The sequence below is a fragment of the Candidatus Woesearchaeota archaeon genome, from assembly GCA_018303405.1.
Lineage (GTDB): Archaea > Nanobdellota > Nanobdellia > Woesearchaeales > JABMPP01 > JAGVYD01.
On sequence record JAGVYD010000017.1, the window covers coordinates 1 to 81,438 of the forward strand.

General features: G+C 43.0%; 85 protein-coding genes and 2 tRNA genes. 51 read left to right on the top strand and 36 right to left on the bottom strand.

Annotated features, from left to right (window positions below):
- Positions 1-140: 140 nt before the first annotated feature.
- The gene (locus J4227_06850; GenBank protein MBS3110219.1) at positions 141-1,037 is read right to left on the bottom strand and encodes a pyridoxal-phosphate dependent enzyme; all 897 of its coding nucleotides are present in this window, start codon (positions 1,035-1,037) and stop codon (positions 141-143) included.
- Positions 1,038-1,134: 97 nt separating this feature from the next.
- Between J4227_06850 and J4227_06855 the strand changes: the two genes are divergently transcribed.
- The 9 genes from J4227_06855 to ribD all read left to right on the top strand — a co-directional run bounded on the left by J4227_06855 (position 1,135) and on the right by ribD (position 7,227).
- Positions 1,135-1,830 (top strand): hypothetical protein, encoded by a 696-nt coding sequence (locus tag J4227_06855; protein MBS3110220.1) that lies wholly within the window; start codon positions 1,135-1,137, stop codon positions 1,828-1,830.
- A 38-nt stretch (positions 1,831-1,868) separates the two neighbouring features.
- Positions 1,869-2,249, top strand: coding sequence for a hypothetical protein (locus J4227_06860; GenBank protein MBS3110221.1), 381 nt, complete (start codon positions 1,869-1,871; stop codon positions 2,247-2,249).
- A gap of 55 nt (positions 2,250-2,304) precedes the next feature.
- Positions 2,305-2,712, top strand: a complete 408-nt coding sequence (locus J4227_06865; protein MBS3110222.1) for a winged helix-turn-helix transcriptional regulator — start codon at positions 2,305-2,307, stop codon at positions 2,710-2,712.
- A gap of 254 nt (positions 2,713-2,966) precedes the next feature.
- Positions 2,967-3,866, top strand: a complete 900-nt coding sequence (locus J4227_06870; GenBank protein MBS3110223.1) for a hypothetical protein — start codon at positions 2,967-2,969, stop codon at positions 3,864-3,866.
- A gap of 140 nt (positions 3,867-4,006) precedes the next feature.
- On the top strand, positions 4,007-4,639 hold the full coding sequence (locus tag J4227_06875; protein MBS3110224.1) for a CTP-dependent riboflavin kinase: 633 nt from the start codon (positions 4,007-4,009) through the stop codon (positions 4,637-4,639).
- Complete coding sequence (gene ribC / locus J4227_06880; GenBank protein MBS3110225.1) at positions 4,636-5,103, top strand: riboflavin synthase; 468 nt, start codon at positions 4,636-4,638, stop codon at positions 5,101-5,103. The genes J4227_06875 and ribC overlap by 4 nt, the downstream gene beginning before the upstream one ends.
- On the top strand, positions 5,100-5,513 hold the full coding sequence (gene ribH / locus J4227_06885) for a 6,7-dimethyl-8-ribityllumazine synthase (GenBank protein ID MBS3110226.1): 414 nt from the start codon (positions 5,100-5,102) through the stop codon (positions 5,511-5,513). The genes ribC and ribH overlap by 4 nt, the downstream gene beginning before the upstream one ends.
- On the top strand, positions 5,510-6,157 hold the full coding sequence (gene ribA, locus J4227_06890; protein ID MBS3110227.1) for a GTP cyclohydrolase II: 648 nt from the start codon (positions 5,510-5,512) through the stop codon (positions 6,155-6,157). Before ribH ends, ribA begins: the two co-directional genes overlap by 4 nt.
- Positions 6,154-7,227, top strand: coding sequence for a bifunctional diaminohydroxyphosphoribosylaminopyrimidine deaminase/5-amino-6-(5-phosphoribosylamino)uracil reductase RibD (ribD, locus tag J4227_06895; GenBank protein MBS3110228.1), 1,074 nt, complete (start codon positions 6,154-6,156; stop codon positions 7,225-7,227). Before ribA ends, ribD begins: the two co-directional genes overlap by 4 nt.
- A gap of 21 nt (positions 7,228-7,248) precedes the next feature.
- Here ribD and J4227_06900 read toward each other — a convergent pair whose 3' ends face one another.
- Positions 7,249-9,144 (bottom strand): hypothetical protein, encoded by a 1,896-nt coding sequence (locus J4227_06900; GenBank protein MBS3110229.1) that lies wholly within the window; start codon positions 9,142-9,144, stop codon positions 7,249-7,251.
- Between the two features lie 198 nt (positions 9,145-9,342).
- Here J4227_06900 and J4227_06905 point away from each other — a divergent pair, with 198 nt between their 5' ends.
- From J4227_06905 to J4227_06925, 5 genes are all read left to right on the top strand, one after another.
- The gene (locus J4227_06905; protein MBS3110230.1) at positions 9,343-10,104 is read left to right on the top strand and encodes a ZIP family metal transporter; all 762 of its coding nucleotides are present in this window, start codon (positions 9,343-9,345) and stop codon (positions 10,102-10,104) included.
- A gap of 104 nt (positions 10,105-10,208) precedes the next feature.
- The gene (locus J4227_06910) at positions 10,209-12,092 is read left to right on the top strand and encodes a nucleotidyltransferase domain-containing protein (protein MBS3110231.1); all 1,884 of its coding nucleotides are present in this window, start codon (positions 10,209-10,211) and stop codon (positions 12,090-12,092) included.
- A gap of 118 nt (positions 12,093-12,210) precedes the next feature.
- Positions 12,211-13,512 (top strand): 6-phosphofructokinase, encoded by a 1,302-nt coding sequence (locus J4227_06915; GenBank protein ID MBS3110232.1) that lies wholly within the window; start codon positions 12,211-12,213, stop codon positions 13,510-13,512.
- Between the two features lie 108 nt (positions 13,513-13,620).
- The gene (locus J4227_06920) at positions 13,621-14,154 is read left to right on the top strand and encodes a hypothetical protein (protein ID MBS3110233.1); all 534 of its coding nucleotides are present in this window, start codon (positions 13,621-13,623) and stop codon (positions 14,152-14,154) included.
- 50 nt (positions 14,155-14,204) lie between these two features.
- On the top strand, positions 14,205-14,705 hold the full coding sequence (locus J4227_06925; protein ID MBS3110234.1) for a hypothetical protein: 501 nt from the start codon (positions 14,205-14,207) through the stop codon (positions 14,703-14,705).
- 178 nt (positions 14,706-14,883) lie between these two features.
- On the opposite strand, the gene J4227_06930 is transcribed toward J4227_06925, so the two are convergent.
- The 4 genes from J4227_06930 to J4227_06945 all read right to left on the bottom strand — a co-directional run bounded on the left by J4227_06930 (position 14,884) and on the right by J4227_06945 (position 16,942).
- Positions 14,884-15,666 carry a hypothetical protein gene (locus J4227_06930; protein ID MBS3110235.1) on the bottom strand — a complete coding sequence of 261 codons (783 nt, stop codon included), beginning with the start codon at positions 15,664-15,666 and terminating at the stop codon, positions 14,884-14,886.
- Between the two features lie 80 nt (positions 15,667-15,746).
- Positions 15,747-15,871: transfer RNA gene (locus J4227_06935), tRNA-Leu, on the bottom strand.
- A 66-nt stretch (positions 15,872-15,937) separates the two neighbouring features.
- Entirely contained in the window at positions 15,938-16,144 is a 207-nt protein-coding gene (locus tag J4227_06940; protein ID MBS3110236.1) for an HTH domain-containing protein, read from the bottom strand.
- A 66-nt stretch (positions 16,145-16,210) separates the two neighbouring features.
- Positions 16,211-16,942 (bottom strand): hypothetical protein, encoded by a 732-nt coding sequence (locus J4227_06945; protein MBS3110237.1) that lies wholly within the window; start codon positions 16,940-16,942, stop codon positions 16,211-16,213.
- A 653-nt stretch (positions 16,943-17,595) separates the two neighbouring features.
- On the opposite strand from J4227_06945, the gene J4227_06950 reads away from it, so the two are divergent.
- From J4227_06950 to J4227_06960, 3 genes are all read left to right on the top strand, one after another.
- A complete protein-coding gene (locus tag J4227_06950; protein ID MBS3110238.1) occupies positions 17,596-18,327 on the top strand; it encodes an SDR family oxidoreductase in 732 nt (243 codons plus the stop codon).
- 110 nt (positions 18,328-18,437) lie between these two features.
- Complete coding sequence (locus J4227_06955) at positions 18,438-19,817, top strand: hypothetical protein (GenBank protein ID MBS3110239.1); 1,380 nt, start codon at positions 18,438-18,440, stop codon at positions 19,815-19,817.
- 235 nt (positions 19,818-20,052) lie between these two features.
- Positions 20,053-20,739, top strand: coding sequence for a hypothetical protein (locus J4227_06960; protein MBS3110240.1), 687 nt, complete (start codon positions 20,053-20,055; stop codon positions 20,737-20,739).
- Between the two features lie 3 nt (positions 20,740-20,742).
- Here J4227_06960 and J4227_06965 read toward each other — a convergent pair whose 3' ends face one another.
- The 4 genes from J4227_06965 to J4227_06980 form a co-directional block, all read right to left on the bottom strand.
- Positions 20,743-21,342, bottom strand: coding sequence for a nitroreductase family protein (locus J4227_06965; GenBank protein ID MBS3110241.1), 600 nt, complete (start codon positions 21,340-21,342; stop codon positions 20,743-20,745).
- Positions 21,343-21,438: 96 nt separating this feature from the next.
- Positions 21,439-21,837, bottom strand: coding sequence for a DUF371 domain-containing protein (locus J4227_06970; GenBank protein ID MBS3110242.1), 399 nt, complete (start codon positions 21,835-21,837; stop codon positions 21,439-21,441).
- 8 nt (positions 21,838-21,845) lie between these two features.
- On the bottom strand, positions 21,846-22,055 hold the full coding sequence (locus tag J4227_06975) for a hypothetical protein (GenBank protein ID MBS3110243.1): 210 nt from the start codon (positions 22,053-22,055) through the stop codon (positions 21,846-21,848).
- Positions 22,056-22,086: 31 nt separating this feature from the next.
- Positions 22,087-23,832: a tRNA uridine(34) 5-carboxymethylaminomethyl modification radical SAM/GNAT enzyme Elp3 gene (locus J4227_06980; protein MBS3110244.1), complete on the bottom strand. Its 1,746-nt coding sequence runs from the start codon at positions 23,830-23,832 to the stop codon at positions 22,087-22,089.
- A 143-nt stretch (positions 23,833-23,975) separates the two neighbouring features.
- Between J4227_06980 and J4227_06985 the strand changes: the two genes are divergently transcribed.
- The 4 genes from J4227_06985 (at position 23,976) to J4227_07000 (ending at position 29,127) form a co-directional block, all read left to right on the top strand.
- Positions 23,976-24,341 (top strand): response regulator, encoded by a 366-nt coding sequence (locus J4227_06985; protein MBS3110245.1) that lies wholly within the window; start codon positions 23,976-23,978, stop codon positions 24,339-24,341.
- 45 nt (positions 24,342-24,386) lie between these two features.
- Positions 24,387-25,880, top strand: a complete 1,494-nt coding sequence (locus J4227_06990) for a GHKL domain-containing protein (GenBank protein MBS3110246.1) — start codon at positions 24,387-24,389, stop codon at positions 25,878-25,880.
- Between the two features lie 87 nt (positions 25,881-25,967).
- Positions 25,968-27,788 (top strand): hypothetical protein, encoded by a 1,821-nt coding sequence (locus J4227_06995; GenBank protein ID MBS3110247.1) that lies wholly within the window; start codon positions 25,968-25,970, stop codon positions 27,786-27,788.
- Between the two features lie 34 nt (positions 27,789-27,822).
- Positions 27,823-29,127, top strand: coding sequence for a hypothetical protein (locus J4227_07000; GenBank protein ID MBS3110248.1), 1,305 nt, complete (start codon positions 27,823-27,825; stop codon positions 29,125-29,127).
- A 36-nt stretch (positions 29,128-29,163) separates the two neighbouring features.
- Here J4227_07000 and J4227_07005 read toward each other — a convergent pair whose 3' ends face one another.
- Both J4227_07005 and infB read right to left on the bottom strand, forming a co-directional pair.
- On the bottom strand, positions 29,164-29,622 hold the full coding sequence (locus J4227_07005; GenBank protein MBS3110249.1) for a hypothetical protein: 459 nt from the start codon (positions 29,620-29,622) through the stop codon (positions 29,164-29,166).
- 26 nt (positions 29,623-29,648) lie between these two features.
- Positions 29,649-31,418: a translation initiation factor IF-2 gene (gene infB, locus J4227_07010; GenBank protein MBS3110250.1), complete on the bottom strand. Its 1,770-nt coding sequence runs from the start codon at positions 31,416-31,418 to the stop codon at positions 29,649-29,651.
- Positions 31,419-31,546: 128 nt separating this feature from the next.
- Here infB and J4227_07015 point away from each other — a divergent pair, with 128 nt between their 5' ends.
- On the top strand, positions 31,547-32,707 hold the full coding sequence (locus tag J4227_07015) for a tRNA (guanine(10)-N(2))-dimethyltransferase (protein MBS3110251.1): 1,161 nt from the start codon (positions 31,547-31,549) through the stop codon (positions 32,705-32,707).
- A gap of 20 nt (positions 32,708-32,727) precedes the next feature.
- Here the strand turns inward: J4227_07015 and J4227_07020 are convergent, their stop codons facing one another.
- Positions 32,728-33,003, bottom strand: a complete 276-nt coding sequence (locus tag J4227_07020; protein MBS3110252.1) for an elongation factor 1-beta — start codon at positions 33,001-33,003, stop codon at positions 32,728-32,730.
- 8 nt (positions 33,004-33,011) lie between these two features.
- Positions 33,012-33,182, bottom strand: coding sequence for an RNA-binding protein (locus tag J4227_07025; protein ID MBS3110253.1), 171 nt, complete (start codon positions 33,180-33,182; stop codon positions 33,012-33,014).
- A gap of 365 nt (positions 33,183-33,547) precedes the next feature.
- On the opposite strand from J4227_07025, the gene J4227_07030 reads away from it, so the two are divergent.
- From J4227_07030 to J4227_07045, 4 genes are all read left to right on the top strand, one after another.
- Positions 33,548-35,488 carry a hypothetical protein gene (locus J4227_07030; protein ID MBS3110254.1) on the top strand — a complete coding sequence of 647 codons (1,941 nt, stop codon included), beginning with the start codon at positions 33,548-33,550 and terminating at the stop codon, positions 35,486-35,488.
- Between the two features lie 65 nt (positions 35,489-35,553).
- On the top strand, positions 35,554-37,791 hold the full coding sequence (locus J4227_07035; GenBank protein ID MBS3110255.1) for a hypothetical protein: 2,238 nt from the start codon (positions 35,554-35,556) through the stop codon (positions 37,789-37,791).
- A 595-nt stretch (positions 37,792-38,386) separates the two neighbouring features.
- A complete protein-coding gene (locus J4227_07040; GenBank protein MBS3110256.1) occupies positions 38,387-39,112 on the top strand; it encodes a hypothetical protein in 726 nt (241 codons plus the stop codon).
- 118 nt (positions 39,113-39,230) lie between these two features.
- Complete coding sequence (locus tag J4227_07045) at positions 39,231-40,514, top strand: DUF460 domain-containing protein (protein MBS3110257.1); 1,284 nt, start codon at positions 39,231-39,233, stop codon at positions 40,512-40,514.
- Positions 40,515-40,581: 67 nt separating this feature from the next.
- Here J4227_07045 and J4227_07050 read toward each other — a convergent pair whose 3' ends face one another.
- Positions 40,582-41,211: a hypothetical protein gene (locus tag J4227_07050; GenBank protein MBS3110258.1), complete on the bottom strand. Its 630-nt coding sequence runs from the start codon at positions 41,209-41,211 to the stop codon at positions 40,582-40,584.
- Between the two features lie 150 nt (positions 41,212-41,361).
- On the opposite strand from J4227_07050, the gene J4227_07055 reads away from it, so the two are divergent.
- The 5 genes from J4227_07055 (at position 41,362) to J4227_07075 (ending at position 44,549) form a co-directional block, all read left to right on the top strand.
- A complete protein-coding gene (locus J4227_07055) occupies positions 41,362-42,111 on the top strand; it encodes a signal peptidase I (protein MBS3110259.1) in 750 nt (249 codons plus the stop codon).
- Positions 42,084-42,398, top strand: a complete 315-nt coding sequence (locus J4227_07060) for a transcription factor S (GenBank protein ID MBS3110260.1) — start codon at positions 42,084-42,086, stop codon at positions 42,396-42,398. The genes J4227_07055 and J4227_07060 overlap by 28 nt, the downstream gene beginning before the upstream one ends.
- Positions 42,391-42,669, top strand: coding sequence for a hypothetical protein (locus J4227_07065; GenBank protein ID MBS3110261.1), 279 nt, complete (start codon positions 42,391-42,393; stop codon positions 42,667-42,669). Before J4227_07060 ends, J4227_07065 begins: the two co-directional genes overlap by 8 nt.
- A gap of 217 nt (positions 42,670-42,886) precedes the next feature.
- Positions 42,887-43,666: a hypothetical protein gene (locus J4227_07070; GenBank protein MBS3110262.1), complete on the top strand. Its 780-nt coding sequence runs from the start codon at positions 42,887-42,889 to the stop codon at positions 43,664-43,666.
- 91 nt (positions 43,667-43,757) lie between these two features.
- Positions 43,758-44,549, top strand: coding sequence for a ribonuclease H-like domain-containing protein (locus tag J4227_07075; protein ID MBS3110263.1), 792 nt, complete (start codon positions 43,758-43,760; stop codon positions 44,547-44,549).
- A gap of 118 nt (positions 44,550-44,667) precedes the next feature.
- Here the strand turns inward: J4227_07075 and J4227_07080 are convergent, their stop codons facing one another.
- The gene (locus J4227_07080; GenBank protein ID MBS3110264.1) at positions 44,668-45,060 is read right to left on the bottom strand and encodes an FAD synthase; all 393 of its coding nucleotides are present in this window, start codon (positions 45,058-45,060) and stop codon (positions 44,668-44,670) included.
- A gap of 75 nt (positions 45,061-45,135) precedes the next feature.
- On the opposite strand from J4227_07080, the gene J4227_07085 reads away from it, so the two are divergent.
- The 4 genes from J4227_07085 (at position 45,136) to J4227_07100 (ending at position 48,064) form a co-directional block, all read left to right on the top strand.
- Positions 45,136-46,002: a prepilin peptidase gene (locus J4227_07085; GenBank protein MBS3110265.1), complete on the top strand. Its 867-nt coding sequence runs from the start codon at positions 45,136-45,138 to the stop codon at positions 46,000-46,002.
- A gap of 183 nt (positions 46,003-46,185) precedes the next feature.
- Positions 46,186-46,713: a hypothetical protein gene (locus tag J4227_07090; GenBank protein ID MBS3110266.1), complete on the top strand. Its 528-nt coding sequence runs from the start codon at positions 46,186-46,188 to the stop codon at positions 46,711-46,713.
- Positions 46,714-46,719: 6 nt separating this feature from the next.
- Positions 46,720-47,631, top strand: a complete 912-nt coding sequence (locus J4227_07095; GenBank protein ID MBS3110267.1) for an EamA family transporter — start codon at positions 46,720-46,722, stop codon at positions 47,629-47,631.
- A gap of 178 nt (positions 47,632-47,809) precedes the next feature.
- Positions 47,810-48,064, top strand: a complete 255-nt coding sequence (locus tag J4227_07100) for a ribbon-helix-helix protein, CopG family (protein ID MBS3110268.1) — start codon at positions 47,810-47,812, stop codon at positions 48,062-48,064.
- Here the strand turns inward: J4227_07100 and J4227_07105 are convergent.
- The 4 genes from J4227_07105 to J4227_07120 form a co-directional block, all read right to left on the bottom strand.
- The gene (locus J4227_07105; protein MBS3110269.1) at positions 48,057-48,242 is read right to left on the bottom strand and encodes a PIN domain-containing protein; all 186 of its coding nucleotides are present in this window, start codon (positions 48,240-48,242) and stop codon (positions 48,057-48,059) included. The genes J4227_07100 and J4227_07105 overlap by 8 nt on opposite strands.
- 231 nt (positions 48,243-48,473) lie before the next feature.
- Entirely contained in the window at positions 48,474-48,761 is a 288-nt protein-coding gene (locus J4227_07110; GenBank protein MBS3110270.1) for a hypothetical protein, read from the bottom strand.
- Between the two features lie 190 nt (positions 48,762-48,951).
- Positions 48,952-50,037 carry a cell division protein FtsZ gene (gene ftsZ / locus J4227_07115; GenBank protein MBS3110271.1) on the bottom strand — a complete coding sequence of 362 codons (1,086 nt, stop codon included), beginning with the start codon at positions 50,035-50,037 and terminating at the stop codon, positions 48,952-48,954.
- A 449-nt stretch (positions 50,038-50,486) separates the two neighbouring features.
- Positions 50,487-51,164 carry a nitroreductase family protein gene (locus tag J4227_07120; GenBank protein ID MBS3110272.1) on the bottom strand — a complete coding sequence of 226 codons (678 nt, stop codon included), beginning with the start codon at positions 51,162-51,164 and terminating at the stop codon, positions 50,487-50,489.
- An 82-nt stretch (positions 51,165-51,246) separates the two neighbouring features.
- On the opposite strand from J4227_07120, the gene J4227_07125 reads away from it, so the two are divergent.
- Both J4227_07125 and J4227_07130 read left to right on the top strand, forming a co-directional pair.
- Positions 51,247-52,995: an ATP-dependent DNA ligase gene (locus tag J4227_07125; protein ID MBS3110273.1), complete on the top strand. Its 1,749-nt coding sequence runs from the start codon at positions 51,247-51,249 to the stop codon at positions 52,993-52,995.
- A gap of 1 nt (position 52,996) precedes the next feature.
- On the top strand, positions 52,997-53,197 hold the full coding sequence (locus tag J4227_07130) for a hypothetical protein (GenBank protein ID MBS3110274.1): 201 nt from the start codon (positions 52,997-52,999) through the stop codon (positions 53,195-53,197).
- 37 nt (positions 53,198-53,234) lie between these two features.
- Here the strand turns inward: J4227_07130 and J4227_07135 are convergent, their stop codons facing one another.
- From J4227_07135 to J4227_07145, 3 genes are all read right to left on the bottom strand, one after another.
- Positions 53,235-54,137 (bottom strand): hypothetical protein, encoded by a 903-nt coding sequence (locus J4227_07135; GenBank protein ID MBS3110275.1) that lies wholly within the window; start codon positions 54,135-54,137, stop codon positions 53,235-53,237.
- 126 nt (positions 54,138-54,263) lie between these two features.
- Positions 54,264-54,914, bottom strand: coding sequence for a hypothetical protein (locus tag J4227_07140; protein ID MBS3110276.1), 651 nt, complete (start codon positions 54,912-54,914; stop codon positions 54,264-54,266).
- A 195-nt stretch (positions 54,915-55,109) separates the two neighbouring features.
- Positions 55,110-56,348, bottom strand: coding sequence for a hypothetical protein (locus tag J4227_07145; protein MBS3110277.1), 1,239 nt, complete (start codon positions 56,346-56,348; stop codon positions 55,110-55,112).
- Positions 56,349-56,463: 115 nt separating this feature from the next.
- On the opposite strand from J4227_07145, the gene J4227_07150 reads away from it, so the two are divergent.
- On the top strand, positions 56,464-56,772 hold the full coding sequence (locus tag J4227_07150) for a hypothetical protein (GenBank protein MBS3110278.1): 309 nt from the start codon (positions 56,464-56,466) through the stop codon (positions 56,770-56,772).
- Between the two features lie 60 nt (positions 56,773-56,832).
- On the opposite strand, the gene J4227_07155 is transcribed toward J4227_07150, so the two are convergent.
- Positions 56,833-57,678 (bottom strand): hypothetical protein, encoded by an 846-nt coding sequence (locus tag J4227_07155; GenBank protein MBS3110279.1) that lies wholly within the window; start codon positions 57,676-57,678, stop codon positions 56,833-56,835.
- On the bottom strand, positions 57,642-58,019 hold the full coding sequence (locus J4227_07160; protein ID MBS3110280.1) for a hypothetical protein: 378 nt from the start codon (positions 58,017-58,019) through the stop codon (positions 57,642-57,644). Before J4227_07160 ends, J4227_07155 begins: the two co-directional genes overlap by 37 nt.
- Positions 58,020-58,433: 414 nt before the next feature.
- Between J4227_07160 and J4227_07165 the strand changes: the two genes are divergently transcribed.
- Positions 58,434-58,730 carry a TrbC/VirB2 family protein gene (locus J4227_07165; protein MBS3110281.1) on the top strand — a complete coding sequence of 99 codons (297 nt, stop codon included), beginning with the start codon at positions 58,434-58,436 and terminating at the stop codon, positions 58,728-58,730.
- Positions 58,731-58,751: 21 nt separating this feature from the next.
- On the opposite strand, the gene J4227_07170 is transcribed toward J4227_07165, so the two are convergent.
- The gene (locus J4227_07170) at positions 58,752-59,363 is read right to left on the bottom strand and encodes a hypothetical protein (GenBank protein ID MBS3110282.1); all 612 of its coding nucleotides are present in this window, start codon (positions 59,361-59,363) and stop codon (positions 58,752-58,754) included.
- Positions 59,364-59,480: 117 nt separating this feature from the next.
- On the opposite strand from J4227_07170, the gene J4227_07175 reads away from it, so the two are divergent.
- Together J4227_07175 and J4227_07180 are read left to right on the top strand one after the other, a co-directional pair.
- Entirely contained in the window at positions 59,481-60,851 is a 1,371-nt protein-coding gene (locus tag J4227_07175; protein ID MBS3110283.1) for a hypothetical protein, read from the top strand.
- Positions 60,851-61,654, top strand: coding sequence for a hypothetical protein (locus J4227_07180; protein ID MBS3110284.1), 804 nt, complete (start codon positions 60,851-60,853; stop codon positions 61,652-61,654). The genes J4227_07175 and J4227_07180 overlap by 1 nt, the downstream gene beginning before the upstream one ends.
- A 64-nt stretch (positions 61,655-61,718) precedes the next feature.
- Here the strand turns inward: J4227_07180 and J4227_07185 are convergent, their stop codons facing one another.
- Genes J4227_07185 through J4227_07195 form a run of 3 tightly spaced genes read right to left on the bottom strand, consistent with a single transcriptional unit; the run spans position 61,719 to position 63,449 of the window.
- The gene (locus J4227_07185) at positions 61,719-62,009 is read right to left on the bottom strand and encodes a hypothetical protein (protein MBS3110285.1); all 291 of its coding nucleotides are present in this window, start codon (positions 62,007-62,009) and stop codon (positions 61,719-61,721) included.
- Positions 62,006-62,542 (bottom strand): hypothetical protein, encoded by a 537-nt coding sequence (locus J4227_07190; protein ID MBS3110286.1) that lies wholly within the window; start codon positions 62,540-62,542, stop codon positions 62,006-62,008. Before J4227_07190 ends, J4227_07185 begins: the two co-directional genes overlap by 4 nt.
- 4 nt (positions 62,543-62,546) lie before the next feature.
- Entirely contained in the window at positions 62,547-63,449 is a 903-nt protein-coding gene (locus tag J4227_07195) for a hypothetical protein (GenBank protein ID MBS3110287.1), read from the bottom strand.
- Between the two features lie 153 nt (positions 63,450-63,602).
- Between J4227_07195 and J4227_07200 the strand changes: the two genes are divergently transcribed.
- The 3 genes from J4227_07200 to J4227_07210 all read left to right on the top strand — a co-directional run bounded on the left by J4227_07200 (position 63,603) and on the right by J4227_07210 (position 67,289).
- Positions 63,603-64,049: a hypothetical protein gene (locus J4227_07200; protein MBS3110288.1), complete on the top strand. Its 447-nt coding sequence runs from the start codon at positions 63,603-63,605 to the stop codon at positions 64,047-64,049.
- 103 nt (positions 64,050-64,152) lie between these two features.
- Positions 64,153-67,083 carry a DUF87 domain-containing protein gene (locus J4227_07205; protein ID MBS3110289.1) on the top strand — a complete coding sequence of 977 codons (2,931 nt, stop codon included), beginning with the start codon at positions 64,153-64,155 and terminating at the stop codon, positions 67,081-67,083.
- A gap of 26 nt (positions 67,084-67,109) precedes the next feature.
- Positions 67,110-67,289, top strand: a complete 180-nt coding sequence (locus tag J4227_07210; GenBank protein ID MBS3110290.1) for a hypothetical protein — start codon at positions 67,110-67,112, stop codon at positions 67,287-67,289.
- 43 nt (positions 67,290-67,332) lie between these two features.
- Here J4227_07210 and J4227_07215 read toward each other — a convergent pair whose 3' ends face one another.
- The 4 genes from J4227_07215 to J4227_07230 all read right to left on the bottom strand — a co-directional run bounded on the left by J4227_07215 (position 67,333) and on the right by J4227_07230 (position 75,016).
- Positions 67,333-70,434 (bottom strand): N-6 DNA methylase, encoded by a 3,102-nt coding sequence (locus J4227_07215; GenBank protein MBS3110291.1) that lies wholly within the window; start codon positions 70,432-70,434, stop codon positions 67,333-67,335.
- A 1-nt stretch (position 70,435) separates the two neighbouring features.
- On the bottom strand, positions 70,436-71,641 hold the full coding sequence (locus tag J4227_07220; protein ID MBS3110292.1) for a PD-(D/E)XK nuclease family protein: 1,206 nt from the start codon (positions 71,639-71,641) through the stop codon (positions 70,436-70,438).
- A 310-nt stretch (positions 71,642-71,951) separates the two neighbouring features.
- Entirely contained in the window at positions 71,952-74,369 is a 2,418-nt protein-coding gene (locus tag J4227_07225) for a DUF262 domain-containing protein (protein ID MBS3110293.1), read from the bottom strand.
- 2 nt (positions 74,370-74,371) lie between these two features.
- On the bottom strand, positions 74,372-75,016 hold the full coding sequence (locus tag J4227_07230) for a CRISPR locus-related DNA-binding protein (GenBank protein ID MBS3110294.1): 645 nt from the start codon (positions 75,014-75,016) through the stop codon (positions 74,372-74,374).
- A gap of 104 nt (positions 75,017-75,120) precedes the next feature.
- Between J4227_07230 and J4227_07235 the strand changes: the two genes are divergently transcribed.
- From J4227_07235 to J4227_07265, 7 genes are all read left to right on the top strand, one after another.
- The gene (locus J4227_07235) at positions 75,121-75,309 is read left to right on the top strand and encodes a hypothetical protein (GenBank protein ID MBS3110295.1); all 189 of its coding nucleotides are present in this window, start codon (positions 75,121-75,123) and stop codon (positions 75,307-75,309) included.
- A gap of 5 nt (positions 75,310-75,314) precedes the next feature.
- Positions 75,315-75,581 (top strand): hypothetical protein, encoded by a 267-nt coding sequence (locus J4227_07240; GenBank protein ID MBS3110296.1) that lies wholly within the window; start codon positions 75,315-75,317, stop codon positions 75,579-75,581.
- A 181-nt stretch (positions 75,582-75,762) separates the two neighbouring features.
- Positions 75,763-76,026, top strand: coding sequence for a hypothetical protein (locus tag J4227_07245; protein ID MBS3110297.1), 264 nt, complete (start codon positions 75,763-75,765; stop codon positions 76,024-76,026).
- A gap of 190 nt (positions 76,027-76,216) precedes the next feature.
- Positions 76,217-76,477, top strand: a complete 261-nt coding sequence (locus J4227_07250) for a hypothetical protein (GenBank protein ID MBS3110298.1) — start codon at positions 76,217-76,219, stop codon at positions 76,475-76,477.
- Positions 76,464-77,216, top strand: a complete 753-nt coding sequence (locus J4227_07255; GenBank protein ID MBS3110299.1) for a hypothetical protein — start codon at positions 76,464-76,466, stop codon at positions 77,214-77,216. The genes J4227_07250 and J4227_07255 overlap by 14 nt, the downstream gene beginning before the upstream one ends.
- Before the next feature lie 72 nt (positions 77,217-77,288).
- Positions 77,289-77,996 carry a hypothetical protein gene (locus J4227_07260; GenBank protein MBS3110300.1) on the top strand — a complete coding sequence of 236 codons (708 nt, stop codon included), beginning with the start codon at positions 77,289-77,291 and terminating at the stop codon, positions 77,994-77,996.
- A 306-nt stretch (positions 77,997-78,302) separates the two neighbouring features.
- Positions 78,303-78,596: a hypothetical protein gene (locus J4227_07265; GenBank protein MBS3110301.1), complete on the top strand. Its 294-nt coding sequence runs from the start codon at positions 78,303-78,305 to the stop codon at positions 78,594-78,596.
- Positions 78,597-78,770: 174 nt separating this feature from the next.
- Here J4227_07265 and J4227_07270 read toward each other — a convergent pair whose 3' ends face one another.
- The 3 genes from J4227_07270 to J4227_07280 all read right to left on the bottom strand — a co-directional run bounded on the left by J4227_07270 (position 78,771) and on the right by J4227_07280 (position 81,295).
- A complete protein-coding gene (locus J4227_07270; protein MBS3110302.1) occupies positions 78,771-79,991 on the bottom strand; it encodes a tyrosine-type recombinase/integrase in 1,221 nt (406 codons plus the stop codon).
- 62 nt (positions 79,992-80,053) lie between these two features.
- Positions 80,054-80,124: transfer RNA gene (locus J4227_07275), tRNA-Arg, on the bottom strand.
- A gap of 268 nt (positions 80,125-80,392) precedes the next feature.
- Positions 80,393-81,295 (bottom strand): PHP domain-containing protein, encoded by a 903-nt coding sequence (locus tag J4227_07280; GenBank protein ID MBS3110303.1) that lies wholly within the window; start codon positions 81,293-81,295, stop codon positions 80,393-80,395.
- Positions 81,296-81,438 lie beyond the last annotated feature (143 nt).

Below are 81,438 nucleotides of genomic sequence, written 5' to 3' on the forward strand. Positions count from 1 at the left end.
GGCCCCATATGAGCTTGAATTACAAAACGCCAAAAGAAGTTTGGGACGAATTATGTAAAGCAGTTTCGTGATGTAAACCAGTTTCGGGATAACAGAGATACGAATACAAACTGACGGGATTTAACAATAAAATTATAATCTCAGTACCTCTCCGCTTTGTCATAACCAAGGACGAGGATATTTTTTCCAGAAACCCCTTTTGCTATGTCCAAAGCTACAACTATTCCTGCCTTGCCGGATCTCCCCAAATCTTCCTGGTCAAAAACTCCTTTCTCCCAATCATCCACCAGGAATACCCTATCAATCAATTGATTGGCTTCCCTGATATGCGGGAAATCTATAACTTTCTCCAGCCCATCTTGGTTCATCAAGCCTGGAAATTCACTTTTCCCTGCTTTTCTTGGTTTATAACCTACTATGATTGTGTCGGGATCATACTCCTTAAAGACCCTGCCGGGCCCGACAATGCTTGACCCATTTCCAATTCCCCCTACATACACATCTACATCGATTTTTTTCAAAACTTCCTGGGCAATCTGTGACAAGGCTCCCAAGGTTACTTCGTTATTTGTTCCTTTTGGGCCCATGGAATGATTTAGAAATTTTGCTCCATATTTTTTGATGTTATCTATGATTCTCTCTTTTGTAAACCCCTGTATATCTTCAATGGCCGGCGTCGGGAGAATAATCCCTCCTTGTGCTTTGATTGCTTCTATCCTTCTCTGCTTGATGGGATCGTCTGGAATCATAACAAAGCAATTGTACCCGAGCTCTTTGCCTATGCCGGCAAATGAAACTCCGGCTGTTCCAGAAGTTGTCTCTAGAACATTCATTCCGGGCTTTAACCCTTCAGTTTCCTCGAATGCTTTGAACAATGCCAGGTAGACTCTGTCATAATGGCTGCCGAAGTGATTATCACATTCCCTCTTGATAAAAATAGAATTCCCATTCGGCACTTCCCCTGAATACTTAACCAAGGGAGTATTGCCTATTCTGGCTTCAAGTTCCGCATATTTTTTTATACGACTTTGTTTCATCTTAATCACAATATAGTAGTAACATCTCTTATATTTATATTTATGTTGTCTTAAAATAAAACGACAAGTTTATTTACCAGGACACATTTCACATCGAATGCAAAGCGAAGAAATACTCCAGAACTTTGGACTGACTGAGGCAGAAGTCAAATTATACATTGCATTGCTGAATCTTGCCGAAGGCACGGCAAACCAGCTGGCTGACCGCACGAACACCAATAGAACCTTTACCTATGACCGGCTTAAGAAACTCCTGGATTTGGGCATGGCCAGCTATGTAATTAAGGACAGCAAAAAATACTTCAAGCCTGCCGAGCCATCACACCTTCTTGCCATTCTAAAAGAAAGAGAGGAGCAGCTGAAGTCAATTTTGCCTGACCTCGAAAGACTGAAAAAGCCAATAAAAAAAGGACCCAAAGTCGAATTGTACTCCTCCAAAAAAGGCATTCGCACGGCATTGAATCTAATCTTAAAGGAAAAAAAGGAAGTTTTGATTCATGGCTCAATTGCTCCTTTCATTGAAATTATGGAATCCTACTATGACATCTGGAATCAAAGGAGGCGCAAGGAAAAAATCATGATTAAGCTGCTGTCCAACGAGAATATTAGCGTGCCATACTCTGAATCTGACCTGCTGGGCGAGGATGGTAAATACAACACCACCACTTTCACATTTGGAAACAACACCATAATCGCAATATGGGCAGATAATCCGGTTGCTATATTGATTGAAAGCGAGGAGATAGCCAAAGAAAATTCATTATTTTTTACAGCATCTGGGACCGCGAAATAAAGATCTACCCAGGCGTCGAAGGGATTCAGCGGGCATGGATGGAGCTTGTTGCGAAGGGGGCCAAAGAACTCGTTGGTTTTGGATTTTCATGGGATTTGGCCCAGATTTACGGGAGAGAGTTCAGCAATAAATGGCATAAGGAAAGAATGATAAACAAGATTCCGGCCAGGTTAGTGTCCTACAATGATGATAATTCGAAAAAATATTTTGACGTGAGGATGATGGAATGGCAGAATTTCAATATCCGGTTCCTGGATAGGGATTATTGCGGGCCTTCCTGTGTAACACTCTCTGATAACCTGATTGTTCAATTTTTATATACTGAAAAAAAGTTCAGGGTGATTGTAAGCAAGAATAAGGAAATGATTGCAGTTTATAAAAAACATTTTGAATCGCTTTGGCTGAAATCCGAACAGTGAATGAATCAGGCAAAATTTATATAGTGACGTCTATTCAAGAATCCGGTGACCAAATATGAGATACTCCTACCAGCGCATAACCATCATCAGAAGCCAGAAGCCAGAGCGTAATGATATCAATGCCGACCTGCAATGGCTTGGAGCGTCTCTTGGCCTGTTTGGCCTGAGGGACAAGGACAAGTCAATGTTCCGCGTTTTCCTGGAGCTGCTCAAGAATTCCAAAATCAAAAAGCCCCTGACAAGCGATGAGATTGCAACAAAGCTGAAGCTCTCCCGCGGCACAGTCATGCACCATATGAACAAGCTTATAGAGTCAGGCATTGTGATGAATGAGAGGAACAAATATATCCTCAGGGAAGACACCCTTGAGCTTTTGGTCAACGACATTGAGAAGGATATGAAACGGACTTGCAATGAACTTAAGCAAATAGCGAAGGAAATTGATAAATGGTTCGAAATTTAAGTTATACATAATTTTATCTTTAGTTGCAGTTCGGGAGACCGAACGAAGTGAGCGTCTCCCCAGCTTCCGTGCGAGCCGAGGCCAGCTCTTGCGAAGGAAATTGATAAATGGTTCGAAATATAGTGAGTTTTTGGTATTTACCCTTTTTTCAAAAAAGGATAAATTTAGTTGAAAATAATCCTTAATCTCTAAACTATCGCTTCACAATCGCTATGGAAAAATATATATAGGCTTTTACGTCTTGTCTGGCTACTGTGATTACCAAAAAAAGAGTGATACTGGCATCATTGATTCTCATAGCTGTTCTAATGTCTGGCTGCATAAAGCTGACTATTAACCAGGTTATCAACGCAGACGGCTCATCTGAGGTGCAGGTGATCTATGACATGTCTGCCCTATCTGCAATGGCCCAGGCATTTGCCAATGAGTCTGCTGATGGCGAGGATGCCTCTGATTCCAAGAGTGAGATGGAAGAATCATGTGCGGGATTCTATAACTCCACAAGCCTTCAAAATCCCAGGTGCTCTGTGACAGATGACCTTAAGGTTGTAATGTCTGGCGAAACATCGCTTGATGGCAACCCGGCATTCAAAGTTTCCAGGAGCATCCCTTATGTTACATATACATTTGACGCCAAGGCTGTCAATTCAATTTTGTCCGACGTGGGAGATGCCCAGGGGCAATCATTTGACACAGACCAATTGAAACAGGCTAAAGCTGCGGCTGGCGCAATGGGCATGTCCTTTACTTATGTTGTTCAAATGCCCGGGACGATTTACGAAGCTGATGCCGGCACCATTGAAGAAGATAAAATCACAATTGACATATTCGACATGCTCGATTCGGAAAATGTTTACATAAAATCGCGCGAACTTAACCTGCTATGGGACATCGGCCTTATTGTTATTGTAGTCATAACAGTTTTTTTGGTCATTCTTTTCCTTGGAAAAAGGGGAAATAAAATCCAGAGCAATGCTCAGGAGCAATACCAGCAAGCTGCTTACCAATCCGACCCATACCGGCAGGACCAGGCAGGCCAGCAGCAATACCAGCAGCAATATCCGGCAGGCCAGCAGCAGTATCCGCAACAGTATCCACCACAAGGCCAACAAGCGCAGAATCAGCAGCAATATGGGCGATACCCTCCGAGATAATCATCCTCATAGTCCTTTTTTCTGTCGCACAATGCAGCCAGCCTTTTTTGCAAAAAGTCTGGGCCAAAAAACCCTGTTACTCATTTCTGTTAAACATAAGCTTTTTAAGTAGCCAAAGTATCCGTAACCTCGGTGGGATATTGGATGAACTGCTTTTATGCATTGCAAGGAATTCTGGCCGTGGCGAGCTGAAGACATCAACTGGCAGGCTTGCAGCTGAAATTGGGATATCCCAGCAAAGCATCTCCCGCAAGCTTCGAAGCCTTGAGCAAAAAGGCTTAATCCTCCGGGCTTCTGCTCCGTCAGGCATGACAATCAGCATTAAGGAAAAGGGCCTGCTGATGCTCAAGTCAGAATACATGCTCCTTAAGGGCATCTTTGAGTCAACCTCCAAAATCAATGGCAAAGTCACAAGCGGCATGGGCGAAGGGGGGTATTATGTGAAGATATATTCCGGCAAATTCAGGAAAATGCTTGGATTCGCCCCCTTTCCAGGCACCCTTAACATCAAGGTTGACCCGGCATCCAAGAAAGTCTTCCTTGCAGGGTCTGAGCAGATCACTATCCCGGAATTCAGGACAAAAACCCGCACATTTGGCGTAGTCCATTGCTACAAAGTAAGAATTGGCAAATCTGTAAAGGGCGCGCTGATTGCCCCGGTCCGGGCAAGGCATCCAGAGAACATAGCAGAGCTGATTGCTCCCATAAACCTGAGAAGGAAATTCTCGCTCATGGATGGCAGCGAAATTTCAGTTGAGAGGGATGGGCCATGAAAATCGGGGTTGCTGATACGACATTTTCCAGGGTTGACATGTTCGCTTTTGTTGAGCAGGCATTCAGCCAGGTGGGCAAGCGCATCATAATTGAGAGGTACACTGTTCCTGGCGTCAAGGATCTCCCATTGGCGTGCAAGCGCTTGCTCCAGCACCACAATTGCGATATTGTTATGGCATTGGGCATGGTCGGGCCTGAGCCAATTGACAAGCAATGCAGCCATGAGGCATCTATGGCAATCCAGCAGGTGCAGCTGATGGCTGACAGGCACATACTTGAGGTTTTTGTGCACATGGATGAGGCAAAGGACGACAAAGACTTGCACAATCTGGCAAAAAACAGGGCATCGAAGCATGCACTGAATGCCATTGAGTTGCTAAAAGGAAAGACAGCCCTTAGCCCTTATGCAGGGACAGGCAGGCGACAGGGCAGGAATGATGCAGGGCAGGTGAAGAACAAATGAAACACAGAATTTCAATCATAGTCTCAGATTTTAACGGCAATATTACTTCAAAAATGCTCGCATATGCTGAGAAGACAGCAAAAAAACTTGGCTTGGATATTACCAGCGTGGTACATGTCCCTGGCACATTCGAAATTCCTTTGGCATTGAAGCATGTTTTATCCAAAAAAAATATTGACGGCGCAGTTGTGCTCGGTGCAGTCAAGCAGGGAGATACCGGCCATGATGTTGTTGTGGCAGAGAATTGCGCAAGGCAGATCATGAAGCTGTCCCTGAAGCACAGCATACCCATTGGCCTAGGTGTCATAGGCCCAAAGGCAACGATTAAGCACGCCGAGGAAAGAGCCGAGGAATATTCTGTCAGGGCTGTTGAAACTGTTTCAAAAATGATAAATGTCATGAGGCAATGAGCATGGAAAAAGGCAAGAAAGAAAGCGGGCATGGTATTTCATGCGAAATAGAAGTCAGACAGGAGGCAGAGGCCAGTCTCCCAACAGCTTTTGGCGATTTTAGAATTATCTATTTTTCCAACAGCCAGGATAAGAAAGACCATGTTGCATTGGTCAAGGGTAAAATCAAGGGGATGGAAAATGTCCTTGTTCGCGTGCATTCAAAGTGCCTTACCGGCGACTCTTTCGGCTCAATAAAATGTGACTGCCGTGCCCAGCTGGAAGGCGCAATGAAAAAAATCGAAGGTGAAGGCGCAGGGGCAATCATTTACCTTGACCAGGAAGGGAGGGGCATCGGCCTTATGAACAAAATAAAGGCATATGCGCTCCAGGATACGGGCCTGGACACAGTTGAGGCAAACCTTAAGCTTGGACTGAAAGCTGATGAAAGAAATTTCCACATTGCTGCGCGGATTATAGAATCCTTGGGAGTTAAGAGCATAAGGCTTATGACAAACAATCCTGAAAAGCTGAAGAATCTTAAAATGTGCGGAATCAAGGTGATTGAACGGGTGCCGAGCATTACAAAACCAACAAGCCAAAACAAGGGCTATCTCAATACGAAAAAAGACAAGTTTGGGCACCTTATCAGTGACGCAATATGAGAAAAAAAAATTCACCCATTTCCAAAAAGAAAGATGAATTCTATATGGGGCTTGCAATTGACCTAGCCAAAAAGGCAAGGCCGAGCCCAAACCCAAGAGTGGGGGCAATCCTTGTTAAGAATGGAAAAATCATTGGGAAAGGCTATCATCGCAAGGCAGGGGAGCCCCACGCTGAAATTAACGCAATCAACAGTGCAAAAAGAAAACTTCCTGATCTCTCTGGCAGCACTTTGTACATAACACTGGAGCCATGCTGCCATTATGGCAAGACACCACCATGCACCAATCGCATACTGGCTGAAAAAATTGGAAGGGTAGTCATTGGGGCAAAGGACCCGAACAGGCTTGTTGCCGGCAGGGGAATTTCAATCCTAAGGAAAAATGTTGCCAAAATAACCGCTGGAGTCCTGTCCGTATCAGCAACGGAAATAAATGACGGCTACAATCATTTTATCACAACGGGCTGGCCCCTTGTTGTGCTTAAGGCAGCAATCTCGCTTGACGGAAAAATATCAGCTGAAAATCGCGATTCAAAGTGGATATCAAACAGGAAGTCAAGACGGATTGTCCATGAAATGCGAAGCAAATATGATGCAATCCTGGTTGGCTCAGGAACAGTGCTCAAAGATAATCCAAGGCTGACCAGCAGGATAAGGGGAGGCATTGACCCAATGAGGATAATCTTTGACTCAAAGCTGTCCCTGCCCCTGAATGCAAAGGTGCTGGCGGACAGGAATGCCATTATCTTTACAACAGCAAAATGCAATAAGGCCAAGAAACTGCTCTTGGAGAAAAAAGGCTATGAAATCCAGGTTGCCGGAAATAGCCAGGTGGACCTGAAAAAAGCCCTGTCATTCTTGGGAAAAAGAGGCATAACAGGCATTCTTGTTGAAGGAGGGGCAAAAATTTATGGGTCATTTATCAATCAGAAGCTTGCTGACAAAGTTATCCTGTTCATTGCACCCAATGTAAGGGGCGGGCAGAATGCACCAGTTTTTCCGTCAATAAGCCTGAAAAATCCCACTTATACAAAAATTGATGACAATGTCATGATTGAAGGGGATTTGTGAAAAAGTTTTCTGCAAGGGAAATTATTGCCTTATCACAGGCATCCTTCCAGTATTTTTTCGTTGTGATGGATACTTGTGGTTGTAGAAATATTCAACATGGAAGGACAGGACTTCCTTCACATCTTTTCTGTTGACCAGGTGGTGTATCCTTCCATTTTTGTAGAGCATGTCAGTTGTGATTGTGGCGGGATCAACCTCAATGCCTGCACCCATTGTTACTCTTGGCCCTGCGAAGGCAGCAAGACTTCCCTTTTCACCAATTATTATATCCCCCACAGAGGCATAGCTTGCATATGCCCCGCCTGTGCATGGGTCAGCCAGGACGCTAAGGTATGATATCCCTTTTTGCTTCAAAGGCAAAAGTGATGCAATCATCTTTGCCATTTGTGCCAGGGCCATTGGCCCTTCATACATCCTTGCCCCTCCTGAAGAGGTCACTGATACCAAAGGCACGCGCTTTCTGTATGCCAGCTCGCTCGCACGCCTGAATTTCTCCCCAAACACGGCACCAAAGGAGCCCCCTATGAATTGTATGTCTGATATGGCAACAACCACTTCCCTGCCATCAATGGTGCCTGTTCCTGTTACCAGCGCTTCTTTTGAAAACGAATTTTCTTCAGCTTTTTTTAGCACGGATTTATATTTGTTGCCTGAATATCTTTTTGTATCCTTGATATTATTTAAAGTCAGGTTTCGCTCAGTCTCAGCGAAACTGCCTTCATCCAGGATTTTCCTAATTTGTTCTTCCATTGCTAAATACTCCCCTTTTCCGCAAGTCGGGCAGGCATAGAAATTCTGAATCCATTTTTCATCGGAAATAGTCCCGCACCCGCCGGATGGGGGAAAAGTTGTTTTTTCCTCAGCTTCAACTCTTTCGCACATTACACCCAGGCCTTTTGTCCCTTTTTCTTTTCTCTTCTGAAATTCTTCTTTCGAGATTTTCAAATTAGCTTCATTCACGTCGACAAAAGTGAGGTCCTGCATATATTCCTTGGGTTCTCTTTTTCTAAATCTGGTCCAGAAATCGTGGAGGCTTCCAACCACACGACCCTCAAACTTGCCATAATCCATAATCCGCCTGTACCTATCACGCACGATCTGGTCAATTTTCCTCCTAGTAAGGCCCCTTTCTCCTGTTTTGGAATCCTTGTAAGTCCATTCGCTTAAGGTTGCCGAAATTGCATCCCTAACTGTTTTTATAACTTCTCTATAACCTTTGTTTGCCCCATTCTTCGGCTCGGGAAGAATATAATCCACCATGCCAATCTCCTTAAGATGCTCGGCTTCCGGATGGAGCATATCAAGAGCTAATGGAATGAGCTCACTCATCGGAGTGCCTGCTGCCAGTTCCCTGTTCATAGTTATCCTTATGGCACTTTCAGGGGAAATAACCGATTCCATGGCATTTTCAAGCATGAATACCCTGTCGTGTCCTTGCATAGCCAGTGCTCCACCACTCCCACCAAAACCATGTATTACGGAAATCACAGGTGCTTTTATGTCGCAGTATCGCTTTATGCAATCTGCTATTAATAGTGCCTGCCCTCCTTTTTCAGCTTTCATTGATGCATCCGCTCCAACTGTGTCAATGAAAGTTATCACAGGCATCGCTGCTTTTTCCGCTTCATCCAAGCGTTGAAGGGCATAGGAATACCCAGCAGGGGTCATTGAATATAAAGACTCTGATGGGTTGACAGTATTCGGCCGCTCCTGGCCGAGAACCACGCATTCAATGCCATCTATTTTTCCTTTGGCAGCAATCAACGATGGATCAGGCGATTTGTAATACACCAGGCTATCCTTATCAAAAACACCATTAATCAAGATAGAGCTCGGAATTCTTTTCGGATCCCTCACTACTTTGAGCCTTGCTTCCAAATTAATTTGCTGATTTGAAGCTGGAACTTTCTTTATCATTGTATCCCTTTGCAGCTCTCACTGTCAGCCACTTAATCCCCCTATGGCGTTCTTGTTTGCCATTTTAAAAAGCTTTGCGAACTAAACTATTCAAAAGTGGTAAATAGTTTTTGGCAAATGAGCATTTTCCGAGCAGAAATAAGAAATTAATTCTTATAATCACCAACCTATATAAACACCTTATATCTCCAGAGAACAATGCAAACCCTGTACATAATCGGAAGCGTCATTGCAGTGTCACTCATCTCAATTATTGTAATCCTCCCATTCATCCATAAATCAAAAATATCAGAAAAGCTTCTCCTCTTCCTGCTGAGCATTTCAATCGGCGTCCTGCTCAGCACTGTTGTGCTGGATTTCCTCCCTGAGATTGTAGAGCACGGTTACAGCACAACCTCAGCATTGTACATCCTTTCTGGCTTTCTGCTAATGTTTCTGCTTGAAAAATTCGTGCATTGGCATCACTCTCTCAAGAACGAGCAGTTTGAGGGAAAGCACAGCCATGCCTACAGCCTGGCGCCCATTAATCTCATTGGCGACGGGATCCACAACTTTATTGACGGCATGGTCATTGCGGGCAGTTATTTTGTCAGCACAACAGTGGGCATTGCAGCCACTGTTTCCATCATATTCCACGAAATCCCGCAGGAAATCGGCGACTTTGGCGTGCTCTTGTACTCCGGCATGTCAAAGAAAAAGGCAGTGGTATTCAACCTGCTGTCAGCTGCCGCTGCCATTCTCGGCGCGATACTGGGAATCTTCATAATTGGAACCATGGCCAGGTTTGAGTATTTCATAATCAGCTTTGCCGCAGGCAATTTCATTTATATCGCAGCCGCAAACTTGGTCCCGCAGTTGCACAGGAGATGCGAGCTTTGGGAAACATTGGAGCACATTTTTGCAATTTGCCTTGGCGTTGCTGTGACCTTGCTGATAACCCTCTATTTGCCAGGGCATTGAGTGCGGTATTCAGCGCATGTGGCAGCAGCGGGCTGAAAACCCAAAAGGTAAACATTTATATATCAATATGAATTCGGTTTGAATGAAAAAGAGATGAATTTTCTATGCCAAAGGAGAACAAAAGCGCCAGCAAGCAGGACAGTTCAGTTCCAGAAGACCCGAGGCAAAAGGAATTCTTGGATTCCCTTCCAAAAGAGGCCAGGCAAAAGCTTGAGGACATCAAGAAAAAGCTTGAGCTGCTCAAGACCGAGGTTCTCAAGAAGTTTGACAAGTACATAGTGGGCGTTTCGCTTCTCCCGCCGCAGCAGAGCCAGGCGCCGCCTCCAAATGCAGAGCCCGGGGCAAATGCGCCACAGGTGCCGCCGCCGGATAATGAAAAAATCAATGTGCTGATACTTATTGATGATTCTGACAGCCAAAGCATGTCAAAAGTCGAGCTCAAGACAAAGCTGACCCAAATCATCGAGAAGGCTGCGCAGGACATTGACCCGAATCTCAACCCAATGACAGTAATCCTCAGCGAGCTATGGCAGAACTGCTTCGACGGCAAGTTTGAGATGCTGCAGACAATTGCCCTTGGCGCGCCGATTTATGATACAGGCATGCTCTCTGCAATCAAGATAGCCGAAATCCACAAGACAATGGTCATCAAGAAGTTTGAGAAATACATTGTCAGCTACGTCCTGGCAGGCTCACTGGTGCAGGGCAAGGCCACCAAGACAAGCGACATAGATGTCTGGATTGTCATTGATGACACCGACGTCAAGAAAATGACCAGGGCTGAGCTGAAGGACAAGCTGCGCGCAATCATAATTGGCATGGGCATGGAAGCAGGCGAGCTTACCGGCATCAGGAACAAGCTCAACATACAGGTTTACATCCTCACTGATTTCTGGGACAGCCTTAAAGAGGCAAATCCTATCATTTTCACATTGCTGAGGGATGGCGTCCCATTCTATGACCGCGGGATATTCATGCCATGGAAACAGCTGCTGAAAAGCGGCAAAATCAAGCCAAGCGCAGAGGCAATTGACATGTTCATGTCTTCAGGCGAGCAAATGCTCCGCAGGGTCGAGCTCAAGCTGAAGGAGATTGGTATGGAGGACATTTACTATGCAATCTTGACTCCTAGCCAGGCAGCATTGATGATGTATGGCATCCCTCCACCCGCGCCAAAGGAAACAGCTGACCTCTTGAGGCAGATTTTTGTTGAAAAGGAAAAGATGTTCCGCGCCGAGGATGTGAAAATCCTGGAAAATGTTGTTAAAATAAGGAAGGACATTGAGCATGGCACCAAGAAGGAGCTTTCAGGCAAGGAAGTCGACACTTTGCTCGGGGACGCCGATAAATTCCTCAAGGCAATCAAGAAGCTTTTTGCCCAAATTGAAGTCAAGCGGGAAGAGCAGGACGTTGCCACAATTTATGAGAACATGGTCACGGTTGTGCGCGACATATTGAGGCTGGAAAATGTCAGCAAGATGCCTGAGAACGAGATGATAAGGATTTTCAACGAAGAGCTTGTTGTGCCCGGCAAGGTCCCGGCAAGGTACAAAAGGCTGCTGGAAACTGTTGTCAAGGCCAAAAAGGATTATGATACGAACAGGCTGAGCAAGAACGAGGTGGAGGAGGTCAAGAAGATTTCGGGGGAGCTCTTCAAGTTCCTGGTTGAATACCTCCAGCGCAAGCGCGGCAGGGAGATTGAGCGCGCCAAAATCAGGGTCAAGCACGGCGACAAATATGGCGAGGTGCTTTTGCTGGATGACATCGCTTACATAATCCATGATATTGATAATGAGGACAGGAACATCTCCAAGGCCAGGCTGATGCCCTCAGGAAGATTGGGGCAGATAGAAGCCAGCAACCTCGAGGAGCTGGAGCGTGCAGTTGCCAAAGTGGTTATTCCACCAAAGGTTTTCATCAAGGAGCCCATTTTTGAGGATATGAAGGTCATATTTGGAAGGGATGTTGAAGTTCTGCTGAATTACTAGTTTCTTAACTATGTTGACTATTACTACTTGCCAATGCAAACCTATTTAAAGTTATATCAATTCTCAGCTTTGCTATTATCATACTTTATCATACTTTTGATGTTTAGGGGGCGATAGCATGAAAACGCTGGGTATGCTAACAAATGGCGGAGACACGCCGAGCTTGAATTCTGTTCTGGCAGCTATCAAAAAAGCAGCCCGTATGGAGGGCTTTGACAAGATCTGGGGCATAGAAGGGGGCTATCTTGGCCTTATTGAAGGTCGAATGAAAGACATAACAGAACGTGAGATTGAGCCTGCCCAGGGCGGCTCTATACTTTATTCTCTAAGGGACAGCCCCTTACCGCTGGAAATTCCGGTCGACCCCAAAGAAAAACAACTGTGGGAAGCAAAACTTCAAGGAGCAATTAAAACAATCAAAGACAAGCATATCGATGTGCTTGTTGCAATAGGGGGCGACGGCACAATCGCAGCCACAAAAGCATCTGTGCCATACATCCATGAAGAGACCAATTGTAAAGTGTATGCTTTTCCAAGGACAATTGATAATGATATTCGGACTTTTACATCCCAAAATTTCGAAAATGAGACCATAGAAACAGCAGTTGCTCCTGGTGCACCAACAGCAATGCTCAGGATTGTGGACTTGACGCATCGGCTCAAGACAACAGCTGAAACGAATAAGAGGGTTTTTACACTAGAGACAATGGGCAGAGATGCTGGTTGGCTTGCACTCGCGGCATGTTATGGAGGGGCAGAATTTGTGATAGTCCCTGAGTTTGATGTTTCATCTGACGTGGAGAACCAACTCTATGATCTTGTTGCTGAGATGTACAGGGAATCGCAAAGCTGCGTTGTCGCTGTTTCAGAAGGCACCAAATTTGATGGCGTGCAGCTCAAGAAGACTGCTTATGGAAAAAGAAAGCTGGGGGGAGTTGGCGACTTGATTTCACTGGGTGGTCCGGTGGATGATAAAAGAACAATTGATGGTATACAAGATGCATTGAAAAAACGGAATGTTGTTCAAATCAGTTATCCGAATGGCAGGCAAAACCAAGAGGAGTACCGCATAGTCAGAGCAGTTGACGTAAGATGCCAGCATGGAGATTATTATCCAAGAATGGGCGGGCCGAGCCAGTATGACATGCGTTTGAGTGAAGTCCTTGGCGATAGGCTGAGAAAAATGCTCCATGACGGCAAAGCTGAGCACATGCCTGTCCTGGCCAGGGTGGTTCCTTTCGAAGAACTAACAGTGGATGTAACATCTGATGTTCCATTCAGCAAGGTTGAGCAGATGCTGCTGCCTGTCAAAAGCTATTTTAACCCTGACCGTCTTACGGCGAATCTCGCATTTGCGGATTTCATGAACCAGATAATATCCGAGCAGGACAAGAAGCTTGTTTTTGGGAAGGCATATTAGCCACCCAAATGTTTTATCATACTGAATTGCAGATTTAATGTTTTTCTATTTACCAATGGCAATTTTACATAGAAAAATATATATAACCTTATTCCAACATTTTGCTTTATGTCAGTCACTGATAGCATTTGGGGCCCGGACAAGGAGCTTATTGTGAAATATGTGGGCATCCTGGACATGGATGGCCTATACCGCACCCTATACAACTGGTTTGATGCACGGAAGCTCGAGTGGCATGAGCCTGTATTCAAGGACAAGCACCCGGTGCAGGGGGATGCCCAGGAAATCAAGATTTTCGCATACAGGAATGACACAGAGTTCATGCGTGTCAGGTATGGCATCTTTATCCACACCTGGGACCTTCAGCCAGTCACTGTTGTCAAGGAAGACAAAAAAATAATGATGGAAAAAGGCAGGCTCAAGCTGACCATCCAGGTTGATTTTGAATATGACTATGAGAACAAGTGGGAATCAAGCCAGTTCCATGTAACCCTCCGGGATTTTTACATAAAATACATAACCTACAGAAAAATTCAGTCTTATGCGGACAAGATAGAGTATGAAGCCCACAACCTTCAGGAGACTATCAAGCAATGGCTGGACATGCAGGGCCGCGGAAACCAGTTTGCTGACATGTATTAGGAAAATAATATGCTAAGCCAAATTTACTGTGCCAAAAAGCGGTGCAACTCATGGTTGAGAGAAGAATAATCGTTGACAATCTAAAGGTGGAATATAATGGCTTATTTGATGCCACCGAGCTTTACAAGCTTATTGATTATTATTTCCGTGAGCGTGCCTACACCAAGCATGAGCTGAGGAATTACGAGCATGTTTACACTTCCGGCAAGCAGGTTGAAGTTCACATGGAGCCCTACAGAAAAATCACTGATTACGCTAAATATGTCATAAAAGTGCTCATTACCATGAAGCATCTGAAAGAAGTGACTGTGGAAATTGACAAAAAGAAGGTCAAGCTGAACAAGGGTGAAGTGGAGGTTGAGTTTGACGGCTACCTTGAGCTGGATTATGAGCACAGGTGGGAGAAAAAGCCAATGTTCTACTTTCTCAGGGCAATATTTGACCAGTATGTGTACAAGATTCATACAGAAAGGTATGAGCAGGGGCTGGCACAGGAAGTGCACGACCTGCGAAGCCAGGTCAGGAAGTTCTTGAATATGCAGAAGCATTGAGACACCCTATTCTACAATTGGGTTGCAAAATTTGCAGGCGGGCTGGAGATTGAGCTTGAACAATAGCACGGCCAAGGCTATATCTTGTCCTCTGTTATTATTTTTTCTCCCATATAAACATTATAATAATATAACAATAAAAAAATAAAAAATTACAGAAAATAAAAACTTACAGACCTTAGCTGTAGCTTACAAGCTCCATTGCAGTTGAAACCTGCGCAGAAGTGTATGTCACCTTGATTGGCAATGGCACACCGCTTGAATACCAGTACATAACGCTCTCGAGCTGGTATTTCTCTGCGCTGAATGTCCCTGCCGGCACTGTCACGCTTTCGCTCCCAACAAACTGGAGCTGCGGCATGCTTGCATCAGGGCTTGAGACTGCATTCGGGCCTTCCTGTGGGCACTCTGCTTCCTGGTCAATATTCTGCCCCATGGCATTTATCGTAGTGGTTATTTTCAGGCACTTGTAATTTGCCTTGCTCAGCCAGGTGTTTGATGTAATTGTTGCTCCCTGGCTTTCGATATTGACAGATGTTTTCCATGCTGCCACACCATTGACCGGGTCAGATGTCACGCCATATTTCATGTTTGTGACAGTGTCAACCCCTCCTGCAGTTGAAGTAACCCTATACTCATAGTTCTTTAGCATGCCATAGTTGTAAAGCTTGTCCATGCCAAGGCTTTTGGCTGATGCTTCCGCGGCCACATTTGGCATGGGCACGTCACCATCATTATCATCTTCCACTACCGTCTCTTCAGCATTCTCGCTGTCCAATGCAGGCATATTTGAATCCACAGATGCATCACTGGCATCAGAATTGTCCTCTGCCTGTTCTCCTGCAGCATTATCATCAGCCTGCTGGCCGTTATTGCCAGTGTCTGCCGATGGCGTATTGCACGCAGCAACAAAAATTGTCAGAACTGCTAAAACCAACAATATCTTCAAATAATCTCTCATGTATCGCACCCCCCTACATAATCTATTATCCCTACATAATCTATTATTAATGTTCTTTCGCTGTTCATTTATAAAGTTTATGCGGGAGGAGGGATTTGAACCCCCGAACCCACTAAGGGACAGGATAACATAAAGGAAAAATCACAACATGTGCTGTGTGCCCCTCTTAAGTCCTGCACGTTTGGCCAGGCTTCGCTACTCCCGCAAAATCACAGAAAGGTAAAGACTATTTAAACTTTTATCATTGAAAAATTAAGCGCGGAGAACTCAATCACTTCTTGAATTTATACTCAAATATCTTCCTGGCCATTGGTTCCTTTTTCTTAATCTTGAAAAGGACCTGCTTGCTTTCCCTCAGCCTTTTCAGGCTATTGGTCACAGAGCCAATGGAAACCTTCAGCTTCTTTGCAATATCCTTTGAGCTGAACCACATTTTTTTATTTTTCTTCAAAAAATCATATACTTCCTGTTGTCCCATTATTCAATCAACCCCGCCAGTGTTATTTTGTTATCAAGATGTATATAAACCTTTGGTTTTGGCCGGCTAAGTCAGAAAAGTGCCCCACTTTGTCCTGTTGATTGTGGGCTCGGGCTCCTTGGGCCCGCCACCGTCTTTCTCGTCTGGCTGAGGCAATGGAAAATGCCTGTGCAGGTACTCAAAGATTTTCTGCCCGAATGCATGCAGCTCCCTTGGGTCCAAATAGAGGGGATAGTCTGGGTCGATGACTGCGGGCTTTCGGCTCCATTGCGATATGGTTATTGAAAAATCAGAATAATAAATGCTGCGCATCCTCAAATCCGCGGCGTCTATATGGTAAGGCATCCCCATTGAGTCCAGCAGGCATTCGCCTTTCATCTTTTCCAGATCCATATGGAGATCAACTTTGTTGCCCTTCTCCGTTATTCCGGACAGCATCAGCTGTAACTTTTCGTCGATGGGCGAAGGCACATCCCCTCTGTTAAGTGTACGGTAAACCTTTGTAAAGCGGAAGAAAGCCGGCATTTCCTCCTTCACTGCCCTGTCTTTTATTTTTTCCACCATCGCATCATAGTCTAGGTGGGCCATCATGACAGCAGTATCAATCGAGCCAATAATCAGCTCCTTGTCGCTCCGTGGGGGCCATGAGTCTCTTTTTGCGAATCCAGCGCCTGCCAGCAGCGTTGTCCCTGCAGCATAGCCTGCCAGGAGAATGAGCCCGTTCCCTATGAATTTCCGCCTGCCATAGTCGGTAGATTGCTGCTTCTGAGGCGTGATGTATCTCTGTTCTTCCCCCATTGGTTTTAATCTGATGCATGTTGTTTATAAAGTTTTTACCATCCTGGGCTTAGTAGAAAAGTTTACGTTTTGCCATCAATTCTGCGAGCATCTGGAAATAAGGCAGACAGCAGTTTTCGGAGTTCCAGGGAGAAAACTGCCCTCGCCGATGGCAAAACCTGAGCCTTCAGGCGAAGTTTTCTACTAAGCTCCATCCTGGGGGAAGTCAACGTTCATTTTCAGTAACTTTATAAACAGTTTTTAGATTCTAAGAGCGGGCAAATAGTGTATTTATGCCTCTGTAGCATAGATAGCTATCCTTTCTCTAGAGAAAGGATAGAACCCAAAGAGTCCTCCCCTTCGGGTCGAGGATTTGCTTTGCAAATCATAAACGCCTCTGTAGCATAGTAGCCATTGCGCGTCCTTGGTATTCAATTGAAGACAAATAGGACGAGGTCGAGGGTGCAACTCCCTCCAGAGGCTTCATATCAATTTTTTTTTAGGCATGGCGCCAGGACAATTCTTTTATAGCAAATCACTTTAATAATCGGAACTTTGTTCCTAACGAATAAGTGATTTGCTTATTAGGAAATAACCTTGCACTCATTTCAAAACATACAAACATTTGTCCGGATATCAAAAAAATTTAAATATATGGCAATGAAATTAATTCCATGTCAGAAATCAAGACTGTTTTAATCAGTGGCGGCACAAGCGGCATGGGCAGGGCCTGTGTTTTTAAGTTTCTGGAAGCCGGGCATAATGTGGCTACATTTGCAAGGTCCGGGGACAGCTGCAAAGCACTGGAAAAAGAGCTTGGCGGAAAATTTCCGCAGGCCTCATACCTTGTCCTGCAGGGTGACGTGACTGATGAGGCTAGTGTGGCAATCATTGTCCAGAAAACTGTAAAGAAATTTGGCGCAATCGACATTCTTGTCAACAATGCAGGGCGGGGCCTGTTTGAGACTATTGACACCATCAAGCCCGGGGATTATTTAAATCTTCTAAATGTCAACCTTATTGGCGTGGCCCTGCTAAGCAAGCACGCTGTTCAATCCATGAAAAAGAAAAAAACAGGGCACATCATAAACATCGCATCGATTTCAGGAAAGGAGTCCGGGCCAGGCCGTGAGTTTTACAGCGCATCCAAATATGGGGTAATGGGCTTCTCTGAAGGATTGAGGAAAGAACTTAATGACTTTGAAATCAAGGTCACCACAATATGCCCCGGAATGGTCAAAACTGGCTTTTTCAGCCAGCATGAACTGCGGAGGAGAAAAACCGCAAACAAGGGCAAGCTTCCGCTTATGCTTCGGCCAGAGGAAATTGCCTCGGCAATATACTTCATTGCCTCTCAGCCAGGGCATGTCGCAATTACTGACATCACAATACTGCCATTTGGATGACAGGCTGGGCATTTTTGAGTGCAGTCCATCATATGCCGCTCCATTTTAGACAAAATCCAAGCCCTTCATCTACCAAAAAATATATAATCCGCTTTAGAAACAATTGCTCCATGGCTACAAATGCAGTGCAGCGAAGGGCTTTGCACATGAGGGCAGCAAAGCTTTTCAGGATTTATGATGTTCTCAGGGCGGAAAAGGCAAAATTGAACAGCATCGCAGCAAGGCTGCTGCCCCATGCAGAAGAGCTGGCCAATAGTGTTGACACCGGCGATATAGCCTCCAGGCTCACCTTCCTGAATGTCAGTGCAGTTGAGCTCGAACTCCTTACAAATGCCATACAGCATGAAATTGCATTCTGGAAAATCGTCAAGGCAGATATCGATGCCCTTGTGCAGGACAGGAAACAGTTCAGTGGCCTGTCAGGCTCCGGCGCAGAGGCAAATGCGGGCATCCTGCGGACAGTGATGCTCAACATCGACAAGCTTCACAAGATGCTCAATGCATCGTTCAACAAGCCGCGCAACAACCTGCTCGCAATTCTTGAAAAACAGCTGATTGCTGCTGAACGGCATCGCTGGCAGGACTACCAGGAATACTACAGGCGTGAGCAAAACCTGTTCCGGGATTTCACCTTAATGCGGGATGATGTCGAGAAGCTCAAGGGGATTCTCCCAGACTATGCAGTCAAACTCTCAAGGCAGGCAATGGCAAAGCGCGCTGGCATGATTACCGGTGTAATGGTCGTTGTTCTGCTTGCCAACTCAATAATTGGCGGTTATTTCTCTAACAAAGGCATCTTCCCTGGCGATGATAAAGGCCAGGTTGTCCAGGTCATTCAGGGCGGTGAGAGAATCCACATCCCAAATAATCTGGATATCGACAATCAGGCAACGCTGGTTGAAATTGGCGCAATCATGTCAGGGGTGAAGTTTGACTATGATTTCAAGGGGATAAAGGCAGTGGGCGATAGGGATATCGAAATTGACAAAGGATATTTCGGCGACTATGAATACAAAACCGCGCACGCATCAGCAATTGACTCGGCGCATATCCCTGCCTTAATCAGAAAAATTGGCTCAGCAAAATTAATGGGCACTGAGGTTGACTGGCTTGGCAGCAAATTCAAGGGGATAATGGGCACTTATCAGGATGAAACGCTGAGGATATGGCATGATGGCTGGAGAAGCTATTTTGTCGAGACATGGAAAGGCGGCAAAAAGGCATCATTCCTGGAGATTTTTGTCATCGGCGGGAAAGTGGGCATAGTCAAGCTTCTGAAAAATGATGGCTCCGGGTATTATGTGATCCGCGGCACAACAGCCAGGGCTTTGGAGCACAATGGCGGCGGCATGTACCGTGAGCGTGACCAGGGATTGGGCAGCAAATGGAAAAGCCCCTTCATCCAGGGCATTGACACGGATTCAAACGGAAGCGACATCATAAGCCAGGCCGAGCATATTGTATCGATTTGCTCGAACCTCCTCAAATAATTTCTATTCGCCGGCTTTGCTCGAAAAGTCAGTTTGGGCATCAATTTTGCGAAGCCCATTTCCAGAGGGATTATGCATTTTTCGGGGTTGCAGAGGAGAAAAATGCAATTCGAGAGAAGCTGCAATGCTGAGCGGATGCCCAAACCGGGCCGAAAGGCGGGTTTTCGGGCAAACCCTATTGGCCTCGCATCACCAAGCGAAAATTTAATTTACTTTAAAATACAAATCCCTGCTCATGGAGGAGACCGTGCCCAAAGCTGATGGCCTGCAGAGAAAAAAAAGGCGCAAATCAGTAATTGCCTCTGCTGCACTTGCATTGATGCTCTATATCATCATCTTTGTGATGAAATTTCCTTACAAGACAATCTCCACCCCTGTTTTTGACAACCAATCTTACATTGAATCGAAGCAGCAGGAGGAAGAATGCATCACCCGGCCATACAGGTTTGAGGACGCCTTTATCACAAATTCGCCATGGAAGAAAAACGGAACCAGCCTAACGCCAACGCTGATGCTGAAAAACCTCGAGGGCACAGCAGGAAAATTCACAGTGCAGATTGCCTTTTTCAATAGGGATACTTACCCGTGGAGTTCGGTAAATGGAGGGAACCCCAATGCAAAAGTGGAAAAGGCTGACATCTACAGCGGCAAAGTCGAAGTCACAATCCCAGCTGGTGTTATAGAGGAAATTGAAATCATGACAGATATGCATAATGACACTGACAATTTCTGGGCAGAGGACATTATTACCCCTCCTTACCTGACTGAGTGCCTATCTACCACTCATTACATCAACCAGACAAGGGCACAAAAAGTGCAAACCTCATGGGCAAAAACAAGAATCAGGGCAACAATCTGGCAGATGGCAACAGGAACTTATGAGGAGCCAGGAATTGATGAATTTACTTATTTGCAGACCTGATGACTATCCAAACATCCCTTTCCTTATCATGTCATTCAATGGCTTTCTCTGGCTCGGTATCTCCCTGACCCTGTCCTTTTCCTCAAGCATGTCCTTACTGCCTTTTTTTCCGATAACAATCATGCATTCTATATTGTAAACGTCAGGAATATTCAGCTCCGACATGGCCCTGTCCCTGTCAAAGCCGCCGATTGGATGCGCAATAAAGCCCCTTCTTGTCCCCTCAAGCAGAAGATTCTCACTCGCGAGGCCTGTGTCAAAGCTGTGGGTCCTGATGGGTTTCTCACCATTGTCCGAAATCTTCCTCGACAGCACAATTACGAGCACAGCAGCCCTTTTTGCCCATCGTTGGTTTCCCTCACTCAACAACCCGAAATAAATTGGCCACTCACCTGAATTATTTTTTGCATAAAGAAATAGCCATTCCTGGTTGTTTGAAGAGGAAGGGGCCCATCTCGCTGCCTCAAATAGGGGCATGAGATCATCATCTGTCATTTCCTCGCCGCTCAGTGCCCTTGAAGACCACCTATTCAGGATAATCGGGTGTATCTCATAGCCTGGTTTTCTGTTTTCCCTGACTTCATCACTCAGCGCATCTTTCATTTTGCCAATGGAAATCGCGGCAAGCTAACTATATTAACCTATCCTTTGGCTATTATACACTTATTTGTATTGCGCATGTTTCCAGAAATCCTATAATCACACAGCCTTTATCCTGACATTCAGCCGTGCGCCTTTTTTCAGGTTTTCTATTAATCTCCTGTTTATCATTGCAGCAGGCTTGTCGCACCTTATCCCGAATGTCCTTTCTGAGGAAAATTCTCCTATCCTCATCACAATCTCATCCCTGTGGCCAAATTTTGCGTTTATCCTGCCGTGCACAGAATCTCTTGCATCCCCTGCTTCCAGATTCATCTCAAAATTCCCGGAATTCCTGGCAATGTCAGCCAGGTCACCAGCGTTAAAGTCGCAGCCAACTCCAAGTATGCAGTCCCCTTTCACAGAAAGCTCGGTGTCTTTTGTAAATTCAAGGGAATTCCCGTGGGTCGCCAGTACATTGGCATGGCCGCTGCAGGCAAAGCTTATCTCCTTTGGCATTTTCCGCATTATTTCTTCATCTTGCCTTCCAAGGATTTGCCTGTTGCCTGGGTTGTCTTTATTTCAACGCCCAGATCCTTGAGGCCTTTGAGGTGCATTCTCATTAGCTGCTCAACTATGTTGAGAATCTTTAACATCTCTTCCCTTTCCTTGGCCAGGGTTGACAATGCGCCCTTGTGAAATCCAATCTGCTCGTCCGTGTTTGTTTTTCCAGTCATTTTTTCACCTCAAACTGCAATCAAAATCCTCTCATATTAATTTCTTTGCCATGTAGGGGCCTTCCCTTTCATAGCCAAGCCTTTTGTAATACTCCCTGACGCCGACTCCGGAAATTACCAGCATTTTCTTGCCGTCATAATCCTCAGCTGCCAGCCTTTCGGCTTCGGCAAGGAGGGACTTTCCAATGCCCCTGTGCTGTGCAGCTGCCTTGTCTTTTTTCTGAAGGTTAACAGCCGGGCCGTACACATGCAATTCCCTGATGCCAAGCGTGTTCCCGTCAATTTCCGGCCGGTGCGGCATGCCTGGCTTTCTCATCCTGGCAAAGCCAATCAACAGGTCATTTTTTGTGTCTTCGCATGAAATGAACAACTCTTTTCCACCAGAAGAATCATATTCCTGTTTTTTTATTTCGACATTGTCCCAGCTGATTTCCTTGCTCCTCGGCTCCCTGCATCTTGCGCACCTGCATTTGACATTTTTTTCTTCCATTTTCCGTTCAACATACTGCCTTAAATTCGTCCGGTCAACCCCTGATTCAGTCATGAAAGTCGGGATATCCCTCTGCACCCTCATTATCCTTAGCCATTCTGGCACATCCCTTTTGAACTCTGCAATTATCTCAGCGCTTTGCTCCGTTGTCGGGGGCAGGTACTCACCTTTTTTCCATTGCTCAAACAATGGTGTCCCTCTCATAACCATGCAGGGGTATATCTTGATTGCATCAGGCATGAAGTCAGGGTTTTTCACAATCTGCCCGAGCGACTCCAAATCCTGCTCAAGGGTTACGCCAGGCAATCCCGGCATCATGTGGTATCCAACCTTCAGGAAGCTGTCCTTCAGCTTGCGCGTTGCACTGATGCTGTCCTCGACAGTGTGCATCCTTTTAATCCGGTCGAGCACCTCACTGTAGACTGTCTGGACGCCAATCTCCACTCTTGTGGCGCCAAGCTTGAGCATCATGTCAATCTGCGGCTCATTGGCCCAGTCAGGCCTGGTCTCGAAGCATAATGCCACCAGGCGCATCTTGGCCTTTTCATTTCTCAGCTGCTCTGATTCCAGGCCAACATCAGCAGGGCTGTTTTTCAGCAGAAGCAATTGCTCCTGTATTGCAGTTGTCCTGTTTTCATCTGCAAGATTGCCAGGCAGCTTGAAGAACTCATTGAATTTTTCTAAATCCATGTACTCATTGCCCGGCCCTTCAAAAAACTTGTCTGACAGGTCATTCAGGGCTTTATAGCTGTACTTGATAAATTCCTCCTGGTAGCCTATTGGAAAGCTGGTATAGGTCCCTCCCATGATTATCATTTCGATTTTATCAGGGACCTTGTTCATTGCAAGGTACTGCTCAACCCTGTTTGATGTCTGGAGATACGGATCATAGCTGTTCCTGATTGCGCGCCTGGTTGCCGGCTCTTTCCCGGTGTATGCCTGCGGAACGCTGCCAAAAACACTGCCTGGCCCGCCCGGGCAGTAAGAGCATTTCCCGTGCCTGCATGCTATCGGCCTTGGCATAATCGCAATAGTTGCCACGCCGGAAATTGTCCTTGTTGGCTTTATTGTCAGGAGTTCCTTGAGCTCCTGCCGCTCATCATTTGTCGCAAAGGACGCAATGTCAATATTCCGCGGGATGCTTTTCAATCCTGCCCTCTTTACAAGGGACATCTTAATCCTGTTGAATCCTGCCTGGTCTGCAACATTCTGCTGCCTGACTTCGTCTATGATTTTCCTGCAGATTTCCCCGTACGCTGCCCGGCCCGGCAGTTCATTTTTTGCCATGGCATCCATATGCTCTGGAAACCACGTGCCTATAAAAAAATATCCTTTCCAATCAGGGCGGCACATAACCCTCGGCACATAACCCGCAATTATTTTGCCAATCTTTTTATACTCCGGCATGGTCAGGGAGTTGAGGTGGGATTATGCCAAAAAGGGTCTTGATAATTGAGGATGAACCGAACATTGCAGAGGCTGAAAGGCTTGTGCTGGAGTCAGACTATGAAGTGCACGTTGCTCCGGACGGGGATATGGGTCTGGAAATGGCCAAGAAGCTCCAGCCTGACTTGATTGTCCTCGACCTTATGCTGCCAAACCGCGGCGGGTATGATGTCAGCTTTAACATCCGGCAGCACAACAAGCTGAAGGATACAAAAATCATCATGGTCACAGCCCTTAATCAGCCTATTGACAGGAAGAAAGGCGAGATGGTTGGCACGGACATCTACATGACCAAGCCATTTGAGCCTGACGACTTGATGAACAATGTGAAAAGGCTTCTCCGTGACTGATAACTGCGGCAGGAGAAATATTTTTATCACAGGGGATTGATTACAATGGAGCAATATGTCTCATTATTCTCATCAGACCTGTGGCACAGCTTTTTCTACTTTCTTGGCACTTACCAGGGCGCATTTTACAGGAGCTCAATAGAGCTTGTAATCTCAATTCTGCTCTCATATATGGTAATCTCGGAATACACAAAAACGCAAATCAATGAAAGGAAGCGTGAGCTGAAATACCTGAGCATAGCCTTTGTAAGCCTGCTGATAAACAGCCTCCTTGAAGTCTCAATTTATGCAACGGTGTTGTTTGGCGGGTTTTCCATCGGCACCATCAGCTTTTTTTGGCCTGTCCTGGACAGGTTTCTCGACCTGATTACGCTGGTGCTGCTGGTCAATGCCTTTATTTTCCCGGCGTTCAAGACCCGGCTTCTCAGGTTCAAGGTTGATTACCGTGCGCAGCTTGTTGCCATAGCTGTTATTTCACTTTTGATCGAAGCTTTTTGGCTGGGAAGCAGGAGCATTCAAAATTATGTCTTTTTTTGGGGGAATTATATCCACCACCTGCTCACATTCTCCATAATAGTCTATGCCATCGTGGAGCTTTTGCGCTATCCAGACGAGGATTTTCGCTACAGCGGAAGCATCTATGCCGCGTTCCTTCTCTACCTTGTCGTGCCTGTTGCCGAATTTATCAACATTTTTTTCTATGGCAACAGCTCGATCCGGCTCAGGCTTTTTGTCCAGCCATTCCCTATTTTTGCCATCCTGCTCTTGACAAGGGTCACTTTCCTGAAGCTGGTGGACAAGGCATACCTTCGCGAGAGGCTCACAAAAGCAGAGCGCAAATACAAGATTGAGCGGGAACTTGGCAGGATGAAGGATGAATTTGTGTCAGTTGTCAGCCACGAGCTGAGGACGCCATTGACATCGATCAAATTGTACCTCTCCCTCCTGAAAAGCGGAAAGTTTGGCGAGACAAATGAGCAGCAAAAAAATGCCGTAAGGATAGTCGAGTCAGAATCGGACCGGCTTTCAAGCCTGATCAATGACCTTCTCAGCCTTTCCAAGCTTGAGTCAGGCAAGGAGCATCTGAAAATCAGGGAATTTGACCTCAACGAGCTGAAAAAGCCTATTTACTACGCGGGCGCAGAGGGAAAGGAAATTGAAGTTGCATTCTCAATCCCTGAAAATTTCAAGGTCAATGCCGATCCAAGCAAAATTACACAGGTGTTTGTAAACCTCATGGGCAATGCAATTAAATTCACAGATAACAAAGGCAAAATAAAAGTGACAGCTGAAAAAAGAAAGGGCGAATGGGCACTCTCAATCAAGGATTCGGGCAGGGGCATCCCCCACAAGGACATACCAAAGCTATTTGACAAATTCTACCAGTCGGAAAGCCATATGACGCGCACAAAGGGCGGCACAGGCCTTGGCCTGGCCATAGTCAAGAAAATTATCGACCTTCACAAGGGCAAGGTTGAGGTCGCATCGTCTGAAGGCAAGGGCAGCACATTCACTGTCATTGTCCCTTATAAAATTTGACGCAGGCCATCTGGTTATCGCTAAATAATCACTTTCTAGTAACAAATTGAGCAAAGCTTTTTAAAGCCAAATTCATGACAAAAAGCCATGTCACTCATAGATGTAAGAACGAGCCGCGATATAGGCTACAGGAACGAAGTACCTTATGCGAGCGATCTAAGTTACCCGATTCCCTACATTTTCAAGAACGGGCGGAATACCGGAATGATTGATTTCTCACAGCCTGATATCCTGGATGACATTTTAACATATGAATCAGCGCCTGTTTCGGAAAAATTCCTGAGCAACTTTCTTGCTGATGTTGACAGGACAGTAACCACTTTCCATTCTTATGTGCACTCACTCTCCCAGGATCAGCAGGCTGCCGTGAATTGGGCACTTAATGTGGCGTATAACACGCACCAGAGCGAGCCAAGGCAAACGGGAATGTCATACATGTTCCACATCCTAAACGTTATGAATATCTCGGCCAGGCATAACCTTAGCTATCTCGACATGATTTCAGCCCTGCTCCATGACACCCCTGAAAAATTAAGCGATGAGGATTTTGCACGCAGATGGGGAACTGATTTTAAGCCAAAGGTGAAAACTGTTGTGCAGGAGATCAGGACTGATCCTGATAGCATCAAAAGCCTTGAGCCAACATTCCTGGTAGCCCTGCGAAATCAGCTTTTCCGCTCATATGAGCATTTAAGCTCTGTTGAACATGGAAACTACAGGAAATTAATCAATGATTATACGAACATTAGAGAAAAGCAGCTTAGGCCAGCCATGGGCAATGAGCCTGAGGCAATCAAGGAAATGTATGGGAAAATAAACTCTGAGATAAACCAGGGCCTGGAGGCTGTTCTGGTAACTGGCATCAGGCGTGACCTTACACAGCAATACCTCGACAAATTGCAGGAGTCAATGGACAGCTTTTTAGTCAGGAATGTTGCAACAGGCCAATTCAAGGGTCTGGAAGCAATTGACTACAGCATGAGGCAAATCACAAACCTGAGCAGGCTTAAAATCCTGGATTCAAGCTACGCCGGGCATATTTTTGGAATAGCCCCCTACACAGTGCGGCCTGGCATAAATCACAGGGATGGCAGGGACTATCTTTCTGACCACGAAACACGGCTGCACATCCTGGTTGCAGACATAAATTCAGGAATCCTGAAATTTGGGGACCGCAGGCACAACATCTCGGACATGTACAGCTATGCGAATTACCTTAGCCGCGCGGACCAGCAGCAGACCCTTGATCTGATGCAGCAAAGGCAGGAAACTTCCCAGGACAGGCACAAAAGAATGAAGGAGAGAATTGATTCCATAGACAAAAGGCGGAGCCCCCAGAGCAAGAACAGCATGGATAGCAATTTCAGGCTGGTCGAAATGTGGAAGGGATTGTTCGCAGGCAACCACCTGATTGAGGCAAGGCAGCACATTGAGGCCAGCGATTCAGGGCTTTACCAACATCCACTTGTGGCTCAATCATTGGAAGCTAGGCGCGTGGCTGAGTCGGAACTGATGCAGGAAATAGCGCGCCAGGCTCACCTCCAGCAAAGGCACTTAATAATAAACAGCAAGGATATAACCAGGGACTTCGTGGAGATGCAGGAACGGAAAATAGCTGAATTTGAGAGGGATGGCCTACTTTACACAATCACTGAAACCCTATCTGATATGGACCAGCAGGCAAAGTACGGTGCGCTCGCAAGCATGTTTTTCAGGACTTTTGTCCCAATCATGAGAAAGGATGAAAAACAGGAAGAGAAATTCAAGAATGACAGGCTGACACAAATGATAGCCAGCATAGTTTTTAAGCGCCACGCTGATAAATTTGCAAGCGATCCCAATTTCCATTATCGTGGAAGCGAAAGCCTGATGAGGCCATTCTTTGACATGGCACAGCATATGGACTGATCCCCTGCAAAAATTTCCAAGTTAATGATCAAAAATGGCAGTCGACCTAAGAAAGCTGCAGAATGCGGCGAAGAACAGGAATCCAGAAGACTTGTTGATATCCCATTATGCGCTGATAATTGCAAATCCATATAATTTGATTGCGCCATCCGGAAAAATCGCATATTCCTATAGAAATGAAATTAAGCAAAGATGGGCTGAGAAAATCATAATCCTATCCCAATATCTCAGGAGGCTTCATGGGGAGATTGTGGAACAATTATCTGCAGGCGAAGAAGCATACAGGGGAATGCCGATAAACAGTGAGTTCGACCTAATGACCAACATGATGCAAAACAGGTCTGACGAGGCAGTAGATGCATCCAAAAAAATGTGGGAAAAGCATATCGAGCCTCTCATCCCCCTGCGGGAAAGAAAAACCGGAAACATCAATTATGACAGGCTTTACGATAAATTGCTTGGCATCCTCAAGCAGGATTATTCATTGAATGATTTGCAGAAGGCCCGCAGGGAATTCACCTTAATGGCAAGCCTTTGGAGAAAAACTGTTGATAAGAACTGGAGCAAGGGAGAATCCTATGAAAAATGGAACCGGGAATTCAATGGCTATAGGGATGCAGGCGCTCCTGAATCAGTTTTGTTCGTTCGCAAAAATAGGAACCGTTCATTCCCCATCCTGGCAGAATACATCAGGCTCAAGTCCCGGGAAAGCACTTTGAAAAAAGTTCTTTCCAGAATATATACAGCCATGCACGCAGCCGGTTACAGGGGGGAGGACACGACTTTTGATCCAGCAGTATTTGCGCAAGAATATAAAATCCACAGGGACACTTTTGGAATTTTGGTTGTTCAGCCCGATGAGGCAGAACAGTTAGTCTCAAAATTTGAAAAAAGGGTGGTGAAGCTTGATATGGATCAGCGATACAGGCGCTGGGACAAGCTCGATTTCGAAACTGGCAAGATTGGCGGGGAGGCACGAGGAGGGTATAAAGAATACTTTGTCAGGGTAAATAAGAAATTTGGAGGCCTGCAAGGCAGGGAAAAAAAGATAGTCCGGGACGAGGCAATCCAGGTCCAATTTTATCCTTATATCAGGTGGTGGCTGAATAATTTCCTGAGGACTGAAGACACCCATAAAACCTATAAGCAAATCCAGGCCAACACAGTGGATGAAGCTGTGCAGGACGATGACTGGTTAAGTGAATCACAGGATGGCCTGGAAGAAATGCTGGCAGATGTGCAAAAAATAATCAGGGAATCAGTGCCTCTTGGCTCCCCGCTTTTGCACGCATTTTCGTCCTGTGTTGGAGCCGGCCCAGAGGCATCAAAACACAAATAGAATTTAATCCTGAATTTCAATCAGTCGTTGCTAATATCAGTCGCTGCTAGTCACCCTTCTCGCCTTTGGCACATAATTGAGGATTTTGTCGCCCATTGACTTGCCACAGCCAAGAAAATCCCTTCCATGCCTGACCAGGACAAACCCCTTGCTTTCCAATTGGATATCGAGGTCAAGGCCCCTGAGCCATTTTCTGGCCTCCTCATCATCCAGGTCAACAACATCTTTTTTTGAAAGCGGCCCGGCCAGCTGGCTTCCTTCGATTGACAGCCTTAACTGGTTGCCTTTCAGGATTTCCCCAAAATACATGCCAACAGAATTAATTTTCAGCTTGTCCAGGTCCAGGTTAAAGACATCGCGGCTTGTCACATATATCCTGTCCTGGGTATTCATCAGGTAAACATACTGGATGGGCATGTCTGCATCCCATTGTTCCTTTATCAAACCCAGTATATCCTCTGTTTCCTTCTTGTTTAGGATTTTTAATTTTTCCATTTTCAAAAAAGAGGCCTAACCTTTCCTTAAACGCCCCATATCGGATTTTCCTTTCTCATGATGCCGGCAATCTCCTTCAATGTTTCCATCTCATCTTTGGAAAGGTATTTTTTCAGCTCTTTTAGTTTCCTGAAATCTGCTTCCGGGATTGCGCTGTAAAGGATGTCCCCCTCAACTATCTGCCTCCCCACGGTCACACCATCCATTGAAACCGCCATCTGCTTCCCCTTCTCAGCCTGGCTTACGGTCTCTTTTTCATGCTGGATGCTCCTGGCGGATGTCAATGCATGGCCATTTTTCATCAATGGCATGTCTGATTTGAGCGTGCCTGACAGGACCTCAATCCCCAAGATTGCCGGATTGCTTTGCCTGAAGACGTAATTTCTCATCAGCTCAATCTTGCACGGCCTAGTCAGGAGGTCAACTGCGCTGGCCTCTATCCTCCTGGCTTCATCGATTTTCCATTTTTCAAAATCCTCAATGAGCTTGTAAATTATGTTGTTCGTGAAAATCTTCACTTTTTGCAGCTGGACTACATCCGGCGGCACCACAACATTGAATCCCAATATCACAGAGTCCAGCGGGTTTTCGTCATAATTGCTTTCAGCATCTGAAATGTCCTTTTTTGAGATGTTGCCGACAGCTGCCTTGCGCAGTGGAATCTTCCTGTCCCTCAGCATGTTCAATAAGGCTTCAAGGCTTCCAAGGGTGTCAGCCTTGACAATAATCCCATTCTTGTCTGTCTCGAGTATGACTTCCTTGACCTCTTTTTGCACTGCTTCTTTGGCTGCTTCAAGAGTCTCTTCAGTTGCTGCTCTCAGTGGCATTCCTGCAACCGCATTTTCAACGTCCGGCGCAGAGAGCCTGACTGCAGATGCTGCCTTGCTTTCCTTCACGGAATGGAATTTGCTCTTTGCATCCCTTGTCTCAGAGAGGGGAGCTGGCTCAAATATTGCCCTGACTTTAGTTACAATTGGCTTTTCCATGTCGCCAATCACTATGATGTCACCTGCTTTCAGGATTCCGTCATAAATAATGAGGTCAATGCATGTGCCCATGCCTTTTATGTTTTTGATTTCAAGGATTGTGCCCTTAGCAGGGCCCGCCACATCCAATCTAAGGTTGTTTTCCAGGAATTTCTGTGCCAGGCCCGCAATGACCATAAGCGTTTCCTGTATCCCTATCCCCATTTTTGCGGAAATCGGCACAATTGCTATCTGCTTTGTGTAGTCGCTTACCCTGTCAAAGCGTTCGGAATTAAATCCGTGCTCAAAAAGCTTGCCCACTGTCTCATAGAGCTTTCTGTCAAGGGTTTGCTGGGCATTTTCATTCTGTGCTTTCAGCGCATCCAAAAAGCAAATATCATTCTCCTTAGCAACCCATCCCGGTATAAGGTCTAATTTATTTGCGGCAACCACAAATGGCACCCTGAACTGCTTCAGCATCTCTATGGCCTCTATTGTCTGCGGCTTGAAGCCTTCATTTATGTCAACAACAAGGACAGCAATGTCAGCAAGGGTACCTCCCCTTTTTCTCAAGCTTGAGAATGCCGCATGGCCAGGGGTGTCTATGAATAATAAGCCCTGGATTGTTATTTTCATGTTCATCCGTTCCACCAGCGGACCGCAAATCTGCCTGACCGTGCTGATGGGTATGAGGGAGGCGCCTATTGCCTGCGTGATCTGGCCGGGTTCAGTGTCAACAATGGAACTCCCTCTAATCTTATCAAGAAAGGTGCTTTTTCCGTGGTCTACATGTCCCACTACTGTGCAAATAGGGCTCCGGATATTCTGCATAAAACATCAATACAGGGAATGCTGCGCCATCTTTTAAATGTTTCCGAATAATAAGCCCTGCCAGGAATTAATGGCGGGCTGCCTACTCGCTGCGATAGCTTTATAACTCCATATTTAATCAGGCAGCCATGCTGTCAATCATCAAGGAAGGAAAAGCAGTTCTAAAAGTCCCCACAGGCGAAAAGATTTCAAGCAGCCTGGCGGTATTTTACAATCCTGTCATGAAATTCAACAGGGACATTTCTGTTCTGCTGCTGCAATGCCTTGGAAGGAAGAACCTCTCATTTGCTGATATTCTTTCTGCAAGCGGTGCCCGGGGAATAAGGCTTGCTCTTGAGCTTAAGAAAGGCATTATTGGAACCATGGTCTTGAATGACCAGAGCAAAAAGGCCTTTGGAAATATCAGGCAAAACCTAAGTCTTAATGGGCTGGGAAAGGACAGGCGGATTGCTGTAAAAAACATGGACGCCAATGAATTGCTGCAGGATTCTTCAGGATTTGATGTGATTGACATTGACCCATTCGGCAGCCCTAATTTTTTTTTGTGGAATTCACTGAAAAAAATAAAGCGGAATGGCATCCTTGCAGTAACAGCCACTGATACTGGCGCATTGGCAGGTGCATTCCCTGAAGCAGGCATCAGGAAGTACTGGGCCATTCCGCTCAAGAATGAGTTTATGCACGAAACTGGATTGAGGATTCTTGCAAGAAAGGTGCAGCTGGTCGCATCCCAGCTTGACAGGGCTGCTGTTCCAATCCTTTCTTTTTACAGGGACCATTATTACCGGATTATTTTCAGGATAGAGCACGGTGCCAGGAAGGCAGATAAGGCAATGCGCGGGTATAAATGCATTTTGTATTGCAGAAATTGCACAAGCAGGTGGGTAATAAATGAAATGTCCCCTGCAAAAACAGGTAATATTGGCAAGGATTCAAAATGCTGCAAGGACCCCAAATTCGAAAAGGCAGGGCCGATGTGGTGCAATGCCATGGGAGACCCGGGCCTGGCTGATAAGATGGCTGCCAAATCTGCAAATGAAAAAGACAGGAAATTCCTGTCTGTCCTTGCTTCCGAATATAAATCAGGGATAGTTGGGTTCTATGACATCCACAGGATTTGCAAAATAAGCCATCTTGAGATTCCGCGAAAGGAAGATTTGCGCAATGCTTTAATAAAACAGGGAAACCAGTCAGTGGCAACCCATGTCTCAGGAACAGCGATAAAAACTGATGCCAGCCTTCATAGCATTATAAGAACAATTAGGTCTTTGAACAGGAAAAAGAAATAATGGAAAAATTACCGGATTAATTATCCGATTGTCCTTCTGACATCAGTCACTTCAACAGAATTTACCCCTTCGATGCCAGCTACACTTTCCTCAAGAGAGTCAGTCGCACCTTTGCTTTCATCCATTACAAAAATGAGGTTTATGGCCTTGAGGCCAAATGCTATTGGCACAACCTCAACTTTGCCGACTTTGCCGCCAAATTTGGAAATTTCTTCAGAAGCTTTATTTTCAATAAATTTGAGGTCTGTATCCGGGCTGACCGGCATGATTTTCAGGGTTACTACTACTGTTGCCATTTTTCTGTCTAGTTTGGCCCCTCAAATCCGCACTGTGGGCATTTGTATTTTGCTGCTATTACCCTGGCATGCCTTGACCGCACTATCCTGTGCTTCCCGCATGAAGGGCAGTCAAATTGGGACACACCCTCAGTATTAGTCACTTTTTTCTTGGTTGAAATGCAGACAATGTCTTCCATATTGCTAACCTCCTAGCTGAATTCAGATTTTTGCAGCCGCTTAAAAAGCTTGTGATTTTATTCATATACCTCCAATATTGGCTTAAAATGGATTAATTATTCCAGAGTTACAATAAAAGTATATATAATGCAAAGGTAATTTTGAAGTAAAAGGGGAGTGATATATATTGAAAGCTAGAAGGCAGTCAAAACAAAGTTCTACAAAGAGGCTTTCAGGTGCCAAGGCCAACAAGGGCGCAAAAGTAAAGTCCGGGCCAAATAAAACTGCTAAAAGCCCTGCTTCCAGCGCAAAACAAAATAAGGGTTCAAAATCTTTTGCTAAAATCTCCAAAAGCGCGCGGGCTTCCCCTCAAAACTTGTCTGCAATGGATGAGGATATGGAATTGCAGTCCCTTGAGAATGAGCTTAGCGCTGAGCTGCCGGATATCCCTGATTTTGGTGGTGCCGGCAAATTCGAGGATTCCCAATCGGATTTGGAGCTTCCAAAGCCCCCGAGCCTTGATGAGGCAAAGCAGCCTTCTTTATCTTTGCCCAAGGCGCCAAAAAAACCCGGATTCTTTGCACGCCTGTTTGCAGCAAAGCCAAGGGAAGTCAGGCCGGATGAGCTCGATGAAATGGAAAGGTCGCTGGAAGAGGCTGAAATCACGGACATCCCGCTTCCTCCAATCAAAATTGAGAAGGACGATATCACCAAATCCGAAATCCCAAAATCCGGCATCTCAAAAATAACAGCGCATGAACTGGGATTTGTTCCATCAGCTGAAACCAAATCAACTATCATGGCCAAGGCTGTCTCTCCTGTTTCTGGGGATTCAGTCTTTCCTGAAAAGTCATCGGACAAAAAGATGCAAGCCAAAATGGGGCAGCCAGCCAAGAAAGGAAAGGTCAAGGCAGGAAAGGCAAAGACGGAACTGGAATTTGAGGAGTCACAGCTGGATGGCGAGTTGCCCGCGCCTCCTGAATCAGGCATGCCATCTCCTCCTGCTGAATCAGCACCCACTCCACAGAAGCCAAAAGTGAGCTTTTTCTCCCTGTTCAGGAAAAAGCCAAAAATTGAGACGCAAACTGCCACTTCCATGGATACGATAATGCTTCCACCTATGGCTATTGAACCCGATACACTACCGGAATCTGCCCCGCAACCAATGCTTTCAGGCAAGGATGAAAAGAAAAAATCCAAGCTAAAAGGCAAGGAGAAAAAGGCGGGAAAGGATAGCCAAAAGGATAGCCAGCCTGTTTTATCTCTCCCTGAAGAATCTGCTGATGCCAAAGCAAAGTTGGCCTCTGCACCAGACATGGCAATGCAGAGCCGCATAGATGATTTGCACCACGCCAAGAAAAAAATGGAGATGGAAATCCAGGAGCATTCCGCTCATTTGGAAGCCCTGCATGTCCAGAAAAAGAACAAGCAAAGGGAAATTGATGAAAAGCACAAGGAGCTTGTCAAGAAGGAAATAGAAGTTGCTGAGCGTGAAAGGCTGATTCAGGAAAAACAGCAGCAGCATGCTGACCTGCATGAAGACCTTCAGAAAAAACTGCTTCAGCAGGGCATCATGGAGGGCAGTATCAAGAATTATGACACGGAAATGAAGCGCATGGAAGAGCAGCTTGACAAGCTTGCCGCAACACGTGAGCAGCTCAAGGACGAAAACCAGCGCCTCAGGACCGACCTGAATGAAAAAGAACGCGAGCTGAACAACAAGGAAAGGATAATCCTCGAGGACTCAAAGAAACTCGAAAAGGCTGGCAAAGACCTGGAGAGGAGCAAGAAGGAGCATGTGGAAATGCACGAGCTTCTCACCAGGCGACAAATGGAATTCGAAACAAAGGCCAAGCTTCTTGAGGACTTCGAGAAAAAGAGAAAAACAGCCGAGACAGAAATTGGCAGGCTGAAAATTCAGAAGGAAAAGCTGGACATGGAACTGCTTGAGACAAATGAATACATGGCCAAGAAAATTGCAGAGAAGCAGGCAGGCGAAAATGAGGCAAAAGGCATTCGAAAGGAGCTTGATTCGCTCAAAAGGCAGCTGCAGAATAATAGGGATGAAATTAAGTCCTCAGAATCAGAGCTAAAGGCAGTGAAATCAGAGCTTAAGAAAAAACAGGAGCAGCTATCCAAGCTTGAGAAGAAGATTGCCAAGAAAACTCCAAAGGAGACAACAGACCCTGCGGCAAGAAACATCCTTCAGATAATGGATGACCTGCTAGGCAAGCTGCCAGAGCCAGTCATAGATGAATTTGCAAAATCATCGGAATTTGAGAATTACGAAAAAATCATGTCAAGGTACGGCCTTGGAAAACAATAGTGGGATAACAAATAGTTGGATAACGGGCAAATTACCTGTGAAATCCACAAGGGAGTCATGATAATATGGGTCTTCTGGCACAGGCGCGGAAAAAGAGAGAGATGCAGTCTGCAGTAGCTGAAGCTACCATTGAGCCTCCGGAAATGGTGCCGGACCTTGATGCCAATATGCCCTCTTCCATACCTGCATCAGAAGAGGAAATGCACCGAGCGGAAAGCAGTGTTGACTTTGCCGAGCCAGAGCCAAAACAATTCGGACCAATGCCTTCCAGTGACCAGGATATTGAACTGCCACCTTTGCCAGAGCCTCCAATACCATTGCCTGAATCAAAAGCCAAGAAAAAAGGAGGCGGATTTTTTGGATTATTTGCCAGGAAAAAGGAGCCCAAGCCAGCAGAGCCAGAGATTATGCCTGAAATGGCTGAACAGCTGCAGGCCAAAGAGGAATACCAGTTTGCGCCTTCTGAAACAGGCGCATTGGATGCGGCTTCTGCACAGGCTGAGCTTGAGAGGCAGCTGAAGGCTGACGAGGAGCAGTTAGGCGTTGAAATGCCTGCTGAACTGCCTGCTGAAATGCAAAACGTGCAGCCTGCTCTGCCTGAGCCACCTGAAGAGCTCATACCGGAGCCAATGATAGAACACCCAGAAGACATGTCAGCATTTGAGTCCGGATTTGGGTCTGAGCAGCCAGGCAAGGAATTTGTGCAGCCAACTGTTGATATCAAAAAAGATGCAGGCAAGAAAAGCCTTTTTGATATTTTCCGCAAGAAAAAGAAAGAAGAGCCCGCGGCTGCCGAGGAAAAAATTGAGTTGCCATCCCTGCCTGCAGAGGAGCCATCAAAGCCCGCGCTACCTCCATTGCCGGATGTCAATCTGCCTGAGCCGCCTTCCTTTGACCACTTTGATAGCTTGTCATGGACTTCAGATTCCTGGAAGCCAGAGGCAGAGGTCCCTGAAAAATCTGAGCCTGCTTCTCTATCAGGAATTTCTGCGCAAGTGCCGGGCAAAGAGGCAGTGTTGGGAATTGCGGCCAAGGCAACTGCAACCGGAAAGAAATCATTACCACCTGTGCCTTCTATGCCTGCAGCATGGACCCCGGATGCTGAAGCGCCATCTCTTGCAGAGCCGGAAATAATGGAAGCGCCAGAGGAAGAGCAAGCCACCAGGCCAGCACGGCCCAGCAAGGCAGTCATGAAGCTTGTTGAAAAGCGCGAAAAGGTGCAGAAAGATGTCCTGACCATGAGAAAAGAGCTCACGCAGCTTGAGAAAGAGCACTCGCAAAAAATGAGAATGATGCAGGACAATGAGAGAATCCTGGACCAGAAGGAGAAAATCATAGACCAAAAAATGAAACAGCTTGAGGACCTGAAGCTTGGCATTGAAGCCTTGCGCAATGAAATCAGCACCAAGTCTGAAAAAATGGAGAAGCTCAAGGCGCTCGCGGACCAGACATTCGCAGACCGGAAAGCCCTGGAAAGCAGGATGCAGGACCTCACTTCAAGGGAGTCAATGATTCTTGATAAGGAAAAAAAGGCAGAAGACAGGCATGCCCAGGCTTCTGCAAAAGAAGACCATCTTTCAGAAAGGGAAGCCAGGATATCAGCAGTCGAGCGGGAAGTGGCAGTGCGGGAAAGGGAAGTTGTCCGCAAAGAAGGCGAGCTTGCCATGCTGAGCAAAAAGCTGTCAGACAAGGAAAAGAAGATAGCCGAGACTGAGGCAATGCTTGCCGACAGGGATTCCAAGGTCAGGCAAAAGGAGGATAAGCTGCATCGGGAATACAAAGAGCTTGAAGATGGCGAATTCAAGGAATATATTGATGAAATACTCAAGGAAATCAGTGCTGAGACTGCTAAGGTAAGGCATCCGGTTTATGAGGCAAAGCTTGATGAAATCAGGCCTGAGCTTGTGACTTACATACAAAAGCACATCAAGAAGGGCTTTAGGGAGGACAGGATTATGAATGCCTTGATTGGTGCAGGCTGGAAGGATCGTGAGGTCAAGGCAGCAATGAATGAGGTGCTTGGCAAGTACACCAAGGACACAGGCAAAGCTAGACAATTGCCACCTGTGTTGCCGAGCGAAAATCAGGAAGCAGTTGCTGCCGCAAACTTGGGTCAGCTTACCGATATAATCACCCAGGTCAAGAAAATGATTAAGGAAAAGAAAATAAGCGAAGCCCAGAGAATGCTGCTGCAGGCCAAAAGCACATATGATTCTTTGCGCATAGATGACCACAGGAAGGAATTGCTCAGGTTTGAATTGCAGGACCTTAAGACAGACATTGACTTAGCCCTGCTTGGCTAGCCTTAAGTTCTATTAGCTGCAAGTTCTAGGACGATTATATCACAGATTATATCGCTTATCAACTACCTTAGACTGTTAATATTGCCTCATTGCTGCAGTTCTGCATTGCTGTAAATCGCTATATAGATTCATATCCTATCTCTTTAGAGATTCGGCATTCCCTTTTACCCCTAGTCCCATATCTTTGGCTATACTCAGATTGCTAGCCATGACATATCATAATAAGAAAAAAAAAGAAAAAAGTGTGAACATCATAGGACGCACACACCAAATAACTGATAGCCTAAACCAGTTCTTTGACCGGTTATAAGTAGAAAAAGCAATTTTGTTTATAAATATACTTGTTAATTAAAAAAATTAAAGCTTTACGGCCGAATTTAAAACTTTATAAAGCTCTATTACAGCTTATTTTATAATAAAAACAGTTATAGCTCCTTATTTTTTCAATATTTACTGCCTGGCCGAACAAACATTTAAATAGCGTATTCCACAGCTATAATGAATAATGAATTTCTCATTATCAATGGGCAAGGGGAGATTTTACGCTTCAATAGGCTTAGCAGTCGCTATAACGCTGTTTTTTATTCTGCCTTCCATGGCAGCAACAATTAAGGGCATAGCGTATGACACAGAGCTAAGGCCCCTAAAGGATGTTATTATTGAAATCAATACAACACCTTTGCAAAGGTATGTTGCCAGGGATGGCACTTTCCTTTTCAGCCTTCCCCTGGGCATATATAATATTTCAGCTTATTTTGAAGGCCAGACAGACACATTTGTCGCGCATGAAATTATCAGGGTGGATGAGAATGGCCGTTACCTGCGGGACTTATTCCTGAAGCCCTTGCCGCGAAAAGGCAATGCAAGTGAAATGCCTCCGGCAGAGCCTAAAACATTCTTTGATGTTTACAAGCTGTATTTCATGTATGGCGGCGGAATCCTGCTTGGCCTGGCAATCATCGGAATCAGCTATTTGCTGATAACACGGTCCTCCAGGCAGCGCCAAGTTTCCCAGGCCGAGCCGCATAAAAAGCCAGACTCACAACCATCCCCTGATGGCATGACAAAAGGCAGTGATGCAAACGATGCTGAAAAAATCCCTAAGCAATCATCGCCTGCCATCCCTGTGCCGGAGAAAGTTGACATAGATGAGCTGTTAAAGCTCATCAAGAACAATGGGGGCAGGATGACCCAGAAGGATATAAGGAAGGAAATCCCGCTTTCCGAAGCCAAAATCAGCCTCATGGTATCTGAGCTGGAGGAGCGTGGCGATGTCAAGAAGATTAAAAAAGGCCGGGGAAATATCATCATCATAAAATAATAATCCTTATAAAGAGCACCATCTAAAATCACACTCTTTTCAAAAGGAAATCCATAAAATCCATTAACTGAACTTAATCAATTAACTGAACTAAAATTTGTAATCGGGGGATTGAAACTTGTCATCTGAAAGGCAGCGCAGCCTGCTTATTTTGGGAGTGGACCCGGGCACTACCCTCGGGTTTGCAGTTTTAAATCTGGAAGGCAGATGCATTAAGGTAGGCTCTGCCAAGGATTTCGGGCTTCCAAGGCTTGTCCTTGATGTCATCCAGCTTGGCCGGATAGTTGTGGTTGCAACTGATAAAAAGAAAACGCCCCTGTCAGTAGCCAAAGTGGCGGCCAGCCTTGGCGCCAGGGTAATCTGCCCGGCTTATGATCTCTCCTTGGAGGAAAAAAGGCAGCTTCTGGATGATTACAGGCAATCTGATGAATCAATCCATGCGGCCAATGCGCACCAAAAAGACGCCTTGGCTTCTGCGCTCCATGCATTCAAGCAGGTCAGAAATTCCCTTGCCAAGATAGATGTTTTTGTAAAGGAATACAGCGAAGACCGCCTTGCGGTCAGATTACGGGAAAGCATTCTTAAAAATTCAAATCTCAGCTACCATAGCACCGCAGAAAGCATTATTGCGCAGGATTTCGCGGCCAAGGGCACAACCAGCAATACTGAATCGGGGCTCATCAAAAATGCAGACCCTGGTTTTGAAAATGCGGATGTTAAGGATATTGCCGGCAAGCTGGAATTTGCCAGGCAAAAAATACAAAGGCTCAGGCAGGAAATTTCTCTTCTCATCAAATCAAATAAGGGTCTGAGGCAAAGCCTTGAACAGCAAGGGCTTAAGCTCGCCAAGTATCAGCAGGAACCGCTTATTTCTGGCTTTAAGGATGGTGATAAAAAGCGCCATTTCCACAATGCCCAAATTCAAAAAATCCAAATGGTGTTAAAATTCCGGGAAAACAGGATAAGGCAGCTGGAAAAAAGCCTGGCCCTGCAAAAAGACCATCTTCAGCAGCAGGCAAGAACAGCGGAAAAGTTCACTGATTTTTTGGCCTCCATGCATGGGAAAATCCTGGTCAAGAGAGTCAGGAGCCTTGGCCTGGCAGAGCTCAGTGAAACAATAGCTAAACTTAAAATCGGGGAAAATGATTATATCCTGCTTGATTCAGCAGACTCCATGAGCCAAAAGTCGCTTGACCTATTATCCGGAAAAATCAGGGGGATTATAAGCGATTCAGGCAATAAGGCTCTCCGCGAAAAATTCACCCTCATCCCGCGCAACAAGATTTCATTGCATGTTTTGGGCGATTTTGCCCTGGCCGATGCCAAGCAGCTTGAGTCCCTGGCAGTCCGGGAGGACTTAATTGACAGGCTGGTTGATGAATATCGGAAGGATAGGAAGTAAAACTGGGCCAGAGATCAATCCTTAGACTATTTTATATTTATATATAGCAAAAATATCAGATAACAAATTATACAATATATACTCCATTGTGCATTACAATAGTAACATTCTGGCCAGGCTCCAATCCAAAATTTTCCGCTTTGGCATTCTCAACACCTACACTTTGGTAGGTTTCCGGATGCAGGACTTCCACTCTTGGCCTTACTGTAGTAACCTTTGTCTTATGCTTTTCAAGCTTGACCATTTCCAGCCCTTTTGCATTCAGCGTGACTTTTGCGCCAGTTCCCAGGTTGATTCCTATGATTGTCTTGCCAACGACGTTGATTTTGACAACTTTGTTCTCAACAAGCACAACATCATTCTTGCCAGCAAGCGGTGCCTCATAATAAACAGTAATCCTGTAAACATCCTTGCTTCGCTGCCTGTTCCTTGTATGGATCCTTGTGCTTACTTTCAGCTTTCCGCCAAACTTCTGCTTAAGTTTTTTCCCCAGGTTCTGCAGGAAATGCTGGGATGAGACATACACATCAATCCCATTTTTTGCCCTAATCTTCTTTGTTATGTAAACATCCCCTTTGGCCTCCATCTCTTGCAGTATAAAACCAATTATCTCATCATTGGGGTTTCTCAGCTGCAAGATGCCTTCGTAATACTGCGAACTGCGGAAAATCCTGTTTTCCATAAGGTCGGCCGACATGCGCTTTTCAAATGCGCCACAGGATATAAACCTTGCTGTCCAGCATTTCAATGCGGTTCAAGCCTGCCAAAAATGTCTTACCTGCCCTTTGCATCCATATCTCAGGGCAAAAAACAAACATTTTTAATGGGGCTATTTTAACATTCGCACATGGATAAGCAACAAGGCGAGAAACCGGCCGAACCAGAAAGCAAGCCGGCTATTCAGGCAAACCTGGCCTCACGCAAACTGAAGCTATACTGGAAAAAATTCTGGCATTTTATATGGGAAGATGAATCCCTGTTGAGCTGGCTGGCCAATGTGGCGCTGGCATTTATCTTAATCAAGTTCATAGTCTATCCAGGGTTTGGCCTGGTTTTGCAGACAACCCACCCTGTTGTTGCTGTAATGTCTTCTTCCATGGAGCATGGTGGGGAATTCGACCTGTGGTGGGAAAAGGACATGGCCATCTGCGGGCAGAGAAAGCCATGCGCCCAGCGTGATTTTTATGCTGGCTATAACATCAGCACATCGATGTTTCAGGGATTTAAATTCCGCAATGGATTTGATACTGGGGACATCATGGTCATCAGGGGCACCAATCCAGAGGATTTTAAGGTTGGCGATGTCATGGTTTACTGGGGCGGCACTGAAACCATCCCCATAATCCACAGGGTAATCTCGATCACCGAGGAGAATGGCAGGCTTTATTTCCGCACAAAAGGCGACAATAATGCAGGCTTGAACAACAATGAGGTCAAAATCGACAGCAAGCTCATAGTGGGCAAGGCCTTGTTCAGGGTACCCTACCTCGGCTGGGTGAAAATAGGCTTTGTCAACACGGTTGCCAAAATTGGCGACTGCTTTAGGAACGGATTTACAGGGGTGAACGGATGTTTTGCAAGAAATGCGGCGGCCTGATGCTGCCAAGCAAGTCAAAGAAGGGACTGGCCTGCGCTTCATGCGGCCATTCTGACAAGAACTCAGAGACAAATGTCAGGATCAGCGAAAAAGGCAACCACAGCAAGGCAATTGAGGTAATTGAAAAAAGCGAGACAGAAATGCTGCCAAAAATTCGCGCGACCTGCAATAAATGCAAAAACGAAGAGGCTTTTTACTGGCATGTTCAAACAAGGGCTGCAGACGAGCCTGAAACCAGGTTTAACAGGTGCACAAAATGCGGCCATACCTGGAGGAGCTATGGTTGATTCCCCAATCAACAATAAAGGCAGCCACAATATCAATGACAATAGCAGCAACAGGGGGGAAAAGACAGGCATTGAAAGCCTGGGCAATACCCTGAATGACCTCGAAAAGCTCAGGGAATACTACACCGATGAGCTCAAGAGAAAAGATGCAATAATCGACGGCCTTCTCAAGGAGCGCGAGGTGCTTCTCAGGACAGCCATGAAACAGGCTGAAAAAAGCATTTCTTCCAAGTCAAGCATTTCTGTAAAAAAGCATTTCCATCATCCTTGATGGGGTCGCTATCACTATCCTTGGGCTTTAACTCGCGCATTTTAAATTCGTGGCCATTTTTGCAGCGGCTTTATTTTTCCTCCTCTGCAGCCCCAAAAATGCTTAACCACTCCCTGAATGAGCTTCGCAAAATTGATGCCCAAACTAATTTTTCGGGCAAAGCCCGTCTTTTGGCAAAATATTTAAACAACAGCCAAATTATCAGGTCAGTGATACAATGGGCATGGCTGGACTTGTTTTTGGGATTGTCATTGTCGGTGTGCTGGTTGCATGCTGTTTTATCTATATCAGGAGAAAACTTCTCGCCTATATCGCGGCAAATGCCGTGATATTTGTCGCAATAGCCCTTCTCGCTTTCCTCGTGTTCAGGGACCTGAGCGATCTGCAGGAGAAATTTCCGGTTGAGCAAAAGCTGTTCCTTCCAATGCACAATGACGAATATTGCGGCGCATTCACTGCGCGAAGCCTTGACGAATCCATTGTTTACCTTGGCGAGCAGGAGCTGTCTGCATTGCAGGGCAAAATAACTGCAAATGGGGTTGGCTCACTTGGCTCAGAATATTATAAAGTCATCCTTATAAAATCCGATGCCCTTGCAGGGACAGGCTCATTTGTCACCGAGGATATTGCCCTTACAGAATCCGAGGCATTCTCAATCCTTGACAGCCCGTCGCCAATTTCAACTTATGTGGAATTGTATCTTGGAAAAGAATTTGGCCAGGATTATGACGCGCAGCTGGCAGGAAATATTGAATCAGAAATACACGAAATCTACCCGAATGGATGTGCATTCAAAGGCGCGATTTTCAGGGCAATGTTCGGCTCGGCCATGCAGAGCCACGGGGGAATCTACCTTGTCACTGAATACAAAAAAGGAAATATCCAGTTTTATCCAGAGACCATATCATTTTCCCTGATAAGGCTTATACCGACGAAAATATTCATCCCATTGGCACGCTCCCTGGTTGAGGATGCTGGCATGGAGCCAATACAGTAGGATTTCTCCAGGCAACCAAATTGCTGATTATCCACTGGACACAGGACATTCGGGCGACGGATTTAAATCCCACTCATTTTCTGATTAAGCCATGATCAGGCGAAGCTTCATTTTTCTGGACAGAATCAGCGCCAAGACTGAAAAAAATTTGTGGAACCAGGGAATTAAGGGCTGGCAGGACTTCCTGGGCGCTGGCTATATCCAGGGCCTGTCAATGCCGAGAAAAAAGCACTATGACCGGTTTCTCCTGGAAGCCCAAAAAAGGCTTTACAATTTTGATTCAGCATTTTTCAAGGGAAAGCTGCCTTCTTCTGAAACATGGCGGCTTTATGATTTTTTCAAGGACCAGGCCGCATTCCTGGACATTGAGACAAGCGGGCTTGAAGAGAATTCCTATATAACGATGATCGGGATTTTCGACGGGATAGAGTGCAAGCCGTTCATCAGGGGCATTAACCTGGATGCGGTTTCTCTCGCAAAAGAGCTTTCAAAATACAAGCTTCTTGTCACCTTCAACGGTTCGACTTTTGACCTGCCAATAATCAGCAAAAAGCTTCCAGGGGCGCTGCCTGATGTTCCCCACATTGACTTGAGGCATGCATGCGCAAAGGTGGGGCTGAAAGGCGGCCTAAAATCCATAGAGCGCGAGCTTGGAATCAGGAGAAGCAATCCAATCATCGAGAGAATGTATGGCGGGGATGCAATCACAATGTGGAGAATGTTCAGGGGCAGCGGCGACGAGCACTACCTGCGGCTCCTGGTGGAATACAATGAGGAGGACTGCATCAACATGAAAAGCATTGCAAACAAGGTCTATGAAAGGCTCTGCCAGGCAACAATCAAGCGCATGGAAAAAGAAAATTATAATGGGGAGCATAAATAATTAATAATCATAACAAGAGCTTTATGCTCCCCCGTATATACTGGAGAACCTTATAATAATATTGGAAACTTAGGTTCTCCATTATAGAATGGATTTTTGTCTTTTCCCCTATCAAATCTCAATCCGTTATTTTAGAGCTTTTGTACACATCTTCCTTGTGCGGCCCAATCTTCACTATCTTTGCAGTCAAGCTTCTTTTTATGAGCTCATCTTGCAGCCCATTCGCAATGTAGGACTCCTGGTCATAGCCAAGGCATATTATATCAGGATGATGTTCTTCAATGACCTTGTAAGGGTCATCCAAATTTCCAAGCACAGCCTTGTCTACAATGGGATTTTTGGAAACGCCCAAAAGCCTTTCATTCTCGTCGTGCTTTGGCATTTTGCCTTTTACTTTCCTAACTGTCTCATCCCTTCCAACAACAACTATGAGGAAGTTTCCCAGCTTCTTTGCCTGCTCAAAAAGATAAAAATGGCCGGGATGCAGTATGTCGAATGTGCCGAATACCATCACTCTGATAATCTCATTTTCCATGTGTATCATGCAACAAAAAACATTTAAATAGCTTTGGCATTTCAATGCAGCATGGTTGTCGAGCTGATTTATGCACTGGTTTTTCTGGCCTTGGCGGCGGCATCAGTTACAGATATGCGTACCCGGGAAGTGCCGGACTGGCTCAGCTATGCCCTTATTGCAGCTGGCATAGGGATAAGATGCATTGATTCTCTCATAACACTGAGCTGGCAGCCGATTATTGAAGGCCTTTTTGGCTTTGGTGCCATGCTTGCCCTCTCCATGGGAATGTTCTATTCAGGCCAATGGGGCGGAGGGGATACAAAACTGCTTATTGGAATAGGGGCCATGCTCGGCTTAAAGCTGGATTTCAGCTCAACATTGGTCAGCTTCCTCATAAATCTTGTAATTTTCGGTGCCCTTTACAGCATGGCTTTCAGCACAATCCTCGTGGCAAGGCACTGGAAAAAATTTCGAATGGAGTTTTCAAAACTTCTGCACAACCATTCTTACGCCCTCATCAGAAAAATGACAACAATTTTGCTTGCTGTCCTGCTTGTCGCCATTATTTTCATCAATGATTCCCTTTTCAGGCTGCTGATCCTTTTGCTGATGACGCTGACATTTGCGAGCTACTATATTTGGGTCGGTGTCAAGTCAATTGAACTGTCCTGCATGCACAAACTGGTTGACCCTGAAAAACTCACAGAGGGCGACTGGATTGTGAACGACGTAAAAGTCGATGGGAAATACATCTGCGGCCCAAAAGATCTCGGAATTGAAATGCAGCAAATAAAGAAACTCATTGCCCTTAAGAAGCGGGGCAAGATAAGAAAAGTGCTCATGAAGGAGGGCATACCATTTGTCCCGAGTTTCCTGCTCGCATTTGCAGTCACAATCTTCCTGGGCAATATTTTCATCTGGCTTTCCTTATTCTGAATTCACTTATTTTGAATTCCCTTTGCTCCAGATTTTTGCCTTTCGCCATAATGCACATTTTTTCCCATTTTGAGGATAAACCTGAAAAATTTTGAGCGATATTGCCAAAGCATTGCGCTGCCGGCAGAATATCTCCGGATATTGCCGGGCAAGTGAAATAAACAATTGCATTTTTATCCCCTTATGGAAAATTCCAAGGCAAAACCCTATATAACAGGAGCAATGCTGGGCGCAGCCGGCTACTTCATTTTATCCAATTTTCCCGTCAATAGCCAGCAATTTGTCGCAACGCAGAATAATCCAGCCAATTTAAGCGCCAGCCTCGAAAGTTTCAGGCATGAAACCCTGCAGGCAGTTGAGCAAAGGCTTGAACAGGAAAGGATAAGGGAATACATAAGCTCGCTTGAACAAAGAATTGCCGAGCAGAATACACCTGTCATCCCCCCTTACCAAAATTCAGGCTATGGCTATTCCACGCCATTAAATGCGGCACAGATAGAGTCCCCGCCCCAAGCCGCAGAATCCTATGCGCCCAGCCTGGAGAATGGCCAGTCATCTTATCCGACTCATGACATTTATTTTTCCTGGCAAAGGGCAGACAACGGGGTTGCGCGCACCCGCAGCAGCTACCAAATCAGCCTGAACACAGGAAAGATTACCGAGAACATCAGGAATTTTGGCACATGGTTCAAGGGATTGTTTGAGAGATAGTTTAGCATGGGACAAGACGATGGCAAGCTTTATAATGCAGCCACCTATGGTTTGCCCAGCATGAACAAATATTACATTTATGCAATGGCAGCCCCATTAATCTGGGGCACAATGGGCATTTTTGTGCGAATGGTCAACCTGCCAGGCCATGCCGTTTATTTCTTTGTTGCACTTATTATGCTGGTGATCATGACCGCATGGCTTATAGCCGAGGGCAAATTGCTTCCATTTTTCAAAAAGAAAAATCTCAGGCTTCCATTATCTATGGGATTTTTCGCGCTTATGACCAACATCACCTATTTTTGGGCGTTCAATCTGACCACAATCGCATCAGCAACCTTGGTGCACTATATCGCACCTGTGCTGGTCATGCTTTTTGCGCCGTTAATCCTGCATGAAACAGTAGGAAAAAAGACGTGGCTGCCTTTGGGGCTCGGCCTGGCCGGGCTGTCTATCATGTTGCAGCCTGGCTCTGCCACAATTCCAAGTGGGCAAATCCTCGGCTTTATTCTTGCATTTGTATCTGCAATTACATATGCATTGACAACTATTTACAACCGCTTGACACTGCATGCAGGATTCGAATGGAAAGAATTGGTATTTTCCCAGATGTTTGTTTCAGTTGTTTTGCTCCTGCCTTTCATCCTCTATTCGCCGCCAACTCTAACCTCAAGTATGATTTTCCCCATTCTCACAATGAGCATGGTTCATCAGGGCATTGCGGTTATTTTCATTCTCAAGGCACTTGACAAAATCAAGGCTCAGACAGTCGCAATAATATCCTATCTTGAGCCTCTGTCAGCAGTGATTTTTGCAGGATTGTTCCTGGGCGAAGTTCCAGCAACCTATGTTTTCATTGGCGGGGCTGTAATATTGGCTTCCAGCTATATTTCTGTAAGAAGCGCAAGCTCGTCATAAAATGCAATCGTTATTTCAGAAGCCGAGCTTTCCGCTGGCTTTTGGCTTGCGGGCAGACAATCAGCAAGAATTATTTTACATATAACAGAATTATTGCTTTTTAACTAATTTGGTAATGACTTTATAGAGGCGGAAACAGTAAACTTTAAATATTACTTTGTATATCCTAAGTATTACGATGGAAGCAATAACCATAAAGATGGAAAACGCAATATTGGATGAGATAGACCAAAAGCTGGAAGAGCACAGGTATAGTACCAGAACTGAGTTCATCAGGGACGCGATAAGGGAAAAACTCTCAGATTTAGACAAAGAAAAAATACTTAGGAATTTGTCCATGCTAAAGGGCTCATCCAAGAGAAAAACAAGTGATGCCAAATTGCATTCTGTGAGGGACAAAGCCTTTGCACTCCTCGAAAAGAAGTTTAAATGAGGTCCTGAGGTCTTTTCGGCTTGGAGATGTCGGACAATTTCTTAAAATGCTTATCCAACGTCACCAACACAGCCTTGTTGTCTCTTGCAAGAACGGCATGCAGAGCATCGGCTTTCGGCACTTTCCTCTTCGATGACAAATCTTTCGCTTTTCCAGTTTGTTTTTCTGTTGATTCCACAAAACCAGCGCTGGCTTTATTTTCCGAAACATTTTTTCAATTTCTTCCGGAGTGTAGCCGACAGAGCCTATCTCCAGCAATACAATGTCAGAATAAACTACCTTGTCATCATCCTCCACAAATTTGTTCAGCAAGGCATGCGCCCAGTCTCCTTTGGGCATATTGGGCTCGTTCCTGTTCTCAAAGAAGTCCAGCCATATTGATGTGTCAAGATAATATCTTTCTGCCATATCAAATGCAAAGCATAACCATTAATAAATATGATGAAATCAACTCATTGAGCATTTCCCGGCACCTGAACAATTCTAGCTCGTTAAAGACTTTTCTCTGCGCATCTTCGCTCCAGATGGCGTCGCATTTTACAGCCAGTGCGCATGCAAGGATGGGCGCGTCCTTGATATCAATATCCTTCATTATGTCAATTGCTTCCTCCATCTTGCCCTTAACCTCATTCTCCGGCATAATGGTGATGTTTTCCATGACGAGTGCAATCAGCAGCTCCATCTCATCTTTCGACAAGCCACCTGGTCGATTTAGAAAACTATTCCCTTTCTCATAATTAAAAAAGAAAAAAAAGTCCCCTGTTCGGGGACCCAAAGTCCGCCTTCATTGTATATTTTCGTTGGGGGGGTGATATAAAATGAAGGCAAGAAACCGCACCTCAAAGACTAAAGGGGTGAGCGTGAAAATTGTTTCTGCCCGGACATACTCATTGGACAATCTCTATGCCCAATTCGTCATCCATCACCTCGGTTACAGGCGCCCTTGCAGCCGCCTTTTTCCTGCTGTCAGCTTTTCCGAGTATCCACGGAGATTTGACGCCAGTCACGATTGTCATGACTGTTATCCTGCCTTTCATCTCCTCATTGACCCTGGCTCCCCAGATGACATTTGCATCGTCGTCCAGGTTCTCTGTGACCAGCTCTCCAATCTGGTTGATGTCGTCGAGGGTCATGTCCGGCCCGCCTTCCACATGGATCAAGGCTCCTGTTGCTCCCTCATAATTTATGTCGAGCAAAGGGTTCGCGAGTGCGCCTTTGACTGCTTCTTCAACCCTGTTGTTTGTGTCGGATGCTCCGACGCCTATGGCAGCGACGCCGCCGTTGGTCATAATCGCTTTGACATCCGCGTAGTCCAGGTTCACAAGGCTTGGCAAGGCGATTGTTTCCACAATCCCTCTTATCATCGTCGCTATCAATTCATTGGCCACTGCAAAAGCCTGTCGAATTGGCAAGTTGCCTGCAATCTGTACCAGCCTGTTGTTGTCAATGACTATTACTGTGTCTGAAACCTGTCGTAGTTGCTGCAAGCCAAACTCTGCCTTGTCTACCCTTGCCCTCTCAATTTTGAAGGGCATTGTCACTGTTCCAATCACTATTGCTCCTGCATCCCTGGCAACGCCTGCCACTATCGGGGCAGAGCCTGTTCCGGTGCCTCCTCCCATGCCGGCGCACACGAACACCATGTCAGAACCCTTGAGCGCTTCCTTTATCTCCTGGAGAGACTCTTTGGCAGCTTCCATGCCTTTTTCTGGAAATCCGCCGCATCCAAGGCCACGGGTGACCTCTTTCCCCAGCAAGAATTTTCTATCAGCTTCACTGATATTGATATGCTGTTGATCAGTATTGCACGCTATTATCTCAGCCCCCTTCACACCTTTGGTGTAAAGCCAGCTGACCATGTTATTGCCTGCTCCACCACAGCCGATAACCTTTATGTTGGCCTGCCCAACATCCAAATTGTCGCTTTTGCTGTTGCTTCCTGTCTTTAATGCGTTTTCAACGACGAAGTCCATCTTTCACCCTCCTTTCTCCCTTTAGTCTTTTATATACAGTGGAATATATATTTTGCAAAATATGTATCCCACTACGAAAATGCTTTTATATGTTCATAGCTGTATACCTTTTTAGAAAAAGCTACACTCTTGCGCCAACAAGGGATGTTACTGCTTTGACACGAAAAATCTGACTAACTTGGGTCGAAATACACACACAAAATTTCGATTTCAAACACACGCCAACTTCCGGTTTTCGCCAAAAAACTGGAAAGTTACTTATTTTCTTGTGGTTTCTTATATATAAAGATTTTCTATTTATAAACTATATATTCTAGAATATAGAATTTCGTATATTAAGCTGGAAAGTGGTAAATTGGTTATACTAATCAGAATTGAGTATATTTAGAATTTAATGTTGCACAGATGCCTTGAAAAAAGGAGCGCGATGTCCGCCTTTTTCATTATCTTCACTCTTTTTTACTCCGCAATTTGTCAAAAATATCCTTTGAAGCGCCTTCCCATTTCCCGATTCTTTTTTGCATTTTCTTCGCCTGCCTTTTCAATTTGTTCTCGACGCTCCAGGCATGCTCCTTCAGCACCCATTTTGGATCCTTTATCTTGGCATCCCATCCTTCAATGTGCACTATGTCATACAGCCTGTATTTGTCCTGGCTTTCCGGGGTTTCAGCTGCATAGCCCAATGCAATAACAGCCTGTGGCCTGATATATTCCGGAATTCCGCAAGTCTTTCTCAGCATATCCTCGTCAAAGCTTCCAACCCAGCAGCTCCCCAAATCCTGGGCGTGCGCCGCAAGAAGCATATTCTGCGCAGCAGCAGCGCAGTTTTGGATGGAATAAAACCTTTCTCCCCTCTCGCCGTAGAACTGCCTTGTTTTCTGCACTTCACATACGATGACTATGTGCACAGGCGCATCCTGCATCCAGTACTGCTCCAGGCACGCCTCGGCAATTGCCTTTCTTTTTTCCTCGTCCAGCACAACAATGAATTTCCAATTTTGCAGGTTGCCTGAGGAAGGCGCATTCAGGCCTGCCTCAAGGACTATGCCAACCTTGTCCCATTCGACTTCCTTGTCCAAATATTTCCTCACAGAACGCCTGGTCATGATATTTTCGATTGCATCCATTTTGAATAGACCTCTTTTGAATATGCCTCTCTTATTGCAAAAAGCTTTTAATACCTACCAATATAAATAACTAACGTTCAAGATGAAATATTCGCAACTAGTTGAAATCTATGAAAGCCTTGAGGCGACCAGCAAGCGCCTGGAAAAAACCTATTACATTGCCAAGCTGCTGGGCGAAACAGACCGCGATATGCTCCCCAAGATTGTCCTTCTCCTGCAGGGCAAAATCTATCCTTCCTGGGATGAGCGGAAAATTGGCGTCGCGTCCAGGCTTGTAATAAAAGCGTTAGGCCTTGCAGTTGGCCTCGAAGCCGATAAAATAGAAAGCGAATGGAAAAAGACTGGCGACCTCGGCAAGGTTGCAGAGGCTTTGGTAGGCAGGAAAAAGCAGGCAACATTGTCGTCAATGGACATCACGGTGCAAAAAGTGTTTTCCAACCTGAGAAAGCTGGCAGAGCTTGAAGGCCAGGGCACAGTGCAGAAAAAAATGCAGCTTATTGCAGAGCTCCTGACTTCAGCAACCCCTAAGGAGGCAAAATACATTGTCAGGACCATCCTGGAGGAACTCAGGGTCGGGGTTGGCGAAGGCTCCATTCGCGACGCGATAATCTGGGACCACTTTGGGGATATTGAAAAAATCAAGGAGACAAAGGAAGGCGAGCTCAAGGGGGATTACAGGAAATTCCTTGAAAAAGTCCAGGAAGCGTTTGACCTGACAAATGATTTCGGGATAGTCGCGCAGGCTGCCAGGCAGGGCGAAAAGGAGCTGGAAAATATCCGGCTGGAAGTCAACCGCCCGATAAAAGTCATGCTTGCTCAGAAGGTTGATGACGTTGACGAGGCATTTGAGCGCGTTGGAAAGCCGTGCGCAATCGAGTGCAAGTATGACGGGTTCAGGATGCAGGTCCATGGCAGGGACGGGAAAGTCATGATATTCACCCGCAGGCTTGAGGATGTCACTGCCCAATTCCCGGAGGTTGCCGAATTTTTCAGGAAAAATATCAGGGCAAGGGAATTCATCCTTGACGGCGAAGCCGTTGGATTCGACCCGAAGACCAAAAAATACCTTCCTTTCCAGAAAGTCAGCCAGAGGATCAGGCGCAAGTATGACATTGACAAATTGGCCAGCCAGTTCCCTATTGAGCTGAATATTTTTGACATTGTCTACTGCGACGGCAAAAATCTTCTCAGGCAGGATTTTTCCGAGAGAAGGAAAATCCTCAGGAAAATACTGCGCGAGGAAAAATGGAAGGCGGTTCTTGCCGAGCAGCTTGTAACAGACAGCAAGGCCAAGGCGCAGGAATTCTATGAGCGCACGCTAAAGCAGGGCATGGAAGGCGTCATGTTCAAGAAGCTGGATGCGCCATACAAGCCGGGCTCACGGGTCGGCCACATGGTCAAGCTCAAGCCTGTCATGGAAAGCCTTGACGTTGTTATCGTCGGCGCTGAATGGGGGGAGGGCAAGCGCGCAACCTGGCTGACAAGCTATGCGATTGCGGTCAGGGATGAGGAGGGCAACCTGCTCGAAATCGGCAAGGTGAGCACAGGGCTGAAAGAGCTTGAAGGCGAGGACGGCACAACCTTTTCTGAAATGACAGTGATGCTGAAGCCGCTCATAACAGCTGAAAAGCGAAAGCAGGTTACTGTCAAGCCAAAAATTGTAATTGAAGTCAACTATGAGGAAATCCAGAAAAGCCCTACCTATTCATCGGGATTTGCACTCAGGTTCCCGAGGTTTGTCAGGCTCAGGACAGAGGAAAAATCAGCAGAGGATGCAAGCGACATTAATTTTGTCGAGGATTTGTATTACGGGCAGAAGAAGTCAAAATAAAATGTCAGAATTTTCCATCCAGTCTGTGACTGATGGCAAGCTTTGCTTGCATTTTCTCCCACTTGGCTGGAAAATTCTGAGCATGATGGAAATCTTCGATTTCCAGCATCCTGAAAATGCGAACATTTTCATGATGCTCAAGAACTACGGGTCTGTGGAACTAAACATGACATTCCACCAGTCTCTGACCTGTGGTTCTTGACAACTGCTTAAAGATAAAGGCTCATTTCTGGCGGTGCTCATCTGACATAAACAGTATTTTCTGCCCGGGCTTCCCTGGTGTCCTTTGCAATCCGGCGCATGCGCTCAGGCAGAACAATTTCCATTAATCCTGGGTCAGAAATTTCCTTCGGGTATCCTTCCACCACTTTTGGGCCAACAGCAATCATCATGCCGTCTTTCTTGAGAAGCTTGCTTGCCTCATGCACGTTTGCAAGCATATTTTCCTGTTTCCATGGCTCTCCCGGCCCGAGAATCCAGGGAGATATCACAATATGGAATGAATCCGGCACCATGCCGTACCACTCATTTGCAAGCGAGTCCTTTTTGGGCATTGCATCTGGCACGCTTGCCATTATCCTGGGTTCCCCCATCTCGCGGCTGTGCACAACATGCTCAAGCCTGCCTGGCCTGGCAATGACATACATCCCATCAGCCTCTTTGAATCCTGCAAGGGAAATATCCTTGTTGGTTCCAACTACAACTGAATCCAGGCCATAACGCTGTGACAAGTGCTGCTTGATTCCGCTGATTAATTTGCCATCACCAGCATTGATCACTGCAATCATGACTGCTTTTTGCTCAGGCTTCCTTGCTGCAAATTTCTGCTGGAGTTCCTTGAGCCTGCTATCGAACATCACATCCATGCCTGTGTATCCAAGAAAATCTTCCAGTCCCTTGAAAGACTGGCCATCTCTCTTCTTATGCTCGGCCGGGCTATAATCCATGTGCACATAATTGTCCCCCTGCCTAAAGCCGCTCCTGCTAGCACCGATGATAAGGCTCAGATAAGCCAGTGCACGGTAATAATCAGATGCCCTCAAGAAATCACGCCTGACAAGGGAATGCAAATCAAAAAGCCTGAGGCTCCTGTTGATAACAGATCCAGCATAATCATGAGGTCCAACCAAAGTAACTGTCATTTTGTCCCCTGCGCAGGCCCTTGCTTATATAAATCTTGGCGGGCCGCATGGATTGGCCATATGGATTAGTGAAATGAAAATAAAACCGGATTATAAAATGAATGAATAGCTTATATTTTTTATGGCTTATGCGGCGCCATCAATTTTCTTGTTCAGGCTTATCATCCTTTTCCGCAATTTCTTAAGCCTGTCTTCCATTTCCAGGTTCTGCTTTTTCAGGCTTTTCATCTTTCTCGCGAACAATGACTTAAGCTTTCTTGTTGATTCGTCATTGGCTTTTGAAAGTGCGCTCGCAGCCCTTAGCTTCTTTGACTGTGTATTGGATTTGCCCTGCAGCCTCTTTGCAGCCTTTTGCTGTGCTGAGACTTTCTTGCTCAGCTCCCTGTTTTTTTTGGAGCTTGCTTCTGCAGCTGACGCAAGCTCTGCATTGGAATTTTGGAGCTTCTGCATTTTTCCATTTAATGTTCCGACATCGCCTGACAATGAGACAACAGTGGCGCCAATCTCGAGCTGGCTGTTCTTGCTTTCAAGGCTGTCTTTTTCCAGCGTAGAAATATTATCCTTCAGTGCAATGATGCCCTTGCTCAATGCCTGGAAATTCTCATTTGCCGTCCTGAGGTCATTTCTCAGGGCCATATTGTCGCTATTCAGCTGATTGATGCTTTCCTTTAATGCATCGATGTAATCCCTCACAGAGCTAAAGTCAGCCTTCACTTTAATAAAAGCGTCCTTTGTTGCTTCCTCATGAACGAAAAGTCTTGTTCTTAGCCCAACCATTTTTTCACACCCCTTATCATGAACATGATTAAATATACTACTCTTTGATAATAACACTACTCATATTTAAATATATCGTTTAATACACTACACATATACTATTATTATTTAATTTCATATATGAAAATTGTATCGAACAAGGCATGCCTTGCGCACAGCTAATTTTGCCAATTGTATCTTCATAACCAACCTGCATTACATTCTCTTGCGCGCCAAAGTCAGTTTCCTGTTGATTGTCCTGTCCCTGTTCACGTATTTTCGCAAAACCCTGATAAGAGTGGTGGCACGGCTCGGTCCCAGGTTCTCAATAACCTGCTGGAAGTTATCATTGATATAGGCAACAGCAGCATCAGCCCCGGGATCCTCAGCAAAAGTTGTTTTTTTTGCATCGTAAAGCTGGGCGTATTGGGCAGCTGCCTTGCTCGGTTTGGCTGTTTCATAATGGCCCACATACAAATATACTGCCTGTGCCAATACTGTTGCACCTTCGCGAGTCAGGCCCAGTGCAGATCTTTGCATTTCCTCCCTGAGGTATTGGAGGTGGTCACCAACTTTCCTATGTTCTTCTGATAATCTCTCACTGCGCCTGACACCTGTTCCTGGCATGAACTTGCCCGTTCTCTTATTTTTGGAAACATAAGAGTAGTCTCTCTTGACAGTTTTTAGTTTTGGCCCATGCTCAATTGCTATATCAACCCCGTGCCTTGTGTCTTCCAGATGCTTTAGCGAGCCTGTTTTTGGGCCAACAACCAGGGCCACCATCTCATCATAATTGAGCATTTTTTGGGTAATATCCACTGTTAACCCATGGTCAATCCCGCTTATTTGCGTTATCCTCATTATCCCTTCCCCTCTATAATCCCCCCCAAAAAATTCATGATAATTTGGCAGTATAATCCTCAGTTTGGGAATCCTGCGGTCAATGTACAAATCAATCATTCCCTTTAGGCTCTGGCCAGGGCTTAACACACCCTGAACCATATTCTGCGTTTGCTGTGGGGCATCTTCAAGAAAATCCATGACATAATAAGATAATTTCGAGACCCTGTCATTCAAGTTTCTCGGCAAAAAGCCCATTGCATCTATTGCCTTGGCCCCTGTGCCTGATATGAGTTTCTGAAGCTCTTTCCTGGATAGCTTGAAGTCATTTTCCTGGAATTTTTCCCCCTTTTCTCTCAATCTTTGGAAGAGCGGGCTATCATGGAAGGGCAGCATATACAGAATTGGGTCTCCATCATCATTAAGCGCATAAACAGGCGTATGGCCAGAATAGAAAAATGCAGTGGATAGGACATCATCTTTCTTATATTCCCTTTTAATCAGGTGCCTGATTGTGTCAGGCGTGCCGAGGATGTAGCCGTCACTTGGCAAACTTTGGACGATCTGCACCAGTGACCCTTCAGTTGGAACTGCATTGCTTTGCAATTTTCTCATAATCTTTTTGAAATGATTGATATTTTAAAAGTCTTGGTATTATTTACTACTTAGCAATAACCAAAATTCAGAGGTGCCCGCAACAATTATAAATCTGAACATGATGACCAACTTCATGGATAAAGAAATCGACAGGATGCTTGGCCAATATGCAAACTTCCTCGACATTGGCTCGCCAGAGTCCAGTTTCAAGCAGGTTGCCAAAGGCCTGCAAATTGTGCGCGAGTTTGCCAGGCAGGTCGGGAATGAGGAATTGGTGAAAAGGTCAGAGCATTACTTAAGGAGATATTTTTCCATTCTGGAGCATTCAAAGCATTTCAGGGAGCATGAGCTGAACCACACCTTCCCTCACGGGGCTGACCTTGAAGTTTATGTTGATCAGTGCCATGCAGAGTACATGGGGAAGGAAAAAGGAAAGACTTAGAGGCACGGCAATGTATGGAATATTAAAGCGGAATTGGCCCTTTCTTTTGACTTTATTTTCCTAGGAAAACAAACCACTAAGCCAGTCAACAAATTTGCCCCACCACGACTTATTTTCTATGGCCGCATCTTGTTGCGCGGCAGTATCGGTAGCCTGTTCCGGCCCAGCTTCATCTGCGGATTCCTCCACAGAAACATTTTCGGCAATTATTATTGCAGCTTCGCGCCTGCAGCTGCCATTGAAGCAGCCGAACTCGCATTCGACATATGCAACATCAAGGGATGCTTTTGTGGGGCAGAAAAATTCCTTTACTGTGAAATTATCAGCGCATTCATCATTATAGCTTACAGACTGTATTGAAGTCAGCGCCACTGCTGTGAAATTCACATTTCCAAATGTGAAGTAATTTGTGCCGTCAGTGTCGCGGCATAAATGCGTGCCTTCTCCGGTTTCATCTGGTGATGCCACGCCTCCATTATCATTATCATCAACACTATCTTCACTGGGAAAAAGCAATTCCCGCATGTCAATGCCCTCGATTTCACTGCTGGCAACTATTAAGGGCTTGATTCCCTTGTAGGCAAGGAGATAGTCTCCCATGTCATCAACATAACCCCTTTCATCGGGGGAAGACATGCCTCCGATGATTATCATGGCCTTGCCCTGATAGATAAAAACAGTCACCCCATTGTCAAAATCAGGCTGCTCCATCTCGCTCAGCAAGGCGACGCCATAATCATTCGCAGTGATGTTTTCCAGCTCAAGAACAACAGAAGTGAGAATCACGACATCAGTCGCCGGCGACTGGTCATCTGTAATGAAATAATATTTTGCCGCAGCCAAATTTGCAAGCAGGAAACAGAATAAAATTAAGAGCAAGATTCTGGTTGCATAATCCTTTTCCATAACGGAATCCAGAAACTCCGGAAGATATATGTTTTACGGTTGAAGATTGAAGCATCAATGTATGCTATCATATTCCCATGACTTGGCCACTTCCATGAACCTGCTAATGAATTCATCCCTTGCATGCCTGAATTGCGGCAGGTTGTCCATATCAACTGGCACCCTGGCAATGGTTCCAATTGCAGGTCAAATGTAAAATCAGGCAGAGTTCCTGTGCTGCTGTCATAAGCCGGCATGACAAGCTCAGTTTTCACAATTGGCAAACCAGTTATTGATGACAAGAAATTGATTTTCTGCTTTAGTCGTGCTTCAAGGCCCGGATTTACCAACAAATCTGCCATGCATCTGTTCAGTTGCATTAAATTATAAACCTTTGCTTTCTATAATTACTAATAAGTAGTCAATACGCCCCCGCTGGGAAGAAAGCGAAAAGTATAACTCCCGTCCAATTTTTTTGCTTTTAGAAAAACAATTTCCGTCGAGAATTCAACAATGAACTCTGATATTTAATTCTTTTCTTTCTCCGAGTTCCTCTTTTCTATTTTCATAAACCTTAGTCTTGTATGAAATGCAAGCTCTGTGGCCAGAAACTCTGCAAGGATGAAGAGTTCTTCTGCTCAACTTGCAGAAAATTCCTGAATTGGAAATACAAGGATGAAATCCTTGAGAGAATAAAGCATCAGGATGACAAATAATCACTCCCATCCATCAAAACCTCCGGAGGTGTCTTTATGAAATGGGAAATAATATTGATTTTGCTTTTGGCTTCAATGCCATTGGTAAGTGCAGTTGAATTCAACCAAAGCATAAGCGACCAGGACAAGGCAACATTTGACCAGATTTTAAGCCCGGTCATGAAAATATACAATCTGGTCAAGTATGCAGCAACAGTTGTGGCGGTTATTATCCTGCTGTTTGCAGGGGTAAATTACATGACATCTGGCGATGACCCGAAGAAAAGAGAACAGTCCAAGAGCATGGTCATGTATGTTGTCATTGGCTTGATTGTGATATGGGCTGCGCCACTGGTTGTGAATTTTATTGTTGGATAGAATTTATTTTTTATTTCTTATTTATCCATCTAACTCTTTGTCCCAATCTTTCTCTCCCCAGCCATCCTTTATGAAAGGAATTTTACGTTTTTTGAGTTCTGATTCAACTTGTTGCATAACAGCATTTCGCCATTTGATAGCATCCTCACCAAAGGCGTCTTCAATCAACTTCTTCTCATTAACGACTACTGCCAAACAGTTTTGTGAAGTCAAAATTCCAGTATCTTCGATAAAAGCTTCATAAGCAAAATTCTGGAAATCAGGTTTGATTACTTTCCAATGTGGCGGAAAAACAAAACAGAAGTCATAAGCTATATGGCAACCTATTGGCAATGCCGCTGTTCCTGTAATTATCTGAATTCTTTCTTCTGTAGATAAAGTACCTATTCTAACTGCCCTTTCTTCTTTGTTACTCCACTCTTCTTTATCTGTGTTATAAACCCAGACCGAATTGGTAAATAAATATTTATTTCTGTTTTGAACATATGGAATCTGGAACCATTCTGGATTTATGTTTTTTTCTTTCAAAGTGCCTTGTGACCAGAGACCATTCTCAAGTATGCTTATTATATTTGACACATCCGTACCATGTACGATGAATGGTTTCACGTTCACTAATTTTTCCTGTATCACTTTTCAAACACATAATCCGTAAACAAGTTTAATATAAATAGCTTTTGGCGGAGCAATTTACTGCTTAGTTTAATTCTCCGAGTTTCCCATTAATAGTTTCATAACCCTATCTATCTCATGCCTAAAACTATTTTCCTTCTTATGATATCCATATTTGCTGTAGTCCCTTATATCTTGGCTTTTGACTGCGCCACTGTCAGCTTTCAAAATCAACCACAATGTCTTCAAATACAATCTACAGTCTTGAATGAAACCGTCAAAAACTCCATTCTCTCAAATCTTGATTATTTGAGCAAGTACAACCCAGATCACGTCTATGTATACAATCACAATATTGGTATTTTGGTTAGTAATACACCCAATAATATCACTAAACTAGAAAGCTTATTCATCAAGAACGCTTGGCTAAGCAACCTGACTGTAATGCCATCTGTTCTATATAGAGAAACTCTTTATGTCCCGGACAATACACAGCTGTTAAACGGATATGGCTATGATATTGAAATTCCAGGCAATTATCTAAGTCCAGGCTATCCAAAAGTAAGCGATGGAGATTGCAGACGTGATTTCTCTCTTGAACAAAATACATCGCAAAATGCAGTCAGTGTAAATGGCATCTTACAAAACTATGGCAAACTTGTCAACCTAACAATCCTGTCAAACTCAACTATAAAATCAGATTTTTCCATTTATGTTGCAATGGGCATTGACCACTATTCTTGGCAACAGACAGAATGTCTGGAATGGGATGGCGATAATTGCGTAAAATACCTCTATGAATGCCTTTTCAATTACCATGAAACTCAGACAGATAGCCTTGAAATATCAGACTCCATAAATGTAAGTCATTATACCAATAACCTTAATGCAGGGCTTGAACAAATTGACCAATATTCCAATACAAGCAAATTCAGCCTTAATCTAAGCAATTCTTTTGAAGCTGTTTTCCCAAACTCAGAATTCAAGTTTTACAAATACATTTACAGCATTGTTCACAGCAAAGAGCCTTATTATTTTTACACGCTTAAGGCTAAGGATTATAACCAATCAAGTTACCAAAATGCGTTTTTATCAGACGGCTACTTATACATTCAAGATGGCCAAGATGCAAGCATCCATACTTTTGACTTCTTTTCTGAGATAAATACGACTTTATCCGGAAATTTCAGCAAGATTAATCTTCGCATTGAGACTGACAAGCTGAAATATGATGCAAATGAAACAGTTCTTGTAAGGATTTTTCCTTCAGATATTCCTGTAAGTGTTAAATATGGCAACTATACAATAATCGGCAAAAACAATGTCAGCTTTCAGGCTTTGCCATACCAAAACAGAATAACAGCTCAGTATGGCTTATTTTCCACAGAAACATATGTTCATGTCAATGACGAAGACAGACTAAACATTCTCCTCAATCTTTCAGCATTAGGTCTGCTAAATTATCTTTTTTACGGATTTTTATCAAAATCCTGGCCAGGTGCATTATAATGGCTGATGACTGTGGCCTGCTTAATCTAGCCACATGCCTGCCTCAAAAGCTATTTGATTTCTTTTTAGGCATTTTTAATGCCCCTTTGCAGCCTCTCCTAAGCTTTACAAAGACGCTATTAACCAGTCCTATTGACCTTGGCCTGTTTGCGTCATTGTGGGGGATAATGATTTACATCATTTCCCTGTTTTATGGCCTGTTATTGCTGTATTCCGGCTTTAATTTCATGATTTCCGGCTATGATGTTGTAAAAAGGGAGAAAGCGAAGGAATGGCTCAGGAACATTTTCATAATGATTGTATTGGTGCAAGCATCATATTTCATTTATGGCTTGATTTTGGACATTAACAGTTTATTGACAATAGGGATTATTAATTTGATTGACAATGACTTTTTTCTTCTTTCTGCTGACAATATTGTGAATATTGGCTTGCAGTTCCTTTTTGCAATATTCTATGTGCTGGCCTTACTTATGGCTGTCATAATCCTTATGATAAGGTATGTGGTTGTTGCTGTTGGAGTGGTATTTGTACCTTTGGCCATTTTCCTATATTTTATCCCACCTTTGAAAGAATATGGCAAGCTGATAATGAATTATTTGGGGGTTTGTATATTTTTGACCTTTTTTGACGCTGTGATATTGCTAGCCTGCTCCAAGCTGATTGATGTCGGAATATTTGACAATTTCAAGATATTGGTTATGATAACTGCTTTTTCTATTGTGAATTTGTTGATGGGATATTTGATGGTGTTTACACTGGTGAATACGGGATTGAAATCCTCGGGGAAAATACTAGGGTGATAAAGGAAGGAGTAAAGTGGCTAGGGTAAGCAATAATAAATTTGTCCATTTAAAATGATTCATATTATATTTGTCCAAGGAGCTTGATTAAAATTTCATCGCTCTGAATATTTAACTTTTCAAGTTTTTGTATCTTCACCAACCTCTTATTCATCTTCTCTTCAGGTGTAAGAAAAAGTGTTGGCTCAAGAGCGCCTATTTTCTTCTTGAAATTATTTAGCACCAATTCTTTGTCTTTTTTTTCCAACTTTGCAAACTCTTTTTTTGCTTCTAGTTGTTCTTTTAATTTTTGGAAAAGCAACGCTTTTCTTTTTCCAATTTCTACGAGGATTTCATTGTTTATTTCCTGTTTCATGCTTCTGCACCTTTATCTATTGTGTATGATGCCAGTTCATTTAAGCTTTCCTGACTAGCATATTTAATGGTATTTCGAACCATTTCAGATGCCAAATCTCTTGCCTCGGGTGATACCGTTTTAACTGTATCAGAAGCTGCTTTATCTGTTTCTGAATCAACAATGTTTCCCACAACATGCTTGATACCTTCCTTAGATGCCGCCTTTACGCCTGCTTCAACTTTATTGATTTTTTCTTTTTTAACAGCTTTTTGCACTTCCTTAATAGATTTCCCCATTTTATAGAGTTTGTATGCAGCTATAACCCCTGGAGCTGCGGCAGGAAATGCCGCACATAGGGCACCGACAATAGCTCCTTCAATGATACCTCTCCCCACGCGTGCTATTATTTCAGAAACCTTGTTTTTTGGTTTGCTGTCTTTTTGGCCCTGGCTCGAACCAGACAATGTACTCTGGCTATACATCGGTTTGTTACGTCTTTTGAATGCCTGAAATTCCCTGCTTCCACCACCACTTGCATGGTTTATGCCCATTTTCTTATCCTCTAACGAAATTTTTCAAAGTGAAATTGGTTTTAGGTTGCCCATTTTGAAACTGTAGTAACGTGGTTTGATCCATGCTGCCCGATGCAGCCTCTTTTATGAAATCATAATTATGCTTTATCGCGTCTATGATAGTCATCTCCTTTTTGTTGTAGGCAATTTTGTGGTAACCGCTGCCGATATCATTTTTGACAAGTATTCTTCCGTATGTGTAGCCCAAGACATAAGGAGTCATGCCAGCAAAATAATCCGCGTGTCGAAACCTTGCAAAAAGTCTTGGTGAGCTAAATCCTACAAGTGTTAATTCATTGCAATGTTTTTTCATCATTCCAGTTATAGCTTGCAATTCCTTCAACTCATCAGCCGAGCCAGAAACATAATTGCCGCAATGGAAAGCAAAATTTTTGTGACCACAAAGAGACGCAAAGCGAGAGCATAATCGGAAACTTTCCATGTCGTATCCCTTAATTAGTGGAGTGATGGTGATGTTTGCCGGCAGACCGACTAAACTCAACATTGTTTCCAAATGTGCTTGTAGTTTGTTATTTGTGAAAGTATGATTATACTCTCTATCTAAATCTTTGTATGTATATGTGTCTAGGCCTATGAAATCCCTGACGCCTGTTAATTTTACAAGGCGGAGAACCATGTCCCTTGCATTGTTGTGATAAATTTTATCACATTCATCATCCTCCATAATCAGATGCAATTTAATCTTCCCGGAATATCCAAGCATTTTGTGAAGGCTATAACCACATTTTTGCAGTTTTCCCCTGGTTTTAGGGGATGAAAGAATATCATATGCCGGTACAATAATAGAATGAGGATTCAACTTTGCTAGTAACTCATTCACAAAAGGACAATTCAAGCGAATAATAAGGGTGTATTTTTCTATCATGCGCCGTTTGAGGATTAGCTTCTATTTAAATGTTATGCTTTTTGATGGGCTTTCACATCAATGCCTTATACCAAAATTTAATATTTACACAAAATTTATATATACTAAAGCTGTGAGAAATGACAGGTACAAGGGTTACAGAGGTGGTATTGAATGGTTGAGGAAAGTCCGATACAAAAACTTGAAAAAGCATTAATTGGTAGCGCAAATGGAATGACTATACAACAGATTATCGACATAAGTGGTTTGGCTAGAGGTACCGTAAAAACCTATCTTGAAGAATTGAAAAGAATGGGAAGAGTGCATGAACAGGAGTATGGTTCGAACACTAAAGTATTTTTTCTGAATGGTAAGGGAGAATTTCAGCAAAATGTGCAAATGCATAGCGGAGTCTTGTTTATTGATGTTTTGACAGATCCATGGAAGCAACCATTTATCAGAGTAAAATATAGAAATAAACAAAAAGATGTCGGGGCAATTTTCCTGAATGCAGAAGATTCTGTTGATAAATTGATAAATGCCCTACAAAAAGCAAAGCCACAACTAAAGAGATATAAAGAATTAATTTCAAAATTGGACGCTGCAACGGAATCTGGCTAAATTTTGTTTTTTATTAATTTGATTCAGGATTTCCACCCTCTACATAAAATCATACATTCTCCGAGTCCCACTTATATCCAATCTCCACCATAATCTTTTCAATGTGGCCTACCAAATCCCTCAGCAACTCGAATACCAGGAAAAAATCATCTTCGGCCTGACATTCAAACAGTTATTCTACGCTATCATCTTCGGGACAATAACATTAATCATCTTCAAAACTATCGAAGCACCCTACTTCAAAGTCACTCTTGCCCTAATCCCCTCAACTTTAGGCATAATGTTCATGTTCTTCAATCTGGAAAACACGATAAAAGACTACTGGCATTTTACAAGATTCAAAAATAACGAAAATTACATTGGAATAAAGAAAATAGAGAACAACACAATTATTGCAAAAAACAAAGTCGCCATAATCAAAGTCCAACCAATCAATTTCAGGATAAAGCCAAGTGGAGAACAAGAAGCAATAATGGAATCATTCCAGAAATTTCTAAACAGTTTGGACTTCCCAATCCAAATCCTCATGAACACAGAAAGTTTGGAACTTGAAGATTATCTCAATTCTTTAAAATCGAGAATAAACCAATATGAAGAACTGTTCGAGCATTACAAAACCCATCTCCAAAAAGTCATCAAATCCAACAAGATAATGGACAGGATTTTCTATATTGTTATTCCAGAACAAAACAACATCGAAATTCAGGCTGACATTTGCCTGCAAAAACTGGAAAATCTTAACCTCAAAGCTGAAAGACTAAACAATGAACAACTACAAAAACTATTCAAAGCCAACCCAAAAATCAACAACCATCCAAAGCATTTGGAAGTAAACAAGAAATTTAACAGAATCATTTATGCACACGGCTATCCAAGAACTGTGGAAGCAGGCTTCTTAGACAGGATTGTTTCTTCACAAGGCGACTTTGACCTTAGCCTTCACATCAAGCCTTACCCATTGGAAACAATGCTCATCAACCTGAATAAGGAACTGCAAAAGCAAAGAGCAGATTTATACGTAATGCAAAATAAACAAATCATAAACCCTTCTTTAGAAATACAGTACAATGATACAAGGCATATCCTTGAAGAATTGCAAAAAGGCGAAGAAAAGCTCTTCAACATAAGCCTTTACATCTGCTGCAAGGCCGACACATTAGAGCAGTTAGAGCTATTATCAAGAAAGGTCGAATCTGAGCTAAACAGCCTTATGATTGCGCCAAAAATAGCCACTTTTCGCATGAGCCAGGGCTACAAGTCAATCCTACCCCTAGGCATAGACCAATTAAATGCCAACAGGAACATAACCACAAAGGCATTGTCAGCCTTCTTTCCTTTTACAAGCCAATTCAGCAGAATTGATGAAACAGGAATATGGCTTGGCCTTAACAGAAATAAAATTCCAATAATAAGAGACATTTTCAAATTGCCAAATCCAAATGGTCTAGTCCTTGCACAATCAGGCGGTGGAAAATCATATTTCTGCAAACTGTTGATAGCAAGATATTTGCTAAACGGCACTAAGGTAATGATTATTGATCCCCAAGGTGAATATAAAGAACTTGTAAGTCATTTCAACGGCCAAAGAATCGACCTTTCAAGAACAAGCCAGACAATAATCAATCCTTTAGATTTAATGGGCCATGATTACACTGAAAAACGCCTTTCTTTAATGGATTTAATGCCTGTTTTATTAGGCGATTTAACAGAGCCTCAAAAGGCCTTTATTGACAGGGCAATAACAGAAGCGTACAGCAAGAAAGGCATCAAAGAAGAACCCGAGACATGGCAAAAGACACCACCAATTCTTGGTGATGTTCTTGAAGCATTAAAACTGATGGAAAAACACTCCATCCAGCTTGAAAAGTCCACAATTAGAAGCTTAATGAACAGATTAAGCATGTATGTTGATGGCGTTTTCAGCTTTCTCAACCGAAAAACCAACATAAATTTCAACAACAATTTTGTATGCTTTGACATTGGCAATATGCCAAAGCAAGTCAAGCCAGTCATTATGTTCCTTGTCCTTGATTATGTTTACATGAAAATGAAGTCAGATTTGTCAAGGAAAATCCTCTTAATTGACGAAGCATGGTCATTATTGTCAAGAACAGAAGATGCAACATATATTTTTGAAATTGTAAAGACGTGCAGGAAATTCAATCTCGGCCTACTTTTAATCAATCAGGAAGTTGAAGGAATGCTTGAATCTGAAGCAGGCAAGTCAGTTTTGGCAAACTCAGCTTACACATTATTAATGCGCCAAAAGCCTGCTGTCATAAAAGGCATTTGCGAAGCTTTCCATCTTAGCAATCAGGAAAGAACCCATCTTCTTACAGCACAAGTCGGAGAAGGCATTCTCATTATGGAAGATGATCACACCGAAATAAAGGTTGTAGCATCAGAAGAAGAGCATCGAATTATCACAACGAATCCAGATGAAATTATAGAAAATAGCAAAACGAAAGAAAAACCATCTAAAAGCTTAAAGAATGCACAACGAAAAGAAGTCACAATAAATGTGGATTCCTATGTAGGATTATACAAGTGCTCAAAGCTCAATCTCGAAGAAATCAAGTACCTGATGGCCAAAGGCCACAGGAGCTTTGAAGCTAAAAGCCTTCTTGGAAAAAAGAAGGAAAAGTTTCTTGTGAAGCCAAGATTCAATGAAAGCCTTAGCCATGCTTTTCTCGTTTATGACATTGCAAATTATCTTGAAAGCAAAAACATCCCCTGCCAGAAATTCACAACAAGAAAGCCAGACATAATATTTGAATTAAATGGCAAGAAATTTGCAATCGAGGTTGAAACAGGAACTGTACTGCACAATAGGAAGAAACAAATTCTTGAGAAAGTAAGCTTACTGAAACAGAATTATGATAAGTGGTTCTTTGTAGTCACCAATCCAAATTTTACCAAAAAGTACAGAAAATATGGAAAATCCATTGACATAAGATATTTGTCAAACCAGCTCGATAAAATGCTCAAAAAACAAAATAGTCACCATACATATAGGCATAATAATGTTAAGTGACTATTTTCAATAAGGAGGCAACCAAAATGGAAAAAGAAACCAAGAAAGTTGAATTGAGCGCATTGAAGATTGAGCAGCTTAACAAGCAGCCAATACTGGAAACATCAATCCAGATGAGTGAAGATAAGAAGTGGCTTGTCCACAAGACAGTCATAACCGACATCAAACCAATGAGTTACATGGAGAAAGTAATGGGCTCTAAATAGAGCCCATATAAACTTTTATTATAAAGAAGAATTTTTCAAAAAGTCAAACTTTGATTGCTTTATCAATGATCTTGCGCTCCTCTGTGATTCCGTAAAGGTCGAAAACAAGGTCGTCTATTTCGGCTTCAAGGCTCTTAATTTCTTCATTCTTTAATTTCGCTTTTAGGAGTTGCGTTACCTTTCCTGCAATCTCGCTTTCTAATTTTTTGTTTTCTTGTGGTAGCGGGAATTTGGAAATGCTATTTACACTCATCTGTCTAAAGCCGCCAGACTTTATTGGCTGAGTTTTTAAGTAATAAGCAAAAATTTTCGAATTAAGAATACCCAATAGGGCGTGCTTGTTCATCTTAGGGCAGATACCGATAATACCTGCCGTACCACCTATAAAAAGAGCTTTCTCCTCATTCAAGGCAAAATTCGGCTCTTTGGTGAGTGCAGGCGTTACTATTTCTGCTTTATCAAAATCAGAAGGCAAATCAAAATACATCATCGCATAAAATTCTTTGTGCAATTCGATTGCAGTTTTCTTAAACCACTTACGCCCATCTAACACTGCCTTTATTTCCTTGAAATAGCTGAGACTATTTGGGAATTGTTTCGCCATAATCTCTAATGAAAATGTGTACGGAGGACTGTCACTATGGGGATAAATCGCGGAAATAGAAGCTTTTGCAGCCCATCTTCGCACGTCCCTACCCTTGAGTGTCGGTTTTACAATTTTTGGCTCAACTTTTACAGCTTTTAACTTTGTGGTTATTGTTACGAGAGGTTGGTCGTTGTCTTCAATCTTGCCAAAATACGCGCCATCTTTTCCGGTTCTCAAGCCAGAAACAAATGTTGCACGGTCTGAAAGCTTTGGCAAAGCAGTCAATCTCTTAACTATCCCCCACTCGTCTTTCGGTCTGATTATCCACGGTTCATCTGAAAATTGATTGGTCGGAAGATTGAACATTGTCAAGTTTGTCGGTTTCTTGCCAGAACTTTTATATTCCTGTATCTCTTTGAAGATATTTTTATTATTAGACAAAACCTTTGCGCAGAAAGTTGTCTGAATTTTTTCTTTGGTAAAGATGAAAATAAGAGGATAATTTGTGGCGGAGTCGAAAACACGCTTGTCCTCAAAATCAATAAGCTCTTGAATACCAACATTTTTGCTTAGGAAGTGGCGTAAGTTCTTTCCGTAGTCTTTGACCATAAATTGATTTGAGCAGATGTATGACATTCTACCTTTGTCAGTCATTAATTGAACTCCTAACTGAATGAAGGGAATATATAAATCAAAATTACGGAAAACTGTCTCAGAATATGTCTTTCGATAACTATCTATCTGAATGCTGCTATCTAAATTAGAGGTATTAACATAAGGTGGATTTCCAACTACAAAATCATATTTCTTCTTTTTTAGTTCATCTGTATATGATTTGTCTTTGGCAAGGCTCTTACCAGTTGCTCCTTGGAACTGCACTAAATTAGTTTGTTCAGTTGGTATCTCAAGAGAGTCTGTCTCGTAAATCTTAAAGCGTGGAACTGTAAAAGAGGAGTTACCCTTTATCGCTTTGGAATACAAGTCAATCACCTGAAAAAGCAGGTTCATTTCAGTTATATGTACTGCGAATGGATTAATATCAAAGCCATGAATATGTGTTGCCACAGAATTAACAATCTCCTCACATTCTTTTGCAGACAATCTCTCATAAACTTCTGACCACTGCTTATTATCAAGTGCCTCTTTAGGAGTGGCTTTTCCAAATTTCACCACATGTCTAGCAATCAGTCTTCTGGCAGCTCTAACAATGAAGCCACCTGAACCGCAAGCAGGGTCTATTATATCTTTTCCCTCTATGGCCTTACTAGGAGTATACTCAACAGCATTAAGTATATAATCAATAACTTCGTCTGGTGTATAAAATTCCCCTAGTCTTTTTCTCTCTTCTTTTGGTAAATACTTTTCATAAAGCTTGCCAAGTATATCCCTATCCACCTTAGTAAAGTTGAATTGATTGAGAAGCCAGATAACTTTGTTTAATACATGGTCTAACTCACCATCGCCACTTTCATACCAATCTAGAGGATTATCTTTTTCATAGAAGTGATAATAAATCTTCTGTGCACCGCCATAAGAAAATTTGATTATTTGCTTGAATACTTCAGAATCGCCGACTATTGGTTCCGACAATTCTTCACGCAATCGCTCAATACCACCATTTGAAATCTTTTTTTTGAGAAGGTTCTTGTCCTCACAAATTCGTATAAATAATAACCTATTGAGCAAAACGTATATAGATTCTTTGCAGAAAACCTGCTTGTTTTCATCTTCATCGTCGTCAGAGCGATTGGATAATGCCTTCCAAATATAATATCCAGAGAAAGATGCATATTTTTTGTATTTGCCTTCAGTTTTTAGCTCGAATTTAGCTATTTCTGCAGCGTGTTTGGAGTTTTTCCTACTAGCCCCCTTCAAGTCACTAAGTTCACCTAGGGTATGTTTATACTGAGCATATCCGGCGTAATACTCATCAAATGCACTGTAAGTATACTGTTTTAACAACTCCGTGGAAATGTGATTTAATTGTTCAATAAGTTTTTTAAAACCACTGTCGTCTGCAACATCTATTGTTGCGTAATATTCATTGAATTTGTTATATTTGCTTTCATTCCACAATTCTTCTTTTGAGATATTCTTAAGAAAGAGTATTTGCTCAGTTTCTTGTGTTGTGAGTTTATCTTCCTTTGCTCTCTTAGTATCAATAATATTTTTAAAATTAATATTGACTTTAAGAACCCTGTGTCCCTTTTCATTTTGCCACAACAAAAAGGTATAACCATTGGTCAGACCCACATATTTTGTGGATTCATCTGCATATTTTCCTGCCTGTTCTCTCCATTTTTCAGCATCTAAGTCCTCCTTAGGTTTTTTTGTTTCTATTACAACAACTCTTAAATTATTTTCATCCTGTAAAGTGATATCAGTTCTTTGCCTTTCAAAGATATATTCATTACCTTGGTAATGTAGAACGGACTTTACAAAATAGTCAACGAATCTGGGACTAAAATTGTGTTCTAGTGTTTCTGAGCTTATCTCTTTATTAATATGGATGAACGCCTTTAGTACTTGTTCAATAAAATTATCTGATTCTTCACTCACTTTATTCCTCTCCCTTAACCTTCCCCAAGCTCAACCTATAGCTCTTCTCAACTTCCATGAACTTCTTGACTGAACTAACAACCGAAGCAGGCCATCCCCCTTCCTCAATAGCTTTCTTCAAGGCATTTGTATCCAAGCCAGCCACATCATCCCATTTGTTTAGCTCTTTTAAAAGCTTTTCCAGCTTTTCCCTCTCTTTTGTGTTTTTTGCAGGAACCTTGATTGAATCATACTGCTTTATGCTTACCTTATTGTCTTTGCTGAACACCACAGAAACATCCTTTGACTCTGCATACCTAATCAAGGCATCCTTGACTAATTCCATTTCATCATTAATCTCTTTCTCCAGCTGCCTTTTCTTATATGTCAATTCAGCAAACTTATTTACAAGCTTCACACCATCCTCTTTCAGGTACTTGTTCTTAGGTAGCTCTTCAATAGCAGCTTGATGCTTCCACATAGGGCATATGCCCTTGTATTCGCACCAGTCACAGAGTGTCGAAACAGTAGGGGCAAACTCCTTTTCCCCTTCAATCTCCTTAATTATTCCTAAAATGTTCTTCCTCAGCACAATAAGCTGCTCAGGATTCCTTTCACTAACCATTTCCTTGTTGAACTGCAAAAAGTGCCAGACAAGCCTTACTTTCTTTGCATCCTTGAAATTCTCCCTTACCCATATGGAATACAAGGCAAGCTGCCTATCTTCATCCAAATGTGCCTGTGTTGGCAAAGACTTGTTTGTCTTGTAGTCATGGATTTCATATACTTCAGGAGAAGATTCAACAATCCTGTCCATTCTTACATGAATCGTATTTTTCTCATCCAAATCAAGGAAATATTCAGTTTCAATGCCAAGGACTTTGCCCTGATTAAACGGCTCATAAGTATTGTAATAATCATATATGAACTTGGCACCCATACTCTGGTAGTCTTTGGGACTTAAATCATCATTAACAATGAAGACAGTTCTGTTCCAGTTCTTTTTCCACTCCAAATGGTAAAATCTCAATACTTCCTTCAAAGAAAGCTTTTTTCCAAATTGCAGCATGCGATAAAGCTTTTCGAGCGCCTCATGGACACGAGAGCCAAGAAACAACTCAATGCTCTGGCCACCTTCCACTACCTTAATCCTGTCAATATAGTGGTATTTGTACTTTAATCTGCATTGTTCGAATGAGCTTAGCTTTGAATGGGAGTATGTTGTCATCTTATCTCATATCTTGGCAGCGATGGTCTTTTATATGCTTAGGGCAATAATAACTCTTGCATCTATCACATTTCTTAGCACATTTCTGACATATGAATCCACCTTTGGTAAAAACCCTAGCTCTATGCCATGAACATTTAACATACTCCCCTCTTTTTGTCAAGGGTGCTCCGCACCAAGAGCAATGTGTAATACTTTTTTGGCCTTCTTCTACCATCTTAGAGATGTCTGAGTTAAATAAATTCAACAAATGTTCCTTTAATTTTGATATTATCTTTACCATTTAATCTCCAAGTCAATCAATGTGTTGTCAAGGTCGAAGATTATTGCTTTTGTCATCGTTATACTTTTCAGATAATAAAACTAAATTTATATATTTTTGAATGTCCTCAATGCTCTTTATCTGGATGCGTAATCTTCTGTCCTTATACCTAACTGAATCACTATCATGATTGGGATTTATTTTGACATCTAGTACAGAAATATAACAATACTTATCTCTCAATCTGAATGCCGCAAAATAATTTGCACCATTCTTAAATCCAATAAAATATTTGTTTATTTTCTCTTCAAATTGGGTTAATTTGCTAAGTTCTTTTCTAAATTCCAGAAGCAGTTGATACATGAGGGGGTTATTTGTCATTTCTTTGGCATGTTCCTCAGAATATTTTATATCATCTATTGTATCATCATCGCTAAATTCGTCTTCTATATAAGCAGCCTTTATGAAATTCATAACATAGTCTATATCTTCTTCTTTGCTCAATTCAATTTCTTTATCACCTGTTCCATGATGTCCAATTTGGGACACATCACGTACAAGACCCTTCGGATCATTTATCTTCTCAACATCATAATCAATCCAAATCTTTATTTTGCTGTTCTGTATTTCAACTGTAGCAAAATTTCCCCTTCTTTTGAATGCAATATAATACTTTTTGGGCTCCAATTTGACATCTGGCCCTAAGCTAAGGATTTTTTCCTGAAGTGTGTTATATATTAATTGTGTTGACGCACTAATACTTTCGTCCTCCTCTACAGATGCATTCCCTTCCCAAAAGAAATCAATTTCAAAGATTTTGCAAAGTTCCTTGAATATCCAATTTGCTCGATCATTTATCTTTCGGGTTGTCCAATTCTTGTCATCACCAACAGCATTAACAATATTTTGAGTTATAACAAATCCAGTCATTCCGTCTATTCCTTTACCACTATATACACTAAGCTTGTCCAGAAATGGTCTATTGCTTGCTTCAATGTTTTTCTTTCCAGATAGTAAAGTCAAATTACCAATACTATTCAACATTTTTTCAGCTTCTTCCTGTTTAAACAGATTTTGCCAATATCTGATTTTTGCAAATCCTTGTGGTAAGATATGCTCTACGTGGACAAATTTTTCCAGATCTATATAATTGATATTTGTATTATCTGTTTGTTGGTATTCTATTATTGCTAGAATCGGTTTGCACCACGAGAAATCATAAACCCCAAAATTCAAGTTTTTCCATGCCCTAATTACAACACGATCTTCCTTCAGTTTCGCATCCAGTTTACTCTTGATCGAGGATATAGTCTCTTTGTTCTTAATCCATGCTATGATATTAAAAGAAGTCTGTTTTGTTTTAGATGTGGTATATTCCGCTATCCAATAAACATAATAAAAATTTCGTAATGTTTTTGCAAGTTGAAGAAAATCCTCATGACTCCAGTTCTCCATCTTCGCAGTCAAAAGTATTGATTTCCAAAAAACATCATGCCTCAAGTATTCTAAGGCATAGATAACTTTAGAATGTTCATCATCTATCTCATCAAAATAATCTATCAGTTTTTTAAACTCATAGATAATATTTTTTGGTTCCCTGAGTTTGAACAATCTTTCCAATTCATCATACAATGATTTCTTGGGGTTGCTACCAAGCAAATAATATAAGTAATAAGTAAAAAGGTTTGTCAGGCCTTCATTGAATTCTTTGGCCTTGTTTTCAATATATACCCAATCTTGTTCAAAAATTCTGAGGTCTTCATCGCTTTTTAACCGGCCCATCAAATAACTCTTTATCAAATCAGCAGGAGTTAGGTCCATACCCCTATTGTTCAGAACTTGAAACAATTTGATAGCAAAGGATCTGGTAGTGCATTCTATCGTAATAACTCTGACTTGATCCAAAAGGTAATCAGTAAATTTATCTATGCTTTCCGGTGACGAAGCTTTTAATGCTTCAATTTTCTCCCTAAATAAGAACGCAGCATTTAGAAAATTGTTTTTCTTCAATTCATCCCGATGTCTAGGAATATCATAATTAATCCCATTTATTATCTCCTGCTCAAAAACATTCTGTTCATGGAATTGCGTTGTGAATCGCAATCTTTCGGAGCCAGTTTCAAAATTTTTTATTCTCCCCAGAATGCGGTTTTTCTTTACGTTATCATTTAAATTTTTGTAATACAAATCTCTTAATGCGCAAAATAAGATTGTCAAAGTTGTCATTCTCTGTTGCCCATCTATTATATCAAGCGAGCCTTTGCTGTCGTTCCTAGTCAAAATAATTGATCCCAGAAAATATTCTTCATCATTATCTTCCATTGCTGTAAAGATATCATTCCAAAGGTCCTCTATCTCTTCGTTGGTCCAGCTGTAAGGCCTTTGGAAAGAAGGTATTTGATAATATTCATTGCTATCAAATAAGCGTAGAATTGTTTTACTTGCCGGAATAAAAATATCTCCCATCTTCACAGCCTCGCTATCTTCCCAGCATCAGTTAATTTCAATTCATCTGAAACTAAGTCCATGTCTTTTAATTCATCAATTGAGCGATAGAGCATTGCAGTTGACAAGTCAATCTTCTTAGATAATTCGGTTATGCTCTCGCCCTTGCCTTTATCTAATATTTCAAGAATTTTCTTTTGCGAATCATTTAGCTTAAAAGACAATCTTGGCAAATATACAATCGCATTCTTGTCCTCTTCTGGATTATAAGCAATTTTCTTTACCCTATCATGCCTAGCATATGCAGCAAACAGCAATCCCATAGCTTTAGTTTTACGGCCAGAAGTAACATTGACATAGATTAAATCATCCTTAGGCTGCATATCAATTATCTCAACAGCTTTCTCTGCTATTTTTACAATATCATATACATCTGTTTTGACAGTCTTTACATCTATAACCTTTCCCAAGCTATTTAAAATCAATTTAACAGAGGCATCTTGCTCTTTATTGGGTGAATTATCAATCAATAGTATCAACCTATCCGGCCCCAATCTAGTTGTAGCAAGAATAACAGGCTCTGGATTGTACAGAGTAGCAATTAACACTTTTTTGCCGATTTCCCCCATTATCATATTATTTTCGGGCAGATTTATATACCTTTCCATATAATCCGCTAATCTTTCATTATTTATATAACTTTCTACTGAATTAGCGAAATATATACTAAATAATAGAAATCTTTATAAGGATGATAGTCATCCATAAGATCATGAAGAAAACTTTGGGCATCGACGAGTTTTATCCAATTGCAAATAAAATGCGCGAAATTTGGCAGAATGAAAAAGATGTTGGAGTTTTCATTGTTGTAATTGACATATACGGGCAGATGGCTTTAATACACACCGAATACAAAGCTTTGAATTTATTGTTAGATGAAAAAACTAAACAAGAGGGGTAGATTGCATGGAAACAATAATTTTAACGGAGCAGCCAATTAATGGCCATATATTATCAAAAGAAGATAAAATGAAAGAAGCATTCCTTGATGCATTGAACACTTCCCCTTTATCTGATAAGATGAAGGAGGAGATTAGACTTTCCTTTGAAACTTTTGAGCAGAATAAAAAAGACATTTTCGTTAGCAGGATTTTTGGATTTTTCGGCTCCACTGGACTGGGCAAAACCTATTTGGCTGTTTTTGTATATTTATTTGGTAATATCTTATTATGAGTACTTTATTGACCACAAATTCAAAGATAAGATGTATTATCCTCAACTAAAATATCTTTATGTTGGAAGTCTGGCATTGCTTGTATTATTTTTTACATTATTGTATTTCAATCAATCCCTTTTAAGAATTCCTTATTTTTTTGTGGTAATGGGCTTGCTTTTTGTTATCGCGCCAATTGCTATGGCAGTGTCAAAATTTCACAACAGGTGGGTTAAGTTTGCAAAGACAGCAGTATATTTCTTCTTCTTTTCAATAATTTACGAACTCACAGCTTTAGCATTAAATCAGTGGTATTATCCTGGACACCAATTCATTGGTTTCATAACTATCTTTGGGTTAGGATTCCCGTTTGAGGAATTTTTCTTCTGGATACTGCTCGGAGCAATATGCATTCTATCATGGTATGAATTCTTCGATGATAAAACAGCAATGGAGAATGCGTAAATCTGCAGGTACATTAATTTGATACATTATATCACAAATCTTCCACTCTAGCAGATCACTATCCCTAATCGTTATTTATTTTCATATATAAACCATTCTAAATTATTTAAATTATTATAATAATTATAACATTAATTATAATAACCAAAAAAACATTATAATAACTAAATAGTGACAAAATTTCAGGGGGATGAATGTGCAAGCAGAAAAAATAAGCATCTACCAAAGCATACTTTCAGTCAAAGGCAAGATATTCTGGAATGATGGAAGGCGAAGAATTGACCTCAAGAAGCCAATCAGGGACATCATTGTGGCAAATAAAACTGCAAGCTATGTCATGGAATTATGTCTGAGCAAAGAAAGCCTGTCTAAAAGAATTAAGGAACTACTCAAAGAAAAAACATTGCCGGTTATCATGTATTTTGTGAGGGATGAAAATGGAAGCAATTGAACGCTGCCAGGATTGTGGGAATAGTCAATTCAAAGCGGAAAATCATGAGCTTATCTGCAAGAGTTGTGGCTTGGTGATTGATGACTATGGAACTGAAGCATTGCCATTGAATATATTGTCTGAAATAGAAACAAGACCAGTTGACGGTAAAATTGTCAAAGCTTCGTGGCTTTTATCAAGTAGAGAGAAGAATTTACGAAATTCAAGCATGGAAATGGATAAATTGGCTTGGAAGCTCAGCTTGCCAGGATATGTTAGAGAACAGGCTTTTGCCATATACAAGGAAGCTGTTAATAGGGACTTGTGCATTGGCAGGAGAAATGAGAGTATAAGACTTGCTGCTTTGTATCAAGCATGTCTTGAAAACGATTTGCCAAAAACAGCATTTGAAATAATCCAGGGAAGCAATGTGAGCAAAAGAAGCCTTTTGCGGGCTCACAGGATTTTGAAGCGGAAATTGGGACTGAAAATTGGATTGTCTGACCCGTTAGATTACCTGCCGAGGTTTGTTTCTCAATTGTCATTAAGCCAGGCTTGCCTTACGAAGGCAATGGAAATAATGGAAAAAGTGAAAGAATCTCCTGAATATTCAGGGAAGAATCCAAAATCAATTGTTGCTGGCGTTATTTATTTGGCTGCCAAAGAATGCGGTGAAGAGATAACTCAGAGGCAAGTTGCGAACTTGATTGGGGTGACTGAGGTTACGATTAGAAAAAGATGCAAGGAAATTCATCAATAATGTCGATAATCTTAATTTATTTAGTACCGGCAAAAGATAAACTATTTAATTCAGTTTAAATATTGTTGGGGTATGGAAATGGAAATCATTGAAACAATTGGTTTATTGAAAAGAATACATGTAAACATAATAGACAATGCAAGTAAAAGTTCAGATTTTAAAAAGAATGACTCTTATCAGGTTGTGGAATTATTACATAAAAAGATTATATCATTGGTAGAATCAGTAATAATTCTGAATAGAAATTATAAATATGCTGAATCTTTGATGGTGATAAGAAATATTTTTGAAACAAGTGTATTTATTTTATACTTGAAACAGTACCCCTTCGAGAGCAGAAGATGGCTATCTTGGAATAACCTTTCCTTTGAGGAAAAAGAAAAAATACCAAAGAAACAAAAAGAGTTTGAAGGCTATCTTAAAGACAAAGATTATCAACAAATCTTGGATCTTGTGACTAAAGATAATTTCTTTGCTTTAAGAAATTTCTCGCCAACTTTAATTCGAAATATGGCCTTCAAGGACATGTCTGATAATGGCAGCGAATATAGTGAATTTTATGAACTTGTCTGTAAGTTTTCACATCCTTCATTTGTTTCGATGGCAAAGAATGATAAACTTGACATACACAGCAAGGAACACATCGATAAAACAGCATTATTTATTTTGCTTGAGTCTTCAGTAGTATTTATTTGGGTTTTAAATAATTTTATCGACACCGACCTAAAGGATACCTTTGAGAATGAATACAAAAGACGAAGAAAATTATTAATTGATTAAGTCTCATCTTTATTATCACTTTTTTGTTTCAGCTTTTCCATAATCGCTTCCTTTACAAACTCACTGACAGAACATTTCCCTTTGCATTCCTCAACCAATTTCTTCCACAAAGAATTTGGACAATAAAAGCTCCTTCTTTCCCCTCTATTCTGCTCGTACTCTGTCTCCATGCTTAACAATGTTCACGCTAATATTGATACCAAAGGGATAAAGAAATGTGCTCATTTTTGTTACCTTTATCGTCTACAGTTCCATTTAAATACAATGATGACCATCATATTATTATCACATTTAAGGGGGGTTAAAATGATGCAAGAAACACAATATAGGAGGATTAGTAAAACTTACAGATATGTCGATTTGAGGTCAAGGGCAAATGAACTAATGAAACTTGTGGCTGAAAGCCCGCATGAAGTTGGCACAGAAGCCAACATAAAGCGATTATTGCAGACCTACTCATTAGCATTAATGGCAAAGGACATGGCTCCTGCAAGCCATCAGGCAAGCTTAGACTCACAGCTTAGGGAAGTCCTGGGTATAGCCTATGAGAATGTCAGGGTACAGGCTCGGGACAATATGCTAAAATTTTCGGAGAATTAATCTCCGAGTTTTTCTTATATTTTTTCTTATCTTTTACTTTCTTATGGAACCAAGAATAAAAGCTGTTCTTGATAAAGAATACCAGGACAATCCGCTCTATCCATATTACCTGATTTATTTTGAGCAATTTGTCTGGGATAACAGCCAAAAGGCCTTTATTAGAAAATCAAATGCTTAAGAGCCTTCTTGAGAGGATTTATCAAGTATTATCTTCGTTTCTTCGCTGTTGTCAATTAGCTTAAGAATTTGGTTAATCTGCCCTTGCATGTCATTCCTGAGGCTGCTTATTTCCTCCTCCTTTGCCTGCTGGATTTCCACTGCCTTTTTCACAGTAAGGGCCGCGGAGCATTTTTCGCAAATCTCCGCATGAGGGTCGTTGATAAAATCGCAGCGGGAGCATGGCAAATTTGGTTTTGGCTTATCTTTTTCCTCAACTGCAAAGCCATTATGCTTCTTGATTCTTGATATCTGGTCTTCCATGTTTAGTCTTCCATAGACCTCGGCGAAATATTTAACAGAATGCCCGTGCCTTTGGGCTGCAATGTCTATTGGCAAATTATCCTTTTTATCAAGATAACAGCTAGAATGCCTCAGGGAATAGAAATCCATTGGCTTATCAATGCCTGCCTTGCGTGCCGTTTCCTTTACCCTTTTGAGTACTGCCGCATATTGGTATTTCTTTAATTTTCCGTAATTTTGAGACTCTTGTGTCCATAGCGGGTCATTTTGCTTTTTACTAGGATGAGTTTGAATCCATCTTAGCACCATTGGAACACATCTCCATGCTGCAAGTTCCCTCTTGCCTGTCTTGCCTGACAAAATCCTTATGACCAAAAAGTCATTCTTTATGCCAATATCGCCATAGTTCAGGTCAATGAATTCAGAAGGCCGTAAGCCTGTGTCCAATTGCATGGCTATTATTGCCTTAAGCTGAATGCTGTTTGTGGCATTTATTATCTGCAAACCATCTTCCCAGCTGATCATGTCATCAGTATCCAAATCCCTTTTGTTCTCTTTTATCTGCACCCTGCCCCTAACTTCCTCTATTGCCAATTTTATGGATATGGGAAGAGTTCCCTTATTAATTATTTTGCAGAAGCGTTTTGAAACATTAATCAAAGTAGGGATATGTCTTGGCTTGTCTAACGCTAGCTTCCTATACAACTCTTTCATGCGATTTTTATCACGCATCTCCTGCTTTATGTTTTCGCCACCTGAAAGAAAGATTCTCAAATGCTCCATGAAGATTTGAACTCTTGCTGAGCTAACACTATCTTGGTATGCCGGCAAGAATTCTTTTTCAACAATCTGCTTATTTTTTTGGCTGATTTTTTCATCCTGAAAGAAATTTCTAACAGCCCTTTCTGCCTGTTTTTCGTAATTTAATACTGGCATAATTGGGTAAAAAGGGCTTAAAGTATATAAAGCTTTGCTAGGGAGTCATACGAAAAGTACTACGCCCCCGCTGGGAATCGAACCCAGGCCTCAAGGTCCGCAACCTCGTATTCTTCCACTAGACTACGGGGGCAATATGAAAAATCGTTTGATAAATCTCGTTTAATTACTTTTGCTTTGCGAAGCAAAGCCTCGGAGCCAAGGAATCTTAAATTCCGCCGGCAACGACTTTTTGGGTCCTATCCTTTTTCTAGAAAAAGGATAGCTAGGCTACAGGGGCATTGCGTTAATGATGCAATATGAATCTATAGGAAATAACCTTAATTTTTGTATGTTTTGAAATGAGTGCAAGGTTATTTCCTAATAAGCAAATCACTTATTCGTTAGGAACAAAGTTCCGATTAGTTTACTCCTGAAAACCCGTTCCTTATGCCTTCCATTGTGTCTGCAAATTTCTTCCTAATCCTGGGCTTCAGGTCATCAATCCTGTTCTTGACAGAAAACTGGTATGTTGTCCTTGCAATTGAAGGCATGTACCTCAGGCGCTTCGATAATACCCTTGATTGGTTGAATATCCCCCTTAGCCTGCTGCCCTCAACGCCCATCACAAAATTGTTTTTCTTCCTGACATGGTCCAGGAAATCATCAACATCTGAGGCATGGGTATAAGTGACAACCCTCCCCAATTCACTGAGGGTATGGCCATCGCTGCCTCCGGTTATGGGCTTTTGGACATCCATGGCAAATTTGACTGACTTGAGGTTCCTCATCCTCGTGTCCTCCCCATTGATGACCTCAACAGCGCCGACCCTTCCAATTATATCCTTTGCATCATCACTCCTGTTGAGATAGCTTACCCACCCTTTCCAGAGAATGCCATAGGGCTGGGACATTGATGCTATGCAATTATAATGCTCAAGGTCATCCAGTATCTGCATGATTGTTTTTTTCAGCCTTCCATACGGGTTGGCATATTTGTAGTCCCTTATCCTCTTTTCATAGAAATCAATGAGCTCTGTTTTGGAGTAAAAATAAACCTGGAGGTCCCTGCCTTCCCTGCAGTTCACTTCAATGCCTGGCACTGCAAAGATTTCCGCCTTCTCCATGACTTTCAATGAACCCGTGACAATATTATGGTCGGTCACAGCCACGCCCAGCTTGCGCTTTTTTGCCAGCTTAATCAGGCTGGAAACCTTGGTTTTGCTGTCAGAATATTCAGTGTGGTAGTGCATATCAACGCCTACAAATCCATTTTTCTGGAGTTCAGCCCCGTCTGGCTTTTGGAAAATCACTTTCTGCACCATGCATTTCACGCATCCAACTCAATATATAAATATTGTTGTGGCTGGGGCTCTGTAGAAAGTCTTAAATAAAAACAGCCCCTCATCAGGGCGTTAGCCCTGAGTTGGGGCAGGGCAGAGGTGCGACTCTGCCATGGAAAAGGAAA

Coding starts and splice junctions, on each gene's coding strand:
- J4227_06970 (MBS3110242.1), bottom strand. CDS start 21,837: ATGCCAAAGGAGATAAGCTTTGCCTGCAGCGGCCATGCCAATGTACTG.
- J4227_07095 (MBS3110267.1), top strand. CDS start 46,720: ATGGGACAAGACGATGGCAAGCTTTATAATGCAGCCACCTATGGTTTG.
- ribC (MBS3110225.1), top strand. CDS start 4,636: ATGAAAATCGGGGTTGCTGATACGACATTTTCCAGGGTTGACATGTTC.
- J4227_07135 (MBS3110275.1), bottom strand. CDS start 54,137: ATGACAGTTACTTTGGTTGGACCTCATGATTATGCTGGATCTGTTATC.
- J4227_06920 (MBS3110233.1), top strand. CDS start 13,621: ATGTCAGTCACTGATAGCATTTGGGGCCCGGACAAGGAGCTTATTGTG.
- J4227_07250 (MBS3110298.1), top strand. CDS start 76,217: ATGAATGTGCAAGCAGAAAAAATAAGCATCTACCAAAGCATACTTTCA.
- ribD (MBS3110228.1), top strand. CDS start 6,154: ATGAGAAAAAAAAATTCACCCATTTCCAAAAAGAAAGATGAATTCTAT.
- J4227_07180 (MBS3110284.1), top strand. CDS start 60,851: ATGGCTGATGACTGTGGCCTGCTTAATCTAGCCACATGCCTGCCTCAA.
- J4227_06990 (MBS3110246.1), top strand. CDS start 24,387: ATGGAGCAATATGTCTCATTATTCTCATCAGACCTGTGGCACAGCTTT.
- J4227_07100 (MBS3110268.1), top strand. CDS start 47,810: ATGGAAGCAATAACCATAAAGATGGAAAACGCAATATTGGATGAGATA.
- J4227_06850 (MBS3110219.1), bottom strand. CDS start 1,037: ATGAAACAAAGTCGTATAAAAAAATATGCGGAACTTGAAGCCAGAATA.
- J4227_06940 (MBS3110236.1), bottom strand. CDS start 16,144: ATGGGACAACAGGAAGTATATGATTTTTTGAAGAAAAATAAAAAAATG.
- J4227_07235 (MBS3110295.1), top strand. CDS start 75,121: ATGAAGAAAACTTTGGGCATCGACGAGTTTTATCCAATTGCAAATAAA.
- J4227_07085 (MBS3110265.1), top strand. CDS start 45,136: ATGGTTGTCGAGCTGATTTATGCACTGGTTTTTCTGGCCTTGGCGGCG.
- J4227_06860 (MBS3110221.1), top strand. CDS start 1,869: ATGGAGCTTGTTGCGAAGGGGGCCAAAGAACTCGTTGGTTTTGGATTT.
- J4227_06855 (MBS3110220.1), top strand. CDS start 1,135: ATGCAAAGCGAAGAAATACTCCAGAACTTTGGACTGACTGAGGCAGAA.
- J4227_07195 (MBS3110287.1), bottom strand. CDS start 63,449: ATGATAGAAAAATACACCCTTATTATTCGCTTGAATTGTCCTTTTGTG.
- J4227_07185 (MBS3110285.1), bottom strand. CDS start 62,009: ATGAAACAGGAAATAAACAATGAAATCCTCGTAGAAATTGGAAAAAGA.
- J4227_07125 (MBS3110273.1), top strand. CDS start 51,247: ATGAAATATTCGCAACTAGTTGAAATCTATGAAAGCCTTGAGGCGACC.
- J4227_07220 (MBS3110292.1), bottom strand. CDS start 71,641: ATGACAACATACTCCCATTCAAAGCTAAGCTCATTCGAACAATGCAGA.
- J4227_07120 (MBS3110272.1), bottom strand. CDS start 51,164: ATGGATGCAATCGAAAATATCATGACCAGGCGTTCTGTGAGGAAATAT.
- J4227_07270 (MBS3110302.1), bottom strand. CDS start 79,991: ATGCCAGTATTAAATTACGAAAAACAGGCAGAAAGGGCTGTTAGAAAT.
- J4227_07210 (MBS3110290.1), top strand. CDS start 67,110: ATGGAAAAAGAAACCAAGAAAGTTGAATTGAGCGCATTGAAGATTGAG.
- J4227_07200 (MBS3110288.1), top strand. CDS start 63,603: ATGGTTGAGGAAAGTCCGATACAAAAACTTGAAAAAGCATTAATTGGT.
- J4227_07190 (MBS3110286.1), bottom strand. CDS start 62,542: ATGGGCATAAACCATGCAAGTGGTGGTGGAAGCAGGGAATTTCAGGCA.
- J4227_07055 (MBS3110259.1), top strand. CDS start 41,362: ATGGATAAGCAACAAGGCGAGAAACCGGCCGAACCAGAAAGCAAGCCG.
- J4227_06865 (MBS3110222.1), top strand. CDS start 2,305: ATGAGATACTCCTACCAGCGCATAACCATCATCAGAAGCCAGAAGCCA.
- J4227_07050 (MBS3110258.1), bottom strand. CDS start 41,211: ATGTCGGCCGACCTTATGGAAAACAGGATTTTCCGCAGTTCGCAGTAT.
- J4227_07145 (MBS3110277.1), bottom strand. CDS start 56,348: ATGAGAAAATTGCAAAGCAATGCAGTTCCAACTGAAGGGTCACTGGTG.
- J4227_06965 (MBS3110241.1), bottom strand. CDS start 21,342: ATGAAAGATGCGCTGAGTGATGAAGTCAGGGAAAACAGAAAACCAGGC.
- J4227_07035 (MBS3110255.1), top strand. CDS start 35,554: ATGGGTCTTCTGGCACAGGCGCGGAAAAAGAGAGAGATGCAGTCTGCA.
- ribA (MBS3110227.1), top strand. CDS start 5,510: ATGAGCATGGAAAAAGGCAAGAAAGAAAGCGGGCATGGTATTTCATGC.
- J4227_06915 (MBS3110232.1), top strand. CDS start 12,211: ATGAAAACGCTGGGTATGCTAACAAATGGCGGAGACACGCCGAGCTTG.
- J4227_07155 (MBS3110279.1), bottom strand. CDS start 57,678: ATGGAAAAGGATTATGCAACCAGAATCTTGCTCTTAATTTTATTCTGT.
- J4227_06900 (MBS3110229.1), bottom strand. CDS start 9,144: ATGATAAAGAAAGTTCCAGCTTCAAATCAGCAAATTAATTTGGAAGCA.
- J4227_07090 (MBS3110266.1), top strand. CDS start 46,186: ATGGAAAATTCCAAGGCAAAACCCTATATAACAGGAGCAATGCTGGGC.
- J4227_06975 (MBS3110243.1), bottom strand. CDS start 22,055: ATGACTGGAAAAACAAACACGGACGAGCAGATTGGATTTCACAAGGGC.
- J4227_07160 (MBS3110280.1), bottom strand. CDS start 58,019: ATGGCAGATTTGTTGGTAAATCCGGGCCTTGAAGCACGACTAAAGCAG.
- J4227_07245 (MBS3110297.1), top strand. CDS start 75,763: ATGGCAGTGTCAAAATTTCACAACAGGTGGGTTAAGTTTGCAAAGACA.
- J4227_07225 (MBS3110293.1), bottom strand. CDS start 74,369: ATGGGAGATATTTTTATTCCGGCAAGTAAAACAATTCTACGCTTATTT.
- J4227_07080 (MBS3110264.1), bottom strand. CDS start 45,060: ATGGTATTCGGCACATTCGACATACTGCATCCCGGCCATTTTTATCTT.
- J4227_06945 (MBS3110237.1), bottom strand. CDS start 16,942: ATGGGGGAAGAACAGAGATACATCACGCCTCAGAAGCAGCAATCTACC.
- J4227_06925 (MBS3110234.1), top strand. CDS start 14,205: ATGGTTGAGAGAAGAATAATCGTTGACAATCTAAAGGTGGAATATAAT.
- J4227_06960 (MBS3110240.1), top strand. CDS start 20,053: ATGGAGGAGACCGTGCCCAAAGCTGATGGCCTGCAGAGAAAAAAAAGG.
- J4227_07280 (MBS3110303.1), bottom strand. CDS start 81,295: ATGGTGCAGAAAGTGATTTTCCAAAAGCCAGACGGGGCTGAACTCCAG.
- J4227_07240 (MBS3110296.1), top strand. CDS start 75,315: ATGGAAACAATAATTTTAACGGAGCAGCCAATTAATGGCCATATATTA.
- J4227_07040 (MBS3110256.1), top strand. CDS start 38,387: ATGGCAGCAACAATTAAGGGCATAGCGTATGACACAGAGCTAAGGCCC.
- J4227_07130 (MBS3110274.1), top strand. CDS start 52,997: ATGTCAGAATTTTCCATCCAGTCTGTGACTGATGGCAAGCTTTGCTTG.
- J4227_07015 (MBS3110251.1), top strand. CDS start 31,547: ATGCTGTCAATCATCAAGGAAGGAAAAGCAGTTCTAAAAGTCCCCACA.
- infB (MBS3110250.1), bottom strand. CDS start 31,418: ATGCAGAATATCCGGAGCCCTATTTGCACAGTAGTGGGACATGTAGAC.
- J4227_07005 (MBS3110249.1), bottom strand. CDS start 29,622: ATGGAAAAATTAAAAATCCTAAACAAGAAGGAAACAGAGGATATACTG.
- J4227_07230 (MBS3110294.1), bottom strand. CDS start 75,016: ATGGAAAGGTATATAAATCTGCCCGAAAATAATATGATAATGGGGGAA.
- J4227_06910 (MBS3110231.1), top strand. CDS start 10,209: ATGCCAAAGGAGAACAAAAGCGCCAGCAAGCAGGACAGTTCAGTTCCA.
- J4227_07150 (MBS3110278.1), top strand. CDS start 56,464: ATGGATAAAGAAATCGACAGGATGCTTGGCCAATATGCAAACTTCCTC.
- J4227_07140 (MBS3110276.1), bottom strand. CDS start 54,914: ATGGTTGGGCTAAGAACAAGACTTTTCGTTCATGAGGAAGCAACAAAG.
- J4227_07030 (MBS3110254.1), top strand. CDS start 33,548: ATGGATGAGGATATGGAATTGCAGTCCCTTGAGAATGAGCTTAGCGCT.
- J4227_07265 (MBS3110301.1), top strand. CDS start 78,303: ATGATGCAAGAAACACAATATAGGAGGATTAGTAAAACTTACAGATAT.
- J4227_06950 (MBS3110238.1), top strand. CDS start 17,596: ATGTCAGAAATCAAGACTGTTTTAATCAGTGGCGGCACAAGCGGCATG.
- J4227_07000 (MBS3110248.1), top strand. CDS start 27,823: ATGGCAGTCGACCTAAGAAAGCTGCAGAATGCGGCGAAGAACAGGAAT.
- J4227_07070 (MBS3110262.1), top strand. CDS start 42,887: ATGGGCATGGCTGGACTTGTTTTTGGGATTGTCATTGTCGGTGTGCTG.
- J4227_07260 (MBS3110300.1), top strand. CDS start 77,289: ATGGAAATGGAAATCATTGAAACAATTGGTTTATTGAAAAGAATACAT.
- J4227_07025 (MBS3110253.1), bottom strand. CDS start 33,182: ATGGAAGACATTGTCTGCATTTCAACCAAGAAAAAAGTGACTAATACT.
- J4227_06985 (MBS3110245.1), top strand. CDS start 23,976: ATGCCAAAAAGGGTCTTGATAATTGAGGATGAACCGAACATTGCAGAG.
- J4227_07060 (MBS3110260.1), top strand. CDS start 42,084: ATGTTTTGCAAGAAATGCGGCGGCCTGATGCTGCCAAGCAAGTCAAAG.
- J4227_07075 (MBS3110263.1), top strand. CDS start 43,758: ATGATCAGGCGAAGCTTCATTTTTCTGGACAGAATCAGCGCCAAGACT.
- J4227_06955 (MBS3110239.1), top strand. CDS start 18,438: ATGGCTACAAATGCAGTGCAGCGAAGGGCTTTGCACATGAGGGCAGCA.
- J4227_07255 (MBS3110299.1), top strand. CDS start 76,464: ATGGAAGCAATTGAACGCTGCCAGGATTGTGGGAATAGTCAATTCAAA.
- J4227_06930 (MBS3110235.1), bottom strand. CDS start 15,666: ATGAGAGATTATTTGAAGATATTGTTGGTTTTAGCAGTTCTGACAATT.
- ftsZ (MBS3110271.1), bottom strand. CDS start 50,037: ATGGACTTCGTCGTTGAAAACGCATTAAAGACAGGAAGCAACAGCAAA.
- J4227_07020 (MBS3110252.1), bottom strand. CDS start 33,003: ATGGCAACAGTAGTAGTAACCCTGAAAATCATGCCGGTCAGCCCGGAT.
- J4227_06995 (MBS3110247.1), top strand. CDS start 25,968: ATGTCACTCATAGATGTAAGAACGAGCCGCGATATAGGCTACAGGAAC.
- J4227_06980 (MBS3110244.1), bottom strand. CDS start 23,832: ATGGCAAAAAATGAACTGCCGGGCCGGGCAGCGTACGGGGAAATCTGC.
- ribH (MBS3110226.1), top strand. CDS start 5,100: ATGAAACACAGAATTTCAATCATAGTCTCAGATTTTAACGGCAATATT.
- J4227_06905 (MBS3110230.1), top strand. CDS start 9,343: ATGCAAACCCTGTACATAATCGGAAGCGTCATTGCAGTGTCACTCATC.
- J4227_07175 (MBS3110283.1), top strand. CDS start 59,481: ATGCCTAAAACTATTTTCCTTCTTATGATATCCATATTTGCTGTAGTC.
- J4227_07065 (MBS3110261.1), top strand. CDS start 42,391: ATGGTTGATTCCCCAATCAACAATAAAGGCAGCCACAATATCAATGAC.